93 protein-coding genes, 1 pseudogene and 1 riboswitch (1 of these 95 running past the window's edge) are annotated in these 114,518 nt (G+C 72.3%); of the genes and pseudogenes, 32 read left to right on the forward strand and 62 right to left on the reverse strand.

Translation table 11 applies throughout. From position 1 onward, the window contains the following. Positions 1-118: 118 nt before the first annotated feature. The 6 genes from AB0C62_RS21510 to AB0C62_RS21535 all read right to left on the reverse strand — a co-directional run bounded on the left by AB0C62_RS21510 (position 119) and on the right by AB0C62_RS21535 (position 8,668). Positions 119-1,081, reverse strand: a complete 963-nt coding sequence (locus AB0C62_RS21510) for an ABC transporter substrate-binding protein (RefSeq protein WP_362975372.1) — start codon at positions 1,079-1,081, stop codon at positions 119-121. A 1-nt stretch (position 1,082) separates the two neighbouring features. Next, complete coding sequence (locus AB0C62_RS21515) at positions 1,083-3,023, reverse strand: ABC transporter permease subunit (RefSeq protein ID WP_362975374.1); 1,941 nt, start codon at positions 3,021-3,023, stop codon at positions 1,083-1,085. Continuing rightward, positions 3,023-4,132: a glycine betaine/L-proline ABC transporter ATP-binding protein gene (locus tag AB0C62_RS21520; RefSeq protein WP_362975542.1), complete on the reverse strand. Its 1,110-nt coding sequence runs from the start codon at positions 4,130-4,132 to the stop codon at positions 3,023-3,025. Before AB0C62_RS21520 ends, AB0C62_RS21515 begins: the two co-directional genes overlap by 1 nt. 89 nt (positions 4,133-4,221) lie before the next feature. Then, positions 4,222-5,751, reverse strand: a complete 1,530-nt coding sequence (locus AB0C62_RS21525; RefSeq protein WP_362975376.1) for a GMC oxidoreductase — start codon at positions 5,749-5,751, stop codon at positions 4,222-4,224. Positions 5,752-5,945: 194 nt separating this feature from the next. Continuing rightward, complete coding sequence (locus AB0C62_RS21530) at positions 5,946-7,460, reverse strand: aldehyde dehydrogenase family protein (RefSeq protein WP_362975378.1); 1,515 nt, start codon at positions 7,458-7,460, stop codon at positions 5,946-5,948. Between the two features lie 185 nt (positions 7,461-7,645). Continuing rightward, positions 7,646-8,668 (reverse strand): hypothetical protein, encoded by a 1,023-nt coding sequence (locus AB0C62_RS21535; protein WP_362975380.1) that lies wholly within the window; start codon positions 8,666-8,668, stop codon positions 7,646-7,648. A gap of 373 nt (positions 8,669-9,041) precedes the next feature. On the opposite strand from AB0C62_RS21535, the gene AB0C62_RS21540 reads away from it, so the two are divergent. Further along, entirely contained in the window at positions 9,042-9,731 is a 690-nt protein-coding gene (locus AB0C62_RS21540; protein WP_362975382.1) for a siderophore-interacting protein, read from the forward strand. A gap of 108 nt (positions 9,732-9,839) precedes the next feature. Here the strand turns inward: AB0C62_RS21540 and AB0C62_RS21545 are convergent, their stop codons facing one another. The 4 genes from AB0C62_RS21545 to AB0C62_RS21560 form a co-directional block, all read right to left on the reverse strand. Next, the gene (locus AB0C62_RS21545; RefSeq protein WP_362975384.1) at positions 9,840-10,829 is read right to left on the reverse strand and encodes a malate dehydrogenase; all 990 of its coding nucleotides are present in this window, start codon (positions 10,827-10,829) and stop codon (positions 9,840-9,842) included. Positions 10,830-11,484: 655 nt separating this feature from the next. After that, a complete protein-coding gene (locus AB0C62_RS21550) occupies positions 11,485-12,711 on the reverse strand; it encodes a DUF2690 domain-containing protein (RefSeq protein WP_362975386.1) in 1,227 nt (408 codons plus the stop codon). A 683-nt stretch (positions 12,712-13,394) separates the two neighbouring features. Further along, on the reverse strand, positions 13,395-14,063 hold the full coding sequence (locus tag AB0C62_RS21555; RefSeq protein ID WP_362975388.1) for a response regulator transcription factor: 669 nt from the start codon (positions 14,061-14,063) through the stop codon (positions 13,395-13,397). Further along, positions 14,060-15,232, reverse strand: a complete 1,173-nt coding sequence (locus tag AB0C62_RS21560; RefSeq protein ID WP_362975390.1) for a sensor histidine kinase — start codon at positions 15,230-15,232, stop codon at positions 14,060-14,062. The genes AB0C62_RS21555 and AB0C62_RS21560 overlap by 4 nt, the downstream gene beginning before the upstream one ends. Positions 15,233-15,471: 239 nt before the next feature. On the opposite strand from AB0C62_RS21560, the gene AB0C62_RS21565 reads away from it, so the two are divergent. Then, on the forward strand, positions 15,472-15,885 hold the full coding sequence (locus tag AB0C62_RS21565) for a hypothetical protein (protein ID WP_362975392.1): 414 nt from the start codon (positions 15,472-15,474) through the stop codon (positions 15,883-15,885). A 97-nt stretch (positions 15,886-15,982) separates the two neighbouring features. On the opposite strand, the gene AB0C62_RS21570 is transcribed toward AB0C62_RS21565, so the two are convergent. Further along, the gene (locus AB0C62_RS21570; RefSeq protein WP_362975544.1) at positions 15,983-16,471 is read right to left on the reverse strand and encodes a DUF3017 domain-containing protein; all 489 of its coding nucleotides are present in this window, start codon (positions 16,469-16,471) and stop codon (positions 15,983-15,985) included. A gap of 277 nt (positions 16,472-16,748) precedes the next feature. Continuing rightward, the gene (locus AB0C62_RS21575) at positions 16,749-17,603 is read right to left on the reverse strand and encodes a bifunctional methylenetetrahydrofolate dehydrogenase/methenyltetrahydrofolate cyclohydrolase (RefSeq protein WP_081218974.1); all 855 of its coding nucleotides are present in this window, start codon (positions 17,601-17,603) and stop codon (positions 16,749-16,751) included. Positions 17,604-17,866: 263 nt separating this feature from the next. Here AB0C62_RS21575 and AB0C62_RS21580 point away from each other — a divergent pair, with 263 nt between their 5' ends. Beyond that, entirely contained in the window at positions 17,867-18,586 is a 720-nt protein-coding gene (locus tag AB0C62_RS21580) for an RDD family protein (protein ID WP_362975394.1), read from the forward strand. A 96-nt stretch (positions 18,587-18,682) separates the two neighbouring features. Here AB0C62_RS21580 and purH read toward each other — a convergent pair whose 3' ends face one another. After that, positions 18,683-20,272, reverse strand: coding sequence for a bifunctional phosphoribosylaminoimidazolecarboxamide formyltransferase/IMP cyclohydrolase (gene purH, locus AB0C62_RS21585; protein ID WP_362975396.1), 1,590 nt, complete (start codon positions 20,270-20,272; stop codon positions 18,683-18,685). Continuing rightward, a complete protein-coding gene (gene purN, locus AB0C62_RS21590; protein ID WP_362975398.1) occupies positions 20,269-20,889 on the reverse strand; it encodes a phosphoribosylglycinamide formyltransferase in 621 nt (206 codons plus the stop codon). Before purN ends, purH begins: the two co-directional genes overlap by 4 nt. Before the next feature lie 374 nt (positions 20,890-21,263). On the opposite strand from purN, the gene AB0C62_RS21595 reads away from it, so the two are divergent. After that, on the forward strand, positions 21,264-22,190 hold the full coding sequence (locus AB0C62_RS21595; protein WP_362975400.1) for a hypothetical protein: 927 nt from the start codon (positions 21,264-21,266) through the stop codon (positions 22,188-22,190). 149 nt (positions 22,191-22,339) lie between these two features. On the opposite strand, the gene AB0C62_RS21600 is transcribed toward AB0C62_RS21595, so the two are convergent. Further along, on the reverse strand, positions 22,340-24,295 hold the full coding sequence (locus AB0C62_RS21600) for a DUF6350 family protein (protein ID WP_362975402.1): 1,956 nt from the start codon (positions 24,293-24,295) through the stop codon (positions 22,340-22,342). A 108-nt stretch (positions 24,296-24,403) separates the two neighbouring features. Here AB0C62_RS21600 and AB0C62_RS21605 point away from each other — a divergent pair, with 108 nt between their 5' ends. Then, positions 24,404-25,630, forward strand: a complete 1,227-nt coding sequence (locus tag AB0C62_RS21605; protein ID WP_362975404.1) for a helix-turn-helix domain-containing protein — start codon at positions 24,404-24,406, stop codon at positions 25,628-25,630. A gap of 90 nt (positions 25,631-25,720) precedes the next feature. Here AB0C62_RS21605 and sucD read toward each other — a convergent pair whose 3' ends face one another. The 6 genes from sucD to AB0C62_RS21635 all read right to left on the reverse strand — a co-directional run bounded on the left by sucD (position 25,721) and on the right by AB0C62_RS21635 (position 34,886). After that, positions 25,721-26,605 (reverse strand): succinate--CoA ligase subunit alpha, encoded by an 885-nt coding sequence (gene sucD / locus AB0C62_RS21610; protein ID WP_164370410.1) that lies wholly within the window; start codon positions 26,603-26,605, stop codon positions 25,721-25,723. A gap of 21 nt (positions 26,606-26,626) precedes the next feature. Beyond that, positions 26,627-27,805 carry an ADP-forming succinate--CoA ligase subunit beta gene (sucC, locus tag AB0C62_RS21615; RefSeq protein WP_164370409.1) on the reverse strand — a complete coding sequence of 393 codons (1,179 nt, stop codon included), beginning with the start codon at positions 27,803-27,805 and terminating at the stop codon, positions 26,627-26,629. Between the two features lie 580 nt (positions 27,806-28,385). Then, positions 28,386-29,666, reverse strand: coding sequence for a hypothetical protein (locus AB0C62_RS21620; RefSeq protein ID WP_362975406.1), 1,281 nt, complete (start codon positions 29,664-29,666; stop codon positions 28,386-28,388). 200 nt (positions 29,667-29,866) lie between these two features. Next, on the reverse strand, positions 29,867-31,030 hold the full coding sequence (locus AB0C62_RS21625; RefSeq protein ID WP_362975408.1) for a VWA domain-containing protein: 1,164 nt from the start codon (positions 31,028-31,030) through the stop codon (positions 29,867-29,869). Next, positions 31,027-33,711, reverse strand: a complete 2,685-nt coding sequence (locus tag AB0C62_RS21630; RefSeq protein ID WP_362975410.1) for a DUF5682 family protein — start codon at positions 33,709-33,711, stop codon at positions 31,027-31,029. Before AB0C62_RS21630 ends, AB0C62_RS21625 begins: the two co-directional genes overlap by 4 nt. Next, complete coding sequence (locus AB0C62_RS21635; RefSeq protein WP_362975412.1) at positions 33,708-34,886, reverse strand: AAA family ATPase; 1,179 nt, start codon at positions 34,884-34,886, stop codon at positions 33,708-33,710. The genes AB0C62_RS21630 and AB0C62_RS21635 overlap by 4 nt, the downstream gene beginning before the upstream one ends. A gap of 133 nt (positions 34,887-35,019) precedes the next feature. Here AB0C62_RS21635 and AB0C62_RS21640 point away from each other — a divergent pair, with 133 nt between their 5' ends. After that, on the forward strand, positions 35,020-36,375 hold the full coding sequence (locus AB0C62_RS21640; RefSeq protein ID WP_362975414.1) for an SWIM zinc finger family protein: 1,356 nt from the start codon (positions 35,020-35,022) through the stop codon (positions 36,373-36,375). Between the two features lie 205 nt (positions 36,376-36,580). After that, positions 36,581-38,215, forward strand: coding sequence for a DUF5691 domain-containing protein (locus tag AB0C62_RS21645; protein ID WP_362975416.1), 1,635 nt, complete (start codon positions 36,581-36,583; stop codon positions 38,213-38,215). A 465-nt stretch (positions 38,216-38,680) separates the two neighbouring features. Here the strand turns inward: AB0C62_RS21645 and AB0C62_RS21650 are convergent, their stop codons facing one another. Further along, on the reverse strand, positions 38,681-39,097 hold the full coding sequence (locus AB0C62_RS21650; protein WP_362975418.1) for a cobalamin B12-binding domain-containing protein: 417 nt from the start codon (positions 39,095-39,097) through the stop codon (positions 38,681-38,683). Positions 39,098-39,723: 626 nt separating this feature from the next. On the opposite strand from AB0C62_RS21650, the gene AB0C62_RS21655 reads away from it, so the two are divergent. Then, positions 39,724-40,590: an alpha/beta fold hydrolase gene (locus tag AB0C62_RS21655; RefSeq protein WP_362975420.1), complete on the forward strand. Its 867-nt coding sequence runs from the start codon at positions 39,724-39,726 to the stop codon at positions 40,588-40,590. Positions 40,591-40,673: 83 nt separating this feature from the next. Then, a complete protein-coding gene (locus AB0C62_RS21660; protein ID WP_362975422.1) occupies positions 40,674-42,416 on the forward strand; it encodes a M23 family metallopeptidase in 1,743 nt (580 codons plus the stop codon). A 65-nt stretch (positions 42,417-42,481) separates the two neighbouring features. On the opposite strand, the gene pcrA is transcribed toward AB0C62_RS21660, so the two are convergent. Further along, positions 42,482-44,968, reverse strand: a complete 2,487-nt coding sequence (gene pcrA, locus AB0C62_RS21665) for a DNA helicase PcrA (protein ID WP_362975424.1) — start codon at positions 44,966-44,968, stop codon at positions 42,482-42,484. A gap of 337 nt (positions 44,969-45,305) precedes the next feature. Continuing rightward, positions 45,306-45,477: riboswitch (cyclic di-AMP (ydaO/yuaA leader) on the forward strand. A gap of 7 nt (positions 45,478-45,484) precedes the next feature. On the opposite strand from pcrA, the gene AB0C62_RS21670 reads away from it, so the two are divergent. Then, positions 45,485-46,648, forward strand: a complete 1,164-nt coding sequence (locus tag AB0C62_RS21670) for an NlpC/P60 family protein (RefSeq protein WP_362975426.1) — start codon at positions 45,485-45,487, stop codon at positions 46,646-46,648. 104 nt (positions 46,649-46,752) lie between these two features. Continuing rightward, positions 46,753-47,733 carry a tellurite resistance/C4-dicarboxylate transporter family protein gene (locus AB0C62_RS21675; protein ID WP_362975546.1) on the forward strand — a complete coding sequence of 327 codons (981 nt, stop codon included), beginning with the start codon at positions 46,753-46,755 and terminating at the stop codon, positions 47,731-47,733. A 27-nt stretch (positions 47,734-47,760) separates the two neighbouring features. On the opposite strand, the gene AB0C62_RS21680 is transcribed toward AB0C62_RS21675, so the two are convergent. After that, complete coding sequence (locus AB0C62_RS21680; protein WP_362975428.1) at positions 47,761-48,114, reverse strand: hypothetical protein; 354 nt, start codon at positions 48,112-48,114, stop codon at positions 47,761-47,763. A 454-nt stretch (positions 48,115-48,568) separates the two neighbouring features. Here AB0C62_RS21680 and AB0C62_RS21685 point away from each other — a divergent pair, with 454 nt between their 5' ends. Further along, positions 48,569-49,666 carry an NlpC/P60 family protein gene (locus AB0C62_RS21685; RefSeq protein WP_362975430.1) on the forward strand — a complete coding sequence of 366 codons (1,098 nt, stop codon included), beginning with the start codon at positions 48,569-48,571 and terminating at the stop codon, positions 49,664-49,666. Between the two features lie 16 nt (positions 49,667-49,682). Here AB0C62_RS21685 and AB0C62_RS21690 read toward each other — a convergent pair whose 3' ends face one another. From AB0C62_RS21690 to AB0C62_RS21700, 3 genes are all read right to left on the reverse strand, one after another. Continuing rightward, positions 49,683-50,726, reverse strand: coding sequence for a hypothetical protein (locus tag AB0C62_RS21690; protein WP_362975432.1), 1,044 nt, complete (start codon positions 50,724-50,726; stop codon positions 49,683-49,685). Between the two features lie 261 nt (positions 50,727-50,987). Next, positions 50,988-51,236: a DUF397 domain-containing protein gene (locus AB0C62_RS21695; RefSeq protein ID WP_362975434.1), complete on the reverse strand. Its 249-nt coding sequence runs from the start codon at positions 51,234-51,236 to the stop codon at positions 50,988-50,990. Then, entirely contained in the window at positions 51,233-52,051 is an 819-nt protein-coding gene (locus AB0C62_RS21700; protein WP_362975436.1) for a helix-turn-helix transcriptional regulator, read from the reverse strand. Before AB0C62_RS21700 ends, AB0C62_RS21695 begins: the two co-directional genes overlap by 4 nt. Positions 52,052-52,182: 131 nt before the next feature. Between AB0C62_RS21700 and AB0C62_RS21705 the strand changes: the two are divergent. Beyond that, positions 52,183-52,602, forward strand: a pseudogene (locus AB0C62_RS21705) (ATP-binding protein); the annotation flags it as partial. A 75-nt stretch (positions 52,603-52,677) separates the two neighbouring features. Here AB0C62_RS21705 and AB0C62_RS21710 read toward each other — a convergent pair. Together AB0C62_RS21710 and AB0C62_RS21715 are read right to left on the reverse strand one after the other, a co-directional pair. Beyond that, positions 52,678-53,385: a response regulator transcription factor gene (locus AB0C62_RS21710; protein ID WP_362975438.1), complete on the reverse strand. Its 708-nt coding sequence runs from the start codon at positions 53,383-53,385 to the stop codon at positions 52,678-52,680. Next, on the reverse strand, positions 53,382-54,671 hold the full coding sequence (locus AB0C62_RS21715; RefSeq protein WP_362975440.1) for a PspC domain-containing protein: 1,290 nt from the start codon (positions 54,669-54,671) through the stop codon (positions 53,382-53,384). Before AB0C62_RS21715 ends, AB0C62_RS21710 begins: the two co-directional genes overlap by 4 nt. A 227-nt stretch (positions 54,672-54,898) precedes the next feature. Between AB0C62_RS21715 and AB0C62_RS21720 the strand changes: the two genes are divergently transcribed. Both AB0C62_RS21720 and AB0C62_RS21725 read left to right on the forward strand, forming a co-directional pair. Further along, the gene (locus tag AB0C62_RS21720; protein ID WP_362975442.1) at positions 54,899-56,275 is read left to right on the forward strand and encodes a PspC domain-containing protein; all 1,377 of its coding nucleotides are present in this window, start codon (positions 54,899-54,901) and stop codon (positions 56,273-56,275) included. After that, entirely contained in the window at positions 56,262-56,492 is a 231-nt protein-coding gene (locus AB0C62_RS21725) for a hypothetical protein (protein ID WP_362975444.1), read from the forward strand. Before AB0C62_RS21720 ends, AB0C62_RS21725 begins: the two co-directional genes overlap by 14 nt. A gap of 31 nt (positions 56,493-56,523) precedes the next feature. Here the strand turns inward: AB0C62_RS21725 and AB0C62_RS21730 are convergent, their stop codons facing one another. Together AB0C62_RS21730 and AB0C62_RS21735 are read right to left on the reverse strand one after the other, a co-directional pair. Further along, a complete protein-coding gene (locus AB0C62_RS21730) occupies positions 56,524-57,054 on the reverse strand; it encodes a DoxX family protein (RefSeq protein ID WP_266615898.1) in 531 nt (176 codons plus the stop codon). A gap of 453 nt (positions 57,055-57,507) precedes the next feature. Next, positions 57,508-58,746, reverse strand: coding sequence for a hypothetical protein (locus AB0C62_RS21735; protein ID WP_362975446.1), 1,239 nt, complete (start codon positions 58,744-58,746; stop codon positions 57,508-57,510). 311 nt (positions 58,747-59,057) lie between these two features. Here AB0C62_RS21735 and AB0C62_RS21740 point away from each other — a divergent pair, with 311 nt between their 5' ends. Beyond that, complete coding sequence (locus AB0C62_RS21740; RefSeq protein ID WP_362975448.1) at positions 59,058-59,939, forward strand: DUF4429 domain-containing protein; 882 nt, start codon at positions 59,058-59,060, stop codon at positions 59,937-59,939. Between the two features lie 16 nt (positions 59,940-59,955). On the opposite strand, the gene AB0C62_RS21745 is transcribed toward AB0C62_RS21740, so the two are convergent. Continuing rightward, positions 59,956-60,750 (reverse strand): class II aldolase/adducin family protein, encoded by a 795-nt coding sequence (locus tag AB0C62_RS21745; protein ID WP_362975450.1) that lies wholly within the window; start codon positions 60,748-60,750, stop codon positions 59,956-59,958. Positions 60,751-60,945: 195 nt separating this feature from the next. Between AB0C62_RS21745 and AB0C62_RS21750 the strand changes: the two genes are divergently transcribed. Beyond that, positions 60,946-61,416, forward strand: coding sequence for a pyridoxamine 5'-phosphate oxidase family protein (locus AB0C62_RS21750; RefSeq protein WP_362975452.1), 471 nt, complete (start codon positions 60,946-60,948; stop codon positions 61,414-61,416). Between the two features lie 26 nt (positions 61,417-61,442). Here AB0C62_RS21750 and guaA read toward each other — a convergent pair whose 3' ends face one another. Then, positions 61,443-63,023, reverse strand: a complete 1,581-nt coding sequence (gene guaA / locus AB0C62_RS21755; RefSeq protein ID WP_362975454.1) for a glutamine-hydrolyzing GMP synthase — start codon at positions 63,021-63,023, stop codon at positions 61,443-61,445. A 327-nt stretch (positions 63,024-63,350) separates the two neighbouring features. Between guaA and AB0C62_RS21760 the strand changes: the two genes are divergently transcribed. Beyond that, entirely contained in the window at positions 63,351-63,635 is a 285-nt protein-coding gene (locus tag AB0C62_RS21760; RefSeq protein ID WP_081218947.1) for a chorismate mutase, read from the forward strand. 554 nt (positions 63,636-64,189) lie between these two features. Here the strand turns inward: AB0C62_RS21760 and AB0C62_RS21765 are convergent. Beyond that, on the reverse strand, positions 64,190-65,386 hold the full coding sequence (locus AB0C62_RS21765) for a hypothetical protein (protein ID WP_362975456.1): 1,197 nt from the start codon (positions 65,384-65,386) through the stop codon (positions 64,190-64,192). A gap of 220 nt (positions 65,387-65,606) precedes the next feature. Between AB0C62_RS21765 and AB0C62_RS21770 the strand changes: the two genes are divergently transcribed. Beyond that, a complete protein-coding gene (locus tag AB0C62_RS21770; protein WP_362975458.1) occupies positions 65,607-65,855 on the forward strand; it encodes a hypothetical protein in 249 nt (82 codons plus the stop codon). A 107-nt stretch (positions 65,856-65,962) separates the two neighbouring features. Here AB0C62_RS21770 and AB0C62_RS21775 read toward each other — a convergent pair whose 3' ends face one another. The 7 genes from AB0C62_RS21775 to AB0C62_RS21805 form a co-directional block, all read right to left on the reverse strand. Further along, the gene (locus AB0C62_RS21775) at positions 65,963-67,789 is read right to left on the reverse strand and encodes a GMC family oxidoreductase (RefSeq protein ID WP_362975460.1); all 1,827 of its coding nucleotides are present in this window, start codon (positions 67,787-67,789) and stop codon (positions 65,963-65,965) included. A gap of 58 nt (positions 67,790-67,847) precedes the next feature. Next, positions 67,848-69,656 (reverse strand): succinic semialdehyde dehydrogenase, encoded by a 1,809-nt coding sequence (locus AB0C62_RS21780; RefSeq protein WP_362975462.1) that lies wholly within the window; start codon positions 69,654-69,656, stop codon positions 67,848-67,850. A 150-nt stretch (positions 69,657-69,806) separates the two neighbouring features. Continuing rightward, a complete protein-coding gene (locus tag AB0C62_RS21785) occupies positions 69,807-71,519 on the reverse strand; it encodes a serine/threonine-protein kinase (protein ID WP_362975464.1) in 1,713 nt (570 codons plus the stop codon). A gap of 145 nt (positions 71,520-71,664) precedes the next feature. Further along, positions 71,665-73,308 carry a serine/threonine-protein kinase gene (locus AB0C62_RS21790; RefSeq protein ID WP_362975466.1) on the reverse strand — a complete coding sequence of 548 codons (1,644 nt, stop codon included), beginning with the start codon at positions 73,306-73,308 and terminating at the stop codon, positions 71,665-71,667. A 59-nt stretch (positions 73,309-73,367) separates the two neighbouring features. Beyond that, positions 73,368-75,074, reverse strand: a complete 1,707-nt coding sequence (locus AB0C62_RS21795) for a serine/threonine-protein kinase (protein ID WP_362975548.1) — start codon at positions 75,072-75,074, stop codon at positions 73,368-73,370. 208 nt (positions 75,075-75,282) lie between these two features. Beyond that, a complete protein-coding gene (locus AB0C62_RS21800) occupies positions 75,283-78,504 on the reverse strand; it encodes a protein kinase (protein WP_362975468.1) in 3,222 nt (1,073 codons plus the stop codon). 170 nt (positions 78,505-78,674) lie between these two features. Continuing rightward, positions 78,675-80,867: a serine/threonine-protein kinase gene (locus AB0C62_RS21805; protein ID WP_362975550.1), complete on the reverse strand. Its 2,193-nt coding sequence runs from the start codon at positions 80,865-80,867 to the stop codon at positions 78,675-78,677. 251 nt (positions 80,868-81,118) lie between these two features. Between AB0C62_RS21805 and AB0C62_RS21810 the strand changes: the two genes are divergently transcribed. Continuing rightward, positions 81,119-81,421, forward strand: coding sequence for a hypothetical protein (locus AB0C62_RS21810; protein ID WP_362975470.1), 303 nt, complete (start codon positions 81,119-81,121; stop codon positions 81,419-81,421). A 142-nt stretch (positions 81,422-81,563) separates the two neighbouring features. Here AB0C62_RS21810 and AB0C62_RS21815 read toward each other — a convergent pair whose 3' ends face one another. Continuing rightward, positions 81,564-83,270 (reverse strand): glycerol-3-phosphate dehydrogenase/oxidase, encoded by a 1,707-nt coding sequence (locus AB0C62_RS21815; RefSeq protein WP_164372437.1) that lies wholly within the window; start codon positions 83,268-83,270, stop codon positions 81,564-81,566. 270 nt (positions 83,271-83,540) lie between these two features. Between AB0C62_RS21815 and AB0C62_RS21820 the strand changes: the two genes are divergently transcribed. The 3 genes from AB0C62_RS21820 (at position 83,541) to AB0C62_RS21830 (ending at position 85,783) form a co-directional block, all read left to right on the forward strand. Continuing rightward, on the forward strand, positions 83,541-84,749 hold the full coding sequence (locus AB0C62_RS21820) for a nucleotide sugar dehydrogenase (RefSeq protein WP_362975472.1): 1,209 nt from the start codon (positions 83,541-83,543) through the stop codon (positions 84,747-84,749). A 156-nt stretch (positions 84,750-84,905) separates the two neighbouring features. Next, positions 84,906-85,514, forward strand: coding sequence for a hypothetical protein (locus tag AB0C62_RS21825; protein ID WP_362975474.1), 609 nt, complete (start codon positions 84,906-84,908; stop codon positions 85,512-85,514). A gap of 2 nt (positions 85,515-85,516) precedes the next feature. Beyond that, complete coding sequence (locus AB0C62_RS21830) at positions 85,517-85,783, forward strand: hypothetical protein (protein ID WP_164372435.1); 267 nt, start codon at positions 85,517-85,519, stop codon at positions 85,781-85,783. 80 nt (positions 85,784-85,863) lie between these two features. On the opposite strand, the gene AB0C62_RS21835 is transcribed toward AB0C62_RS21830, so the two are convergent. From AB0C62_RS21835 to AB0C62_RS21850, 4 genes are all read right to left on the reverse strand, one after another. Then, complete coding sequence (locus tag AB0C62_RS21835) at positions 85,864-86,988, reverse strand: GuaB3 family IMP dehydrogenase-related protein (protein WP_164372434.1); 1,125 nt, start codon at positions 86,986-86,988, stop codon at positions 85,864-85,866. Positions 86,989-87,125: 137 nt separating this feature from the next. Then, entirely contained in the window at positions 87,126-88,634 is a 1,509-nt protein-coding gene (gene guaB / locus AB0C62_RS21840; RefSeq protein WP_362975477.1) for an IMP dehydrogenase, read from the reverse strand. 282 nt (positions 88,635-88,916) lie between these two features. Beyond that, positions 88,917-89,492 carry a sigma-70 family RNA polymerase sigma factor gene (locus AB0C62_RS21845; protein ID WP_081218935.1) on the reverse strand — a complete coding sequence of 192 codons (576 nt, stop codon included), beginning with the start codon at positions 89,490-89,492 and terminating at the stop codon, positions 88,917-88,919. Between the two features lie 268 nt (positions 89,493-89,760). Next, complete coding sequence (locus tag AB0C62_RS21850; RefSeq protein ID WP_003948568.1) at positions 89,761-90,372, reverse strand: response regulator transcription factor; 612 nt, start codon at positions 90,370-90,372, stop codon at positions 89,761-89,763. A 390-nt stretch (positions 90,373-90,762) separates the two neighbouring features. Between AB0C62_RS21850 and AB0C62_RS21855 the strand changes: the two genes are divergently transcribed. Continuing rightward, positions 90,763-91,098 carry a WhiB family transcriptional regulator gene (locus AB0C62_RS21855; protein WP_358819710.1) on the forward strand — a complete coding sequence of 112 codons (336 nt, stop codon included), beginning with the start codon at positions 90,763-90,765 and terminating at the stop codon, positions 91,096-91,098. A 49-nt stretch (positions 91,099-91,147) separates the two neighbouring features. Here the strand turns inward: AB0C62_RS21855 and AB0C62_RS21860 are convergent, their stop codons facing one another. After that, complete coding sequence (locus AB0C62_RS21860) at positions 91,148-92,044, reverse strand: LysR family transcriptional regulator (protein ID WP_362975479.1); 897 nt, start codon at positions 92,042-92,044, stop codon at positions 91,148-91,150. A 79-nt stretch (positions 92,045-92,123) separates the two neighbouring features. Between AB0C62_RS21860 and AB0C62_RS21865 the strand changes: the two genes are divergently transcribed. Both AB0C62_RS21865 and AB0C62_RS21870 read left to right on the forward strand, forming a co-directional pair. After that, positions 92,124-92,792: an MOSC domain-containing protein gene (locus AB0C62_RS21865; protein ID WP_362975481.1), complete on the forward strand. Its 669-nt coding sequence runs from the start codon at positions 92,124-92,126 to the stop codon at positions 92,790-92,792. A gap of 107 nt (positions 92,793-92,899) precedes the next feature. Beyond that, a complete protein-coding gene (locus AB0C62_RS21870; RefSeq protein WP_081218931.1) occupies positions 92,900-93,673 on the forward strand; it encodes an SDR family oxidoreductase in 774 nt (257 codons plus the stop codon). 118 nt (positions 93,674-93,791) lie between these two features. On the opposite strand, the gene groL is transcribed toward AB0C62_RS21870, so the two are convergent. From groL to AB0C62_RS21890, 4 genes are all read right to left on the reverse strand, one after another. Then, positions 93,792-95,420 carry a chaperonin GroEL gene (gene groL, locus AB0C62_RS21875; protein WP_362975483.1) on the reverse strand — a complete coding sequence of 543 codons (1,629 nt, stop codon included), beginning with the start codon at positions 95,418-95,420 and terminating at the stop codon, positions 93,792-93,794. Positions 95,421-95,575: 155 nt separating this feature from the next. After that, positions 95,576-95,884, reverse strand: a complete 309-nt coding sequence (groES, locus tag AB0C62_RS21880) for a co-chaperone GroES (protein ID WP_077796719.1) — start codon at positions 95,882-95,884, stop codon at positions 95,576-95,578. Between the two features lie 246 nt (positions 95,885-96,130). Continuing rightward, positions 96,131-96,883 carry a polysaccharide deacetylase family protein gene (locus tag AB0C62_RS21885; RefSeq protein WP_362975485.1) on the reverse strand — a complete coding sequence of 251 codons (753 nt, stop codon included), beginning with the start codon at positions 96,881-96,883 and terminating at the stop codon, positions 96,131-96,133. Beyond that, entirely contained in the window at positions 96,880-97,818 is a 939-nt protein-coding gene (locus tag AB0C62_RS21890) for a polysaccharide deacetylase family protein (RefSeq protein WP_362975487.1), read from the reverse strand. Before AB0C62_RS21890 ends, AB0C62_RS21885 begins: the two co-directional genes overlap by 4 nt. A gap of 90 nt (positions 97,819-97,908) precedes the next feature. On the opposite strand from AB0C62_RS21890, the gene AB0C62_RS21895 reads away from it, so the two are divergent. Continuing rightward, positions 97,909-99,090 carry a methyltransferase domain-containing protein gene (locus AB0C62_RS21895; protein ID WP_362975489.1) on the forward strand — a complete coding sequence of 394 codons (1,182 nt, stop codon included), beginning with the start codon at positions 97,909-97,911 and terminating at the stop codon, positions 99,088-99,090. 41 nt (positions 99,091-99,131) lie between these two features. On the opposite strand, the gene AB0C62_RS21900 is transcribed toward AB0C62_RS21895, so the two are convergent. From AB0C62_RS21900 to AB0C62_RS21915, 4 genes are all read right to left on the reverse strand, one after another. After that, the gene (locus tag AB0C62_RS21900; protein WP_362975491.1) at positions 99,132-100,415 is read right to left on the reverse strand and encodes an RNA polymerase sigma factor; all 1,284 of its coding nucleotides are present in this window, start codon (positions 100,413-100,415) and stop codon (positions 99,132-99,134) included. A 46-nt stretch (positions 100,416-100,461) separates the two neighbouring features. After that, positions 100,462-100,818, reverse strand: coding sequence for a YciI family protein (locus AB0C62_RS21905; RefSeq protein ID WP_081218926.1), 357 nt, complete (start codon positions 100,816-100,818; stop codon positions 100,462-100,464). A 151-nt stretch (positions 100,819-100,969) separates the two neighbouring features. Continuing rightward, complete coding sequence (locus tag AB0C62_RS21910; protein ID WP_362975493.1) at positions 100,970-102,187, reverse strand: VCBS repeat-containing protein; 1,218 nt, start codon at positions 102,185-102,187, stop codon at positions 100,970-100,972. 419 nt (positions 102,188-102,606) lie between these two features. Next, on the reverse strand, positions 102,607-103,635 hold the full coding sequence (locus tag AB0C62_RS21915; protein WP_362975495.1) for a LacI family DNA-binding transcriptional regulator: 1,029 nt from the start codon (positions 103,633-103,635) through the stop codon (positions 102,607-102,609). Positions 103,636-103,773: 138 nt separating this feature from the next. Between AB0C62_RS21915 and AB0C62_RS21920 the strand changes: the two genes are divergently transcribed. From AB0C62_RS21920 to AB0C62_RS21935, 4 genes are all read left to right on the forward strand, one after another. Then, positions 103,774-105,081 carry an extracellular solute-binding protein gene (locus AB0C62_RS21920; protein WP_362975497.1) on the forward strand — a complete coding sequence of 436 codons (1,308 nt, stop codon included), beginning with the start codon at positions 103,774-103,776 and terminating at the stop codon, positions 105,079-105,081. 86 nt (positions 105,082-105,167) lie between these two features. Next, on the forward strand, positions 105,168-105,989 hold the full coding sequence (locus AB0C62_RS21925; protein WP_362975552.1) for a sugar ABC transporter permease: 822 nt from the start codon (positions 105,168-105,170) through the stop codon (positions 105,987-105,989). Positions 105,990-105,993: 4 nt separating this feature from the next. Further along, positions 105,994-106,893 (forward strand): carbohydrate ABC transporter permease, encoded by a 900-nt coding sequence (locus tag AB0C62_RS21930; protein ID WP_362975499.1) that lies wholly within the window; start codon positions 105,994-105,996, stop codon positions 106,891-106,893. 49 nt (positions 106,894-106,942) lie between these two features. Continuing rightward, positions 106,943-109,243 carry a glycoside hydrolase family 3 N-terminal domain-containing protein gene (locus AB0C62_RS21935; protein WP_362975501.1) on the forward strand — a complete coding sequence of 767 codons (2,301 nt, stop codon included), beginning with the start codon at positions 106,943-106,945 and terminating at the stop codon, positions 109,241-109,243. Positions 109,244-109,363: 120 nt separating this feature from the next. Here the strand turns inward: AB0C62_RS21935 and AB0C62_RS21940 are convergent, their stop codons facing one another. The 4 genes from AB0C62_RS21940 to tsaB are packed head-to-tail and all read right to left on the reverse strand — an operon-like array spanning position 109,364 to position 111,852. Further along, a complete protein-coding gene (locus AB0C62_RS21940; RefSeq protein ID WP_362975503.1) occupies positions 109,364-109,621 on the reverse strand; it encodes a hypothetical protein in 258 nt (85 codons plus the stop codon). Continuing rightward, a complete protein-coding gene (gene tsaD / locus AB0C62_RS21945) occupies positions 109,618-110,715 on the reverse strand; it encodes a tRNA (adenosine(37)-N6)-threonylcarbamoyltransferase complex transferase subunit TsaD (RefSeq protein ID WP_351424338.1) in 1,098 nt (365 codons plus the stop codon). Before tsaD ends, AB0C62_RS21940 begins: the two co-directional genes overlap by 4 nt. Further along, positions 110,708-111,181: a ribosomal protein S18-alanine N-acetyltransferase gene (gene rimI, locus AB0C62_RS21950; protein WP_081221751.1), complete on the reverse strand. Its 474-nt coding sequence runs from the start codon at positions 111,179-111,181 to the stop codon at positions 110,708-110,710. Before rimI ends, tsaD begins: the two co-directional genes overlap by 8 nt. Positions 111,182-111,198: 17 nt before the next feature. Then, positions 111,199-111,852 (reverse strand): tRNA (adenosine(37)-N6)-threonylcarbamoyltransferase complex dimerization subunit type 1 TsaB, encoded by a 654-nt coding sequence (gene tsaB / locus AB0C62_RS21955; RefSeq protein WP_362975505.1) that lies wholly within the window; start codon positions 111,850-111,852, stop codon positions 111,199-111,201. Between the two features lie 110 nt (positions 111,853-111,962). Here tsaB and AB0C62_RS21960 point away from each other — a divergent pair, with 110 nt between their 5' ends. Next, positions 111,963-112,517, forward strand: a complete 555-nt coding sequence (locus tag AB0C62_RS21960) for a L,D-transpeptidase (protein WP_362975507.1) — start codon at positions 111,963-111,965, stop codon at positions 112,515-112,517. A 42-nt stretch (positions 112,518-112,559) separates the two neighbouring features. Here the strand turns inward: AB0C62_RS21960 and AB0C62_RS21965 are convergent, their stop codons facing one another. The 3 genes from AB0C62_RS21965 to AB0C62_RS21975 all read right to left on the reverse strand — a co-directional run. Next, positions 112,560-112,772: a hypothetical protein gene (locus AB0C62_RS21965; protein WP_362975509.1), complete on the reverse strand. Its 213-nt coding sequence runs from the start codon at positions 112,770-112,772 to the stop codon at positions 112,560-112,562. Between the two features lie 197 nt (positions 112,773-112,969). Then, positions 112,970-113,503 (reverse strand): tRNA (adenosine(37)-N6)-threonylcarbamoyltransferase complex ATPase subunit type 1 TsaE, encoded by a 534-nt coding sequence (tsaE, locus tag AB0C62_RS21970; RefSeq protein ID WP_362975511.1) that lies wholly within the window; start codon positions 113,501-113,503, stop codon positions 112,970-112,972. After that, positions 113,469-114,518 carry the 3' portion of an alpha/beta hydrolase gene (locus AB0C62_RS21975; protein WP_362975513.1) on the reverse strand. 183 nt of this gene lie beyond the right edge of the window, so the window shows 1,050 of its 1,233 coding nt (coding positions 184-1,233); the start codon falls outside the window, past its right edge — the gene reads right to left on this strand; the stop codon is at positions 113,469-113,471. The genes tsaE and AB0C62_RS21975 overlap by 35 nt, the downstream gene beginning before the upstream one ends.

The following is a 114,518-nucleotide window of genomic DNA, read 5'->3' on the forward strand; positions in this document are numbered from 1 at the left end:
CACGAACGCGGCCGTGATGGTCGCCAAGGCTCCGCAGCCGAAGGTCAAGGACCGCCGAACCGGTGAGATCGCCCTCGATAAGGACGGCGTCACCCCCCCCACCCCGTGCGTGCCCAGGCTACGAAGGCAGCCAGGCCCGCCACGTCGACCTGTGCTGGTCGACCCACTTCTTCGCGGCCTCCTGCGGCGTCAACTTGTCGTTGGCGATCATCAGGGAGACCTCGTTCTGGTCCTCGGTGGTCCACTTGAACTTCTTCAGGAAGGCGGCGGCCTTCCCGCCGGTCTTCGCGAAGTCGGCGTTGAGGTACTTCTGCAGCGGGGTGTGCGGATAGGCGCAGGCGACCTTCGCCGCGTCCGCGTCACAGCCCTCCTTGTAGGCGGGCAGCTTCACCTCGGTCATCGGGACCTTCTCGAACAGCCACTGCGGGGAGTACCAGTACGTCAGGAAGGGCTTCTTCTCCTTCGCGAACTGCTTCATCTGCGTGATCTGGGCGGCTTCCGAACCGGCGAACACCACCTGGTAGTTCAGCTTCAGGTTGTTCACCAGCGCCTTGTCGTTGGTGACGTACGACGGGGAACCGTCGAGGAGCTGTCCCTTGCCGCCGCTCTCGGGGGTGCGCAGCTGGTCGGCGTACTTGTTCAGGTTCTTCCAGTTCGTGACGTCGGGGTGCTGCTTGGCGAAGTACGTCGGGACGTACCAGCCGATGTGCCCGGTCACGCCGAGGTCGCCGCCGGGGGCGATGAGCTTCTTGTCGGTGACGTAGCGCTTCTCCTGGTCCGGGTGGCCCCAGTCCTCCAGGATCGCGTCGACGCGGCCCTGGCTCAGCGCGTCCCAGGCGGGCACCTCGTCGACCTGGACGGTGTCGACGCGGTAGCCCAGTTCGTGTTCGAGCAGGTACTGCGCCACGCCCACGTTGGCCTGGGCGCCGACCCAGGACTGCACGGACAGGGTCACCGTCTTCGCGCCCCGGGCGTTCGCGAAGGGCGAGGCCTGCTTGGTCATGTCGGCGGCGCCACAGCCGGTGAGCAGCAGCAGGGCCGATGCGCCGGCCACGGCCGCGGATGTCGTACGGAGTCGCATGTCAGGCTCCCTTCCTCACGCGGCGTTCGGTGGGCTGGGTCACCCGGTCGAGCATCAGGCCGAGGCAGACGATCGCGGCGCCGGCCACCAGTCCAGTGGCCAGGTCGCCCTGGGCGAGACCGAACACGACGTCGTAGCCGAGCGCGCCACCGCCGACGAGGCCGCCGATGATGACGACGGCGAGGACGAGGACGACGCCCTGGTTGACGGCGAGTTGCAGCGCCGGGCGGGCCAGCGGGAGCTGGACCTGGCGCAGTTGCTGCGTGGGGGTCGCGCCGAGGGAGCGCGAGGCCTCCATGGCGGCCGGGTCGACGGCGCGCAGGCCCTGGGTGGTGATGCGGACGACGGCGGGCAGCGCGTAGACCACGGCCGCGGCGACGGCGGGTGCGCGGCCGACGCCGAACAGTGCGACCACGGGGATGAGGTACACGAACTGCGGCATGGTCTGGAAGACGTCGAGGACCGGTCGGAGCAGCCGCTCGAAGCGTTCGCTGCGGGCGGCCGCGATGCCGACGGCGAAGCCGATCACCAGGGTGACGGCGACGGCCGCGAGGACCTGCGACAGCGTGTCGAGGGACGGCTTCCACACGCCGAGCACGCCGATCGCGGCCATGGCGAGGACGGCGGTGAGCGCGGTGCGCCAGGTGCCGATGAGCCAGGCCAGGGCGGCGACGATCAGCAGCACCGACCACCAGGGCAGCCACTGGAGGCCGTCCCGGACGGGGTCGAGGACCCAGGTGGTGAAGTGGCCGGCCCAGTCGGCGGTGCCGCCGATGTAGGGGACGCCCGAGTAGAGGTGGTCGGTCATCCAGTCGACGGCGTTGTTCACCGGCTCGGCGATGTTGACGACCCACGCATCGGGCCAGTCCAGCCGGCCGACGAGTCGCCCGGCGACGGCGACGACCACCGCGGCCGCCGCTCCGTACAGCCAGGGGGTGCTCGTGCGGGCCTCGCCGAGGCGTTCGCCGGCCGCGCCGGTGACGCGGTCGAGGACGACGGCGAGGAGCACGATCGGGATGCCGGCGGAGAGGGCGGCGCCCACGTCGACGGAGGCGAGGGCCTGGTAGACGCGGTCACCGAGGCCGCCGGCGCCGATGACGGAGGCGATGACGGCCATGGACAGCGCCATCATGATCGTCTGGTTGAGGCCGAGGAGGAGTTCCTTGCGGGCCAGCGGGAGGCGTGCGGTGAGCAGGCGCTGGCGGGCCGTGGCGCCGAGCGAGGCGACGGCCTCCATCACGCCCTCGTCCGCGTCGCGCAGTCCGAGCGCGGTGAGGCGGGCCATGGGCGGGGCGGCGTAGACGACGGTGGCGAGGACGGCCGCGGGGACGCCGATGCCGAAGACCAGCACGACCGGCAGCAGGTACGCGAAGGCCGGGAGCACCTGCATGGTGTCCAGGACGGGGCGCAGCGCGCGGTGGGTGCGGTCGGAGAGCCCGGCGGCGAGGCCGAGCAGGGCGCCGAGGACGACGGAGGCGAGGACGGCGACCACCATGACCGCGAGGGTCTGCATGGTGGGCACCCACATGCCGAGCAGTCCGCAGGCGAGGAACGCGGCGCCGGTGCCGAGCGCCAGCCGGACCCCGGCGGCGCGCCAGGCGATCACGGCGGCGACGGCGGTCACTCCGGCCCAGCCGGCCGCGAGGAGCAGCAGGTAGACGCCGCGTACGGAGAGGACGACGGCGTTGCTGACGTAGCCGAAGAAGTAGAGGAACAGCGGGTGGCTGTCGCGGTTGTCGATGATCCAGTCGCTGGCCTTGCCGAGCGGTTCGGTCAGGTCGACGGTGAGGGCGTGCGGCCAACTGCCGCTGGCCCAGCGGGCGTCGGCGAGCGGCACGAGGACCGCGGCGACGACGGCGAGCAGCAGGAGTTTGCCGACGGCGGGGTGTCGGAGGCGGGCGGGCAGGACGGTGCGGGGAGCGGACGCGGTGACTGTGGCCATCACACCGCCTCCTTCCGCAGGTCCGCCCCGCCGCGTGGGTCCGCGCCGGTCCGGGCATCCGCGCCGGCGGTCAGGTCGGAGCCGGCGACGACGGCGAGCAGCCGCTCGTGGTCGACGACGCCGAGGCAGCGGCCGTCCTGGACGACGCAGGCAGCGCGTCCGCTGCCGGAGACGGTCCTGATGGCGTCGGCGACGACGGTGCCGGGGGCGAGGGCGCCGGGGTGCTCGGTCGCGCCGCAGTCGCCGGGCCGCATCGCCGTCCGCACGGTCATGACCTGTTCGCGGGGTACGTCCCGGACGAACTCGCGGACGTAGTCGTCGGCCGGGGAGCCGACGATCTCCTCGGGGGTGCCGAGTTGGACGATCCGTCCGTCGCGCATCAGGGCGATGCGGTCGCCGAGGCGCAGTGCCTCGGAGAGGTCGTGGGTGATGAAGACCATGGTGCGGCCCTCCTCGTGGTGCAGCCGGACGACCTCCTCCTGCATGTCCCGCCGGATCATCGGGTCGAGCGCGCTGAACGGCTCGTCGAAGAGCAGGACCTCGGGGTCGACGGCGAGCGCGCGGGCCAGCCCGACGCGCTGCTGCTGGCCGCCGGAGAGCTGTCCGGGCCTGCGCTGTTCCATGCCCTCCAGGCCGACCTTGGCGACGACCTCGGCGGCCTTCGCGCGGCGTTCCTCACGCGGCACGCCCTGGATCTCCAGGCCGTAGGCGACGTTGTCGAGGACGGAGCGGTGCGGCAGCAGGCCGAAGTGCTGGAAGACCATGGCGGCGCGGTGGCGGCGCAGTTCGCGCAGCCGGCCCTTGTCCATGGCGAGGACGTCCTCGCCGTCGATGGCGAGACGGCCCGAGGTCGGCTCGATCAGCCGGGTGAGGCAGCGGACGAGCGTGGACTTGCCCGAGCCGGACAGGCCCATGACGACGAAGACCTCGCCCTTGCGGACGTCGAAGCTGACGTCGCGGACGGCGGCGGTGCAGCCGGTGGCCTCGCGCAGTTCGGCGGCGTCGAGCGAGGCGAGTTCGGGGTCGCCGGGGACACGGTCGGCCTTCGGCCCGAAGACCTTCCACAGGTTCTGTACGGAGAAGACGGGCTCGGTCTCGTTGCCGCTCATCTCGACTCCCTTGCCGTGCAGGGTGGTTGTGGTGACGCCTGCCGTGCTGTCGTCCGCGGCGGACGGGTTCACGTCGGTGGTCGTACTCATCACGCACCGCCTCCGATCAGTTCGGCGGCCTTCTCGCCGACCATGAGCACCCCGATCATCGGGTTCACGGCGGGCATGGTCGGGAAGACGGAGGCGTCGGCGATCCTGATGCCTTCGAGACCGCGGACCCTCAACTCCGGGTCGACGACCGCGTGTTCGTCGGAGACCTCGCCCATCCGGCAGGTGCCCGCCGGGTGGTAGACGGTGTGCGCGACCTGGCGTGCGTACGCGCTGAGTTCCTCGTCGTCCGTGACGGCGGGGCCGGGGCAGACCTCGCGCTTGAGCCAGCCGGCGAGCGGCTCGGCCTTGGCTATCTCCCGGGCGATCTTGATGCCGTCGACGAGGGTGCGGCCGTCGTAGTCGTCCTCGTCCGTGAAGTACCGGAAGTCGAGGGCGGGCTTGACGGCCGGATCGGCGCTCGTCAGGTAGAGGCGGCCGCGGCTGCGCGGCTTGGGGATGTTGGGGGTCATCGAGACGCCGTGCGCGGGGCGTTCGTAGCCGAGGCGCTCCGGGTTGTCCGTGAACGGGATCTGGTAGAAGTGGAACATCAGGTCGGGGCCCTGCTGTTCGGGGTCGCGGCGTACGAAGAGGCCCGCGTCGGAGTCCATCGCGGAGTTCTCGGGGATCGGCCCGTTGGTCTCCCAGACGATCACGGACTCGGGGTGGTCGAGGAGGTTCTCGCCGACGCCGGGCAGGTCGTGCACGACGGGGATGTCCAGTTCCTCCAGGTCACCGGCGGGGCCGATGCCGGAGTGCAGCAGCAGCCGCGGGGAGTCGACGGCGCCCGCGCAGAGCAGGACCTCGTTCCTGGCGCTCACGAGGACCTCCTCGCCGTCCTTCGTGCGGACGTGGACGCCGGTGACGCGGGTCCCGTCGAGTTCCAGCTTGTACGCCCAGGTCTCCAGCAGGATGGTCAGGTTGGGGCGTTCGTCCATCACGGGGTGCAGGTACGCGACGGAGGCGCTGGAGCGCTTGTTGTTCTCCGGGTGGTACGCGAGGTCGAAGAAGCCGACGCCCTCGGTGAACGGCTTCTGGTTGAAGCCCTCGACGCGGGGCACGTCGAGCGCGCTCTGCGCGGCGTCCACGAAGTCGCGGGCGATGGCGTTCCGGTCCTTCTCGTCGACCGGCACGATGTTGTTGAGGAGCCGCGCGAAGTACGCCTCCATCGGCACCGCGCCCCAGCCCTTGGCGCCGGCCGCCTCCCACTCGTCCCAGTCGGAGGGCAGCGGCTTGAACGCGATGAGGGTGTTGTGCGACGAGCAGCCGCCGAGCACCCGGGCACGGCTGTGCCGGATGTGGGAGTTGCCGCGCGGCTGCTCGGTCGTCGGGTAGTCGTAGTCGAGTTCCCCGCCGAGCAGGCCCATCCAGCGGCGCAGGGTCAGGACGTCGTCGCGGCCCACGTCGCTGGGCCCGCCCTCGATGACGGCGACGGTGACGTCGGGGTTCTCGGTGAGGCGGGACGCGATCACGGAGCCCGCCGTGCCGCCGCCGATGACGACGTAGTCGTACGTGTTCTCGTGCTGGGACATGAAGAGGTGCTCCAAGGTGCCTTGTTCGGTGGGGGGTTGGAGGGGGAGGAAGAGGGGACCGGAGGTGGGGACGGCGGGGCCGCGGGCCGGCACCGGGCGGCGGATCGGGGACGCGGCCCCGGGGGGAAAGGGCTGATCGGACGCCCGGTGCACAGCGGTCGACCCGCGGGCCGGCGAGCGGGGCCGGCCGGGTCTCAGCCGGCGAACCAGCGCACGGGCCGCGGCGCGAGGTTCTGGTAGACGTGCTTGGTCTCGCGGTACTCGGCGAGTCCGGCCGGGCCGAGTTCGCGTCCGACGCCGCTCTTGCCGAAGCCGCCCCACTCCGCCTGCGGGAGGTAGGGGTGGAAGTCGTTGATCCAGACCGTGCCGTGGCGCAGCCGGCCGGCGACGCGTCGGGCGCGGCCGGCGTCGGCGGTCCAGACGGCGCCGGCCAGGCCGTACTCGGTGTCGTTGGCGAGGGCGACGGCCTCGTCCTCGGTGGCGAACGTCTCCACGGTCAGGACGGGTCCGAAGACCTCCTCGCGGACGACGCGCATCTCGCGGTGGCACTGGTCGAGGACGGTCGGCTCGTAGAAGTAGCCGGTGGCGGGCCGGACGTCGGACGGCTCGGGCCGCTTGCCGCCGGACCGCAGCACCGCTCCCTCGGCCAGCGCGGAGGCGACGTACGCCTCGGTCTTCTCGCGCTGCTGCTCGGAGACGAGCGGGCCGCATTCCACGCCGTCCTCGGTGCCGCGACCGAGCCGGATCGCGCCTGCCCTGCGGGCGAGTTCGGCGACGAAGCGCTCGCGGACGGACTCCTCGACGATGAGGCGCGAGCCCGCCGAGCAGACCTGGCCGCTGTGGATGAAGGCGGCGTTGAGGGCCTGGTCGACCGCGGTGTCGAAGCCCTCCTCGGTGGCGCAGGCGTCGGCGAAGACGACGTTGGGGTTCTTGCCGCCGAGTTCGAGCGCGACCTTCTTGACCGTGTCGGCGGCGGCGTGTGCGACCTTCGTGCCGCTGACCAGGCCGCCGGTGAAGGAGACGAGGTCGACGTCGGGGTGCTCGGCGAGGCGGGCGCCGACCGTGTGGCCGGGGCCGGTGACGATTCCCGCGACCCCGTCGGGGAGGCCCGCCTCGGCGAGCAGACCGAGCAGGGCGACGGTGGTGAGCGGGGTGATCTCGCTGGGCTTGACCACGAAGGTGTTGCCCGCGGCGAGCGCCGGGGCGATCTTCCAACTGGCCTGGAGGAGGGGGTAGTTCCAGGGGGTGATCAGCGCGCAGACCCCGACGGGTTCGTGCACGACGACGCTGTGGATGTCGGCCGAGCCCGCGTCGACCACGCGTCCGCCGCCCTCCCCCACGACGAGGTCGGCGAAGTAGCGGAAGGCGTCGGCGACACAGTCGATGTCGACGCGCCCCTCCTCCACGGTCTTGCCCGCGTCCCGGCTCTCCAGCAGGCCGAGTTCCTCGCGGTCACGGACGAGGAGGTCGGCGACGCGGCGCAGCAGGGCGGCGCGGTCGGCGACGGGGGTGTGCGGCCAGGGGCCCTCGTCGAAGGCGCGGCGGGCGGCGGCGACCGCGAGGTCGGTGTCCTTCTCGTCGCCCTCCGCGACCACGGCGAACGGCTGGGCATCGGCGGGGTCGAGGATCTCGCGCGTCGCGCCGGAGAGCGCCGCGCGCCACTCGCCGCCCACGTGGATGGTCTGTTCTGCCTGCTTCTGTCCGGCCATGATCGGTGTTGCCTTCCGTTCCTGTTCGACGCCCGTGAGTCACACAGGTGTGACCCCCGGGGCCGTGAGCACATGCCCATCGGCCTCGGATGCATGCACAACCGGGCACCGATAGTGCGCCAGGTCACGGAAAAACCCACCAAAACAGGACGAGAAGGGACGAATTACAGGCCGTGCGGCGGCGATCAGCTGCCGCAGGCGGACCCGGTCGGACAGAAGGAGTCCAGGGCCGTCGTGAGCTGGTCACTCATGTCCGTACCGGCGGGACCGCTGGCGACGATGGCGTACGGCGTGCCGTCCGCGGCCTGGAAGCGGTGGTCGATGGTCTCGGTGGCCCCGAACTGCCTGCTGTCGTAGCGGTAGCTGAACTCCGTCCAGTCGGCGCCGCTCCGCCGGTTCAGGTACCGGTAGCCCTTGAACCCCTCCGCGATGTCCTGGGCCTGCGCCGAGGAGTCCGTCACGGAGACCTCCTTGACCTCGAACACCATGAGCTTGCGGTTGCCGCCGGGGGCCGTGTACGTGACGACCGGCGCCAGCTTCCCCTGGGTCTGGTCGCGCGCCCAGCCGGTGGGCACGTCCACGGTGTAGCCGAGCGGATCGACCGCCCTGCTGTACCCGGGGGACGGCGCCGGCGCGGCGGGCGAGACCGGGTCGGCGTAGGCGCCCTCGTCGCCGGTGTTGTACGGGCCGTCCGAGGGGACACCGGTGGTCGCCGTGACGGTGACCGCGGGCCCGGACGAGGCACCCTGCGTCCCATCGTTCGCCGCGTCGTCCCTGGTGAGCGCCCAGAGCCCGCCTCCGACACCGCCCGCCAGAACAGCCACCGCGACGATCACCAGCAACAGCCGCCGCGAGTCCCCGGGCCCCTGCCCCTGACCCCCGTCGGGCGGGGGCGCACCGCCCCCGGGCCACGGCTGGACGGGCGGCGACCAGGCGGGGGACTGCTGCTGGGGCGGCCAGGACTGCTGTTGCGACGGCGGACCTCCGGAAGCACCGGGCGTCCCGGCGGGCTGCGGCGGGTACAGGTCGGGCCGCACGGCCCCGGCCTGCGTGGCGGCGGCCCACCACTGCTCGCCGTTCCGCTGCTCCCTGTCCCCCTGCGCCCGGCCACCGTCGGAAGGGGACGTGGGGTCGCGGTCCTCACGTCCGTCGCCCTCGTCGCCGTCGTCGACCCACTGCCGACGGTCCGCGTCCCATCGCTGCGCCATCCCGTCGCCCCCGCTCCGTCACGGCCCCGTCCGCCGACCGAGCCCCGGCGCCTGATCGCCGGACCCGGCCGCTCCCCTGACCCGGGCGGACCGTACGCAACGACGATAGTGACGTTCGCGCCCAACGCACCCCTCTTTATGGCGACAAAGCACGTCTGTTCGATGCGTACTTTCCGTACGCCCCACCAGTCCCGCCCGCCCGGCACGTCCCCGTGCTCGGCCGGCCGGTCGACCCCTCACCCTCCCCCGCGAGTGCTGAGCCGCACGCACGCGTCCCGTACCGAACCCGCACTGGAACAGGCCCGCCGACCCCTCTACGGTGGCAGCGCGCCCTCCCAGCGCCCCCCAACACCCCTCCCCCGAGGAGCATTCGATGCCCGCGCTGCTCACACGTGTCCTGGACCGGCTGATGCTCCAGGGCACGGTCACCGAGGCCGAACCGGTGGCCGCGCGCATGCGGCGTCTGCGCGTCGAGGGCCCCGCCCTGGCCGGCCTCGATCCACGTCCGGGACAACAGGTGCGGGTCCTGGTGGAGGGCACGCTGACCCGGCGGACGTACTCGGTCTGGCGCTACGACCCCGCGGGCGCCGTCGAGTTGTGCGTGCTGGACCACGAGGGCGCGGGGCCCGGGGCGCGCTGGGGGCGGAGCGTGCGCACCGGAGACACGGTCCGGTTCGGCGGACCCGAGGGGTCGTTCGTGCTGCGACCCGACGCCACGCACCACGTGTTCGTCGGGGACGAGACGGCGTCGGTCGCGTTCGGGTCGATGCTGGCGGCGCTGCCCGCGTCGGCGAACGTCTCGGGCTGCCTGGAGACGCGTACCCCCGAGGACAGACTCCCGCTCCCGCACACGGAACGCCTCGACTGGACGCTGCGCGGCACCGGTTCCCTCGCCGACGCGGTTCGCGGGCTGAACCCGGCGCCGGGCGGCGTCGCGTACGTCGCGGGCGAGGCCCGGACCGTGCAGAGCGTGAAGCGGATCCTCGTCCAGGAATCCGGCTGGGACCGCCGCACGGTGGTGACGAAGCCGTTCTGGGCGCCGGGGAAGCGGGGGCTGGAATAGCCCCGTCGATCGACGAGCCCCAACGCACCGACGCCCGGACGGCTTTCACCGTCCGGGCGTCGTGGTTCACCGCTGGGGACCGGCCTCGGTGGAGGCGGTCCGGGCGGGTCAGATCAGGCCGAGACCGCGGACCGCCTCGCGCTCCTCCTCGAGCTCCTTGACGGAGGCGTCGATGCGGGCGCGGGAGAACTCGTTGATGTCCAGGCCCTGGACGATCTCGTAACGGCCGTCCTTCGTGGTGACCGGGAAGGACGAGATGAGGCCCTCCGGGACGCCGTACGAGCCGTCCGACGGGATACCCATGGAGGTCCAATCGCCGTCCGCCGTGCCGTTCACCCAGGTGTACACGTGGTCGATGGCGGCGTTGGCGGCGGAGGCGGCCGAGGACGCGCCACGGGCCTCGATGATCGCGGCGCCACGCTTGGCGACGGTCGGGATGAAGTCCTCGGCGAGCCACTTCTCGTCGCTCACGACCTCGGCAGCGTTCTTGCCGCCGACCGTGGCGTGGAAGATGTCGGGGTACTGGGTGGCGGAGTGGTTGCCCCAGATCGTCAGACGCTGGATGTCGGCGACCGTGCTGCCGGTCTTCTTCGCGAGCTGGGTCAGCGCGCGGTTGTGGTCCAGACGCGTCATCGCCGTGAAGCGCTCGGCGGGTACGTCCGGGGCGGCGGCCTGCGCGATGAGCGCGTTCGTGTTCGCCGGGTTGCCGACGACCAGGATCTTGACGTCGTCCGCGGCGTTGTCGTTGATCGCCTTGCCCTGCGGCTTGAAGATGCCGCCGTTGGCGGAGAGCAGGTCGCCGCGCTCCATGCCCTTGGTGCGGGGGCGGGCGCCGACGAGCAGGCCGACGTTGGTGCCGTCGAAGGCGACGTTCGGGTCGTCCGTGATGTCGATGCCCTGGAGGAGCGGGAAGGCGCAGTCGTCGAGCTCCATGGCGGTGCCCTCGGCGGCCTTCAGCGCCGGCGTGATCTCCAGGAGGCGCAGCTTGACCGGCACGTCCGCGCCGAGCAGCTGGCCGGAGGCGATACGGAAGAGCAGGGCGTAACCGATCTGGCCGGCCGCGCCGGTGACGGTGACGTTCACGGGAGTGCGGGTCATGGCGTTCTCCGTATGACAGCAGGCGGTGGGGCGTCCCTGCCCCGGGTGCAGGATCTTCCCCGGCAACCGCCGCAATGATCGATCAAGGGGTTCGATGATCGATCTCTCGGCGTCAAGAGAGATCCGCCGTCAGGCTATCGCGCATCGGGGACCCCGTACGTCCGGGTCCGTGTGGCCCACCCCACAGATCTCGGGGGGAGGCGGTCGCCGGGCCCGGGAGAGGGGGTGAGCTCGGCGACCGCCATGAGGGTGCCGGGAGTCGGGGGAGGCGGTTTCTCCCTCCCCGACAGCACCGGATCCCGTGGGGGTACGGATCGCCTGCCCCCTTACCGCGAACTCATTCACCCTCCCGCGGAATTTCTCCGACGCCCTTAAAGACCGTCTTTCGCCCCCTCCGCCCCTATCCCGACCCGTACCTGGGGCTCCCGCTCCAGACCCCGCTCCTCAAACGCCGGAGGGGCTGAAAACTCTGCCCGCACCCAGCGTTCCGGCGCGAGGGGCCGTGCCGGTACATCACATGCCCGTCGCCTACGTCCGGATCGAGCAACTCCCACTGCTCCGCCCCCGTCTGATCCAACGGCGACGGGCGGATGTACCGGCACGGCCCCGACCCACCCACCGGAGCCCACCGGGAGGACCGCCAAGGCGAGACCGCCTACTTCGTGCAGCCCTTCTGCCCGGACTTCAGCGTCGCGCAGGCCCGCGCGTCCCCCGCGTCCTTCACCGCGACCATCGGCGTGTACGCGTCCGGGTCCGCGTCGACCGCTCCCGTCTGCTTCGCCGCGGTCCCGGACGACACGTCGACCCGGTCCCCCCGCGCCGCCTGCGTGATCCGCGCCCACGCGGCCCCGCACGTCTTGCTGTAGCGCACCTCCACCAGCGTCGTACCCACCGTCACGCTGGTGGTGGTCGTGGCCAGTTCACCGCCGCAGCCCATGTTCTCCGGGTCCCTGCCGGTGCACGAGGCTCCGGCGCACTTCACGCCGGGCGGCAGATCGGGCTGCGTGCTCGCGGACACCGCCGGGGTCTTCCGTGCACCGCCGGCTTCCTTCTTGTCCCCGCCCTGGGTGAGATACACGGCCACCGCGACGACCACCAGCGCCCCCACGACGCCGGCGAGGAACATCATCAGACGCCGCTTGCGCCGCGCACGGTCCTCCCCCGCCCCGACGGGCCGCGCGTCCTGCGGCGACGGCCCCCCGGCCGCCCCGCCGGCACCCGGCGCGCTGTTTGCGGGGGCCTCACCCCCGCCACGCGGCGGGGCGACCACTCCCCAGCCACCGGCGCCCGCTCCCGAGCCCGACCGCGACGACGGCGTCCCTCCGTACGACGGTTCGCCCCCGTCCCGCCCGGTCGGCTGGAGCGGCACGGACGGCGACACCGAGGGCGTCGACGGTGACGCCTTCGGCGGAATCGTGGGCGAGACCCCCGCCGGCCCGGCGATCCCCGGCGTCGCGGTCGCGCTGCCGGCCCGTCGGCCGGACGCGGCCTGCTGCCCGCCCTTCCCGCTCACGGCGCCCCCCTTGGCACCGGCCGCCGGCCCGAACTCCCCGAGCGCGGCGCGCGCCTGGGATATCCGGATCGCCTCCATCGTCATGTCGTGCCGCATCTCCGAACGGCTCCAGGCGCGCTCGGCCAGCTCCCACATGGTCGTGAGATGGACGGGGCTCGCCCCGGTCACCTCGGACAGCGCGACGATCGCCCCCTTGGGCGCGAGCAGCCGCCCGTTCAGATAGCGCTCCCAGGACGTCTTGCTGTAGCCCGTGCGGTCGGCCACGGCGGCGATGCTCAGCCCGCTCCGGTCGACGAGCCGCCGCAGCTGGCCGGCGAACTCCTTGACCTGCGGATCGAGTTCATCCGGCAAGCCCTTCCAACGAGGCATTGCTTCCCCCCTCTTCCCCCGTTTCGTGCACGACGATTCCCCGCGTGCGCCTCCCCCTGCTCCCGGTCACCGTGTCCGGCGGGGGACGACACCGTCTCCGCCGCGTCCCCGTTCTGGCTACCCACAGGGATGCGCCCGGCCGGGTTTCCAGTTCCCGAGCCGGGGGCGCACGGGTGCATTCAGGCCGGAGCGGGCACCGTCGTGCGCCACCCGGACCACGATCCAGTGTTCCATCGGCAGCCCGTACGAACAGGCCGTTCGGCGCACATCACCAAACTTGTCAACACATCGACACAACGAGGACACATGGGGGACCTCAGAGGTCACAGAAGCGGTCAGGAGCCGCAGGGCGGGCGACCGGTCCGGAGAGAAGGAGGCGTCCGCACCCCGTGCGGTGGGCCCGTACGGCGGACGGTCCCCGGCGAGAGGACCCACCCGCCCCAACGGCCGCTCGGAGGGCCACAGTCGGGCGGTTCCCGTAGCAGGGCGCGGACACCGTACCGGAACGGTCACTTCCGTGCCACAGGGACCGGCCGACTGTTGAACGGGCCCTGTCCGGTGCACAAGGGTTGACCCCAGGCGGTCCACCCGCCCGATCGCGGCCCGTCCTTACTAGGGGGAGAGGACGGGCCGCTGTCGTACCCGGGCCCGGCACCCGCAGCTCGTACCGGCCCCGCGCCCGGTCACCGTCCCGGCGTGACGAGTCCCGTCTCGTAGGCGACGACGACCGCCTGCGCCCGGCTGTCCAGGGCGAGTTTGGTCATCGTCCGGTTGAGGTGGGTCTTGACCGTGGCCTCGCTGATGTACAGGCGGTCGGCGATCTCCAGGTTGGACAGGCCGCCCGCGATGAGCTTGAGTACCTCGACCTCGCGGGAGGTCAGCGCGGCGAGGCCGGGCGGCGCCTCGGCGCCGGGGGCGGGGGCGGCCTGGCGGGCGAAGGCCTCGACGAGGCGGCGGGTGACGCTGGGCGCGAAGAGCGCGTCGCCGCCGCCGACCGCGGCCACCGCGGCGAGCAGCCGCTCGGGCCCCGAGTCCTTCAGCAGGAACCCGGACGCGCCGGCCCGCAGCGCCCCGTACACGTACTCGTCGAGGTCGAAGGTGGTCAGGACGAGGATGCGCGGAGCGGGGTCGGCGGCCTCGGCGAGGATGCGTTCGGTGGCCTGGATGCCGTTCGTACCGGGCATCCGGATGTCCATGAGGATCACGTCGGGCCGGGTCGCGGCGGCGATGCGTACGGCTTCGTCGCCGTCCTCGGCCTCACCGACGACCTCCATGCCGGGCGCGGCGTTCAGGAGCCCGACGAGACCGGCCCGGATCAGGTACTGGTCGTCGACGACGAGCACTGTCGTCATGCCGTGGTCTCGTCCCCCCGCCGTGCGGCCCGCGCGGTGGTGGGCAGAGTCAGCCGCACGGCGAATCCCCCCTCGCTCCGCGGGCCGATACTGATCGACCCGCCGTAGAGCTTGGCCCGCTCGCGCATACCAATCAAGCCGTGTCCGCCGCCGACCGGCAGTCTGTCCGGAATCACCCCCTCTCCGTCATCCGTGACGACGACCGTCATCTCGTGCTCCCCATAGCGGAGTTCGACGGCGGCGGCCGCCCGGTGGGCGTGCTTGAGGATGTTGGTGAGGGCCTCCTGCACGACGCGGTACGCGCAGAGCTCGACGCCCGGGGCGAGCGGGCGCGGGGTGCCCTCGACGCGCAGTTCGACCGTGACTCCCCCGGCGCGTACCCGCTCGACGAGGTCGCCGAGGCGGGCGAGTCCCGGCATCGGCGCCTCGGGGCCGCGGTCCGGGTCGCGCAGGTCCTCCTCGCGCAATACCTGGAGCATGCGCCGCAGTTCCTCGAGGGCGTCACCGCTCGCGTCGCCGATGGTGCCGAGGGCGGCGCGGGCGGTGGCCGGGTCGGAGTCGAAGACGAACCGGGCGAGTCCGGCCTGCACGGCGACCACCGACATGTGGTGGGCGACGACGTCGTGCAACTCCCGTGCCATGCGCCCGCGTTCCTCGGCGACCTCGCGGCGGGAGCGTTCGGCCTGTTCGGCGCGGAGTTCGCGGGCGAGTTCGGCGGCGCGCCGGGCCAGGTAGCCGAAGCGCCACAGGACGGACGAGAAGACCAGTGCCTGCGCCACGACGGACGCCATGGCGTCGCTGTCGCTGACCACCCCGGCGTAGATCCACACGGCCACGAACACGCCCGCGCACACGGCCATGGTGCGGGCCTGCCGCACCGAGGCGACGGTGTAGAGGGCGAGCATCGGGCCGAACGTGCTCACCACCGGCCAGTAGCCCGCGGAGATGTACACGACGCCCGCGGCCTCCACGACGGCGAACACGACGAGCGGCGCCCTGCCGCGCAGCGCCACCGGAAGATGCGCGAGGACCACCAGGACGTAGGCGGTGCCGTCGAGTTCGGGCCAGCCCTGGGCCGCCGACTCCTGGCCGAGGAGTACGGCCACACACACCATGGCGAGAGCGGTCAGCGTGTCGACGGCGAGCGGGCGGGGCGGCCGGAAGCGCATCGGCGCAGCGTAGCGCCGCGACCCGGCAGGGGCGTCAACCCCACGTAGTACCGCGGTGGTTGTGGAGAGGCGGGCCACTACTCCTGCCGTTGGGAGCGGAGTTACAACCGGCGCGGGACGCGGCCGACGGGCGGCGGCCCGTACGTTCTGGAGCACGACGGACCGGCCGACCACCGGACCGCCTTCGAACAACGGGCCGGCCGACCACCGGCCCGCATCCGAAGAGGGGAATCGGATCCATGAGTACACGCACGACGAACAGCACGACCACCGGAACGAACACGAGCCTCCGGGGCCGCGTGGCGGGTGCCCTGGCGGCCGCCGCGCTGCTCGGCGGCGGCCTCGCCATGGCCCCCGCGGCGACCGCCGCGGTCCAGGCGCCGGCGGCCGACTCCTGCACCCAGAGCTGGTCCATCTCCAGCGGCCAGGGCTACGCCAACGGCTGGTGGTGCAACTACGACACGAAGGTCACGGGGACGGTCCACGACACCAAGTCCGACGGTCGCTGCCCGTTCGTCCGCGGAAAGCTCAGCAACGGCGGCCACGTCGACAGCAACTGGGCCGGCCCGAAGGGCGACTCCTCGCCCGTCACGCTGAAGGCGCCGAGTGGCACGTCGTTCTCGTCGGTGGCGATGTCGTACATCATCTGCTGACCGACCGCGCCGCATCGACCACCCGAAAAGACCGGTGGCCCGTCCTCCCCGGGGAGAGGACGGGCCACCGGCACGTGCGCCCGCGTGAGGCCGCGGTTCAGCGGACCGTGAAGTGCAGGGTGTCGTCGAGGAACGGGATCACGAGCACCGGACTGGGCTGGGCCATCAGCGCCAGCAGCACGATGGCGACGCCGAGGACGCCGTACGTGACCATGTCCGTGAAGCGGGAGCGGACCGCGAGCATGCCCACGCTCGGCAGGATCCAGCGCATCACGGCACCCGCGATGAGCGCGGCGCCGATCAGGATCGTGCCGGCCCGGAACGCGTCGAGCGCGGTGAGCAGCAGGCCGAGTCCGACCGCCGCCAGGACGGTGAGGATCGGCCACTGGCGCGCGGGCGCCGGGGCGTCACCGGACGCCGCCCGGCCGCCGCCCTCGGGTCGCGCGGTGTCCCGGGTGAACAGCGGGAAGCGCCGCGTGGTGCGGCGCGGCCTGCCCTCGGCGTCGGGGGCGCTGATGGCGTCCCGCACCGTCATGTCGTCCCCGGTCTCGGCGACGTCGACGCCCTCGGCCTCGCCCTCGGTCACGGCCTCCGCCTCGTCCGGGTCGCTCACCCCCGCCTCGTCCGGGTCGCTCACCCCCGCCTCCGCCGGGGCCGGAGCCCCGGCCTTCGTCTCCGTGTCGGCCGCCCGCTCGGCGCGCGTCCCGTTCTCCGCTGCCGGAGCGGCCTCGGCACGCGTGTCGGTACGGGCGCCTGCCCGCACCGCGGACCGTTCCTCGATACGGGCCTCGGTACGGGCCTCGGCGTCGTCGGCCGTGCGCGCGCCGTTGGCCGCGCCCTCGCCGGACCGGTGGGTGCCGCCGTCAGCCGACACTGCGCTCCGCCGCTTCCACCACGTTGACGAGCAGCTGGGCGCGGGTCATCGGGCCGACGCCGCCCGGGTTCGGGGAGATCCACGCGGCGACCTCGGCGACGTCCGGGTGGACGTCCCCGACGATCTTGCCCTCGGCGCTGCGCGAGACACCGACGTCGAGGACGGCGGCGCCCGGCTTCACGTCCTCGGCCCGGATGAGGTGCGCGGAACCGGCGGCGGCGACGATGATGTCGGCGCGCTTGAGGTGCGCGGAGAGGTCACGCGTGCCGGTGTGGCACTGCGTGACCGTGGCGTTCTCGCTGCGCCGCGTCAGCAGCAGCGGCATCGGACGGCCGATGGTCACACCGCGCCCGACGACCACGACCTCGGCACCCTTGATCTCCACGCCGTAGCGGCGCAGGAGCGTGAGGACGCCGTTCGGGGTGCAGGGCAGCGGGGCCGGCTCGTTCAGGACGAGGCGCCCGAGGTTCATCGGGTGCAGGCCGTCCGCGTCCTTGTCCGGATCCATCAGTTCCAGAATGCGGTTCTCGTCGATGCCCTTGGGGAGCGGCAGCTGGACGATGTAGCCGGTGCAGGCGGGGTCCTCGTTCAGTTCGCGGACCACCGCCTCGATCTCCTCCTGGGTGGCGGTCGCGGGCAGTTCGCGCTGGATGGAGGCGATACCGACCTGGGCGCAGTCGCGGTGCTTGCCCGCGACGTACTTCTGGCTGCCGGGGTCGTCCCCGACCAGGACCGTCCCGAGGCCGGGCGTGACGCCCTTCTCCTTCAGGGCCGCCACGCGGACGGTCAGGTCGGACTTGATCGCGGCTGCGGTGGCCTTGCCATCGAGAATCTGGGCGGTCATGACCCCATCCTCCCGGATGACGGGGTCATGGTTCCAATCCGGGGCCCCCTGGACGCGGCCAGGCGGCACAGCCGCCCGGAGAGCGTGATCAACCAGATTGCGACTGCACAACAGCTCATCTCACGAGCTGGACAAAATGCGCCCTTCCGATCACGATGAACGACGCAGTATCGCGGTCAGTGTTGGGGGGCAAACCGCTCGTATCGCCACGTTCCTCCGCGCAATCCGCTTCGTCCCCGCCTTTGCAACGGAGGAAACTCGCCATGTCTTTCGGCGCGCCGGACAACCCGTACGGACAGCCGCAGAACCCACCGCCGGGCTACGGCCATCCGCAGCAGGGCCAGCCCCCCTATCCGCAGGCGCCGGGCGGCGTTCCGCAGCAGGGTTACGGCTACCCGCAGCAGGGCCAGCCCGGATACGGCTACCCCGACCAGGGCCAGGCCGGGTACGGCTACCCGCAGGGCCAGCCCGGTTACGGCTATCCGGCAGGACCCGGCCCGCGGGTCGCGTCGATGGGACGCCGGTTCGGCGCCCGCGCGATCGATGCCGCCGCCTTCTTCGTCATCTACGTGATCCTCGGCTTCGCCGGCGTGGCCGGATCCGTCGGTGCCGCCAGGGACTGCGACCCGAACGCGGTGGACTACCAGACCTGCATGGACAACGCGGGTTCCGACATCGCCGCCAAGTTCGGTGCCGTGATCGGCATTCTCGCCGTCGTGGGCCTGCTCTACGAGTGGCTGATGACCGGTCTGGTCGGCGGCACCCTCGGCAAACTCGCCGTCGGCATACGCGTGGTGAAGGCCGACACCGGCCAGAAGCCCGGCCTGGGCGCCTCGTTCATCCGCTGGATCATCCCGCTCGTCGGCGGCATCGTCTGCGGCATCGGCCAGCTCGTGGTCTACCTGTCGCCGTTCTGGGACAAGTCGGGCCGCCAGCAGGGCTGGCACGACAAGGCCGCGAGCACGATGGTCATCCAGCACTGACCACGCACGACGGCCGTCGAGAACGGACCGCCGCGGTACGACCGAGGCCCCCGGCCCTCCCTGAGGAGGGCCGGGGGCCTCGGCGTCGGCACCCGCTCAGTGGAAGAAGTGCCGCGTCCCGGTGAAGTACATCGTCACACCGGCCTTCTTCGCGGCCTCCACGACCAGCTCGTCGCGGACCGAACCGCCGGGCTGGACCACGGCCTTGACGCCCGCCTCGGCGAGGATCTCGAACCCGTCGGGGAACGGGAAGAACGCGTCCGAGGCGGCGTAGGAGCCACGGGCGCGCTCGGCGCCGGCCCGCTCGACCGCGAGCTTCGCGGAGTCGACGCGGTTGACCTGGCCCATGCCGACGCCGACCGAGGCACCGTCCTTGGCGAGCAGGATCGCGTTGGACTTCACGGCGCGGCAGGCACGCCAGGCGAAGGCCAGCTCGTCCAGCTCGCCCTCGCTCAGCGCATCGCCGGTCGCGAGCGTCCAGCTCGCCGGGTTGTCGCCGTCGGCCTGCAGCCGGTCGGTGACCTGGAGCAGCGCGCCGCCGTCGACGGGCTTGATCTCGACCGGAGCGGACGGGGCGTTGTGGGCCCGCAGCACGCGGATGTTCTTCTTCTTGGTGAGGGCTTCGAGGGCGCCGTCCTCGTACTCCGGCGCGACGATGACCTCGGTGAAGATCTCCGCGACCTGCTCGGCCATCTCCTTGGTGACCGGGCGGTTGACCGCGATCACGCCGCCGAACGCGGACAGCGGGTCGCAGGCGTGCGCCTTGCGGTGCGCCTCGGCGACGTTCGACGCGACCGCGATGCCGCACGGGTTGGCGTGCTTGATGATCGCGACGCAGGGGTCCTCGTGGTCGTACGCGGCACGGCGGGCGGCGTCCGTGTCCGTGTAGTTGTTGTACGACATCTCCTTGCCGTGCAGCTGCTCGGCCTCGGCGAGGCCACCGGTGCCGGAGGTGTAGAGCGCGGCGGGCTGGTGCGGGTTCTCGCCGTAGCGCAGCGTGTGCGCGCGCTCCCACGTGGCACCGAGGAAGTCGGGGAACCGCGACTCGTCGACCGGCGCGTAGTCGGAGGCGAACCAGGAGGCGACGGCGACGTCGTACGCGGCCGTGTGCTGGAAGGCCTCGGCGGCGAGGCGCTTGCGGGTCCGCAGGTCGAAGCCGCCGTTCTGGACCGCGGCGAGGACGTCGCCGTAGCGGTCGGGGCTCGTGACGACGGCGACGGAGGGGTGGTTCTTGGCGGCGGCGCGCACCATCGAGGGGCCACCGATGTCGATCTGCTCGACGCACTCGTCGGGGGTCGCACCGGACGCGACCGTCTCCCGGAACGGGTAGAGGTTGACGACGACCAGGTCGAACGGCTCGACGCCCAGCTCGGCGAGCTGCTGCCGGTGGCTGTCGAGCCGCAGGTCGGCGAGGATCCCGGCGTGGACCTTCGGGTGCAGCGTCTTGACGCGGCCGTCGAGGCACTCGGGGAAGCCGGTCAGCTCCTCCACCTTGGTGACGGGCACACCGGCCGCGGCGATCTTGGCGGCGGTGGAACCGGTGGAGACGAGCTCGACGCCGGCCGCGTGCAGCCCGCGGGCCAGCTCCTCGAGGCCCGTCTTGTCGTACACGCTGACGAGCGCGCGCCGGATGACCCGCTTGGTGCCCTCGGTGCTCTCGGCCGTGACTGTGCTGTCGGCGGTCACTGGATAACTACCTTTCGTCCCTCAATGCGATAGCCGTTGCGGGCGAGCCGCCCCACGACATCGACGAGCAGCCTTCGCTCGACATCCTTGATGCGCTCGTGCAGAGCGCTCTCGTCGTCCTCGTTGCGGATCTCGACCACGCCCTGGGCGATGATCGGTCCGGTGTCGACGCCGTCGTCGACGAAGTGGACGGTGCAGCCGGTGACCCGGGCTCCGTACGCGAGCGCGTCGCGGACGCCGTGGGCGCCGGGGAAACTGGGGAGCAGCGCCGGGTGGGTGTTGACGAACCGTCCACCGAACCGGGCGAGGAACTCCTTCCCCACGATCTTCATGAACCCGGCGGAGACGACGAGGTCGGGCTCGTACGCGGCGGTCGCCTCGGCGAGCGCGCGGTCCCAGTCGTCCCGGCTGCCGTGGTCCTTGACCTTGCGGACGAAGGTCGGGAGCCCGGCGCGCTCGGCGCGGGCGAGCCCCTCGATGCCGTCCCGGTCGGCGCCGACGGCCACGATCTCGGCACCGTAGGCCGCGGGGCCCGCCTCCGCTACGGCGTCGAGCAGTGCCTGCAGATTGGTGCCTGATCCGGAGACCAGCACGACGAGGCGCTTGGCCTTGGCCACGACGGGGCCCTTTCTCGGGGGAGCGTTTGTACGGTCGTACGAATGCTTCGCGCCCCGGGATACGGGGAAGTCTACGAAGCGGCCGACCGTCAGCAACGATACCGGCACACCGGGCGGCCCCCACGGGACGGGGGCGGGGCCGGAAGGTAGCGTCTGGGGAGGATCCACCCGGGAACACCGTCCGGCACGGGGAACGCCCTGCGCACACGGGACGTTGACCTGGGACGAGCACCACCACGCACGGGGCAGCCGGCCCCGGTACCACCAGTTGCACCCGCACCGGAAACGCCCGGGGCGCGCGCCCGGGGGCCCGGAGCCCGCTGCCGTGCGCACACGCCGCCCGCCAGAACCACCAAGGGGAAGACGCTCACCTGATGCCGGACCGCAGTCTCCGACTCCCTCCGCTCCTGCTGCGCGAGCGGCGCCCTTCGTCCACCCCGCCCAGGTCGGGAGGGGACGGCTCCACAGGCGGCGGCCCCGGCTCCGCGGGCGGGAGCGGCAGCGGCTCGGCAGGGGGAAGCGACGGCGGCACCCCGGACGAGCACGGCCCCGACACCCCGGACACTCCCCCGTCGGGCCCGGCCGATCTCTCGAAGCCGTCGAAGCCGTCGAGTTCCTCGGACTCGGACGACAACCCGTTCGCACCGCCGCCCGAGGGGACGCCCGACCGTCCCTGGCAGCCGCGCCGGCACGGCCAGGGCTCCGAAGAGAACGGCGAGGGCGCAGACCAGGACGGATCCGGGCACTCCCCGTGGAGTCACTGGAGCGACCGGCAGCCCGGTCCCTCCAGCGGCGGCGGCTTCGGTGACCGGCCCGGGGCCCCGCAGGGCCAGAACACCCCCGAGGGCCAGAGCGGCCCCGGCGCGAACATGCGCTGGGACCCGACGGACCCCTCCCAGCGCCGCGCCCGTTACGCGCTGCTCTCCGGCATGTGGGCGTTCTTCTTCGCGCTCTTCAGCTGGCCGTACGTGGCGCTGCTGCTCGGCGCGCTCGCCCTGTACTGGGGCATCAGCGCCCTCCGCGGCAAGGCCCGTGTCCCGGCCCCGGACGCTCCGGCACCCGATCAGAACGCCCGCCCCCAGCAGGCCCCGTCGAACGCCCGTCCGCAGACGACCGCGGCGGTGAGCGGTCTGGTCACCGCCTCGCTGGCCATCCTGATGGTCGGCGCGACGTTCACGGCCCAGCTCGTCTACAGCGACTACTACTCCTGCACGAACGACGCCCTGACGAACGCGGCGAAGAAGTCCTGCAACGACCTGCTCCCGAAGGAGCTGCGCAGCGTGCTCGGTACGAGCGACTAGCACCGCGCGCCGCGCCGGGTCCGTCCCGAAGCAGCCGAAGCAAGGGCCGGCTCCCCCTCTCGACGAGGAGGAGCCGGCCCTTTTCGTTCACCGCCGGATCACCTGCCCCGCCCTCAGCCGGTCGGACGGGCGGCACACCGGCAGACGTCTCAGCCGGAGTGCTCCGAGCCGCCGGTGTTCTCACTCCCGGTATGGCTGAGGCCGTGCGGACCGGGGTGATCCGCGTCGTCCCCGCCGGACGGGCGCGGCTCATCCCGAGCGGGCCGGTGGGGATCGTCCCCACCCGACACGCGCGGCTCGTCCCGAGCGGGCCGGTGCAGGTCGTCCTGGACCAGCCGGTGCGGGTCGTCCTGGACAGGACGGGGTGCGTCGCTCGTGTCGTCCCGGGCGTTCCGGTCGGCGTCGTCGGCGTCGTCAGGGGCCTCGGCCCCGGCGGACTTGCGCAGCGCCGCCCAGCGCTCCTCCCGGGACGTGTCCTCGTGCCACGGTGCCGGGGTCGCCTCGCCGGGCGCGAAATCGTACGGCTCCAGGTCCTCGAGGACGGACTCCAGCACCGCCGGTTCGACACGCTGTGCGGACACAGTCCGGGCGGGCGGGGACGGCGCGGGGACGGGGGTCGGTGCGGCCGCCGGTGACGGAGCGGACGCGTCCTTCGCGCGCCACGGCGTCCACGCGGGCATCCGCAGCCGGGGAACCCACCCGAAGCGGGGCCCGGCGAGACCCGGTGCCGCACTCCGGGGAGCGGCCGTGCGCTCCGGAGCCGGGACACCCCGGCCCTTCCAGGCGCGGACGCCCACCGCGACGGGAATCCCGACGGTCGCCGTCCACACCGCGGCCGCCGGTCCCACCTGCCACCACACCGGCCCGAAGTGCGCCAGGGCGGCCACGCCGAGCGGGCCTCCGGCGAGACCGGCGAGCAGGCCGAGCACGACACCGCACAGGCCGGCCGCGAGGGCCACGACGGACACCGTCCGCCCGCGCGACCATGCCTCGTCCCGACCCCCGGTGCCGGGCGCGGTCCCCGCCTTCACCACGAACCACGCCACCGTCACCCCGGCGGCCACCGGCACCACACCGCTCACCCAGTTCAGCGGCTCCCCCGAGCCCGTCCCCGGCACCGCCGCGAGCAGCGGGAACGCGGGGAGGAGATCGGTCGGGCCGCGCGCCCCCGAGGCAGCCGCGGTGAGCGGACCGGCCACATGCCCCGCCGTCAGGACGACGCCCGGCCCGAGCCCGTACGACGCGCCCCACACGGCCGCGTTCGGGACCAGCGCGAGGCAGAGCAGCAGGACGGCGAACCGTCCGGACCACACGCCGGTGAGCTGGAGGAACGAGCCGCGGGCCGCTCCCCCGTGCCACACCAGGGACATCGCCACCAGCAGCGCCCCGCCCCCGACGAGGACGGCGGCTCCGGCCGCGGCGGCCCGCGCGGCTCCGCCGAGCACCCGGTCGTCGTCCCGGGCGACGAGACGTCGTACGCCGGAGAGGGGACCCACCCGGGTGAAGGGCGCGGCGTCCACGGCGCGCTTCAGCCACAGCGGCAGCGGCCCCCACGGGCGCCCGTACGCCGTCCAGATCCCCGCTCCCGCGGCGCTCGCGGCGAGGAGGGGCAGGCAGACCACGACCCACAGCCAGGACGGACGCAACGCGCCGCCCGAGGCGTAGAGCGCGGCGGCCCAGGCGACGGACAGATAGCCGGCCACCACGCCGGCCCAGGCCGTGCGCGGTGACGCCTCCGACGTCACGTCGGCCGCCTCGCGCGCGGCCCGGTGCAGCAGCCAGGCCGGGAGGGCGAGCAGCAGGAGCGGCGTCACCCCCACCGGCATCGCCACACCGGACAGGGTGTCGGTGCGGATCAGCTCGACGCCGTGCGCGAGGAGCCAGAGCGCGGCAGCGACATGGAGTGCTCCGTCCGGCCCGCTGTCCGGATAGGGCGAGCTGATCCACAGCACCATGACGAGGACGGCGAACGAGCCGAGTCCGAGCCCCGCGGCGAGGGCGCCACCCAGGAGGCTGGCGGCCAGTCCGGGTGATCTCTCGCGCATCCGGGTGAGCAGGGGCGACAACGAGAGCCTGCGGTCGGTGATTTGGGTCACGCACGTCATGCTCCCAACGACACGCGCTTTCTCGTCGTAACAGGCGAACCCCCGATGTGTCGCTCAATATGCAGTTATGTACTTTTTCGTACGAAAGGGCGCCCGGTGGGATCCGACATGACACAGGGCTCCGCCACCCCGCTGCCCGCGCCGAAGGAGCGCCGCCGTCTGCGGGAGGCCCGGGCGCTGACACAGGCGGAACTGGCAGCCCGGCTCGGAGTCAGCCGGTCGACGGTGCGCTCGTGGGAGACCGGCCGTACGACACCGCGCGGCCGCAAGCTGGAGGCGTACGTGAGGCTGCTCGGCGTAGGGACGACCCTTTCGGACGACGCGGTGAGCAGCCGTCAGGAAGGCTCCGTACCCGTCCTGGTGGGGGCGGGAGCACCACCGTCGTCCCGGGAGGCACGCGCCGCCGAGGACCGTACGGCCGACGGCCCGGAGCCCGCCGAACACGCGGACCTGGCCGGCGTGGACGTGGACGTGGACCGGGCCCGCGGGGAAGCCGAGTGGGGCGGCGCGGAGGAGGAATCCGGCGTCCGCGAGCCGTCGCTGACGCCCGCTCAGGCCTTCGACGCGCTCTACGCGTTCGCCGCCCCCGCCCTCGTACGGCAGACCTATCTGCTGACCGGGCGGCGCGAGCTGGCCCGCGAGTCCGTGGAGCGGGCCTTCCAACTCGCCTGGTACCGCTGGCCCGAGGTGGCCGTGGACCGGGACCCGGCCGGCTGGGTGCGGGCGACGGCGTACGAGTACGCGCTCTCCCCCTGGCACCGGCTGCGCCCGCGCTACCGGCACCCGGAGGCACCGCCCGCCGGCGGCTCCGAACGTGCCCTCCTCGACGTCCTGCTCACCCTGCCGCCGGTCTACCGGCGCACGCTGCTCCTGTACGACGGGGTCGGGCTCGGGCTTCCGGAGACCGCGGCCGAGACGGAGGCGAGCACGCCCGCGGCCGCCAACCGGGTGCTCCACGCGCGCGAGGCCGTAGCGGCCCGGCTGCCCGAGCTGGCGCTCCCCGAGGACCTGCACCGGCGGCTCACCGAACTCGGGAGCGCGGAGCGGCTGCGCGCGGCGAAGCCCCGTACCGTCCGCGATCACGGCGAGCACCGCGCCCGGCAGTGGACGCGCGCGGCCATCGCCTTCACGGTCCTGCTCATCGGCGTGACGGCGCTGACGCTGCGCACCGCACCGGACCACTACGAGGCGCCGCTCTCCCCGCCGGAGACCGTCCACGGCCTGCCGCCCCGCTCCGCGCCCGGTCCCCTGTCCGACGAGGAGCTGGTCCTGCGCGCCAAGCTGCGGTCCCAGACGTCGAGCGGTCCCGAACGGCTCGTCCCCGATATCCGCTGACGTCCCCCACCGGGAGCGCCGGTGACCGGAAACGCCGGTGGGCCCGCACCTACAGGTGCGGGCCCACCGGCGTGTGTGCCGTGCGGCAGCTCAGCCGGCGAGGATCTCGCGCGCGAGCTTGGCCGTCTCGGTCGGCGTCTTGCCGACCTTGACGCCGGCGGCCTCGAGGGCCTCCTTCTTCGCGGCGGCCGTGCCGGAGGAGCCGGAGACGATGGCGCCGGCGTGGCCCATGGTCTTGCCCTCGGGCGCGGTGAAGCCCGCGACGTAACCGACGACCGGCTTGGTCACGTTCTTCGCGATGAAGTCCGCGGCCCGCTCCTCGGCGTCGCCACCGATCTCGCCGATCATGACGATCAGGTCGGTGTCGGGGTCGGCCTCGAACGCGGCGAGCGCGTCGATGTGCGTCGTACCGATGACCGGGTCGCCACCGATGCCGACGGCGGACGAGAAGCCGATGTCACGGAGCTCGTACATCATCTGGTACGTCAGCGTGCCGGACTTCGAGACCAGGCCGATGCGGCCCGGCTTCGTGATGTCGCCCGGGATGATGCCGGCGTTGGACTGACCCGGGGTGATGAGACCGGGGCAGTTCGGGCCGATGATGCGGGTCTTGTTGCCCTTGGCCTTCGCGTACGCCCAGAAGGCGGCGGAGTCGTGGACCGCGATGCCCTCGGTGATGACGACCGCGAGGGGGATCTCCGCGTCGATCGCCTCGACCACGGCGGCCTTGGCGAAGGCCGGCGGCACGAAGAGGACGGACACGTTGGCGCCGGTCTTCTCGATGGCCTCGGCGACCGTGCCGAAGACGGGGATCTCGGTGCCGTCGATGTCGACGGAGGTGCCCGCCTTGCGCGGGTTCACGCCACCGACGATGTTCGTCCCGTCCGCGAGCATGAGCTTGGTGTGCTTCATACCCGTGGCACCGGTCATGCCCTGGACGATGACCTTGCTGTCCTTGTTGAGGAAGATAGCCATGGCTGTTTAGTCCCTCGTCCCTTACTTCGCAGCCGCGAGCTCGGCGGCCTTGTCGGCCGCGCCGTCCATGGTGTCCACGCGCTGGACCAGCGGGTGGTTGGCGTCCGACAGGATCTTGCGACCCAGCTCGGCGTTGTTGCCGTCGAGACGCACGACCAGCGGCTTGGTGACTGCCTCGCCCTTGTCGGCGAGCAGCTGCAGCGCCTGGACGATGCCGTTGGCGACCTCGTCACAGGCGGTGATGCCACCGAAGACGTTGACGAAGACGGACTTGACGTCCGGGTCGCCGAGGATGATCTCCAGGCCGTTCGCCATGACGGCGGCGGAGGCGCCACCGCCGATGTCGAGGAAGTTGGCGGGCTTGACCCCACCGTGGTTCTCGCCGGCGTAGGCGACGACGTCGAGGGTGCTCATGACGAGACCCGCGCCGTTGCCGATGATGCCGACCTCACCGTCGAGCTTGACGTAGTTGAGGTTCTTGGCCTTGGCGGCGGCCTCGAGCGGGTTGGCCGCCGCGTGGTCGACGAGCGCCTCGTGGTCCGGCTGGCGGAACTCGGCGTTCTCGTCCAGGGACACCTTGCCGTCGAGGGCGATGACCTTGCCGGAGGCGACCTTGGCGAGCGGGTTCACCTCGACGAGGAGGGCGTCCTCCTTGATGAAGGTGTCCCACAGCGTCACCAGGATCTCGGCGACCTGCTCCGCGACCTCGGCCGGGAACTTCGCCTGGGCGACGATCTCGCGGGCCTTCTCGATCGAGACGCCCTCGTTGGCGTCGACCGGGACCTTGGCCAGGGCCTCGGGGTTCTCCTCCGCGACGACCTCGATCTCCACGCCGCCCTGAACGGACGCCATGGCGAGGAAGGTGCGGTTCGTGCGGTCGAGGAGGTACGAGACGTAGTACTCCTCGACGATCTCGGGCGCGGTCTCGGCGATCATCACCTTGTTGACCGTGTGGCCCTTGATGTCCATGCCGAGGATGTCCGTCGCGCGGGCGACGGCCTCGTCCGGGGTGGCGGCGAGCTTGACGCCACCGGCCTTTCCACGGCCACCGACCTTCACCTGGGCCTTGACGACGGACTTGCCGCCAAGACGCTCGGTCGCCTCGCGGGCTGCCTCAGGCGTGTCAATGACTTCACCGGCCAGCACCGGTACACCGTGCTTGGCGAAGAGGTCCCTCGCCTGGTACTCGAACAGGTCCACGCGCGTCCGTCCCTATCAGTGATCTCGCGGTTCGTTGGATGCGTGGGCGTGCCGCGAAGGGCAACGTGACGTCCGCTGTCACAAGGGTGGCGCACACGATGTCCGAGTGCGCGGCATGTCCGTCCGGCAGGTTATCGCCGCTGGACGCGGGTCCCTAAATCGCAGATCACACCTGAGCGGTGATACCTGTCACAGATCGGGCCGGACGGGGCCTCACCAGGCTGGGGTTTGCCTGGTGAGGCCCCTCTGACGGCCCCGAAGGGCCCAGGGCGGACGACCCCCACCCCAATGGGGACCGTCCGGCCCTTCCGCGGGTCTGGACCCGAGGGATCCGGTGGATTCCGGCCCTCCGGCCCATGGCCCCGCGGAAGCGGATGGCCTGCCGCACGGCGGCCGCGCCGGCACGGCGGTCGCACGGTGTCGCTGCGATCCGGCACGGTGCGACAGGGGTGCGACGTCCGGACGGACGTCGCACGGACGCGGTGCTCCGGACGCGGTACGCGCCGCACGGGGTGTACGAGACGTACGGCGTGCACGAGACGTACGGGGAACCGTGGGTCCGGGGGTGCGGAGTGCGGAGCTAGCCGGGGAAGACGGGGATGTCCCGGTACCGGTCGCCGGTCCCGGACGCGGGCGTCGCCGTGGAGGTGCCGCGCGCCAGGCGCTGGGGAGCCCGGTGGCTCGGGGTGACGGCGGGGACCTCCGCGTGCCGCGGGGCCGCGTTGTCGAGGGCGGACCGGCTGCCCGTCGCGCCGCTCGCTCCGCCGGGAGGCGTCTGCCGGCCGAAGACCGGACCGGGGCCCGCGCCGTCCGGGCCACGGCGAACCCCCGCGCTGCCGCTCCGCGCATCGGGCCGACCGGGCCCGTACGTCGGCTCCCAGGTCGCCGCACCGGCGGGCCCGGAGAGGGAGGAAGCGTCGACCACGGCGACGGCTCGGCCGGCGGACCGCTCCTCCGCGGCGCCGCGCTCCGCCTGCGGAGCCTCGGCCCGGGGCGGGTCCTGCGGGTCGACCCCGGGGAGCGCCGGGAGCACGGGAACCTCCGGAACCTCCGGGAAGGTGCCTCCGGGGACTCCCGGAAGCGCCGGAAGGTGCGCCTGCGGGAGGGCGGGGAGAACAGGAAGGGCAGGAAGCGCGGGATGCGCGGGGAGTCCCGGAAGGGACGGCAGCGTGTCCGGCGGGGTCGGCGGACCGCCGCTCAGTACGTCGGTGAGAGCCCCGCCGGGCCGCCCGACAGCTCCGGTGACCGGTCGCACGACGGTCGCCTCGACCGGCCGGATCAGCTCGGGGACCGACCCCACGGCGCTGGGGACCGCCCTCTCGACACCCTCGGTCACCTGCCGCCGCCGCTCGACGGCACGGCTCGCGTACGCGCTGCCAGGAGGCGTGCTCCGACCTGCGTCAGCCTCCCCACGAGCACGTGTACCTGTACGGGGCGAGGCGGGCGGCGACGCTGCCGCGCCGGTCAGGTGCTCGACGCCGACGCCGACGCAGGTGATGGCGACGGACAGCGGGGCGGGGTCGGTCGCGGGCCGGAGGGCGGTCCCGGGCCGGGGGGCGGTCGCGGCGGGCCCGGTCCGGTCGGCCGGCTTCGGGAGGCGGCCCGGCGGAGTGCGGGTCACGGAGACGGTCGGTATCGGTGCGGAGTGCGGGGAGCGCGTCTCGGTGACGCCCTGGGCCGGTGCCGGATGGGCCAGCCGGATCGGGTGCGCCGGCCCGTCGGCGGCGTGCGCCTGTCCTCCGAGGAGGAACCCGAGCGCGGACAACCCGCCTGCCAGCAGGACCGCCTGGAGCGCACGCCGACCGGCCGCACCGCGCGCCGGGCGCGGAACAGCACCCGACGATGGCGCTGACCGGGTCAAGACGGGGAGGGTCCTCCCGTGCGAAGGGATACGAGGGGCCGCGAACGAACGCGAAGGCCTGGCACTGCCCACGCCGGGCACGCCCCGCCAAGGAGCGGCGGAACAGGACCCTTTGGCCGCTTCGATCCTCCATGGGACGCCCGAGGTCGCGCAAGCCCCCTGTTACCGATGGGTATTCATGTCCGGATTGCCGTGCCTTCTCACCTCGCGTCCGGTATCGGAAGGGGCCGCTTCTCGATCGCCGCCGCCATGACCTCGGGAAACAGGTCGGGCGTGCAGGCGAACGCCGGTGCGTCGAGCGCGGCGAGCGCGGCGGCGTGCTCCCTGTCGTAGGCGGGCGCCCCTTCGTCGGACAGCGCGAGCAGCGTCACGAACTGCACCCCGGACGCCTTCATCGCCGCGACCCGCTTCAGCATCTCGTTGCGGATGCCTCCTTCGTAGAGGTCGCTGATCAGGACGACCACGGTGTCGGCGGGCCGGGTGATCTGCGACTGGCAGTACGCGAGCGCCCTGTTGATGTCGGTGCCCCCGCCGAGCTGGGTGCCGAAGAGGACGTCGACCGGGTCGTCGAGCTGGTCGGTGAGGTCGACGACCGCCGTGTCGAAGACGACGAGCCGGGTGGCGATGGACCGCATCGAAGCGAGGACCGCGCCGAACACGGAGGCGTACACGACGGACGCGGCCATCGATCCCGACTGGTCGATGCAGAGGATGACCTCCTTCTTCACCGACTGGGAGGCCCGTCCGTAGCCGATCAGCCGCTCGGGCACGATCGTGCGGTACTCGGGCAGGTAGTGCTTGAGGTTCGCCGCGATCGTGCGGTTCCAGTCGATGTCGTGGTGACGGGGCCTGCTGATACGGGCGCTGCGGTCGAGAGCGCCGGTCAGAGTGGCCCGGGTACGGGTCGCGAGCCGCTTCTCCAGGTCCTCGACGACCTTGCGCACGACGGCCCGCGCGGTCTCCTTGGTCGTCTCCGGCATCGCCTTGTTCAGTGAGAGGAGCGTGCCCACGAGGTGCACGTCGGCCTCCACCGCCTCCAGCATCTCGGGCTCCAGGAGAAGAGCGGAGAGCCCGAGCCTGTCGATGGCGTCCCGCTGCATCACCTGGACGACGGAGGAGGGGAAGTACGTGCGGATGTCGCCGAGCCAGCGCGCGACCGAGGGTGCCGACGCCCCGAGCCCCGCCGAACGGTCCTTCCCCGACTGCCCCTTGCCCCCCTTCCCGTACAGCGCGCCGAGCGCTCCGTCCATCGCCGCGTCGTTCCCGGAGAGCACGCATCCGGTGCCGTCGGCCTCGTCGCCCCCGAGCACGAGCCGCCATCGGCGCAGCCGCTCGTCCCCGGCGCTCAGCACGGACTCGGTCATGGGGTCACCCTCACAAGGTCGTTGTCGTGACGTGCTCGGTCCGGCCGGCCGCCGGACGCGGCGTCGGCGCCCAAGCTGTCGGTGCCGTCCGCGCCGCCGGGTGCGCCCAGACCGAGCAGCAGGCTCAGCACGGGCAGCACGGCGTCCGCGCGCGCTGCGTCGAGGTCGGGGGCGAACCCGGGGATTCCGGAGCCGGCGGCCGCGGTGGGCGTGCGGGCTCCCGGGCCGCGCCGGACGAGTTCGCCGAGCGTTCTGCGCACCCCCGACTCGTACGCCGAGAACGTCCGGCGCAGCAGGGGCAGCACGTCGGTGAACGCGTCGGCGGGCACCCCGGTCAGCCAGGTGTCCACGAGCCCGAGAAGCCGCTCGTCGTGCACGAGCAGCATCCCGCCGCCCGAGCCGCCTCCGACGAACCCCTCGATCCAGGTGGCCGCGTCGGCTGGCTCGGTGCCCGGCGACAGCACCAGGCCCATCAGTCGCGCGGCCTCCTCCTGCGCCAACTCACCCTCGTCGAGGAGGAGTCGGACCGACCGGCCCCTGATCACGCCGGGAACGGTGTCGCGCACGGCGAGGGTCCGCAGGACGGAGTGCCAGCGCCCGCGTATACCCCCGCGTGCGCCGTCGGCCGGGGTCGCGTCACCGGTCGTCTCCCCGAGCAGCGCCACCGCCCCGTGCACGGCGTCCACGTGCCGGCGCATCTCCGCTGCGGCGTCACCGTCGAGGGCGGCACAGGCCGGCGGGAGTCCCACGAAGACGCGCTCGGCGAGACCGGCCGCGACGTCGGTGAGGGCGTGCGTGTCCGTGCCGCGCACGTCGCCGTAGCGCAGGGAGCGGACGAGCGCGGGCAGCGCCTGGGCGAGGTGCCCGACGTCCGCGTCGAGGGCGGCCCGGTCGGCCAGCACCTGCATCACCACGGGCAGCGCGTCCGGGAGTTCGGCCAGGAGGCAGCGCTCGGCGAGTGCGGTGACGTCGGCCAGCGAGGGTGCGCTCACGGCGTCCGCCTCGGCCTTGGCCGTCGCCGCGGCCAGGACCGTGGTGCCCCAGACACCCGCCTCGGCGACCCGCACGGACAGCTCCGGTTCCCAGCGCAGCCGCCAGGTCTCGCGGAAGGTGCCGGTGCTGCCGCGGGACGTCGTGGGCTCGCCCCAGCCGATCCCGAGCAGGCGCAGCCGGTGCAGCAGTCTGCTGCGGCCCGCGTCCGTCTCCTTGCGCAGGTCGAGCTCCAACTCCCGCTCCAGCGCCTCGGGTTTCAGCCGCAGCGAGCGCTGCGAGCGCGCGAGGTCCCGCTGCAGGGGCACCGCCGGGGCGGACTCCGGCACCTCTCCCAGTACGTCGCCGACGACGAGCCGGTCGCGCACCAGCGCCAGCGGCACGTCCGAGCCCTCGCACATCACCGCCCGGACGGCGTCCGTCGTCTCGGTGAGCCCCGGCAGGGGGCGCCCGCGCATCGCGGCGAGCGTGTCGGCCAGCCGCACCGCCTCGATGACGTGGGCCGACGAAACGCTCCGGTCCTCGTCGCGCAGCAGCCGGGCGACCTTCGTCATCCATCGGGCGATCGGGCGGTCGGGGGCGCCGAACAGATGCCCGTACCAGCCCGGTGAGTCGATGCCCGCTCCGTACCCACTGGCGCGGGAGAGCCTGCGGTGCGTCCAGGGCACCCACGTCAGGTCGGCCTTCACCTTCGGCAGGCCCTTCAGCAGGGCCCGGTCGGCGCCGACGGTGGCCTTCCGCCGGAGCGCGGGCACGTGCCAGGCCCCGCACACCACGGCCACGTCGCCCCCGAACTCCCGCTGCGCGGCCCGGATCTGGAGCCGCATGTACGCCTCGCGCACCAGATCGCGGTCGTGTCCCCCTACTCCGTACGCCTCGCGCAGCGCGGTCATCGCCTCCTCCAGCACGCCGAACGGCGCGAACGGGTCACCGGCGGTCGCCGCCCGGTGCTCGACCACGTCCTCCCACCACCGCTCCGGGTCGTCGTACCCCGCTGTCTCCGCGAGTACGGCGAGAGGATCGATCCGTACGGCCTCGACCATCCCCTCACCGGGTCCCGCGGTCCCCTCCGGCCCGCCCGATGCCCCGGCCCCGGACGCCGGTTCCTGCGGCCCGGTCCCGTCCGGGGCCGCCCGGTCTCCGCTCCCGTCCGCCCCCGCCGGCCCTTCGCTCCCCTCCGGCCGCGCGGCGTCCGCGGGCGCCCCGGGCCCGGGGTCGCCGGGCGGGGCCGCGTCGGCCTCGACAGGCCCGTCCGGTGCGGCGGGCGGGGTGTCGCCCGGTCGCCCGCCCGCCCGGTCCGCGTCCGCCTTACCCCAGGCCAGGGTGTGGGCGGCGGGAAGGTCGATGAAACGGGCCGGCACTCCGTGGTCCAGGGCCCAGCGGATCGCCACCCACTCCGGCGAGAACTCGGCGAGCGGCCAGAAGGCCGACTGGCCGGGCTCGTCCACGACATGCGCGAGGAGGGCGACCGGGGGCCGCATGTCCTCGTCGGCGGCCAGGTGGACCAGGGGATCCGCCTCCGGAGGCCCCTCGATCAGCACGACCCGCGGGGCGGCGGCCTCCAGCGCGGCACGCACGGCCCGCGCCGACCCCGGCCCGTGATGGCGCACGCCGAGCAGCAGCGGTCCCGCACCCCGGACGGCCACCGGGGACCGCGGCCCGGTCAGCGCGTCGTCCGCCACTTCGCTCATGCGCTCACCTCACGGCAGGCACGGTAGAAGTCCTTCCAGCCCTCGCGCTCGCGGACGACGGCCTCCAGATACTCCTGCCAGATGACGCGGTCGGCCGCCGGGTCGCGGACGACGGCGCCGAGGATGCCGGCCGCGACATCACCCGCCCGCAGGACGCCGTCACCGAAGTGGGCGGCCAGCGCGAGGCCGTTGGTGACGACCGAGATCGCCTCGGCCGTGGACAGGGTGCCGCTGGGCGACTTCAGCTTCGTCCGTCCGTCGGCCGTGATCCCGTCGCGCAGCTCGCGGAAGACGGTGACCACACGGCGGATCTCGTCGATGCCCTCGGGAACGGCGGGCAGGTCGAGGGAGCGGCCGATCTGGTCGACGCGGCGCGACACGATGTCGACCTCGGCGTCGGCGCTCTCCGGAAGCGGCAGCACCACCGTGTTGAAGCGGCGGCGCAGCGCGCTCGACAGTTCGTTGACCCCGCGGTCGCGGTCGTTGGCCGTGGCGATCAGGTTGAAGCCGCGGACGGCCTGCACCTCCTGGCCCAACTCCGGTATCGGCAGGGTCTTCTCCGACAGGATCGTGATCAGGCTGTCCTGCACGTCCGCCGGGACGCGGGTCAGCTCCTCGACGCGCGCCGTCATGCCCTCGGCCATGGCCCGCATGACGGGGCTCGGCACGAGCGCGTCCCGGCTGGGGCCGTGCGCGAGCAACTGCGCGTAGTTCCAGCCGTACCGGATGGCTTCCTCCGGTGTGCCCGCCGTGCCCTGGACGAGCAGGGTCGAGTCGCCGCTGACCGCGGCGGCCAGATGCTCGGACACCCAGGTCTTCGCGGTGCCGGGCACGCCGAGCAGGAGCAGCGCACGGTCGGTGGCGAGGGTGGTGACGGCGACTTCGACGATGCGGCGCGGCCCCACGTACTTGGGGGTGATCACGGTGCCGTCCGGCAGGGTGCCGCCGAGCAGATAGGTGGCCACTGCCCACGGCGACATCCGCCAGCGGACCGGGCGCGGCCGGTCGTCCTGCGCCGCGAGTGCGGCGAGTTCGGCGGCGAAGGCGTGCTCGGCGTGCGGTCGCAGCGCCTCGCCCTCCGCGCTCGCGCCACCCGCTCCCCCTCCTCCCGCGGGTGTCTGCCCGCTCGCTCCCGTGGCTGTCTGCGCGGACGTCGGTTCAACGGACACGGACATGGCTCGGTCCCCCTCCAGCTCGGCCGGTTCGGATCTGGTTCCACCGTGCACCACGCCACTGACAATCGGCTCTGACCTGCACATACGCGCTCGCCGCGGTCGATTGTCAGTGGCGGGACCTACCTTCGGACGCATGACACAGCAGGCGGTGCGCTGGACGGCGGATCAGGTGCTGGCACTGGCGCCTGACGTCGCGTCACGCACAGCGGGGAGCAAGCTCGGCGCGGCCGGCCCGTGGTCCGAGGCGGGCAGTTCTGACGAGGGGGCGGTATGGGGACTGTGCAGGGGAAGCGGCAGCAAGCCGTATCAGACGGTCGTGGACATCGCGGACTCCGCCGGGCCCGCGTACAAGTGCAGTTGCCCGAGCCGGAAGTTCCCGTGCAAGCACGCGTTGGGGCTGCTGCTGCTCTGGTCGGGTGCGGACGGCGCGGTGCCGTCGGGGCAGGCGCCGGGCTGGGCCGAGGAGTGGATGGCGGGACGGCGCAAGCGCGCGGAGGACAGGAGGACGGCGGGCGGGGGATCTGGAGCGTCCGCCTCGGGTGACCCCGAGGCCGCACGGCGCAGGGCCGAGCGCCGGGCCGAGCGGATCAGCGTGGGTGCCGCGGAGTTGGAGCAGCGGCTCGCCGACCTGCTGCGCGGCGGTCTCGCCTCGGCGGAGCGCTCGGGGTACGGGATGTGGGAGGAGACAGCCGCCCGGATGGTGGACGCGCAGGCGCCCGGACTGGCCTCCCGGGTACGGGAGTTGGGCGCGATTCCGTCGTCGGGTCCTGGCTGGCCGGTGCGTCTGCTGGAGGAGTGCGCGCTGCTCCACCTCCTCGACCAGGGCTGGCTGCGGCGCGAGGACCTGCCGGACGGCCTCGCGGCGACGGTCCGTTCCCGCGTAGGGCTGTCCGGATCGGCCGACGGTCCGCCGGTGCGCGACCGCTGGCTGGTCCTCGCGCAGTACGACACGGCGGACGCCAAGCTCACGACCCGCAGGATCTGGCTGCACGGCGCGGAGTCGGGGCGCACCGCGCTTCTCCTCTCCTATGGAGCGGCCGGCCGGACACCCGAGCTGGCGCTTCCCGTGGGGCTGGCCTTCGAGGCCGAGGTGTCCTCCTATCCGGGCGCCGGGCAGGTGCGGGCGGCACTGGGTGAGCGGTTCTCGCCTCCCGCGCCCGCGGCGATACGCCCGAAGGGCCTGACCACCTCGGAGGCGGCCGCTCGCTATGGAGAAGCACTGCGCACCGACCCCTGGCTGGAGTCCTGCCCGGTCACCCTGGGCGGAGTCGTCCCGACACCGGACGGTGGCTCGTGGCAACTGGCGGACGCAGAGGGGGAGTTCGCGCTCCCCCTTACTCCCGCCGCGCGGTCGCGTCCCGACCTGTGGCGCCTGGTCGCCCTCTCCGGCGGAGCGCCGGTCACGGTCTTCGGCGAGTGCGGCCATCGCGGCTTCACTCCCCTGACGGCGTGGCCGGAGGACGGGGGCGAGGCGGTGCCGCTGTGCTGACGGACCACGTCCGGCCCGCCCTTCCCGCCACGACGGCCGGTGGAACCCTGCCCCCGCCCTCCACCTGGGCGCTCACCGGGCCCCGGGACCAGCACGATCGCCCGGTCCGGCAGCACGCCTCCCGCCCGTTGTTCCCATCCCGGGGACCGTCGGCGCCGCCGACCGCGGGGACCTCGCTGATGTCCTCCACAAGGAAAGGACGCTCATGAACACGACGTCGGCTTCTTCGGGCGCGCCCGTCGGTGGTTCCTGGGAGGACCTCGTCACCGTGGCGCTCCTGGGGACCGAGCGGCGAACGCCGCCGTTGCGGGACCCGGGTCAGGAACCTCCGGTGGCCTTGCTGGACGCTGCCGCGGTGGAGACCGTGCGGCGTCGGGCCGGAGTGCGGCCGGCGCGTGCGGCGGCCCGTCCGGAGCCTGCCGCGCCGGATCCGCGGGCCGTGCTGCCGCCCGCCGCCGCCCGCAGACTGGCGATGCTTCTCGCCGACCGGCCCGGCACCGGGGGTGGCGGCCGCCGAGGAGCGGCTCCCGACCTCATGGAGTTGCTGCCCCAGTGGCTGGCCGCGGCGAACACCCATGGATTCGCCGCCCCGCCGCAGACGCTTCCCGCGCTGCTCGACGCCGCTCGGGGGCGCACGGATCTGCGGCCCGCGGCGCTGGCGTTCGCCGGGCCGCGGGCGCTGTGGCTGGCGCGGCTGAACCCGGAGTGGCGGTTCGCGCTGCGTTCCGCGCCGGGCGGTGGCGCCTCGCTGCCGGGACCGGAGGAGACCGAGCGGGTCCAGCAGCTCTGGCAGGAGGGTCTGTTCGCCGAGCGGGTCGCGCTGCTGGCGGCCGTGCGGGCCGAGGATCCCGCCGCCGCGCGGGAGTTGCTCGTCTCGACGTGGGCCACGGAGCGGGCCGAGGACCGGTTGATGTTCCTCGATTCGCTGCGGTCCCGGCTGGGCGGCGCCGACGAGCCGTTCCTGGAGCGGGCGTTGTCCGACCGCAGTCGCAACGTCCGGGCGACGGCGGCGGAGCTGCTTTCCGCACTGCCGGGTTCCGCGCTCGCCGCGCGGATGGCGGCCCGCGCCGGCTCCTGCGTGGCCGTCGACCGTACGCGCGACACACCCGTGATCGTGGTCGAGGCGCCGCACGAGTGCGACGCCGGGATGGAGCGGGACGGCGTGGTGCCGAAGCCACCGGCCGGCCGAGGTGAACGGTCCTGGTGGCTGGGCCAGTTGGTCGAGTCGGCGCCGCTCGGGACCTGGCAGGAGCGGTTCGGCGGGCGTTCGCCGGAGGAGGCGGTCGCGCTGCCCGTGGCGGACGACTGGCAGAAGGAGCTGCACGCGGCCTGGTGCCGGGCGGCGGTCCGGCAGCGTGATCCCGGGTGGTCACGGGCGCTGCTCGGATCGCCCTCCGCGCCGGAGGCCGGGGGGCCTGGGGCCGTGTCGCTGGCCGAGCGCTCCAAGCTGCTCGCGACGCTGGGCGCCGGCGAACGGGCCGAGTGGGTGGCGGGGTTCATCGGGACGCACGGGCTGTCCGAGGCGTTCCAGTTGCTCGGGGTGTGCGCGGTTCCGTGGGCGGGGGATCTCGGCGGGGCGGTGGTCGACGCGCTCGACATCGCCCGGGACGCGGGCAGCTACCCCTGGAGCTTCAGCGGGGTGATGGGGCTGGCCGAGCGGTGCCTCGACCCGGCGGAGGCGGGGCGCCTCGACGGTCTCACCTCGGTCCCGGACGAGACGGAGAACGCGACACCGGGCGCCGGCGGCTACTGGGCCGAGGCCTTCCAACGCCTGGTGACGACCCTGCGCCTCAGAGCGGCCATGGCCGCCGAGCTGACGCCCTCGACACCGGCGCGATGACCCTCCCCCGGCCCGCGCAGAAGGGCGGACCCGTGCCGCCGTCGCCCGCCGCCGTGCGGAGAGGCGGAGTGCAGCGTGATCGCCAGCCCCCCCGGGGGGGGAGAGAAGCGTGAGACTGCCGCTCACCGCCCCGCAGACGGTCGGTGCCGCCGCGGCCCTGCTCGTCACCCCGCTGAGGCCGGGACCCGACGGAGGCCGGGGCTCCGGGGCTCGGGCTCGCCCAAGACGCCGGCAAGCCCGGGGACGCACTCCCCCGGAGGCGCGGGCACGGCTCGGGGATACCCGGAGGCGCGGACACGCCTCGGGGGCAGCCGGATGCACACCCAGGGCTCGGGGATACCCGGAGGCGCGGACACGCCTCGGGGGCAGCCGGAGGCGCGCGCAGGGCTCGGGGATGCCCGGAGGCGTAGACACTCCGGGCCCCCGGGCATTTCCGCGCTCCGACAGAACAGCCGCGCTCGACGCTCAGGCGCCGGCCGGCTGCCTGACGTTCGCCCGGACCCAGTCCACGATCGCCGTGGTCGTCGCGCCCGGGGTGAAGATCTCCGCGACGCCCTTCTCCTTGAGGGGCGCGATGTCCGCCTCGGGGATGATGCCGCCGCCGAAGACCTTGATGTCCTCGGCCTCGCGCTCCTTGAGGAGCTCGATGACGGCCGCGAAGAGCGTGTTGTGGGCACCGGAGAGGATGGACAGCCCGATCGCGTCGGCGTCCTCCTGGATCGCGGTGTCGACGATCTGCTCGGGCGTCTGGTGGAGCCCGGTGTAGATGACCTCCATACCGGCGTCGCGCAGCGCCCGCGCGATCACCTTGGCCCCGCGATCGTGGCCGTCGAGCCCCGGCTTGGCCACCACCACGCGGATCGGTCCGGCTGCCACACCCATCACTGCCTCCATGAAGCAAGAACACCGACTGAACGACTGCACAACGACGAACGCGGAACGACGGCGACGACCGACCGCCGCCTGCAGAGACAACTACAGAAAGCAACCAGTCATCACCAGGCGTAAGCATCCAGTCGCTGCCGACGCCGTCGACACCTACTGACCACTGACACCTATCGCACGTTCAGCCCCTCGCCGCACCCGACCTTCCGGATCGCTCCGAAGGACGGGACACGCCAGGCGGCACAAGCGTTCCGCGCCATTGTCGACCACGGAAGTGAACGAACGTTATCGCCAGCATCCCGTAACCGGCAGTTTCACGGCGGAGACCGAGGGGGAAATCACACAGTGGGACAAGTTCGCCGCGCAGGTTCCGCATCGCGGCACCGGCGCCGCACGGGAGTGCGGCGTACGGGCCTCGCCGGAGCCGGCGCGCAGGAGAGCCGCCGATCAGGTGGCCCCGCCACCGCGCCGTCAGCGGGACTCCGCGGTGATGAGGCAGATCGACGGGGGCACGACAGCGCCGGGTACGCGCTGTCCGCCACCGCCGTCACCGACGTCACGGCTTTCCACTAGGGCACACGGGGGACAGAGCGGTCCTGCCGCGTGCCGACGGGAGGTCGGCCATGAAGGTCCCTGGGACGGTATCGCCCTTTCTTCCCCTCTGTCAGCGTCTGTTTCCGACCAAACTCGCCGGGATCTCGGTGGCCCTGCTGAAGGCCACGGCTCTGGAGTTCGCGATCCTCGCCGGGCACCTCCTCCTCTACCCCTCCGGCATCGCGGCGGAACGCCGTGTCGTACCGGCGCTCCCCTCCCCGGACGACGACGCGACCAAGCTGCCCACGCAGGCCAAGCCGCCGGTCGTCCTGCTGCACGGCTTCATCGACAACCGCTCGGTCTTCCTCCTGCTGCGCCGCAACCTCGCCCAGCACGGGCGGCAGCACATCGAGTCGCTGAACTACTCGCCGCTGACGTGCGACATCCGCACCGCGGCGGAGCTGCTGGGCCGCCACATCGAGGAGATCTGTGAGCGCACGGGCCACGACCGGGTGGACATCGTGGGCCACAGCCTCGGAGGCCTGATCGCCCGGTACTACGCGCAGTGCCTCGGCGGCGACACCCACGTCCGCACCCTCGTCACCCTCGGCACCCCGCACTCGGGCACCCGGGTCGCCCCCTTGATGAACGCGCACCCGATCGTCCGCCAGATGCGCCCCGGTTCCACGGTCATCGAGGAGCTGACCCGGCCCGCCCCCGGCTGCCGTACGCAGTTCGTCAGCTTCTGGAGCGATCTGGACCACCTGATGGACCCGCTGGAGTCGGCCTGCGTCGAGCATCCCGACCTGCTCGCGCAGAACGTCCGGGTGAGCGGAGTCGGCCATCTCGCGCTCCCGGTGCACCCGGCCGTCGCGACCGGGATCCGGCAGGCGCTCGACATGGAGGAGCCGACGGCCCGTCCCGCGGCCCGCAGGGGCGGCCTGACGGTCGCCTGACCGCGTCCCATCACACCGAAACTTCGAACACTCATCGAACGCCAGGCCAAAGCCTTGCCCGCCCTCCCCCGAAACACGGCCGAATGCCCGTTTCCCACGAAGGGGAAACCTGCCGAAGATTGTCGCGCCCGCATACCGCCGGGTACAGTCACCGCACTGCTCTGCCAGCCCCTGTTGTCGAGGCGAAAGAGAAGTTGGTGAACGACCGTCACCCGTCGGGGACAGCAACTCCCCCGGCCCCGGCTTCCGATGCCGCCTCCGCGCTCTACGCGCCCTACGGCGGTCAGGAAGCCCAGTACGGCGACTTCACCGCGTACGGCGACCACTCCGTCGGCGCCTACGATCCCGGTGCGAACGCGAACACCACCGGCGCCTACCCCACCGCGAGTTTCGCCACCGACCCGCTCTTCGGCGACATGCCGGGCCAGGCCGGCGGCACGGGTTCGTACGACGCCACGCAGTGGAACACCGGCGCCCACCAGACGTTGAACCACGACCCGTACGCGGCGCAGCACCAGGCCGCGTACGACACCGGCGCCTACGACACGACGGCCTGGGCCGCCGGTTACCAGCAGCTCGCCGACATCCCCGCGCAGCACCCGGGCCCCGACTCCTCGGGCCAGTGGGACGCGAGCGCCTGGCTCCAGCCCGAGCAGCAGCTCGACGGGACCCAGCAGTGGAACGCCGCGACGCAGGAGACCGGCGCGTACGACGCGACGCAGTGGAACACCGTCGGCGGCCAGGACCCGTACGGTCCGTACGAGCACCCGCAGATGGAGACGTACGACCACCCGCGGACCGAGATCTACGAGCAGCAGCCCGAGCGGCCGGCCCCGGTCCCCTTCGACCAGCAGGCGACCACCACCTTCGATGGCGCCGCCTTCGGTCAACTCGGCCCCGAAGAGGGCGAGTTCGACGAGGCCGGTCACTCCGCAGACGCGGACGGCTCCTACCCGGAGCGCGAAGAGCGCAGCGCGCAGGGCGACTTCGAGGCGTACGAGGCCTACGACGACGAGCGGGAGACGCCGCTGCTCGACGACATGGAGGAGATCACGCCGGCGCCGCGCCCCTCGTCGCGCAGCTCCTCCCGATCCCGGCGCCGAAGTCCCGCGAAACGTTCCGCCCTGCTGACCATCGCGGTGCCCTCGGCCTGTGTCATGGGTGTCGCCGGGATCGCGGCCGCCTCGGTGGGCGGTGTCGGCGGCGACGACGCGAAGGACACCACGGCCAGCGCCTCGGACGCGACCGCGGTGAAGCCGTCGACCGCGAACAACAAGCTGGACACGCAGTTGCAGAGCCTGTCCGCGGGCGCGGACGACTTCGCCGACCGGGCGAGCCGCACCCAGGAGCGCATCGACCTCAAGGCCCAGCAGGTCCTGGAGAAGAAGAAGGCGGCGGAGGAGGCGGCCCGCAAGGAGCGGCTGCGTCCCAAGTTCGCCCTTCCGGTCGCGCAGAAGGGCCTCAGCGCCTACTTCGGCCAGGCCGGCATCAACTGGATGTCCGTGCACACGGGCATCGACTTCCCCGTCTCGTACGGGACGACGGTGCTGTCCGCGACCGACGGAACCGTCCGGACGCAGTGGAACAGCGCGTACGGCAACATGATGATCGTGACCGCGAAGGACGGTACGGAGACGTGGTACTGCCACCTCTCCACCTACAAGGTGTCCACCGGAACCACCGTCAAGGCCGGTGACCAGATCGCCTTCTCCGGGAACTCCGGCAACTCGACCGGCCCGCACCTGCACTTCGAGGTCCGCCCGGCCGGCGGTTCGGCGATCGACCCGCTCCCCTGGCTGCGCAGCCACGGTCTGGATCCCACGTAACCCACGCCGTCGAAGGCGGTCCGGACCTCTCGTCGAGATCCGGACCCTCCGTCGAGCCGCTCGAACTACAGCTTCTCCACCGGGGCGTACCGGAGCAGGAGGCGCTTCGGCTTGGGCTCGCCGAAGTCGACCGTCGCCTCCGCGTTCGCGCCCGTGCCGTTCACCCCGACGACCGTGCCGAGGCCGAACTGGTCGTGGGTGACGCGGTCGCCGACGGCCAGCGCGACCACCGGCTTCTCGGAGACACCGCGCCGGGTGGCGAACCCGGCCGCGCCCGCGGCCGCCGACCGCGAGCGGGTCGACGACAGCGAGGCCGCGACACCGGAGACGGGACCGGCGGGCTGGGACGAGATCGCCCCGGTGCGCTTCCAGTCCAGATGCGTCGCAGGGATCTCCTCCAGGAACCGGGAGGGCGGGTTGTACGAGGGCTGTCCCCACGCGCTGCGCATCGAGGACCGGGTGAGGTAGAGCCGCTCCCGCGCGCGCGTGATGCCGACGTAGGCCAGGCGGCGCTCCTCCTCCAGTTCCTTGACCTGCCCGAGGGCGCGCATGTGCGGGAAGACGCCGTCCTCCATGCCGGTCAGGAACACCACGGGGAATTCGAGGCCCTTGGCGGTGTGCAGGGTCATCAGGGTGATGACGCCGTTGCCGTCCTCCTCGTCCGGGATCTGGTCGGAGTCCGCGACGAGGGCGACCCGCTCCAGGAACGCGGCGAGTCCGGCCGGCGTCTCGTCCTCGCCGGTCTCCTGCTCGAACTCCAGGGCCACAGCGGCGAGTTCCTGGAGGTTCTCGATGCGCGTCTCGTCCTGCGGGTCGGTCGACGCCTGCAACTCGGCGAGATAGCCGGTGCGTTCGAGGACGGCCTCCAGGATGGTGGCCGGGCCCGCGCCGGACTCGACGATCGTGCGGAGGTCCTCCATCAGCGTGTTGAACCGCCGGACCGCGTTCGTCGAACGAGCGGCCATGCCGTAGGCCTCGTCGACGCGGCGCAGTGCCTGCGGGAAGCTGATCTTCTCGCGCTGCGAGAGGGCGTCGATCATCGCCTCGGCGCGATCGCCGATGCCGCGCTTGGGCACGTTCAGGATGCGGCGCATGGGGACGGAGTCCTCCGGGTTGGACAGCACCCGCAGGTAGGCGAGGACGTCCCGGACCTCCTTGCGCTCGTAGAAGCGGACGCCGCCGACGACCTTGTAGGGCAGGCCGACGCGGATGAAGACCTCTTCGAAGACACGGGACTGGGCGTTCGTCCGGTAGAAGACCGCGACGTCGCCGGCCTTGGCCTCGCCCGCGTCGGTGAGACGGTCTATCTCGTCGGCGACGAACTGTGCCTCGTCGTGCTCGGTGTCCGCGACGTAGCCCGTGATGTTCGAGCCCGCGCCCGCGTTCGTCCACAGGTTCTTGGGGCGGCGGGATTCGTTGCGCTCGATGACCGCGTTGGCGGCGGTGAGGATCGTCTGCGTGGAGCGGTAGTTCTGCTCCAGGAGGATCGTCGTCGCGTTCGGGTAGTCCTCCTCGAACTGGAGGATGTTGCGGATGGTCGCGCCGCGGAAGGCGTAGATCGACTGGTCGGCGTCACCCACGACGCACAACTCGGCGGGCGGCAGGTCGGCGTCGCTGGGCGGTACGTCCACGGGGTGCTCGGAGGTGCCGACGAGCTCCCGCACGAGGGCGTACTGCGCGTGGTTGGTGTCCTGGTACTCGTCGACCAGGACGTGCCGGAAGCGGCGGCGGTAGTGCTCGGCGACGTCCGGGAAGGCGCGCAGCAGGTTGACCGTGGTCATGATCAGGTCGTCGAAGTCGAGCGCGTTGGCCTCGCGGAGCCGCGACTGGTACATCGCGTAGGCCTGGGCGAGGGTCTTCTCGAAGCCGTCGGTGGCCTGGGCGGCGAAGTCCTCCTCGTCGATCAGCTCGTTCTTCAGGTTCGAGATCTTGGCGCTGAAGGACTTCGGCGGGAAGCGCTTGGGGTCGAGATCGAGATCACGGCAGACGAGCGCCATCAGGCGCTTGGAGTCGGCGGCGTCGTAGATCGAGAAGGACGAGGTGAAGCCGAGCTGCTTGCTCTCGCGGCGCAGGATGCGGACGCAGGCGCTGTGGAAGGTCATCACCCACATCGCGTTGGCCCGGGGGCCCACGAGCTGCTCGACGCGCTCCTTCATCTCGCCCGCGGCCTTGTTCGTGAAGGTGATCGCGAGGATCTGGCCGGGGTGCACATGGCGCTCGCCGAGGAGGTGGGCGATGCGGTGGGTGAGCACGCGGGTCTTGCCGGAACCCGCGCCGGCCACGATGAGCAGCGGGGAGCCGGAGTGGACCACGGCCGCGCGCTGGTTCTCGTTCAGCCCGTCGAGGAGGGCCGCCGGGTCCACGACGGGCCGGTGCGCGCCGTCGCGGTAGTACGCGTCCCGGCTCGGCGGCACGTCGAACCGGCCGCCGAACAGGTCGTCCGCGACCGGCTCCGGCGCGTGCTCGTCCTCGGGCGGCGGCGGGTGCTCGTCCTCGTGGGCCGCGGAGGGCTTGAGGTCCGCCAGGAAGCTGTCGTCAAAGAGGCTGCTCATCGCTCTCCGAGTCTAGGCCGCCCCACTGACACACCGAGGCCACCCCGAGGACTCGACGGGAACTCGCGACGCGTGCGCGTGACCGGCTCGTGACGGTAAGTGCACGTCGGAGCGGGTACGACCGGTCCCCACCACGGTCGCCGTGCCGGGAGGAGCCGCCCCCGGACACCCTCACAAAGTGGCACACACCACTCATGCCCGGCGCCCGCGACGGGGCACATGGCCAAGGTCACGAAAATGTATCGGGCATATCGCACTCCAACCTTCACACGGACCACACGAGTTGGCTAGCGTGCTGGAAGGCCGCCCGACCGCAACCGGCGAACGTCGCCGGGCCGAGCGGCCTCCGCCGAGTTCGGCCCGCCCACCAGGCGGCCGGAGCCGGGGACCCACCGACCTGGGGTGAATCGGTCCGACCGCCCCGAGGGGCCAGGACCGTAGGGCAATCCTTCCGGAACCACCCGCCCGAACCCGACAGCTAACTCGGTAGGCGGATGACGGAAGGAGTCGCCTCTCTTGGCGTCGCACCGCAAGTCGCGTCCTACGGGTTCGCGCATGGCAGGCATACGGACCCCCGCCCTCGCGACGGCGGCCCTCACCTCGGTGGCCCTGCTCTCCCAGACGGCGAACGCCGCGCCCTCGGCCGAGCCGAGGCCCAGCGTCGAAGAGGTCGAGAAGAAGGTCAACGACCTCTACCACCAGGCCGAGACGGCCACCGAGAAGTACAACGCCACCCGGGAGAAGACCACCAAGCAGCGCAAGCGCGTCGACACCCTCCTCGACGACGTCGCCGAGCGCACCGACAAGCTCAACTCCGCGCGCGAGGAGCTGGGTTCGTTCGCCGCCGCGCAGTACCGCACGGGAGCCTCCACACCCGGCACCGCGACGCTGCTGCTCGCCGACGACCCGCAGGACTACTTCGACCAGACGCAGTTGATGAGCCGTCTGACGACCCGGCAGAAGGCCGCCGTCGACGACTACGTCACCGAGCAGGCGGCGACGACCAAGAAGCGCACCGAGGCCAGCGAGAGCCTCCAGTCGCTGACCACCTCGCAGAACGCGCTCAAGACGTCCAAGGCGACGGTGCAGCGCAAGCTCTCCGCGGCCCGCGACCTGCTCTCGAAGCTGACCGCCGAGGAGAAGGCGCGGCTGGCGGCGATCGAGAAGAAGAAGCGGGAGCGGGCGGCCGTCAAGGCGGCGGAGCTGGCACGGCAGCAGGCTGCGGCGGAGAAGGCGGCCAAGGAGAAGGCCACCGAGCAGGGCTCGCCGTCGGGCGGCACGACGGGCTCGTCCGGCTCGACGGCCACCGACCCCTCGTACGCGACGAAGGCCGGCAAGGCGCTCGCCTTCGCCCGCACACAGATCGGCAAGCCGTACGTGTGGGGCGCGACCGGCCCGGACTCCTACGACTGCTCGGGCCTGACCCAGGCCGCCTGGAAGGCCGCCGGCGTCTCCCTGCCGCGTGTCACCTACGACCAGGTGAACGCCGGCACGACGGTCTCCCTCGCCGACGCCAAGCCCGGTGACCTCGTCTTCTTCTACGACGACATCAGCCACGTCGGCCTCTACATCGGCAACGGCATGATGATCCACGCGCCGAAGCCGGGGGCGTACGTCCGCGAGGAGTCGATCTACTACGACGGCACCTCGGCGATCCACAGCGTGGTGCGCCCCGCCTAGCCGCCTCCCGCGGGCACGCGCGCGTGGAGGTCGAATCGGCGCCACACACGCGTGGCCCGCCGGGAACCGGTCCCGCGGTCCCTAGCATCGGGCGCATGCCCGAAATGCCGGATACGTCAGACCGTCCTCAGATCCCCGCCCGGTGGGCGCGGCGGGCGCCCGCCGCCGGGGCCGCCGTCATGGCCACCGGCATCCTCTCGGTCGGTCTGTATCTGACCGACCACGAGACCCTCTCCCGGATCGCGCTGGCCCTCGCCTCGGTCGGCTGGCTGGCGCTCGCCGCGGACTTCGCCGTCCGGCTGACGCGGGACCGGGCGCGGTGGGTCCGGGAGGCGGGGACACCGGCAGCCCTGACCGCCGTCGCGGCGACCACCGTGCTCGGCATCCGGTTCTCGGCACTGGGGTGGCAGACCCTCGCCCAGGCCCTCCTCGCGCTCGCGGCCGTGCTCTGGCCCGTGCTGCTCGTGGCCGTCGTACGGCACTGGCGGCGGCGCGCGACGGGCGGGGTGTTCCTCGTCTGCGTGGCCACGCAGGGCCTGTCGGTACTGGGCTCGGCGGTCGCCTCGGCCGAGCACTGGGACTGGCTCGCGCATGCCGCGATGGTGCTGTTCTGGCTGGGGCTCGTCCTCTACGTGATCGCGTACACGCGGTTCGACGTGCGGGAGGTGACACGGGGCGCCGGGGACCACTGGATCGCGGGCGGCGCCCTCGGGATCTCGGCGCTGGCGGGGGCCGCGCTCGTCGCCGCGCACCATGTGAACCCGTACCTGTGGAACGACGACGACCAGGGTGCGCTGCGCGCGACGACCACGGTGCTCGTGACGCTGGCCCTCGTCGCGTTCTGCCTGCTGATCGTCGCGGAGGTGGTGTGGCCGCGTCCGCGCAACGTCCTGGAGCGCTGGGGGACGGTCTTCCCGATGGGGATGACGGCGGTGGCCGCCCTCGCCGTCTCGGCCGCTCTCGACGTCTCCTGGCTCAAGGGGCTCGGAGAGGTCCTGCTGTGGATCTCGGTGGCGGCGTGGCTGGCGGTCGCCGCGGGAGCGGTCCTGGCGGCGCGGTCGACGGCGCCGGGCGCCACGCCCTAGCCGTGTCGACCCGCAGGGCGGGGCCGGTCAGGTCCAGAGGACGGCGATGAAGATGTTCGCGACGGTGAGCAGGCCCACGAGGCCGAAGAGGTTCCTGTCGACCTTCTCGTCGTCCCGCTTCACGTAGACGAGCCCGAGGATCACGATCAGCAGGGCCAGCTTCACACCGATCTTGACGGTGTTGACCGTGTTGTCGTCGGCCTGGTTGAGGCCGACGAGGGCGACACCGGTGACCAGCATGGTGAGCGCGCCGTGCAGCATCGCGGGGACGAAGCGGGCGGTGCCGCGGCCCATCGCCTTCATCTGGGTGAGGAAGCCGCCGAGGAGCGCGGCGATGCCGATGATGTGCAGGCCGACGAAGAGATGGATGAGTACGCCCATGGGGCCGGAGCCTAATCGGGCACCCTCGGGCGTCCTCCCACCGGGCCACCCTTACGCCCTGGCCCCTCCGGCCACCGGGTCCTCCCCCGTGCTCGGGGGCACCGGCCGTCAGCCATAGCACCGGAGTCACTCCGGTCGTCCGGGATTCGCCGGTTCGGTCAGCGTGCTGGGTGAAGTCGGCGGGGCCGGGCGGGGATACCGGTCACGTTCGGTCACCGGACGGTCCAGTGGCGACAGTTCCGTACAAGGAGTCACCGACGCCGCACTCGCAGGTTTAGCGTCCTCCCCCAGGTGACCGGCGTCCCACCAAACCGCCCGGGCCAGGGGCGGCCGGCCGGACACCACCGCCGAGAAGGTCCGGCGGCGGCACGCTCCCCCTGTGTGAGCCGCCGCCGGACATGTCACCGCTTGACCGGCCCGACAGGGACGGTCGTACGGAAGGATGTGGGCCCTCGTGGCAGCGCACCGCAGGACCAGGCAGCGCTCTATCGGTGGAAACACGGCCCGCACAGCAGTCACCATCGCCCTCGCGGGCGCGGCGACGGCGACCGCCTTCGACGGGGTCGGCCACGCCGAGCCCCAGCTCTCGCCGGCCCAGGTGAAGGCCAAGGTCGACACGCTGTACAAGGAGGCGGAGGTCGCCACCGAGAAGTACAACGGCGCCGAGGAGAAGGCCGAGACGGCGGAGAAGCACCTGCGGACGCTGCGCGACGAGGCGGCCCGCAAGGAGGACCGGCTCAACTCGGCCCGGGAGAAGCTCGGTTCGATGGCGGCGGCGCAGTACCGCAGTGGCGGCATCGACCCCGCCGTGCAGCTGGCGCTGTCCGACGACCCCGACCGGTACCTGGACGGCGCCGCGTTCGCCGAACGGGTCGGCACCCGGCAGTCGGCGGCCGTCGCCGGGGTACGCAAACAGCTGCGGGAGATCGAGCAGCTGCGGGGCGCCGCCCATGTCGAACTGACCTCGCTCAAGGCGCGGCAGGCCGAGCTGAAGCGCCAGAAGAAGACGATCACCGGGAAGCTGGAGGCGGCCCGCGGCCTGCTGGCCCGGCTCAGCCCCGCCGAGCGCACGCAGTACGCGGAGCAGGGCAGCGCGGCGGGCGGACAGCAGCGCGCCTCTCGCTCCTCGGCCCGCGAACTCGCCCCGCCGACCGCCACCAAGACGGGCACGTCCGGCTCGTCCGGTACGACCGCGGCACCCACCTCACGTGCGGCGGAGGCCGTCTCCTTCGCCTACTCGAAGCTGGGCAGCCCCTACGTGTGGGGCGCCACCGGCCCCAACGCCTTCGACTGCTCCGGCCTCACCCAGGCCGCGTACCGCTCCGCCGGAGTGTCCCTGCCCCGGACGACGTACGCCCAGATCAACGCGGGCCAACGGATCTCCCGCTCCGAACTCCAGCCCGGTGACCTCGTGTTCTTCTACTCGGGCATCAGTCACGTCGGCATCTACGTGGGCGACGGCCAGATGATCCACGCCCCGAACCCGTCGGCGCCGGTCCGCCTGGCCCCGATCGACCAGATGCCGTTCGCGGGGGCCACCCGGGTGGTGTGACCGGCGGCCCCACCGCTCATCGAGAGAAGAGCAATCCCGGTTCGTCGCAGCCCACTCGATCTCTGCGGGTCGCGATGGCGGCGCGGATACGCGAGACGTGACGGCGGACGTCGGGGAGGGAGTCCGCTGTCACGGAGGGCGTCGCGGATGGACCGGCCTCGCCTCCGCGTGATGCGGCGCAGGCCCCGCAGAGACCCCCAGGGAGGGCCTGCGGGCGTCCGGGGACACCGCACTCCGTGCACTCCAGGATCGTGCGGCGGGGGCCGCGAGCGAGGCTGGGCTCGGGATCGGGTGCAGCGGCCGGTTCGGGGGGCAGCTTGTCGCGGAGCCGCCGGGCCAGCAGTGCACGGGGGGCGTGCACGACGTCGGGGAGGCCGTTGGTCAGCGCGCTCGTGAAGCTGTCCTCGGTCGCCCCGCGCTCGAACCACGCGGCGGCCGGCTCGGCGAGGTACGCACAGTCGGCGGCGGAAAGCGTCAACCTGCCGTCGATCCGGCCGAGTCGGGCGAGGGCGCGGTAGGCGACGGAGCGGACCGGGGCCGGGGCGGGCGGACCCGTGGTGCCACCCGGAGCCGCAGCGGCCGCGTGGGGAGACGCCACGGCGACGGACGCGACCGGGACATCGAGGCCGTTCGCTCCGATCGCCTCGGCCGCGCCCGACGCGTCGTCACCCGTGAGGTACCGCGCCCACCATTCGTCGTCACGTGCGACCCGGGACCAGTGCGTGCGGAAGACCCAGCGGGTGCCGGTGTCGCCGGTCTCGGCGAGCCGCCGGACGCGGCGGAGGTGCCCGGCGCGGGAAAGGGCGTTGAGTGCCGACCCCACGGCCTGCTGGCCGTACAACGGCAGCACCTTGGCGAGGCTCTTGACGTCCATCGCGGCGCCTTCGGGCAGCCGGTCGACGAACGCGGCGACGTACGCCTCGCGGGGCGGGAGATGCCCGAAGTCGGGGGTCCGGCGCGCCTGGCCGGGCTCGCCCGGGGCAGCCCGTTTCCCGTAGCCGGGGTTGGCCATGGGGTGTGCGGGCGCGGGCAGGGCGGAGATAGAGTTTTCGTAAGCCACGGGATCGCCTATTTCCGATCTTGCGGTGAGACCCCGGCGGGTGTTGGTAGCACCCGACCGGGGTTGTTTGTTGTCGCGAACGCTAGAGGGTGACGACGTGGCGTTGCAAGCCGGTCACGAAAAGTCATCTCGGCTGTGTGTGGCGGACGTTGGGACACCCGGCGGGCGCCGCTCGCGACACGGGAGGGTGGGAGGGTGGGGTCAATCCACCGCCCATTCCTTGCAAACGCCGCTCGGGTCCCGGAGCTTGGGTCTCGGGGCTCAGGCCTCGTGCCGGGCGTACGCGACGAACGCGGTCCAGGCCGCCCCGGCGACCGCGAACCGGGGACTCCACTCCCCGAGCTTCGAGTCCCGGACGTGCACGGTGTGGGGGCAGGGGGCGAATTCGAGGCAGGCGCCACCCTGCTCGTCGCTGTAGCTCGACTTGCGCCAGTCGAGGGCGACTTCGAGGCAGTTGCTGCCCTGGCTGTCGCTGTAACTGGACTTGAACCACTTCAGGCGATCGCTCACAGCCCCTCCGCCACCTTTCCGATGAACGCGGCCGAATCCCCAATGCTGAGGGCGTGCATGCGGATCATGCCATGCGCCTGCGTCAGCGCACTGACCTTGTCCGGGTCGGCGTACAGCGCACTGGTCTCTTGCCCCTCGGCGAAGGCGTAGTAGTCGTGGTCGGCCGTCTCCAGCAGAACGATGGGGCCGTTCAGCGCCACCCCATACCCGCGCCCTGCGAGCAGGACCTGGATCGACACGTTCCGCAGTGCGGCCACCTCGGAGATGTGGCGCAACTGTCGCCGCATGACCTCCGGGCCGCCTACCCCGGTGCGGAGCGCGGCCTCGTAGATGACGAAGGTGAAGACCACGCTCTTCCTGCGGGTGAGCGATTCCTGCCGTTCCAGTCGGGCGGCGACACGCTCCTCGACGGTCTCGTCGTCCAGCGGCGGCAGGCTCTCCCCGATCAACGCTCGCGCGTACTCCCCCGTCTGCAACAGGCCAGGGATCAGAAGAGGTTCGTAGGAGTGGACGGCGATCGCTTCCTTCTCGACCGCCACGAATTCCTGAGCCCGCGCCGGGAAGCGCTCCGGCCTCAAGTACTCCTGCGCAGCCACCAGCTTTCCGCCCGCCCCGCACACCTGGTCCGCGATCTGCAAGAGCCGCAGGGTCGGACGGCGGCGGCCGTTCTCCATGGACTTGACGTACTCGTAGTCGTAACCCGCCTCCTTGGCCAGTGCCTCGCGGCCCACGCCCGCCTCGGTGCGCCAGAGCTTGATCTGGCTGCCGCAGTAACGCCAGGCGATCGGCGGCTGGTTGCTCACCTCGGTCGACACCCACACCTCCGCCGGGTCTACGACGGGTACAGCCACCCTCTATACCCGTGCCGTCACTCCTGAGGTTACGCGCGGCGCGGGACCGTGATCCCGGCAAACGTCGAAGCTTCCACGCAAGGGATGAACCGCGCATGCAGAGCCCGAGCCGGCCCCCACGGACGTCCGACTCCTCCCCCAAGGACATCGAGTGGCGCCTGCCGCGCCACGCGCGGAGTGTCGGCAGGGCCCGCACCCTGTTCCGGGAACAGGCGGAGTCCTGGGGTCTGCCCGAGGACGTCACGGAAACGGCCGAACTCCTGCTCAGCGAGCTGGCGACGAACGCGTACCGGCACGCGAAGGCCGCTCCCGGCCGGGAGATCCGGGCACGCTGCGCCCTCACCGAGGACCGTCTCCGGGTCACGGTGACGGACGCCGGTGACACGCTTCCGGCGCCGCGCGAGGCGTCACCGGAGGACGAGTCGGGGCGGGGACTCGGGTTGGTGGCGGCGCTGGCGGACGAATGGGGAGCGGAGCGACGGGAGAAGGGCGTCGGCAAGGAGGTCTGGTTCGAGATCCGGTTACGGCCCGGGGCGGAACCCCGGACCGACGACGCGGCCGACTGCCTCACACCAGCCGTCGAGGCCGCCTCACACCAGCCGTCGAGCCGTGGCCCAGCGGGTCAGTTCGTGGCGGTTGGAGAGCTGGAGCTTGCGCAGGACCGCCGAGACGTGGGACTCGACCGTCTTGACGGAGATGAAGAGCTGCTTGGCGATCTCCTTGTACGCGTACCCCCGGGCGATGAGGCGCAGGACCTCGCGCTCGCGCTGGGTGAGACGGTCCATGTCCTCGTCGACGGGCGGGGCGTCGGTGGAGGCGAACGCGTCGAGGACGAAGCCGGCGAGGCGCGGGGAGAAGACCGCGTCGCCGTCCTGGACGCGGAAGACGGAGTCGACGAGGTCCGTGCCGGTGATCGTCTTGGTCACGTAGCCCCGGGCGCCGCCGCGGATCACGCCGATGACGTCCTCCGCCGCGTCCGACACGGACAGCGCGAGGAAGCGGACCGGCTGCGCGGCGTCGGCCATCAACGGGGCGCAGCGGCGCAGCACTTCGACGCCGCCGCCCCCGGGAAGGTGGACGTCCAGGAGGACGACCTCGGGGCGGGTGGCGGTGATGACCGTGACCGCCTGGTCGACGTCCGCGGCCTCGCCGACCACCTCGACGCCGGTCCGCTCGGTCTCCCCGATCTCGGCCTGCACACCCGTACGGAACATGCGGTGGTCGTCGACGAGGACCACGCGCACCCGGCGTCCGTCCTCGGTGCCGCCGGACTCAACAGGCTCGTTCGCGTCACTCATGACGTCTTCTCCGCCCTCTCCATCTCCAGCTCGACCTCGGTGCCGCCGTCCGGCACCGCGCGCAGTCGCGCCGTGCCGCCGTTGCGCTCCATGCGGCCGATGATCGATTCTCTGACGCCCATGCGGTCGGCGGGAATCGCGTCGAGGTCGAAACCGGGGCCGCGGTCACGGACGGACACGAAGACCGTCCTTCCCTCGACTTCGGCGTAGACCTGTACGGCGCCGCCGTCGCCACCGTACTTGGCCGCGTTCACCATCGCTTCCCGCGCGGCCTGCATCTGTGCGGTCAGGCCCTCGTCGAGCGGGCAGTCGCCGACGACGACGACCTCGATGGGGACGCCGTGCTTGTCCTCGACCTCCGCGGCGTTGCGCCGGACGGCCTCGGCGAGGGTGTCGGGCTCGTCGTCCTCGTCCTTGCCCGTCCCCTCCGGTTTGTAGAGCCAGGCCCGCAGGTCGCGCTCCTGGGCCCGGGCGAGGCGGCGCACCTCACCGGGGCTCTCCGCGTTGCGCTGGATCAGGGTCAGGGTGTGCAGCACCGAGTCGTGGACGTGGGCGGCGACTTCGGCCCGCTCCTGCGCGCGGATGCGCATCAGGCGCTCCTCGGAAAGGTCCTGGGTCATGCGCACGAGGTAGGGGCCGGCGAGGAGCGCGACGCCGACCAGGACCGCGAGAGCCGCCTGGAGCACCGAGCCGAGGTGCGCGGCCGAACCCTGGAGGACGAATATCCCGGAGACGCCGGCGGTGACCAGCAGGACACCGGCCGCGGACCGCAGCAGCGTGAGCGTGCGGCGACGGCGGCCGACCTCGGCCCAGCGGGCCCGGCGCGCGTTGTCCGCCTGGCGCCAGACCAGGGCGACACCGGCGCCGACGAGGACGGTGGGCCACAGGTACGCCTTGGTGCCCCCGCCGAGATTCACGTTCCCGACGAAGACGAAGGCGACGACGACCATGAGGAGCAGGGCGACGATCTGGCCCTTGTCGGGCTTGCGGGCCACGAGCCTGCGGCGGCCGTCCGGCGAGGTCTCGGCGGTGAACGCCGGGGTGCGGCCCGCGCCGACACCGCCGACGCCGAGCGGCACGAAGAACCAGAAGGCCGCGTACAGCAGCGCGCCGAGTCCGTCCGCCATGAACAGGCCGACGAACATCAGGCGCAGCCAGATCACGGGCAGCCCGAGGTGCCCGGCGAGCCCGCGCGCCACGCCTCCGAGCCAGCGTCCGTCGCTGCTGCGGTAGAGCTTGCGCGAGGGCCGCGGGTCGTCGACGGGCAGGGTTGCGGCTTCCGGCATGGCATCGATGGTCACACGCCCGGCGAGCCCGGGCATCAGGGTCGGCCCCGGATACTCCCCTGATCTTCCGGATGGCCGGGCGGATCCTCCGGATCCGGCGCTCGGAAGGCCCCCGCCCCTCCTCGGATGCCCTCGGATGCCCTCGGATGCCCTCGGGGCCGGATATCAGGGTTCTGCCAGGGTCGTCCCGACTGCCGCCGGGCCCTCCCGCCCGTCACCATGGACGCATGACAGATCAGCAGCACGCGGCGGCGGAGCCGGGTCCCGGCTCCGGGCCAGGTGACGAGCCGCGCGCTCCCGGGGAGGGCCGCACGGCGGGACGGGGCGGTGCGACCGCGGTCTCCGAGGTCCCGGCCCGGTTCCGCCGCGACCGCCGCCAGAAGATGATCGGCGGGGTCTGCGCCGGGCTCGGCCGCCAGTGCGACATGGATCCGGTGATCTTCCGGATCGTGCTCGCGGTGCTCTCCGCGACCGGCGGCATCGGCCTCATCTTCTACGGGTTCGCCTGGCTCTTCGTCCCGTACGACGACGACGAGGAGAACGAGGTCCGCAAGCTCCTCACCGGCCGCGTCGACGGTCAGGCACTGGCCGCCGTACTGTTCGCGCTGGTCGGCTGCGGTGTCTTCCTCTCGATGCTCAACAACGGCAGCGTGCTGACGTTCGCCGTGGTCCTCTCGCTGCTGCTGGCGGGCGCCGGTTACTGGTCGCGGCACCGGGACGCCCCGGACCCCGACCCGCTCGCCGCCCAGGCGGCCGCCGACGCCCCGCCGGAGGCACAGGCTCCGCCGGTGCCGGCGTCGTACCCGTCCTGGTGGCGGGACCCGATCGTCAAGGACGGCTCGCATGTCGGGGGTACCGGCTATCTGTGGGGACCCGGGGAGACCCAGGACCGGGACGTGGCGGCCGCGCTCAACATCGCCCGCGGCACCTCACGGACCGACCCGCCCCGGGGTCGCGAGCCGAGACAGCGCGGCTCGCGCTGGATCGGCGGCTGGGTCTTCCTCCTCGCCCTGCTGGCCGGCGGCCTCGGCACCGGGCTGACCTGGGACGACCAGGCACTCGGCACCAGCCTCCAGGCGGGCCTGGCCGCCGCGCTCGTCGTGTTCGGCCTGGGCATCGCCCTGAGCGCCTTCCTCGGGCGTACGGGCGCGGGGTCGATCTTCCTGGCCGTGGTGACGGCGGGCCTGCTGGCCGCCTCCGCCGCCCTGCCGAAGGACATCACCACACACTGGGTGCGCACCGACTGGATCCCGGTGTCGGCGGCCGACGTCCGGCCCGACTACGACCTCGGCACGGGCGTCGGCACGCTCGACCTGAGCCACGTCGACCTCGCCAAGGGACAGACGGTGAAGACGAACGCGCAGGTGGGCGCGGGCCGGCTGAAGGTGATCGTCCCGAGGGACGCGACGGTACGGCTCACCATCGAGGTGGGCGTCGGGGACATCCAGCTGCCGGGCGACAAGGAGAAGGACGTGGACGTGGAACCGGGCAAGCACAAGCAGCTGACCCTGCCTCCGGCGACGGTCGTCAAGGACGGCGGCACCCTCGACCTCGATCTCCAGGTCGGCGTGGGCCAGGCGGAGGTGGCTCGTGCCGCGTCATGAGTTCCAGCCCGGAAAACTGGTCGCGGGCCTCGCCCTGACCGGCGCGGGCATCGCGTTCGCCGGGGACGCGGGCGGCTGGTGGGTCACGCCGTGGTTCGTGATGATCCCCGTCGTCGTCGGCGGGCTGTGCCTGGCGAGCGCGGTGGCCTCCGTGACCCACGCGGTACGCGGACGCCGCGCGGACGGGCGCCCGCGCGGCGTGGGTTCTTCCTCTTGATCCGGTGCTGGTCGCAGCCCCGGATCAGGCGCTAGTTGTAGGTCCCGGCGCGTTGCCTGCGCCGGGACCGTAGCGCCGCGTCGAGCGAGAAGACGGAAGCACCCGCCAGGACGAGGGGGAGCCACGCCATCAGGTAGATCAGGTCATTGCCGTAGTAGTACGGGTCCGAGGCCCAGCTCACCGTCAGCCACAGGCTGAGCGAGATGAGGGCGCCGCCCAGCGCGGCGATGCGGGCCAGCAGGCCGATGAGGGTGCCGATGCCGACGGCCAGTTCACCGAACGCGATGGCGTACCCGAAGCCGACGGGGCTCTTGAGGGACAGGTCCACGAGGGCCGGTATCGCGGAGGAGTCGCGGACCGTGCGCATCATGTCGCCGATCGAGCCCGAGCCGGAGGACTTCAGGAAGGTGCTGTCGGTGAGTTTGTCGAGGCCGGCGTAGATGAAGGTGACGCCGAGGAAGATGCGTAGCGGGAGCAGGGCGTAGCGGCTTGCGGTGTCCCGCCAGCTTCGCCTCTCCTCGAGATACGGGTCGTGCGTGTCCGACCGCATACCGTGAGTCATCGCTCTCCGCCGCCTCTCACCGTGTTCTGTTGACCCCTCAACAGACCATACGTACGAACACGCTTCCGCGCTCAACACCGGCGCCCTTTTCCTGCCCTGACCTCCAGGGCACCCGGGCCCCACCCCACAAACCGTCTCTCGCCCCCTCCGCCCCTACCCAACCCGTACCTGGGGCGCCGCCCCAGACCCCGCTCCTCAAACGCCGGAGGGGCTGAAAGTTCCCACCGGGGCCAGATCGTTGACGACGAACAAATAGGTCGGCCGTCCGCGGACGGCATCCGGCGGAAGGGGCCGTGCCCGTACATCAGATGCCCGTCGCTTACGTCCGGATCGAGCAGCTCCCGCTTCTCGACCCACGTCTGATCCAACGGCGACGGGCGGATGTACCGGCACGGCCCCGACCCCCCACCGGAGCCCAGCCGGATCGGCGGACCGCGACCCGGTCCGCTCCGCCTACTCCGTCACATCGATGCCGTACCGATTCGTCTCCACGCCCGCCGCCGTCACCACCTGGACCTCGACCCGGCCCGCCTCGACATCCACCGGCACCGGCACGGTCAGTACCGCGTCCGTCGGGTTGCTGAAGCCTCCGGGCACCGGGATCAGCGGGACGTGGACGTGTACCGGCCCGATCCGCACCACCATCCGCGACAGCCGGGCAGCGCCCTGTGCGCCCGGTGGTACGAACCCGGCCCCCCGGATCTCGATGTCGTCCCCGGTGCGGATCGGCGCGTCCAGGTCGCCCGCCTCGCGGGCGCGGACCACGGAGAGGATCACCGGCCGGCCGCCCTCGGCGTACTTCCCGGCGAGATAGGTGGCCGCCGACACCAGCACCAGCCCGGCGAGCCCCCACGGAAGGTCCGGCAACTGCGACGGCCGCCGCGCCAACCGCACCACCTCGAAGACGAGAGCGACCGCGCTGATCACGACGTACTGGATGTCGGCGAAGCTGCCGCGCCCGGAGTCGTCGGTCAGCAGGTCGGCCGCGCGCGGCCGGTCCGCGCGCACCTTCTGCAGCTGCTGCCCCAGCACCCGCAGCGCCACCACCCTGCGCACGAGCACGGCGACCCCGCACGCCACGCCGACGACGGTCACGATCCCGGCGCCCCGGGCGAGTTCGAGCCCGGCGATGAGTTCGTCACGCCGGCCGTGCGCGGAGGCGGCGGCCAGTTGGCCCACCAGCACGAGCACGGCGTAGACGGCGAGCAGGACCCAACCGGCGGCCACCGCACGGGAGGTGGAGAGACGGTTGTCCTCACCGATGACGGGCGCGAGGGCTCCGCCCCGCGCCCGGTGCAGCCACGCCGCCCCGGTCAGCAGTCCGGCGAGGACGACCGCGGCGAGCAGCCCGGCGGTCCGCGCCGCCGTCCAGCCGGCGCCGATCGCGGTGAGCGCCTGGGCCAGGAGGAGGGCGACGGTGGTGCCCCAGACGGTGTACGCGGTGTAGCGCCACAGCCGTCCCAGCCAGGCCTCGCCGTCGAGGCGCCCGCGTTCGGCGACGAGGTCCGCGGACTGGGTGAGTTCGTCGGACACCCACTGCCGGGACGCGGAGGCGGAGTGCGCGACACCGGCGGGCAGCCCCCGTCCGGATGCCAACGCGTCGCGCTTGGCGAGGAATTCGGCGACCGCGCGCCGGTGCCCCGTACGCGCCCCGTGCGGACAGTCCCCGCACGTGCAGCCACCCTCGTGCACGCGCGCTCCCCCGCCCCGTGTCCCGTCCTGTCCGCCGCCCGGTCCGCCACCCCGGCCCGCGCCCGGCCCGCCGCCCTGCCCGGTGCCCGATCCGGCACCCGACCCGGCACCGTGCCCCGCACCGTGTCTCGCCTCCTGCACCGCCACGTCCACTGCCGCCTTCCCGCGCCAGAACTCTCGTACAGCCGACCCACAACTGCCCCTTGTCGACTGCGAATTGTGCCGTACGGAGCACAGGGCGCATTCGTCAGGTCGGGTCAGCGCGGGTGAAGTGCGGGACTGCGTGTTGACCCGGCTGCGAGAATTTCCCCATGGCCGAGATCATCCAGCGTGACGGGACCTGGGCCTTCGACGGCAGCACGGTCCGGATCACGCCGGGACTGCACCGCAGTGTCCCGCTGTTCCGGCAGACGTACGGGGAGGTCGCCGTCCCGCTGGAGGCGGTGGCGGGTGTCGCGCACGAGCCCGAACGCAAGCGCGGCCGGCTGAGACTGCGGCTGCGCGAGGGCGCCGATCCGCTGCTCCAGGCGACCGGAGGCCGGCTCCCGGACGCGGCGGACCCCTACCGGCTGGCGGTCGACGTGGACCGTTCCGGGGTCGCCGCGTACGTCGCCGAGGAGATCCGCCGCGCGCTGCTCCTGGACCAGATCCCCAAGGAGCCGGCGACGGCCTATCTGCTCACGGGCCCGCCCGTCCCGGTGTCGGTCCGGTCCAGCGACGGGACGGTGTCCTTCGACGGGGGGCAGGTGCGGATCGACTGGTCGGAGACCTCGGACCGGGTCAAGCGGGCGACGGGGCCCCGGATCATCGCGACGGGCGACCTGGTGCAGGTCGAGTGGTTGCCCAACTCCGGTTTCGAGGACGGTTTCCTCCGCTTCGTGACGCGGGACGCGGTGTTCTCGAAGCTGCCGCCGGAGAAGGACCCGTACGCCCTCCACCTGTGGGGCAGCACCCGTCGCGACCTGCTCACGGCCCTGGTCGCGACGGCGGTCACGGCACGGCTGCCGCATCCCTCCAAGCGCGTCGGAGACGTCACGGACGCCCCCCTGGCGGCAGCCGTCGCGCCGCCGCGCTCCGACCACCACGACGTACTGCTGCGCCGTCTGCGGGAGTTGGGCGACCTGCACCGCGACGGCGTCCTGACGGACGAGGAGTTCGCCCTGACCAAGGCAGCGGTCCTGCGCGGCTTCTAGGGCCCGGCGCGCAGCCCTAGCTCAGCAGATCCGGTTCGCTGCGGCTGATGTCCTGCCACAGGGGCTGGTAGTTGATCCAGGCGACGAGGTCGCCGCCGAGTTGTTCGCGGGTGGCGACGGCCTGCTTGTGGTCGATGAGGAGGGGGCGGCCGGCGGCCTTCGCGGTGAGCTGGACCTGACTGGAGCGCTCCATGGACAGGAACCACCAGGCCGCGGCGTCCACCGAGTCCCCGACGGTCAGCAGCCCGTGGTTGCGCAGCACGAGCGCCTTGCGGCTGCCCAGCGCGTTCGCGATCCTGCGGCCTTCCTCTGCGTCGACGGCGACGCCGGTGTACGCGTCGTAGAGGGCGTGATCCTCGTAGAAGGCGCAGCTCTCCTGGGTGATCGGGTCGAGCAGGTCGCCAAGGGAGGCGAGGGCGCGGCCGTGCACGGAGTGGCAGTGGGCGACGGCGACGACGTCGGGGCGGGCCGCGTGGACCTGGGAGTGCACGGTGAACGCGGCCTGGTTGACGTGATACCGGCCCTGGACGACCTGGCCGTCCTGGTTGGCCATCACCAGGTCGCTCACGGTGACGTGCTTGAACGGCATGCCGAAGGGATTGACCCAGAAGCAGTCGCTGTACTCCGGGTCGCGTGCCGTGATGTGCCCGGAGACACCGTCCTCGAAGCCGAGCCGCCCGAACAGGCGCAGCGCGCCGGTCAGCCGCTCCTTGCGGTGCTGCCGTTCGTCGTCGAGTGACTCGTGCATCGGCGGCATGGCGAACCGCAGCTGGTCGGTGGGGCGGGGCAGGGGCGGGGTGGGCCCGTGCATAGGTCCTCCAGCACTGGCGTGTTCGGTACGGAGCGGAAGTTACCCGGGGTCAGCGCAGGAGAACAGGGGTGTCCGGGCAGAGATGGTGTTCCTGGGGAGAAAAAACGGAACGGGGCCGGGAAGAGGACGGCACAAGGCCAGGACTCGTCGGAAATACGACAGGAGGTGTCGGGTATGGGCGTCAGACTCGGGACCATGAACTGGGCAGCCCTCTCCACAGCCGAACCCGACCTCGCCGCCACGGTCGAGCACCGCTTCGGCGCCTTCACCCATCACACCCTCGCGACCCTCCGCCGGGACGGCTCGCCCCGTACCTCCGGCATCGAGGTGCGCTTCGTCGGCGGCGAGCTGTGGCTCGGCATGATGCCGGACTCGCTGAAGGCCCTCGACCTGCTCCGCGACCCGCGCTTCGCGCTTCAGGCGAACCCGGGGGCCGGCACGGACATGGGCGGTGGGGACGTCCGCGTGAGCGGCCGGGCCGTCGAGGTCGGCGACGACGACCCCGCGAAGGCCGGGTACGTGAAAGAGGTGGAACCGCCGGAGCCGTTCCACCTCTTCCGCACCGAGCTGACGGAGGTCACGCGGACCTGCGTCGAGGACGAGAAGTATCTGGTCGTCCAGGTCTGGAAGCCCGGCGCGCCGGTGCGCACGCTCAAGCGGACCTAGGGCTTTCTAAGCCCCTCGCGGGAGGACTACTCCCACTCGATGGTGCCCGGCGGCTTGCTCGTCACGTCGAGGACGACGCGGTTGACGTCCGCGACCTCGTTCGTGATGCGTGTCGAGATCTTCGCCAGGACGTCGTACGGCAGACGGGACCAGTCGGCCGTCATGGCGTCCTCGCTGGACACCGGACGGAGCACGATCGGGTGGCCGTACGTCCGGCCGTCGCCCTGGACACCCACGCTGCGCACGTCGGCGAGCAGGACGACCGGGCACTGCCAGATGTCCCGGTCGAGACCGGCGGCGGTCAGCTCCTCGCGGGCGATGGCGTCGGCGGCGCGAAGCAGGTCCAGCCGCTCCCTGGTGACCTCGCCGACGATACGGATGCCGAGACCGGGGCCGGGGAACGGCTGGCGCTGGACGATCTCGTCCGGCAGGCCGAGCTCCTGTCCGACCATCCGGACCTCGTCCTTGAACAGCTGGCGCAGCGGCTCGACGAGCTGGAACTCCAGGTCCTCGGGCAGGCCGCCCACGTTGTGATGGGACTTGATGTTGGCCGTGCCGGTGCCGCCGCCGGACTCGACCACGTCCGGGTAGAGCGTGCCCTGCACGAGGAACGCGACGTCCTCGCCCTCGGCGGCCTCGGCGATGATCTCCGCCTGGGCCTGCTCGAAGACGCGGATGAACTCGCGCCCGATGATCTTCCGCTTCTCCTCGGGGTCCGAGACGCCCTTGAGCGCCGTGAGGAAGCGCTCCTCCGCGTCCACGACCTTGAGCTGGACGCCGGTCGCGGCGACGAAGTCCTTCTCGACCTGCTCGGTCTCGCCCTGGCGCATCAGACCGTGGTCCACGTACACACAGGTGAGCTGGGAGCCGATGGCCTTCTGGACGAGGGCCGCGGCGACCGCGGAGTCCACACCGCCGGACAGACCGCAGATGGCGCGCTTGGTGCCGACCTGCTCGCGGATGAGGGCGACCTGCTCGTCGATGACGTTGCCGGTGGTCCAGGTCGGGGTGATGCCCGCGCCGCGGTACAGGAAGTGCTCCAGCACCTGCTGGCCGTGCGTGGAGTGCATGACCTCGGGGTGGTACTGGACGCCGTAGAGCTTCTTCTCGTCGTTCTCGAAGGCGGCGACCGGGACGACGTCCGTGGACGCCGTGACGGTGAAGCCCTCGGGAGCGGCGGAGCAGGCGTCGCCGTGCGACATCCACACCGGCTGCTCGTCCGGGGTGCCCTCGAAGAGGGTGGACCCCGACTTCGAGACGTGCAGCGGCGTACGGCCGTACTCGCGGGCGCCGGTGTTGTCGACGGTGCCGCCGAGGGTCGTCGCCATCAGCTGGAAGCCGTAGCACATGCCGAAGACGGGGACGCCCGCCTCGAAGAGCGCGCGGTCCAGGCGCGGGGCGCCCTCCGCGTACACCGACGAGGGACCGCCGGAGAGGATGATCGCGGCCGGGTTCTTGGCGAGCATCTCCTCGACCGGCATGGTGCTCGGCACGATCTCGCTGTAGACCCGGGCCTCACGGACGCGACGGGCGATGAGCTGGGCGTACTGCGCACCGAAGTCGACGACCAGGACGGTGTCGGGGGCGGCGGGGGACGCTTCTGGCACGGTCTGCCTTCCGGCGGTGAGCAAAGGGTGTGTAGGGGCGATTCTACCGGGGGCCGCGACGGGGGTGGCGCCGCCCGGTTTCCCGGCCCGGGTCTCACGATCCGAACCGGCTTGGCCGCGGCCCGCGAGCCCGTGCATACTGCCGTCATGCTCACGCACACGACGTTCCTGTTTACCTATGGCAACCGGCCCACCGGCTGCCATGGTCGTGCTGCTTGAGCAACTGACAAGCGACTTCCCAGGCGCCCCGGGCCGACAAGGCCCGGGGCGTCTGCCGTTTCCGGGCCCGACGGCTCCGGGGCACCCCTTCCACCGAGGAGCCCCGCCATGACCGACGTACTCGACAAGACCGGCGCCCGCACCGACGAGGCCGCCGACGTGATCACCGGCGCCCGTGAGCGGATCGACGCGCTCGACGACCGGATCATCGGTCTCGTCCAGGAACGGATGGCCGTCTCGGCGGTGATCCAGGAGGCCCGGATGACCTCGGGCGGCCGTCGGGTGAACCTCTCCCGCGAGATGGAGATCCTCGGCCACTACCGCGAGGCGCTCGGCAAGCCGGGCACCTCGCTGGCCATGACGCTCCTCGAACTGTGCCGCGGCCGGGTCTGACGCCTCGCGGCGGCAGGGCGTCGGACCGCCGGCGTCCAGGGCGGACGGCCCCTTACCCGGCGCACGCACGTACGCATTCCTCTCACCCGTACGGCGCGTGACCGGGGCGCCGCGGGCTTCGTTTCTCCTGGTGTCCGTGCCAGCCAGGGGCGGGCCCGAAAGAACCACGCGTGGCTCCGCTGGAGCGATGAGACGTACGGATCGTGCCGTGCGTCGTGGGACCTCGCTCCAGGTGGTGTGACCGGACGGCAGGGGACAGCAGCCCGGTCACTCATGAACGGTCGGCTCCGGGGACGCCCGGGGCCGCCCGGCGGAATCTGTTCAGGGATGCCGGACGGTTGCGGAGGCCGTCGCGACATCCGCACGAGCGAGAACAGCGCACAACTGAATCCGTGCCGCGGCCCCCTCGCCGCGAGCACCCCGTGACCAGCGGCGCACCCCCCCCCGGCGCCGCCTCCAGGCACCGGCGCTGCCCTGACGCCGGTGCTGACGGAAGAAGGGCCCCGCGGACACCGTTCCGCGGGGCCCTTCGCCGTGCCCGGACGCGGACGCGGTCAGGTGCGCGACACGGTGCCGCAGCCGCCGGTGGTGGCACTCCCGATGTCACGGCTGCGGTCGTACGGGTCGGTGGTCGGGCCGGTCGGTGCCGCTCCGGGGGAGCCGGTCGAGTCGAACTGCGGGTGCAGGAAGCCGTCGTAGACGTCGCAGGCCGAGTTGCCGATGTCCTCGCTGAACTCGACGATCCGCACCTTTCCGGGGGTGACCTGGAACTTCCGCGGGTCGGAGAACGCGACGTCGACGACGCGGCGCACGATGGTACGGGCGACCTCGGTGGAGTTCCCGTCGGCCGGGGTCACCGGGTAGACGAAGGTGTAGTCGGCGTGGACGACCACGGCCGCGTTCTTCCCCGCCTTGAACGTGATCCGGCCACGCGTCTTGACGACCTTCCCGACCGGGCGGGCCTCGTCGGGGTCGAACCGGCTGAAGAGCACCAGCGGATCGTGCTCACGGTCCGGCGCGCGCAGCCACCGGTTCACGTCACGGATCATGCCGGGCACCTTGGGATCGAGGACGGCGACCGCCGCGGCGGGACGCTCCCCGCGCAGCGTCGCCGGGTCGAGGTTCGCGCCGACGAGCAGCTTTTTCGTGTTGTCCAGCGCGGTGGCGACCTGCTCCTCGGTGAGCGAGCCGACCGGGGTGGCCTTGGGCAGGACGATGCCGGCCGCGCCGTCGGCCCAGCGCTCGGCGGGCGATCCGGCGAACGGCCGGTCCAGGGTGGGCGTTGCGGAGTCACCGGCGGACGGCGGCGCGGTGGGTGCCGCGGTCTCGACGGGCAGCGGGGCGGCGTTCACGGGGTCGGCGGCCTCGGCGGAGGTGCCGAAGGGGTCACCCGGCAGGAGGGACGGCTTCATCGCGACGACCACGACGGCGACGGCGAGCGGGATGCCGAGAACCGCCCACAGCCGGCGGCGCCGGGCGGCGCGTCCGTCCATCTCGCGCCAGGCGGGACCGGTCCGCCAGCCCTCGGGCTGCACGGGTCGCGGCGGGCTCCTGCGGAAGATCCGGCGGGAGGCGCGCTCGGATTCCCGGGCGTCCTCCTGACGCAGCCGCTCCGTCACCAGGCGCGCCCGCGCGGACGGTTCCTTCGGCGCGGAGCTTCGGATGTCGCGCTCGCTGTCGCGCGCGAAACGCTCCCACACATCGTCAGGAACCGCTGGTGGCCCGGCTTCTTCGGGCTGCTTCTCAGACACGAGGGTCAGTTCTAAGCCGTTCGAATGCCTGTACACAAGGCACACACGGATGTGACTCAGCCCACATAAGAATTCTGTGAAGTACCGGACAACCCTTCTCGGCCTTCGCCGGTCACACCTGCTGAACCAACGGCCGCACCCGCGCCCCACAGCGGAGGCCTCGTCCGCACCACCCACCCGTGCGCCTCGCGTCGACGCGCACCGGACTCCCGAGGTCTTCATGAAGATTCGCCGTGCCCTGGCCACCGCGGCCGCGGCGGCTGTCATAGCCCCGCTGGCGCTGCTGTCGGTCGCCCCGGCCGCCTTCGCGGAGGACGACGCCACCCCGAGCGCGAGCGTGTCCGAATCCGCGTCGGAGTCGGCCTCCGCGCTGCCGACCATCGCTCTCGCCGGCGGTATCGCCGTCGTCGCCGGCGCCGGTGCGCTGGTCGTCGTCCGCCGCCGCAAGTCCGGTGACGCGACCGCGTAACACGAACGGACAGCACACACGCGGGCCTCGGCCCCGTACACGAGGAAGGACCTGCGCTCGGAGGGGGGCGCAGGTCCTTCTTCGCGTGGTTCTTCTTCGCGTCGGGGCTAGGCCTTCGGCGGCACCGCCGGCATGCCCAGGAACGGGAGGCGCAGCGCGCCGAACGCGTCCGCCGGGACCGCGGGCCGGGAGGGCTCGACGGCCTTGAGGCGTTCGTACGCGGCTCCCGGCGCCGGACGCGGATCGGCCTCGCCCTTGTTGGGCCAGAACGACATCGCCCGCTCGGCCTGCGCCGTGATGGTCAGGGACGGGTTGACACCGAGGTTCGCGGAGACGGCCGAGCCGTCGACCACGGAGATCCCCGGGTGGCCGTAGAGCCGGTGGTACGGGTCGATGACCCCGTCCTCCGCGCCCGCGCCTATCGGACAACCACCGAGGAAGTGCGCGGTGAGCGGCGTGCCCATCAGCTCGCCGACGTTGCTGCCCGCGAAACCGTTGATCTCCTCGGCGAGGGTGGTGGCCGCCTGCGACGCCGCCTTGATCTGCTTGGGGTTGGGGGCACCGTGTCCCTGACGTGCCGTCAACAGGCCCTTGCCCGCTCCCTTGGGCTTCAGGTACGTCGTCAGGGAGTTGTCGAGCGACTGCATGACGAGCCCGATGATGGTGCGCTCGGACCAGCGCCGGTTGGACAGTGACCGGAGCACCAGGAGCGGGTGCCGGGCCGCGTTGGCGAACCAGCCCGCGACCCTCGACGAGCCCTCCGCGTAGGGGACTTGGAGGATGGACAGGCCGCCCATCGCGTTGGAACCCCTGCCGTAGCGGACGGGTTCGATGTGCGTGTTCTCGTCCGGGTGGATCGAGGACGTGATCGCGACACCCTGGGTGAAGTCGGCCTTGGCCGTTCCGTGCAGTTTGCGGTACCTGCGGTCGTCGGTCTGCGCGCCCACCAGCGCCTCGGAGTTGGTGCGGGTCAGCTCGCCGAGCCGCTTCGACAGGTACGGGAGCTGGCCGCCCGCCTTCATCCGGTGCAGCAGCGTCTGGGTGCCGTACGTGCCGGCCGCGAGGACGACCCGGCGCGCGGTGAGCGTCCGCCCCTCCCCCTTGCGCCGCTCGTCCGTCGGAAGCGTCTGCACGGCGTACCCGCCCCGCGAGTCGTCCGTGACGGACACGACCGTCGTCATGGGGTGGACGACGGCGCCCGCCTTCTCCGCGAGGTAGAGATAGTTCTCGTTGAGGGTGTTCTTCGCGCCGTGGCGGCAGCCGGTCATGCACTCGCCGCACTCGGTGCACGCCTTGCGCGAGGGGCCCGCGCCGCCGAAGTACGGGTCGGCGACCTCCTGGCCCGCCGTCGCCTTCGCCGCTCCGTCCGCGTCCTGTCCGTCGCCGAAGAACACGCCGACCGGCGCCAGGTGGAAGCTGTCCCCGACGCCCATCCGCTCGGCGGCCGCCTTGAGGTGGACGTCCGACGGGGTCATCGTCGGGTTGAGCCGCACGCCCAGCATGCGCCGGGCCTGGTCGTAGTACGGCTTCAACTCCTCCTCCCAGTCGGTGATGTCCTTCCACTGCGGGTCCTCGAAGAACGGCTTCGGCGGTACGTAGAGGGTGTTGGCGTAGTTCAGGGAACCGCCGCCCACCCCGGCGCCCGCGAGGACCATCACGTTGCCCAGCAGATGGATGCGCTGGATGCCGTACATGCCGAGGCGCGGGGCCCAGAGGTAGTTCTTGACGTCCCAGGAGTTCTTGGGGAGCGCCTCGCGGGTGAAACGCCGGCCCGCTTCGAGGACACCGACGCGGTATCCCTTCTCCGTCAGCCGCAGGGCGGTGACGGAGCCGCCGAAGCCGGAGCCGACGACGAGGACGTCGTAGTCGTACGTTCCCTCACCGGTGTCCGCTGCCGCGTCCGGCTGGTCCTGGACAGAGCTCTCCTGTGACACGTGCTGCTCTCCTCGTCGAGAACGGTTGGGGCCGGGCGGGGGACTTGACGACAGGGGCCTACCGGAGCCGGAACGCCTTCATGACCTTCAGGCTCCGGCTCATGAACGCCGCGTACTTCTCGTCGTCCATGCCGAGGGACGGGGCCATCGGCAGCAGGCGCTGGTGGGCGACGGTCTGCGCCTCGGTGTACTTGAGGATGCCCTCGGAGCCGTGCCGGCGGCCGAGTCCGGAGTCCTTCATGCCGCCCATCGGCGACTGGACGCTGCCGTACGCGGGCGCGTAGCCCTCGTTGACGTTGACCGTGCCGGTGCGCAGCCGGGCCGCGACGGCGCGGCCCCGCCGTCCGTCCTTCGTCCAGACGGACGAGTTGAGCCCGTACGGCGTGGAGTTGGCGAGTTCGACGACCTCGTCCTCGGTCGAGAAGCGGTACAGGGAGACGACGGGCCCGAAGGTCTCCTCGGCGCAGACGGCCATCGGGGCCTCCACCCCGTCGAGAATGGTGGGCTCGAAGAAGTACGGGCCGATGTCGGGGCGGGCGACACCGCCGGCGAGGACCGTGGCGCCCTTGGCGACGGCCTCCTCGACGTGTCGCGTCACGGTCTCCAACTGTCGCTCGCCGACCAGGGAGCCCATGTCGGCCCCGTAGGCGAGGGAGGTGCCGAGGCGCATGGCGCGGGTGCGGGCGGCGAAGCGCTCCGCGAACGCGTCGGCGACCGACTCGTGGACGTACAACCGCTCGATGGAGATGCAGAGTTGGCCGGCGGAGGAGAAGCAGGCGCGGACGGCGCCCGCGGCGGCCTTGTCGATGTCGGCGTCCTCCAGGACCACCATCGCGTTCTTGCCGCCGAGTTCGAGGGAGACCCCGACGAGCCGGGCGGCGGCGCCCTGGGCGACCTCGCGGCCGGTGCGGGTCGAGCCGGTGAACGACACGTAGTCGGCGTGCCGGACGACCTCGGGTCCGACGACGGGCCCGTCCCCGAGGACGACCTGGAAGACCTCGGCGGGCAGGCCGGCCTCGATGAGGAGGTCACGCGCCCACAGGGCGGTCAGGCAGGTCTCGGTGTCGGGCTTCATGACGACCGCGTTGCCCGCGACGAAGGCGGGCAGCGCGTCGCCGACCGACAGCTCCAGCGGGTAGTTCCAGGGCGCGATCTGGCCGACGACGCCGCGCGGGTGGCGCAGTTCGGTGACCTTGGTGAGGGTGGGGACGGCGCCGGTGTGCCGCTTCGGGCGCAGATACGCGGGTGCCTTGCGGCCGTAGTGCCGGGCGGCGACCACGACGGCCTGGACCTCTTCGTGCGCGTGCAGCCGGGCCTTGCCGGTCTCCAGCTGGATGAGGTCCAGCACCTCGGCCTGACGGGCGAGCACGAGGTCGTGAAAGCGCAGCAGGACGGCGGCGCGCTGCCGGACCGGGGTGGCGCCCCAGGCGACCTGGGCGGCGCGGGCCCGCTCGAAGGCCTTCTCGACGTCCTCGGGGGTGGACTCGGGCAGGTCGGCCAGCTTCTCGCCGGTGAACGGCGTGTGGTTGGCGGTCCGCCCGGACCCGACGACCCCCTTGGTGAGCTGCGCGACCAGCTCGGGGGTCACGACGTCCGCCGCGGTGCGCGCTCCGGAGGGGGCGGGGGCGAGGGGGTTGGTGCCGACAGGTGCGGCCTTGACGCCGACCTCGTCCGGGGCGGCGGCGACCTGGACCGGCACGGCCTCCGGCGCCTCGGCGACCGCTGTCGGCGCCGCGTCGGGTGCCTCGGCGGCGGGGGCCGGATCCGCGTCGGGCAGCGCGGTGGCTCCGGCCGCCGCGTCGGCGGCGGCCGTCTCGTCGGTGCCGGTCTTTTCCGTGGCCTGCTCCGCGGCCTGCGAGTCCGTCATGAGCGGCAGGGTATGCCCGCTCGCCCCCTTTGGGTACCCGTCGGTAACGTCCTTTCACGGACCACTCACACACCGCCAGCGATCACTGGCAGCAAACGCGCTGATCAGGGCGTTGTCGGTACGGCGAACGCCGGTGCCGCAGTTTTTCGCTCACAGCTTGTCCACGTCCAGGTTCGCGATGGCCTGCCGGGCGACCTCGCGTCCGCGATCGGTGAAGTCGCCCTTGCCCGGGTAGCTGACCGTGAGCTTGTACATGTCGCCGGCCGCCGACTTGTAGTAGAAGAGCCGCAGCTCGCGCGGGCGCGGGTTCTCGCTGTCGGTGGTCTTGTACGTCAGCGTGTTCTCGGCGGACTTCCTGCCCCGGTAGGTCGTGTTCCCGTCGGTCTCCGTCCGCGGCCCCTCGGGCATGCTCAGGCTGTACTCGCCGCTCTGCTTGAAGTCGCCGTTGTCGGCGTACATCTCGGCCGCCGCGGAGTCCTTGATCTCCTTGTTCGCGTCCTCCGACTTCTTCGCCAGGGTCAGCCCGATCGAGATGCTGCCGCTCCAGTCGGTGTACGTGACCCAGTGCGTCTTGTCCGAGGACCGGTCCGGCGTGGACTGCTGGTAGTCGGCGGGGACCGCGAGTGTCGCCGCGACGTCCGTCACGTGATGCTTGCTCCAGCCGTCGGGCAGCGGTCCGGCGAACGGGTCGGCGATCACCAGGTACGCCGCCAGCGCGAGGGCGACGACCGCCGCACCCACGCCGATCAGCGCCTTGCGTCCGAGCCGGATGCCCGGGCCGCCGGTCCCGGTCGGCCCCATCGGGCTCGCGACGGTGACGACCTGCGTCGGCGCCGGGGCCGGAGGTCGCGCGGCCTCCTCCAGGAGGCGCCGGACCCGGTCCGCGCCGGGTCGGTGCGAGGGGTCCTTGCCGAGCAGGCCGTTGATCACCTCGGCGAGCGGACCCGCGGCCGAGGCGGGCGCGGCCGGCGTGGAGTTGAGGACCGACTGGAGCGTGGCGGGGGTGTTGCTGCGACGGAACGGCGAGACGCCCTCGGCCGCCGTGTAGAGCACCACACCGAGCGACCAGAGGTCGGACGCGGGACCCGGCCGCTGCCCCAGGACCCGCTCCGGGGCGATGTACTCGGGCGAGCCGACGAAGCCGCCGGTGTCGGTGAGGCTGGTCTCGCCCTCGATCTGGGCGATCCCGAAGTCGGTGAGCACGACCCGGTCGTGCCGGCCGAGGAGCACGTTGTCGGGCTTGACGTCGCGGTGCAGGATGCCCGCCGCGTGCGCCGCCTCCAGCGCGCCGAGCACCTCCAGGCCGATCCGGGCGGCCTCGCGGACGCCGAGGGTGCCCTCCTGGAGGGCGTCACCGAGCGAGCGCCCCCGCACCAGTTCCATGACGATCCAGGGCTGGCCGTCCACGACCGCGACGTCGTGGACGTTCACGACGGCGGGATGGTCGAGCCGCGCCGCCGCGCGCGCCTCGCGCCGCATCCGCTCGTACACATTGGCGCGTTCACGCTCGGGAAGATGGTCCGGGACGCGCGGTTCCTTGACGGCGACCTCGCGGTCCACGGTCTCGTCCTTGGCCCGCCACACCGTGCCCATGCCGCCGTGCCCGAGCTTGGACAGCAGCCGGTAGCGGCCGGCGATGAGCCGTCCGGCCCCCGGTTCCTGCACGGGCTGCGCCGGGCGTTCCCGCTCCTCCGGCTGCGCCTGCTCCGGGACGACCCGGGTGGGCGTGGCATACGGATTGCCTGGGTACGGCACGGCGGCCTGCGCCTCCGGCTGCCGTCCCGGCACGGCGGGCCGTGGTGGTTGCAGACCGAAACTCGTCGGTTCTTCGCCCCCGTGAGGGACTCCCCCGTTGTCGCTCATGGGTCCATCTCTATCGCGGCGGGGCCGTCGCTATCCAGCCCTGTCGCCCGCCGGTCACAGACCCGTGACGCACGCCATCCCTTATCTCCCGTTTATGCACCTGTGCGTGAACTGCTCTTCGCGGGGGCCGTTCAGGACGGGCCCGTCACGTGCGGGTGAAGGTGTCCACGGCCACGTCGAAGTACTCCTTCGCCTCCGTCACCCGCCCGACCGGCGCCGACACCCACACGTCGTACATCCGGCCGCCCTCCTCCCAGCACAGGTCGTAGGTGTGCCGGGCGCCCTCGGCCGCGGTGAAGCCGTTCCAGCTGAACTCCCAGAGGGCGGCGGGGTGTCCGCCGTGCGTGGTCCGGGTGACCCGGCCGTCGCGGTAACCGGGGTTGGTGGAGGACCCCTTGTCGGCCGCCCGTCGCATCACGCCGAGCGGGCCCCCCGACGCGGGTTCGGACACCTTGACGCCGAGACGGAAGACCTGCCCGGGCGACATGTAGAAGACCCGCTCCCCCTGCGGGTCCCGGGTGAAGTCCTCGGGCACGGCCAGCGCGAAGCCGTACGGATCGGACGCCAGCCGGTATCCGGAGGGTGGCGCGGGGCGCGAGCCGGTGGCGGTCGCGGGTTCGCGGCGGGTGACCGTGGGGGCGGCACTGGCGGGCGACGCCGGTCCGGTGCCGGACGCCGAAGGACCGTTGCCGGGGGTGCGTGACGTGCTGCCGGGCGCGCTCGACGAGGGCGGCGGGCCGTTCCCGTCACCGCCGTCGTGCATCAGCAGGGCCGCCGCCGACACCCCCGCCCCGGCCATCGCGGCGACCAGCGCGGCGGCGACCAGCAGACCCCGCGCGGACTGTTTGGGCGGGCGCTCGTCCGTCGTACCGGAAGGGGGCGACGGCCTGGGCGCCGGCCGGTGCAGCGGGTTGTCCCGCCGGGTGGGCGTGTACGGGGCGGACCACCGCGGGGTGCGGCCGGTGTCCCGGAAGGCCCGCAGCAGCCGCTCCGCCTCGGCCGCGTCGATCCGCCGCTCCGGATCGCGCTCCAACAGGCCCCGCACGACGGGCAGCAGGGGCGTGGCCTGCGCCGGAGGGCGGATCTCGTCGACGACGACCGCGTGCAGGATGCCGCCCAGCGAGTCGCGGCGGAAGGGCGACGCGCCGCTCAGCAGCGTGCACAGCAGCGCCCCCAGCGACCACAGGTCGGACTCGGGCCCGGTCCTCGCCCCGGCCATCCGCTCCGGCGCGGTGTACTCCGGCGAACCGACGAACGCGCCGGTCTCGGTGAGCGTCGTGGCGCCCGCGACCTGGGCGATCCCGAAGTCGGTGAGGACGACACGGTCGGTGCCGGCCTCGACGAGGACGTTGGCGGGCTTGAGGTCGCGGTGCAGGACACCGGCCTCGTGCGCGCGGCTCAGCGCCCCGAGCAGGTCGATGCCGATCCGGGCGGCCTCGCGGGCGCCGACGGGACCGCGCGCCGAGATCCGCTCGGCGAGCGAACCGCCGTCGATCAACTCCATGACGATGTAAGGGCGTTCGTCGTCCACGACGACGTCGTGCACGACGATGATGTGCGGGTGGTGCAGCTGCGCCACGGCCCGCGCCTCGCGCAGGGTGCGGTCACGCTGGAGGCGGGTCTCCTCGGCGGACAGCGAGTCGTCGAGGACCAGTTCCTTCACGGCGACCTGACGGCCGAGCAGTTGGTCGGTGGCGCGCCAGACGACGCCCATGCCACCCCGGCCGATTCTCGCCTCCAGCCGGTAACGGCCCGCGATCAAACGGACGTTCTCCCCCTCGGTCCCCATGGGCCCCATGATGCACCAACGGACGGAGACCCTCCGGAGCGGTGTCGTCGCCGTGGGTGTTATCCGGCCTCGGCCCAACTGCGCAGGACCGCGCCGAACTGCTGACGCGTCACGATCCAGTCCTCCAGGGGCGAGGACATGTAGATCGCGTACTCGACGCCCTTGCGGGAGATGTACGTCTCCTCGATCGCGCGGCGCAGACCCGGGAAGTCGGTCTTGCCCTCCTCGGCGGTCCAGGTGAAGTCCCAGAGGGAGCCGCGGCAGTCCCGGAAGGTGTTGGCCCCGGGACCGTCGCTCGTGTAGTTCTTCAGCTTCTTCAGCTGCTGCTGGAGGTCGAGCTGGTGGCGGTACGGGTCGTCGAAGTCCGGTGACTCGTCGATGGCGATCCGGACGAAGTGCTGGCCGCCGTCGGGGCTGTAGTCGATCTGGGAGCCGTTGACCGTCCGCTCCCAGTCCTCGCCGGGCAGGGCGAGGCGGAAGCCCAGGGGATCCTTCACCCGCACCCAGCCCTTGGGCAGACTGTCGCCCGGCGCCTTGGAAGCGCTGTCCGAGGGCGTCGGCGTCGCCTTGCCGCCGGTGCTGGCGCCCTTGCTCCCTCCCGTCGAGACGGACGAGGTGTCGTGCCGCCAGTTGTCCGCGTAGCGCATGACCACGGCACCACCGCCGCCGACCAGGGCGGCCATGACCAGGACGAGCGCGACGGTACGGCCGCGCCGCCGCTTCGCCGGAACCGGGCCGCCGGACGCGGGCAGCGGCTGGTACGCGGTCCCGGCGGGCCCTCCCCCTCCGGTGGCGGACGGCCCGTAGGGCCCGCCCCCGTAGGACGGGCCACCGTGGGTCCCACCCCCATGCGTGCCGCTTCCACCGGGCCCGTTCCCCTGGACCGCGTTCGGGTCCACCCGCGTCTCCGGGTGCCGGGCCGTCGCTACGTGGGCCTGCGCCGTCCGCGGACGGCGGCCCTCGGCGGCCTCGGCGAGCATCTCCTCGGCCTCCGCGGGACCCGGCCGGGCCTCGGGATCCTTGCTGAGCAGCGCGGCGATGACCGGCTCCAGCGCACCCGCGTTCCGCGGCGGCTCGGGATCCTCGTCGACGACCGCCTGCATCGTGGTCAGCGGGGAGGTGCGCCGGAACGGCGAGCGTCCCTCCACCGCCGTGTAGAGCGTGGCCCCGAGCGCCCACAGGTCGGAGGACGGGCCGGGATCGTGGCCGCGCACCCGCTCGGGCGCGAGGTAGTCGACGGACCCGACGATCTCGCCGGTGCGCGTGATGGTGGTGTCGCCCTCGACCTGCGCGATCCCGAAGTCGGTGAGCAGCACCCGCCGGTCGGGCGACAGCAGGACGTTGCCCGGCTTCACGTCGCGGTGCAGGACGCCGGCCGCGTGCGCGGCGCGCAGCCCGCGCAGCACCCACAGCCCGATCCGCGCCGCCTCGGCCGGTTCGATCCGGCCCCGGTCCTTGACCTCGTCCGCCAGCGAGTTGCCCTCGACCAGCTCCATCACGATCCAGGGCCGGTTGTCGTGATCCAGCACGTCGTGGATGGTGACGACGGCCGAGTGGTTGATTCTGGCGGCGGCCCGCGCCTCGGCGTGGGTACGGGCGAGCAGCCGGGCACGGTCGCCCTCGGCGGCGTACAGCGCGGCGGTCAGCTCTTTGACCGCGACCGTGCGGTGCAGCACCTCATCGTGCGCACGCCACACCCGGCCCATGCCACCGCTGCCGATGGAGTCCACAAGCCGGTAGCGGCCCGCAAGGAGCAGGCCCTGCATCTGATTCACGTTTCCCCGCAATGGTCTTGACAGGGTCAGACTAAAGATCGGTCACCGCACAGGGAACAAGCGGGGTCGTACGGAGACAGCACTGTGACGGTTCTCCCTTCCGTGTACGGGAGGGAACCGTTCGGTGTTCAGCGGTCCTCGGCTGCCTGAACGCGGCCCCGCACGGGAAAGAGCCCTGCTGGATGGTCAGGGGGCGTGTTCAGCCGGTCACTTGGTAGGTGTCGGATGCCTGCTCGTAGAGCCGGGTCACCTCGTCGCGTTCGGCTTCCGGGCCGCGCAGCTGCACCACGTGGTAGTGCCCGCCGACGATGATCGCGAGATTGCGCACGTAGAGCGACCGTCCCGCCGAGTCCTGCCAGGTGAACTGCCCCTCGGCCATCACCCGGCCGCCCACGTCGATGCGCCGCATCCCGCTGGACGTGGCCCACGTCGAGTCCCGGAAGGGCTGCAACTCCTTCTCGCTCTCCCGCTGGTACGTCATCGGGTCGCCGCCGTAGGTGCTCGTGCTGTCCCGGCCGGGAACGACGATCAGCTGGAAGTCCCCGTGGGAGTAGACGACCTGGCCGCGTCCGTTCTTCGGCGTGCGGTCCCAGCCGCTCGCCACGGCGACCCGGAATCCCGCGGGGTCCTTGCGGAGCGTGAAGCCCTGTGCGACATCGGGATCGCCCGTACTCCCACCGGAGGTCGAACTCGCCTTCCCCGAGGGGCTCTTGTCGGCCGTCGGCGAGGTCTGGTCGGGGCGCGGCTCGCTGCTCGCGTCGGTGCCGCCACTGGTGGCGGGCGCGGGACTGACCTGCCCGACGGCACCGGTGCCCTGGTCGTCCGTGCCGTCCTCACCGGACTTGGGCAGGAAGACCATCGCGTACGCCACCGCCGCGACCAGCAGGAGCAGCACCAGGAGGACCAGGTTGCGCCCCAGACTCCGGGGCTTGCCGGAGCCCTCCCGCTTCGCGCGCTTGTGCCGGGCGTGCGGGCTGGTCGCGGGCAGTCCGGCGCGGCGCCTGCGGACCAGCTCGCCCCGGCGCCGGACGATCGGCAGCCGGCTCGGGTCGACCGGCGGCGCGGCCACGACGTGCGCCCCGGCCTCGGGCTCCGGCGCGGAGCGCACCAACGACCGCAGCCAGCCGCGCAGTTCCTCGAAGTCCAGCCGCTCGGTGGGGTCCTGACGCAGCAGCGACTCGACGACGGGCCGCAGCGGGCCGCACTCCTCGGCGAACGCGGGCGGCTCGGCGCACACCAGCTGGACCAGCTCGGCCGTGTTCTCCTCCGGGTAGGGCGCGTGACCCTGTACGGCGCGGAAGAGCAGGGCGCCCAGCGCCCACAGGTCGGTCGCGGGTCCGATGGGGGCCGCGAGCTGCCAGTTCTCGTGGACGGGTCCGGCCTGTTCCGGTGCCCAGCGCTCGGTGACCGGCCCGACCACGGCCATCCGTGCCTGCCGTGCCCGCTCGGCGGCGAGCGCGGTCGCGGGGCCACGGCGCGGCGGCGCACCGGCGACCAGCTCACCCCAACCCCCGCTCGCACCCTGCGTGCCGTGCGCGGCGGGGACGGCTAGCCGGGGGGCGCCGGGGACGCGGGTGTGGTCCGGGACCGGCGCGGCCGGGGAGGTACCGGGAACCCTGGTGTGGCCGGAGTCCGTGTGACCGCGCTGCTGACCCGGGACGTGAGTGGCGCGGAGACCGCCGGGTCCGTGGCTGCTGTCGGGAACCCAGCCCTCGGGAGTCCGGTTGCCCTGCGTCCGTCCGCTGTCGGGGGCGCCCGCGGGCCCGGGCACACCGGGACGGCCGCCGTACTCCGTGGCGGAGGGCTGCTGCCGCGTCGGACCCGGCGCGGGGTTGCCGTACCCCGTGGCCCCCGGGCCCGGCGTGCCCGCCGTTCCACCGGGAAGCGTGGGTCGCCCCTGGCCGCCGTCCGCGCCGGTGCCTCGCGCGGAGCGCGGCTGCGCGCCGTGCCAACCGGCACCGCCGACTCCGTACGGGTCGGCTATCTGGCCGGGGGGCGCGGTGGGCGGACCCTGCTGCCCACCCTGGGCGGGCAGTTGGGGAACGCCGTACGCCTGAGTCTGCTGGGGGTCGGCGGAGAGGCCGTACCTCTGGGCCTGCTGGGGGTTCACCGACGGGTCGTACCCCTGGCCCTGCTGCGACGGAGCAGCGCCGTACTGCCCCGGCTGAAGCGGTTGCCCGTACGGGCCCTGCTGCGGGTGCTGCCCGTGCAGCTCGGTCTCGCCGGCCTGCTCGCCCCCGGTCCCGGGCCGGGGTGCCGGGAGGGCGAGCGGGTCGCCCCGCTGTTCCTCCTGCACGCGGGCGGCGGCTCGCGCTCCCGCGCGGTACGCGGCGATGGCTCCGGCGCGCGCCGCACGGATGTCGCCTCCGGGACCGTCCGTCCGGGCGCCCTCCTCCGGCCCCTCGTCGGGTCCGCCGGGTCCCGTCCGCCGGGCTCCCGGCCGGGCGGGACCACCCGCTTCGAGAGCGCGCGGCCCCCGGGCCGGGGCTCCTGGCGTGGGCCTGCCCGGTACGGGTGTGCCCTGCTCGGCGCGGGCCTCGATGGCGGCGCGGCGTGCCTCTTCCGCGTCGGCGCCGGAGGTGGCCGCGACGGCGACCCCGTGCGCGGTGCCGCCTCCGAATCCGATCCCGCCCGCGGGACCGTGCCCGCGCTGACCGCTCCGGTCACCGCCCCGCGGAGCGCCCGGGCCCGCCGGGGCGCCGGGCGCCGGCTGACCCGCGGTCCCGGCGAAGCCACGGCGTGCGACGCTCTCGGTGCCCGTCCCGGCTCCGGGACCGGAGCCGGGCTCGGCGCCGAGGTCGTCCTCGCGGACCGGGACCGGGTCGTACCCGCAGAGCGCCTCCTCGGCGGCTCCCGCCGCGAGTCCGGTCAGCAGCACCCGGCCGTCGTCACAGACGAGGACCGTGCGCGCGGTGATGTTCCGGTGCACCCAGCCGTGCGCGTGAAGGACCCGCAGCGCGGTCAGGACGTCGGAGGCGACCTCAGCGGCTCGGTACGGGCTGAGGGGCTTCTCGGCGAGCAGGGCCGCCAGCGACCTCGCGGGCACCAACTCGCTGACTATCCACAGCGACCCGCCCTCGGCGAACACGTCGAAGACCTGGTCGAGCCGGGGGTGGTCGGGGATCTGCGCCGCGGCCTGGGCCGCCTCGATGGCACGCCGCACGGCAGGTTCGGCGGGCCGGCGCGTGGTGCGCGCGGACGCCCGCCGGGCTCCGCCGTCCCGCGCGACGAAACCCTCGGGCAGGCCGTCCGCGTCGAGCATCTCGGCCTCGACGACCTCCGGCAACGGCACCTGCCGCACCAGAACTTCCTGCCCGCTGTAGGTGTCGAAGGCCCGGCTCTCGGCGAGTTCGTACTCGTCGGACGGCGGCAGTGGCAGGCGGTAACGGTCCGCGAGTACGCGTCCCGCGTATTCGTCCACGATGCCTCCCCCAGCCGACCGGTCGGTCAATTCCGTTCGCCCTGCGTCCCGTTACGGCTTCGTACGGTCCGCAACCACTCACGATACGTGCCCGAGGCAACCCGCAGAGCGGTGATGCGAGATCTCAGGCCGTCCATCCGTGGCGGAACGTCACCTCGGCGAGCGGTACGTCACGACTTCGGCTGGAACGTCTGACTCAGCGTCTTCCACGTCTCCTTGCGCAGCGTGCTGTCCCAGTCGGAGGCCTTCGCCGAATACATCAACGCGTACCCCTGATGCGCGTTCACAACGAAACCTCGGTCTATCGACCGGTACTTGGTGCCGCCGTCCTCGTAGGTGAACTCCCAGTCGGCCGTGTTCCAGCCGCGGTAGTCCACCTTCTCTATGCGCAGGCGCGTGTACTGGGAGCGCGTCATGTAGCGCTCCTGGTTCCGCCAGTCCGCGACCGGGTCGTCCTTGGGCGTCGTCGTCCAGCCGACGAGCAGCCGCTGTCCGTCGGGACCGGTGAACCGCGCGCCGGCGCTGTCCGCCGACTGGTACTTCCAGCCCTTGGGCAGCCCTATCGAGAACCCCTGGCTGCTCCTGTACGTCGACTTCGCGGTGGAGCCCGAGCCCTTGCCGTCGCCGCCCGAACCCTCCGAGGCGCCCGCGCTCGGATCCGACGTGGAGCCCGAGGACTCCTTCGAGCCAGACCCGGAGTCCGAGCCGGAACCCGAGGTGTCACCGCTGTCGGTGTGCTCGGAGCCCTTGTCGTCCTTGTCGTCGCCCTTGGTGCCGGAGCCCTTGTCGCTGCCCGCGGTCGCCCCGCTGGACGCGGCCGGCTTGGCGCCGCCCTTGTTGTCCTTCGTACCGCCGTCGTCCCCGCCACCGAGGGTGAGGGCCAGGACGGTGCCGAGCACCGCCACCGCCACGACCACGGCGATGATCACCAGCGTGCGTCGCGGCACGACGTCCGTCAGCGACGCCTTCGGCACCGGACGCGGCCGCCGCTCGGGGGCCACCGGCCACCCGGACCCGGGCGTGCTCCGCGTGACGGCGGCACCCGCGGCGCCGGCGTCCCCGGCCGAACTGGAGTTCACCGACGAACCGTCACGACCGGTTGCCTCGGCCTTGTCCGACGCCGCGGGGCCGGACAGCCCCGCGGACGGAGACGCCACGGACGCGTCGGCTGCCGCCGCCGTACCGGACGCGGCAGCCACGCCCTTGCTCTTGTCCTTTTCCTTGCCCGGGTCGGCCGTCCCGGCCGCGCTCCGCGCACCGGAGGTCTCCGCCGACCCGCTCGCGCCCTTCGCACGCGTCGTCGCCGCGGCGGTGGCGGCTCCGGCCGCCGACGCGGCCTTGCGCACCGAACGCAGCGCCCCGCGCAACCGCTCGGACGCCTCCTCGCCCTTCCGGGCACCGGAACCCGTACCGCTGCCCGGACTCCGCCGCCCCAGGCCCTCCTCCGGGACCGGCGGCAGGGTCACGACCTTCGTCGCGTCCATCGGCTCCGGCTCGGCGGCCTTCGGCTCGGGCTCGCGCAGCACCTCGTTCAGCAGGGCGCGGGCGCCCGCGTCGTCGAGCCGCTGCTCGGGGTCCTTGGCGAGCAGACCGTAGATCACGCTCTCCAGCGGGCCCGCGTTCTTCGGCTGCTCCACCGGCTCCGTCATCACGGCGGTGAGCGTCGCGATGGCGGAACCCTTGTCGTACGGCGGCACGCCTTCCACCGACGCGTACAGCAGTCCGCCCAGCGACCACAGGTCGGCCGCGGGGCCCGGCTTGTGACCGCGCGCCCGCTCGGGCGAGATGTAGGAGGGGGCTCCGACGAGCATGCCGGTCGAGGTGATGGACGGGTCGCCCTCCACCTGCGCGATGCCGAAGTCGGTGAGCACGACCCGGCCGTCGTCGGACATCAGCACGTTCGACGGCTTCACGTCCCGGTGCAGGATGCCCTGGCGGTGCGCCGCGCGCAGCACGTCGAGGATGGCGAGGCCCACCTCGGCGGCGCGCTTCGGCGTGAGCACCCCGTCCTCACGGATGGCCTCGGCGAGGGACTTGCCCTCGATGAGCTCCATCACGATCCACGGCCGGTTGTCCTCGTCGACCACGTCGAAGACGGTGACCGCGCCGGTGTTCCGGATCCGCGCGATCGCCTTGGCCTCCCGCAGCGTGCGCGTGATGAGCCGGCGCTTCTCCTCGTCGTCGATGCTCGACGGGAACCGCAGCTCCTTCACGGCGACCGTGCGGCCCAGGGTCTCGTCCTGCGCGCGCCACACCGTGCCCATGCCGCCGCGGCCGAGAACATCCCCCAGCCGGTACCGCCCGGCGAGGAGACGTTCGCTCTTGTCCTGACGGGATGCTCCCGCCCGCTCCGCCTCCGACATGCGTCCCCTCATGCAACCCGCCCTGACAGAGCCTTCATTGTCCCTCACCCGACAAGTGCCCGACGCCCTGGGGGGCCCTGGAACCGCAACAGCTCAGCCAGTGAGACGACGGGCCCCCGCCGCCGCCCCCACAGCAGCCGCACCCCGCCCAGGGCGCCCATCCGGCCCCGCGAGCCCCGCACACGCGCCCCACCTGGCCTCCCGCACAGAAACGTCCCCCATGATGGGCCGCGGCAAGGAGGTCCCCGCCGATGCCGCAACCCCGGACACCTCGGACACTCCTGGCGATACCCGCGTCCCCGGCCCTCCTCGGCATGGCCCGAACCGGCCTGCCGGAACCGGTCCTCGCCTCCTCGCAGGGCCCCGTCACCCCGGCCTCGGACACCGCGCCGCTCGCCGACGAGGGGTCAGGTCCGCTCTTCGCGGGCCAAGGTGACGGCATCGCCCGCGCCGACCAGGTCCGCGCGCGAAGGCATCACCAGGACGGGCGGGTCACGGACCCGGCACTCGAACCGGCCGTGCTCGCCTCCGAGTTCTGTCCCCGCACCCTGTAGAACGGCCGGCCCACGGGCAAAGATCCCAGCTCACGGCACCCTTTCGAGTGACAGGACCGGGAACCGACGGGCGGCGGCCGTGCGAACACGGGTGAGGGGCGGCTCCGTCGGGAACCACCCCTCACCCGCTGCCCTGCGCCGGTCAGAACGACACGATCTCCGGCGCTCCCAGCCGCGCCGCGTCCGCCGTCAGGTCGTCCGGCTGGCGCTGGGACTCCCGCTCCGCCTCGACACGCTTCTGGTAGTGCTCGACCTCGCGCTCGATCTGGTCCTTGTCCCAGCCGAGGACCGGCGCCATCAACTCGGCGGCCTCACGGGCGCTGCGGGTGCCGCGGTCGAACGTCTCGATGGAGATGCGGGTGCGCCGGGTCAGCACGTCGTCGAGGTGACGGGCGCCCTCGTGCGAGGCGGCGTAGACGATCTCGGCCCGCAGGTAGTCCTCGGCGGCCGGCAGCGGTTCGCCGAGCGTCGGGTCCGCCACGATGAGGTCGAGGAGTTCCTCGGCGAGCGACCCGTACCGGTTCAACAGGTGTTCCACGCGCACCACATGGAGGCCGGTGCGGGCCGCGATGCGCGCTCGCGCGTTCCACAGCGCGTGGTAGCCCTCGGCGCCCACCAGCGGGGTCTCCTCGGTGACGCATTCGGCGACGCGCTGGTCGAGCCCGTGCACCGCCTCGTCCACGGCGTCCTTGGCCATCACGCGGTACGTCGTGTACTTGCCGCCCGCCACAACGACGAGTCCCGGCACCGGATGGGCCACGGTGTGCTCGCGCGACAGCTTGCTGGTGGCGTCGGACTCCCCGGCCAGCAGCGGCCGGAGCCCCGCGTACACCCCTTCGACGTCGTCGCGGGTGAGGGGGACGGAGAGCACCGAGTTCACGTGTTCCAGCAGGTAGTCGATGTCGGCGCTGGACGCAGCCGGGTGCGCCTTGTCGAGGTCCCAGTCGGTGTCGGTGGTGCCGATGATCCAGTGGCGGCCCCACGGGATGACGAAGAGCACCGACTTCTCGGTGCGCAGGATCAGTCCGGTGGAGGAGTTGATCCGGTCCTTCGGCACGACCAGGTGGATGCCCTTGGACGCGCGGACGTGGAACTGGCCGCGCTCCCCGACCAGCGCCTGGGTGTCGTCGGTCCACACGCCCGTGGCGTTGACGATCTGCTTGGCCCGGATCTCGTACTCGCCGCCGCCCTCGACATCGCGCACCCGGGCGCCGACCACCCGCTCCCCCTCGCGGAGGAAGCCGGTGACCCGGGCGCGGTTGGCGACCTTCGCGCCGTACGCCGCGGCCGTGCGCACCAGGGTCGCCACATAGCGGGCGTCGTCCATCTGGGCGTCGTAGTACTGGAGGGCGCCGACCAGGGCGTCCTTCTTCAGGGCCGGGGCGACGCGCAGGGCTCGGCTGCGGGAGAGGTGGCGGTGGGTGGGCAGGCCGCGTCCGTGCCCACGGGCCATCGACATCGCGTCGTAGAGCGCGACGCCGGAGCCCGCGTACAGGCGCTCCCAGCCCTTGTGCTGCAAGGGGTAGAGGAACGGCACGGGCTTCACGAGGTGCGGCGCCAGCCGTTCGAGCAGCAGGCCGCGCTCCTTCAGCGCCTCACGCACCAGGGCGAAGTCGAGCATCTCCAGATAGCGCAGCCCTCCGTGGATCAGCTTGCTGGACCTGCTCGACGTCCCGGAGGCCCAGTCACGCGCCTCGACCAGGCCGGTGGACAGGCCGCGTGTCACGGCGTCCAAAGCGGTGCCCGCGCCGACCACGCCCGCGCCCACCACCAGCACGTCCAGCTCCCGCTCGGCCATTCCCGCCAGTGACTCGGCTCGCTCCGCCGGCCCCAGTGTCGCTGTCCTCACCGCTGCCTCCCGCTGTTGTCGCGCTGGCCGCACCTGCCGGGCGACGCCCGGCTCACATCCCCACCTGCCCAAGTCTGACCGTCTTGCCCCTCATCGGCCACCGTCCATCCTCAGCCTGTGGACAACACTCGGCGACTCGTAGGGAATCTTGGGCGGACAATCCCGCAAATCGGTCATATTTACTCCTAGTCTGACATTGCTCTCGCCCATCCTGTCCACAGGGCTTGCGCACCTGTCCCGCTTCGGTTACTGGGAAGGACGGCCCACTCCATGCCCGCAGACCTCGCCGTCATCGGACTCGGTCATCTCGGCCTGCCCCTGGCCCAGGCCGCGGTCGCCGCCGGCATCTCCACGGTCGGCTACAAAACGGGGCCGGAAGGCGGCTCCCTCACCCCCGCAGAACTGCGCCGGATGCTCTCGGGAGGCTTCCGGACCACCGCGAACCCGGCCGAACTGGGCCGCGTCCGCACCGCCGTGATCTGCGCGCCGACCCCCCGGGGCGCGGACGGCACCCTCGATCTCACCCAGGTGGAGACCGCGGCCCGCACCCTCGCCGCCCAGCTGCGGCCGCACACCACGGTGATCATGGAATCGGCCGTTCACCCCGGCACCACGGAGGACTTCCTCCGCCCGCTCCTCGAATCCGGCTCCGGACTGCGCGCCGGGCGCGACTTCCACCTCGCATACTCGCCCAGCCGGGTCGACCCCGGCAACCGCGACTTCACCCCGGCCGGCACACCCAAGGTCATCGGCGGCCTCACGCCCGCGTGCACCGAGTCGGCGGCCGCCTTCTACGGACGCCTCACCGACAAGGTCGTACGCGCGCGTGGCCCGCGTGAGGCGGAGACCGTGCAGGTGCTGGAGACCAACTTCCGGCATGTGAACATCGCCCTCGTCAACGAGATGGCCGTGCTCTGCAACGACCTCGGCGTCGACCTGTGGGACGTCATCCGGTGCGCGGAGACCAAGCCGTTCGGCTTTCAGGCGTTCCGGCCAGGACCCGGCGTCGGCGGACACGGCATCCCCCAGGACCTCGCGGGACACTCGGGCCGCCCCCTGCGGATGGTCGAACTGGCCCAGCAGGTCAACAGCCACATGCCGCAGTACGTCATCCAGCGCGCCGCCACCCTGCTCAACGAGCACGGCAAGTCCGCCCGCGCCGCGCGCGTGCTCCTCCTCGGCGTCACCTACAAGGCCGACATCGCCGACCAACAGGGCTCTCCCGCCCACGAGATCGCCGTACGCCTGATGGAACTCGGCGCGTCCGTCAGCTACCACGACCCGCACGTGCCCGCCTGGAGCGTCCTCGGCCGGCCCGTACCCCGCGCGGACTCCCTCTACGAGGCCGCGGCCGACGCCGACCTGACGATCCTGTTGCAGCAGCACCGCACGTACGACCTGCAAGGACTGTCCGTGAAGGCCCAACTCCTCCTGGACACAAGGGGAGCGACCCCGACCGGCGCGGCACACCGGCTCTGACCCCGGAAATTCCCCTCACGGACTGTCACTCCCGCCTGCTAATCTGCGGCAGCTCTCGCACACAAGTACGCCCGCGCCCCGGGCGTCCCGCACGCGTGCGCGAACGCGTCCCGCGCACCACACAGGTGTGCTCACATCCCTGGGGGGGGATCCCACATGAGCCAGACCACGCCGCCGCCCGGTCCGCCGGTCGACAACAACCCGTACGCCGGCCAGCCCGCCGCACCGGCCGACAACAACCCGTACGCGGGCCAGGCCGCCCAGCCGACCGCGCCGCAGCAGGGCTTCCCGCAGCAGGCCGGCCCGCAGGGCGCGCCCCAGCCGGGCTTCCCGGTCGCGCCCGTCGCCCCGTCCGCGCCGGTGCGCAACAACCTGGTGCTCGGCGTCGTCGCCGCCCTCGGCGCCGGCGTGATCTCCGCGATCCTGTACGGCGTCATCGTCGGCGCCACCAAGCACGAGATCGGCTACGCCGCGGTCGGCGTCGGCTTCCTGGTCGGCATCGCCACGGGCCGTCTCGGAGGCCGCAACCAGACCCTGCCGGTCTTCAGCGTCATCGTCTCGGTCGCCGCGATCTACCTCGGCCAGCTGATCGGCGAGGCCATGATCGGGGCGAAGCAGCTCGGCGTGGGCTTCAACGAGCTCTTCTTCGACCACATCGACTGGGTCCAGGATGCCTGGAAGTCCGAGGCCGACCCGCTGACCTTCCTCTTCTTCGCGATCGCCGCCTACGTGGCGTTCCAGAGCACGCGCAAGGCCGGGCTCTGAGGATGCCCAGCTACGTCTTCCTGATGCTGCTCGGCCTGCCGGCCGCGGTGGCCGGATGCTGGGTCGCCTTCAATGTGCGGGGTTCCGCCGACGCGTTGGAGGCCTTCCGGCAGCGCAGCCTCGACCTCAGGGCCCTGGGCACCGGCACCTTCGCTCCGCCTGCGGGCTCGACCTTCGCCATCGGCTACCGGGTGTACGCCACGGTCCTCGGCCTCGCCGGCGTCGTCCTGCTCCTGGCGAGCGTCGCCGAGCTGCTGACCAGCGGCTGACGGACCCCGCGGACACGAGAAGGGCCCGACCACCGTCCGGTGGTCGGGCCCTTCTCACATCCGGCGTGCAGGCCTCAGAACTACCGCTTGTGCTGCGAGTCCGCGACGGTCACCTCGACGCGCTGGAACTCCTTGAGCTCGCTGTAGCCGGTGGTCGCCATCGCGCGGCGGAGGGCGCCGAAGATGTTCATCGAGCCGTCCGGGATGAGCGACGGGCCGGTGAGGATCTCCTCGATGGTTCCGACGGTACCGAGGTCGACCTTCTTGCCGCGCGGCAGCTCCTCGTTCACCGCCTCCATGCCCCAGTGGTGGCCGCGGCCCGGCGCGTCGGTGGCGCGCGCGAGCGGGGAGCCCATCATCACCGAGTCGGCGCCGCACGCGATCGCCTTGGGGAGGTCGCCGGACCAGCCGACACCGCCGTCGGCGATGACGTGCACGTAGCGGCCGCCGGACTCGTCCATGTAGTCGCGGCGGGCCGCGGCGACGTCGGCGACCGCGGTGGCCATCGGGACCTGGATGCCCAGGACGTTGCGCGTGGTGTGCGCGGCGCCGCCGCCGAAGCCGACGAGGACACCGGCCGCGCCGGTGCGCATCAGGTGCAGGGCCGCGGTGTACGTGGCGCAGCCGCCGACGATCACCGGAACGTCCAGCTCGTAGATGAACTGCTTCAGGTTCAGCGGCTCGGCGGCACCGGAGACGTGCTCGGCGGACACCGTCGTACCGCGGATGACGAAGATGTCCACACCCGCGTCGACCACGGCCTTGGAGAACTGCGCGGTCCGCTGCGGGGAGAGCGCGGCGGCGGTGACGACGCCGGAGTCGCGCACCTCCTTGATGCGCTGCCCGATCAGCTCCTCCTTGATGGGAGCCGCGTAGATCTCCTGGAGGCGGCGGGTCGCGGTCTCCGCGTCCAGCTCGGCGATCTCGTCGAGCAGCGGCTGCGGGTCGTCGTACCGCGTCCAGAGGCCTTCCAGGTTCAGAACGCCCAGGCCGCCCAGCTCGCCGATACGGATCGCGGTGGCCGGGGAGACGACCGAGTCCATCGGAGCCGCCAGGAAGGGCAGGTCGAAGCGGTAGGCGTCGATCTGCCAGGTGATCGAGACCTCCTTCGGGTCCCGCGTACGGCGGCTCGGGACGACGGCGATGTCGTCGAAGGCGTACGCCCGGCGGCCGCGCTTGCCGCGCCCGATCTCGATCTCAGTCACGTTGTGGCCTTTCCCTCTTCGCTTCTGCGCCTCCCAGTATCCCCGACGCCCACGACAAGGGCGGCCCCGGAACCTTCCGGGGCCGCCCTTGTCGGGGTGCCACGCACGCGTGGCGCCCGTCGATCGCTGGTGCGCGCCTACTTGTTGCGGCTGTAGTTCGGTGCCTCGACCGTCATCTGGATGTCGTGCGGGTGGCTCTCCTTGAGGCCCGCCGAGGTGATGCGGACGAAGCGGCCACGGTCCTGCAGCTCGGGCACGGTGCGACCGCCGACGTAGAACATCGACTGACGCAGACCGCCGACGAGCTGGTGGACGACCGCGGAGAGCGGGCCGCGGTAGGGCACCTGGCCCTCGATGCCCTCGGGGACGAGCTTCTCGTCGGAGGCGACGCCCTCCTGGAAGTAGCGGTCCTTGGAGAAGGAGCGCTGGTCGCCACGGGTCTGCATGGCACCCAGGGAACCCATGCCGCGGTACGACTTGAACTGCTTGCCGTTGATGAAGAGCAGCTCGCCCGGCGACTCCTCGCAGCCCGCGAGCAGCGAGCCGAGCATCACCGTGTCGGCACCCGCGACCAGGGCCTTGGCGATGTCGCCGGAGTACTGGAGGCCACCGTCGCCGATGACCGGGACGCCGGCTTCCTTGGCGGCGAGCGATGCCTCGTAGATCGCCGTGACCTGCGGGACGCCGATGCCGGCGACGACGCGGGTCGTACAGATGGAGCCCGGGCCGACACCGACCTTGATGCCGTCGACGCCCGCGTCGATGAGCGCCTGCGCGCCCTCGCGGGTGGCGATGTTGCCGCCGATGACGTCGACGCCGGAGGAGTTCGACTTGATCTTGGCGACCATGTCGCCGACCAGCCGGGAGTGGCCGTGCGCGGTGTCGACGACGATGAAGTCGACGCCGGCCTCGATCAGGGCCTGGGCGCGCTCGAAGGCGTCGCCCGCCACGCCGACGGCCGCGCCGACCAGCAGGCGCCCCTCGCCGTCCTTGGCCGCGTTCGGGTACTTCTCCGCCTTGACGAAGTCCTTGACGGTGATGAGGCCCTTGAGGACGCCCGCGTCGTCGACCAGCGGAAGCTTCTCGATCTTGTGACGGCGCAGCAGCTGCATCGCGTCGTTGCCCGAGATGCCGACCTTGCCGGTGACGAGCGGCATGGGCGTCATGACCTCGCGCACCTGGCGCGAACGGTCGGTCTCGAAGGCCATGTCGCGGTTGGTCACGATGCCCAGCAGCTTGCCGCCGCCGTCGGTGACCGGGACGCCGGAGATGCGGAACTTGGCGCAGATCGCGTCGGCCTCGGTGAGCGTGGCGTCCGGGTGCACGGTGATCGGGTCGGTCACCATGCCGGACTCGGAGCGCTTCACGAGATCGACCTGGTTGGCCTGGTCCTCGATCGAGAGGTTGCGGTGCAGAACACCGACGCCGCCCTGGCGGGCCATCGCGATCGCCATGCGCGACTCGGTGACCTTGTCCATGGCGGCGGACAGCAGCGGGATGTTGACCCGGACGTTCTTCGAGATGTGCGAGGCGGTGTCGATCTGGTCGGGCGCCATGTCCGACGAGCCCGGCAGCAGCAGCACGTCGTCGTAGGTCAGCCCGAGTGTCGCGAATTTGGCGGGCACTCCGTCGACGTTGGCAGTCATGACACCTTCCCCAAATGGCCTTGATCGGTGCGGATGTCCATGCTAACGGGAAGCACGGCTCTCTCATTCCACGGTTCCGGGTCAGCAACGGCTTCGTATGTTCGTACGGGTATTCCGTCATCCGTGTTCAGCACGGTGCCCGGAGGGGCCCCCGGGGCGCGGAAAGGGAGCGGAACGCCGGGCGGGGAGCGGGTACGGAACAGGGCCGGGAAGAGCGTGCGGCCCGGCCGCAGGGCCGAACCGCCGAGGGGGACGCGGAGGGGGATTCCTCCCGCTGGATTCCTACTGCTCGGCCAGGGCGCGCAGCCGGCTCAGGGCGCGGTGCTGGGCGACCCGGACGGCGCCCGGTGACATTCCCAACATCTGACCCGTCTCCTCGGCCGTGAGCCCCACCGCGATCCGCAGCAGGAGCAGCTCGCGCTGGTTCTCGGGGAGGTTGGCGAGGAGTTTCTTGGCCCATTCGGCGTCGCTGCTGAGCAGCGCGCGCTCCTCCGGACCGAGGGAGTCGTCGGGCCGCTCCGGCATCTCGTCGGAGGGAACGGCCGTGGACCCCGGGTGGCGCATCGCGGCGCGCTGGAGGTCGGCGACCTTGTGCGCGGCGATGGCGAAGACGAACGCCTCGAAGGGGCGCCCGGTGTCCTTGTAGCGCGGAAGGGCGAGGAGTACGGCGACGCAGACCTCCTGCGCCAGGTCCTCCACGAAGTGCCGCGCGTCGCCCGGGAGCCGGGACAGACGGGTGCGGCAGTAGCGCAGCGCGAGCGGGTGTACATGGGCGAGCAGGTCGTGGGTCGCCTGTTCGTCGCCGTCGACCGCGCGATGGACGAGCGCACCGATCCCCGTCGTCTCGTCTTCGCGCATCGGTCCATGGTGCCTTGGCGTCGAAGCGTCCGCGGCACCGCGTCCGTAGTTGTGCACCGAAGCGTTATGAGCAGGTGCGCCGGAACTCATCTCCTGCGCCCTCCCCTTCCGCTCGTCCGACTTGTCCCCGAGGAACTCCACACCTCAAGGATGCGGCATCCGCCGGGAAACGGGGATCGGACACCGAAGACACTCTCTTCGAGGGCCCGGCCCCACCCGCCGTCCGGCGGGTAGGGACTACTACCGTCATACCCCCGAGTCCGCTCACCTAGCGGACCAGGCCCCAGCGGAATCCGAGCGCGACCGCGTGCGCACGGTCCGAGGCACCGAGCTTCTTGAACAGTCGCCGGGCGTGGGTCTTGACCGTGTCCTCGGAGAGAAACAGCTCACGACCGATCTCCGCGTTCGAGCGGCCGTGGCTCATCCCTTCGAGCACCTGGATCTCCCGCGCGGTGAGCGTGGGCGCGGCGCCCATCTCGGCCGAACGCAGTCTGCGCGGCGCGAGTCGCCAGGTGGGGTCGGCGAGCGCCTGGGTCACGGTGGCGCGCAGCTCCGCCCGTGAGGCGTCCTTGTGCAGATAGCCGCGGGCGCCGGCGGCGACGGCGAGTGCCACGCCGTCCAGGTCCTCGGCGACGGTGAGCATGATGATGCGCGCACCGGGGTCGGCGGACAGCAGCCGCCGGACCGTCTCGACGCCGCCCAGTCCGGGCATGCGTACGTCCATCAGAATCAGGTCCGAGCGGTCGGCACCCCAGCGGCGGAGGACTTCCTCGCCGTTGGCCGCCGTGGTCACGCGCTCGACACCGGGCACGGTCGCGACCGCGCGGCGGAGCGCCTCTCGGGCAAGCGGGGAGTCGTCGCAGACGAGGACGGATGTCATGGCCGCCCTCCGCAGCTGATGCGCGTCACCTTGAGCCTCCAGGCTGGTACGAATCGTCACCTGTGCGGTCGACACTCGCCGACGGATAGGACCGTCTGCCCGAGCGCTTGTTCCTTCGACCGCCTCCGTCCATCTCAACGATGGTCACCCGAAAGAGTTACGGGGCAGTCGGCCGTCATCGGCACTGTACGTGAGGGCGCGGACACGGTGCAGACATGCGCGCCGACCCTCAACGTTTCATCACAACCTATGCCCCATTTAGCCTGTTTTCTTCCCCTTTGCTGGTGTCTGCGGCTAGATTCGCAATGAGTCATATTTTCATCTCCTTAGATCGTAGATGTACGGTCGGTGGGCACAGAGCAGCCCAGAACGGCAACAAGGGGACACGCAATGGCAGATTTCTCCCGCCTTCCCGGTCCGAACGCGGACCTCTGGGACTGGCAGCTCCTCGCGGCCTGCCGCGGGGTCGACAGCTCGCTCTTCTTCCACCCGGAGGGCGAGCGTGGTGCGGCACGGAGCGCTCGTGAGAACTCGGCCAAAGAGGTCTGCATGAGATGCCCGGTACGTGCAGAGTGCGCGGCGCACGCGCTGGCGGTGCGCGAACCGTACGGGGTGTGGGGCGGACTGACCGAGGACGAGCGCGAAGAGCTCATGGGACGGGCCCGCAACCGGCTGGTCACGGCATCGGCCACCGGCGGCGGCAGCGGCCCCGCTTCGAACACTTGAAGGAACGTTTCTGCATGACGGGTGCCCCTGAGAGCACCCGTGTGGGTTCCTAGCGGGCGGCCGCCCGCGCGAGCCGGTCCAGCGTCGCGGCCACCGCCGGCACCTCGGCCAGGTCGGGGAGCGTGAGGGCCACGATCTCCCGCCGTACCGCGGGCTCCACCGTCACCGTGCGTGCGCCCTTCGGGCGTACGGACTCGATCGCGAGTTCGGGGAGGACGGCGACACCCAGTCCTGCGGCCACCAGCCCGACCACGGCCGGATAGTCGTCCGTGGCGAAGTCGATGCGGGGCTCGAACCCGGCGCCGCGGCACACCTCGACGAGCCGGCCCCGGCAGCGCGGGCACCCCGCGATCCACGACTCGGCGGCGAACTCCCCGATGGAGACGGACCCCGCGCGGGCGAGCCGGTGCCGCTCGGGCACCAGCCCGACCAGACGGTCCGTCAGCAGCGGTCGTACGACGAGGTCGTCCCACTCCTCGACGCCCGGTGCGCCCTCGTACCGGAACGCGAGCGCGATGTCGCAGTCGCCCGCCCGGAGCTTCTCGACGGACTCGGGCGGTTCGGCCTCCTCCAGGGAGACACGGGTGCCGGGGTGCGCGGCGCGCAGGGCGGCGAGGGCGGTGGGGACCAAGGTGGAGCTGCCGCTGGGGAACGAGACGAGCCGGACGCGGCCCGCCCGCAGTCCGGCGATGGCGGCGACCTCCTCCTCGGCGGCGGTGAGGCCGGCCAGGATGCTCGCCGCGTGGCGGACCAGCGCCTCACCCGCCTGGGTGAGGCGCATCTCGCGGCCCGTGCGGATGAGCAGCGGGGTGCCGACCGACGCCTCCAGCGCCTTCATCTGCTGGCTGACGGCGGGCTGGGTGCAGCCCAGCTCGCGGCCGGCCGCCGAGAAGGAACCGGTGGTGGCGACGGCGCGCAGGACGCGGAGATGACGGGCCTCGATCACTTCTTGAGCATAAGTGAGGCTTGGACACCGCGCCGAATACTGCGTCGACGCTTTGGAAGGGATCACTTAGCGTGGTGCCATGAAGCTTCTGTCGCTGAATGTGGGCCGGGCGCGGGCCGTCGACTACACGGACCACCCGGACGGCGTGACCGGGATCGACAAGCGGCCGGTCGAGGGGAGCGTGCGCGTGGCGGCTCCCGGTCCGAAGGGGGTCGCCACGAGCGGGCTCGCCGGGGACACCGTGTGCGACCTGCGCCATCACGGCGGCGACGACCAGGCGGTGTACGCGGTCGCGCGCGAGGACCTCGACGCCTGGGAGCGCGAACTGGGCCGCACCCTGCCCAACGGCGCGTTCGGCGAGAACCTCACGACGCAGGGGCTCGACGTGTCCGGCGCGCTGATCGGCGAGCGCTGGCAGATCGGCTCCGAGGTGGTCCTCGAGATCACGAGCGGCCGCATCCCGTGCCGCACCTTCCAGGAGCACCTGGGTGAGAAGGGGTGGGTCAAGCGGTTCACGCTGCGGGGCGCGCCCGGCGCGTACCTGCGGGTGATCGTGCCCGGCGAGATCCGTGCCGGGGACGCGGTCCGGATCGTCCACCGGCCCGCCCACGAGGTGACCGTCGCCGTCCAGTTCCGCGCGGTCACGACCCAACGGGACCTGCTTCCGGGCCTGTTGGCGGCCGGTGAGGCACTGCACCCGGAGGCGCGGGCGGCCGCGGAGAAGTACGTGGCCCAGTACGGCGGATGAGGCGTGCTCCGGGCCCGAGGGACCGGGGTGGGAGAAGTCGGCGGGCGCGGCCGGGCGTTGGGCGGCACCGGGCGCGGGGCTCCTGAGCAGGTCACTAACCTTGCGCCATGACAACGGCTCTGATTACGGGATCGACCGCGGGAATCGGTGCCGCCTTCGCGCGGCGGCTGGCGGCGGACGGGCACAACCTCGTGCTGGTGGCGCGGGACACGAAGCGGCTGCACGAGCAGGCGACCGAGCTGCACGACCGGCACGGCATCGAGGCGGAGGTGCTGACGGCCGACCTGGCGACGGACCAGGGCATCGAGGCGGTCGCCGCCCGCCTCTCGGACCGCAGGAGCCCGGTCGACCTGCTGGTCAACAACGCGGGCTTCGGCAACAAGGGCCACTACCTCGACGTGTCGATGGCGGACGAGCTGACGATGCTCAAGGTGCACTGCGAGGCGGTGCTGCGGCTGACGTCGGCGGCGGCCGAGGCCATGCGCGAGCGCGGCCGGGGCGGCATCGTCAACGTCGCGTCGGTGGCCGCGTTCGTGCCGCGGGGGACGTACGGCGCGTCGAAGGCGTGGGTCGTGCAGTTCACCCAGGGCGCGGCGAAGGATCTCGCGGGCAGCGGCGTACGGCTGATGGCGCTGGCCCCCGGGTTCGTGCGGACCGAGTTCCACGAGCGGGCCGGGATGGGCACGGACAACATCCCGAACTGGATGTGGCTCGACGCGGACAAGCTGGTCGCGGCGGCGCTCGCGGACCTGGCGCGCGGCCGGACGCTGTCCATCCCCGACGCCCGGTACAAGGTGCTGATGGGGGTGGTGAAGGTGACACCGCGCGCGCTGCTGGGCGGGATCACGTCGAAGACGGGGCGCAAGTACGGCCCCCAGTGAGGGGATGACGACGTGAGTCGGGCTTCGTTACGCGAGAAGGTCCCCGTTCCGTAGGGAACGGGGACCTTTTCACGTGCTCACGCCGCGGCGGGCGTGCCCGTGCTCACGACGCGGTGCGTCAGTGGGAGTGACCGTGGCCGTGACCGTGACCGGCGTCGCCCTCGTCGTCGGCCGGCTTCTCGACGACCAGGGTCTCGGTCGTGAGGAGCAGGGAGGCGATGGACGCGGCGTTCTCCAGGGCGGAGCGGGTGACCTTGACCGGGTCGATGACGCCGGCCTTGACCAGGTCGCCGTACTCGCCGGTGGCGGCGTTGAAGCCCTGGCCCTTGTCGAGCTCGGCGACCTTGGAGGTGATGACGTAACCCTCCAGGCCGGCGTTCTCGGCGATCCAGCGCAGCGGCTCGACGGCGGCCTTGCGGACGACCGCGACACCCGTGGCCTCGTCGCCGGTCTTGCCGAGGTTGCCCTCGAGGACCTTGACGGCGTGGACGAGCGCGGAGCCACCACCGGAGACGATGCCCTCCTCGACCGCGGCGCGGGTCGCGGAGATGGCGTCCTCCAGACGGTGCTTCTTCTCCTTGAGCTCCACCTCGGTGGCGGCGCCGACCTTGATCACGCACACGCCGCCGGCGAGCTTCGCGAGGCGCTCCTGGAGCTTCTCGCGGTCCCAGTCGGAGTCCGTGTTCTCGATCTCGGCCTTGATCTGGTTGACGCGGCCGGCGACCTCGTCCGAGCTGCCGCCACCGTCGACGATGGTGGTGTCGTCCTTGGTGACGGTCACGCGGCGGGCGGTGCCGAGCACGTCCAGGCCGACCTGGTCGAGCTTGAGGCCGACCTCCTCGGCGATGACCTGACCACCGGTGAGGGTGGCGATGTCGCCGAGCATGGCCTTGCGGCGGTCACCGAAGCCGGGGGCCTTCACGGCGACGGCGTTGAACGTGCCGCGGATCTTGTTCACGACCAGGGTCGACAGGGCCTCGCCCTCGACGTCCTCGGCGATGATCAGCAGCGGCCGCGAGGCGTTCGCCTGGATGACCTTCTCCAGCAGCGGCAGCAGGTCCTGGATGGAGCTGATCTTGCCCTGGTGGATGAGGATGTACGGGTCGTCGAGGACGGCCTCCATACGCTCCTGGTCGGACACCATGTAGGGCGAGAGGTAGCCCTTGTCGAAGGCCATGCCCTCGGTGAAGTCCAGCTCCAGACCGAAGGTGTTGGACTCCTCGACGGTGATGACACCGTCCTTGCCGACCTTGTCCATCGCCTCGGCGATGAGCTCGCCGACCTGCGGGTCCTGGGCGGACAGACCGGCGACGGCCGCGATGTCGGACTTCTCGTCGATGGGGCGCGCGGTGGCGAGGAGCTCGTCGGAGACCGCCTTGACGGCCGCGTCGATGCCCTTCTTCAGCAGCGCCGGGGAGGCACCCGCGGCGACGTTCTTGAGGCCCTCGCGCACGAGCGCCTGGGCGAGCACGGTGGCGGTGGTCGTACCGTCACCCGCGATGTCGTTGGTCTTGGTCGCCACCTCCTTCACCAGCTGGGCACCGAGGTTCTCGTACGGGTCCTCGACCTCGACCTCACGGGCGATGGTCACGCCGTCGTTGGTGATGGTGGGAGCGCCGAACTTCTTGTCGATGACGACGTTGCGGCCCTTGGGGCCGATCGTCACCTTCACCGTGTCGGCAAGCTTGTTGACGCCGCGCTCGAGGGCGCGACGGGCGTCCTCGTCGAACTTCAGGATCTTCGCCATGGGAGCGGTTCAGCCCTCTCGGAAAACTTGGGAGAAACGAACGGCGCCCCCAGCGCCCGGTGCATCAGAAGTAGCGGGGGCCAGGGGCGCAGTTCACTGCAATGCTGGGTGTCAGGTGGTCCGGGGGAAGCCCCCGGACGCCCTTGCCCGGTGAATTACTTCTCGATGATCGCGAGCACGTCGCGAGCCGAGAGGACGAGGTACTCCTCGCCGTTGTACTTCACCTCGGTGCCGCCGTACTTGCTGTAGAGCACGACGTCGCCGACGGTGACGTCGAGCGGAAGACGGTTACCGTCCTCGAAGCGGCCCGGGCCCACGGCAAGGACGACGCCCTCCTGGGGCTTCTCCTTCGCGGTGTCCGGGATGACCAGGCCAGAGGCCGTGGTCTGCTCGGCGTCGAGCGGCTGGACCACAATGCGGTCCTCGAGCGGCTTGATGGCAACCTTGGAGCTGGCGGTCGTCACGATCCGACCTCCCCCTTCGGAGATCTCACGGGGTTAACTGTCTGAGGTGGCGACCGGGTCGATCCGTCGTCGCGGGTGCCGGATCTACCCTTCGCCATTGGCACTCTCCAGGGGGGAGTGCCAGGCCTGACACTATGACTGCGATTAGCACTCGGTCAAGCGGAGTGCCAAAGCAGACGGCGTGGCGCGGCCCGGACGGCCCCTCAGGACGTGCGGGCGAGCCCCTGTGGAGGTACGCCTCCAGCTCTAGAGGTAGTTCTCCAGCCGTGCGGGCGTTAAGCCCTCCGCCTGGATACGCCGGAGCAGCCGGACCGTGGAGTCCGCGAGGTCGCGTTCCTCGAAGCCGGAGAGGATGTCGCCCGGCCGGAGGCGGTGCGTGCCGGGGGCCCTGCCGAGGACGACCGCGCTGACCCCGCAGTCGCCGGCGGCCCGCAGCGTGGTGGCGTCGTACCGGCCGTAGGGGGGCCGCAGCAGCCGGGGCCGGATGCCGAACCGCTGCCGGAGCTTGTCCTGCTGCCCGCAGATCTCGGCACGCTGGCCCGCGTAGGGAAGGCCGCGCAGGGAGGCGTGGTCGAGGGTGTGGTTCTGGACGGTGGCGCCGACCTCGCGCAGCCGGGCGAAGTGGGCGTACCCCGGCCCGACGACACTGTCCGTGAGGAACACGCTGACGGGCAGCCGCAGTTCACGGACCATGTCGACGAACCGCGGATCGCGTTCGGCTCCGTCGTCGAACGTCAGGAAGACGACCTTGTCGCGGGTGCGGACGTGGTCCACGACGGGCGGCAGGCCCGGGGCCGCGGTGCGCGCGGTGGTCCGGGCGGGCGCACGGGGCGCCGGGGCGAGCGGGGCGGCCAGGCCCCAGCGGCGGTACGCCGTCTCCTGCGGGTGCACCCGCTGCGCCGCCTTCTTGCCCAGCCGCTCGATCGGGTCGACGGACTGGGCGCAGCCGGTGAGCAGCAGCGCCGCGAGCAGTCCGGCGACCGGCACCCGCAGCCTCACAGGTAGTCCTCCAGGCGCGCGACCGCGTAGCCCTCGGCCGTGACCCTCTTCAGGAAGCGCCGGACCAGGTCGGGCATGGTCCCCTTCCAGTCCTTGGGGCCGCGGAAGTGGGTGAGGACGATGTCGCCGGGGTGCAGGTCCTGGTCCTCCTCGCGGTACTCCCAGTGGTCGACGAACACCTCCTCGTCCCAGATGGGCGCGTACTTGACCCCGCAGGACTTGGCGGCGCGCAGGGTGTCCTGGTTGTAGTTGCCGTAGGGCGGGCGGAAGAGCGAAGGGCGCTTGCCGAACTGCTTCTTCATCACGTCCTGCATGCCGCAGATCTCGTGCTTCTGCCGCGCGTAGGAGAGCCCGGGCAGGTAGGGGTGGTGCAGCGTGTGGTTGTTGAGCGTGATGCCGCGGTCGCGCATCTTCCGGAAGTACCCGTAGTCGTCCTTGATCAGGTAGTCGCTGAGGAAGACGGTGTACGGGATCTTCAGCTCGCTCATCATGCGCAGGAACTGCGGGTCCTTCTCCTCGCCGTCGTCGATGGTGAGGAAGACGACCCTGTCCTTGGTGGGGACGGTCGTGAAGACGGGCGGCAGCCCCAGTTCCTTCTGGCCGTCGACCTCGAACCCCTTGCGGGCCTCGATGACCGGCTTCCTCGCGGGCGGCGCCGGGGGCATCAGGGGCGCGGTGGGCAGCCCCCAGCGCTTGGCGACGGCGGTGCGGGCGGCCTGCGCCTTGCGGAGCCGGAGGGCGTACGAGTCGAGGGCGCGGGCGGGCCCCGCCTGGAGTCGGCCGGCCTGCTGACCGGCGGCGGGCCGGGCGGCTCCGGAGCCGGAACCCTCGGCGGCGCAGCCGGAGACGAGGACGGCGAGGGCCATCGCGCCGATCCCGCAGCGCACACCAGCCCGATTTGCGCCGCTCTTATAGTTTTGTCGTACGGGTCGCATGGGCCCGGATCCTCGCAGGTCACCTCCCTGACGCGGCCCCGACACCGCGGCCGGAGGCACACCGTCCACCGACTGGCCCACAATGGCCGGGTGAACGACGTCTCCTTCGCCTCCCTGCTCACCTCCGAGGGCCGCGCCCTGCTCGACGAGGTGCACGGCACCGAACCGGCGCAGGAGCTGGCCGTCGCCACCCGGCTGCGCCGCGAGCACCCCGCCGAGCTGGTCTCGGCGGCCCTCGGGCAGGCGCGGCTGCGGCAGCGGGCGGTGGCGAAGTTCGGGGCCGAGGACGCGGGGCGGATGTTCTTCACGCCGAACGGCGTGGAGCAGTCCACCCGCACGAGCGTGGCGGCCCACCGCGCCGAGCGGCTGCGCGCACTGGGCGTCCGCTCCGTCGCCGACCTCTGCTGCGGGATCGGCGGCGACGCGATCGCGCTGGCCCGCGCGGGCATCCGCGTCCTCGCCGTGGACCGCGACCCGCTGACCGCCGCAGCCGCCCGGGCGAACGCCGACGCGCTGGGGCTCACCGACCTGATCGAGGTGCGCGAGACCGATGTCACCGCGGTGGACACGTCGGGGTACGACGCGGTCTTCGTGGACCCCGGGCGCCGGGGTGGCCGGGGCCGCATCTTCGACCCGGAGGCCTACTCGCCGCCTCTGTCCTGGGCGGTGGGCGCGGCCACGAAGGCTCCGATCGCCGCGCTGAAGATCGCCCCCGGCATCCCGCACGAGGCCGTCCCCGCCGAGGCCGAGGCCGAGTGGATCTCCGACGGCGGCGACGTCAAGGAGGCGGTGCTGTGGTTCGGCACCGAACCGGGCCTGGTGCGCGCCACCCTGCTGCCGGGCCCGCGCGAACTGCGCGGACGCGGACTGCCCGACCCGGCGGTCCGGACGGTCGGACGCTATCTGTACGAGCCGGACGGCGCCGTGATCCGCGCGCACCTGGTCGCCGAGGTGGCCGCGGACCTGGACGGCGGACTGGTCGACGAGACGATCGCCTACGTCACCGCCGACGAGCTGCGCCCCACGCCCTACGCCTCGGCGTACGAGATCACCGACCGGCTCCCCTTCAACGTGAAGAAGTTGAAGGCGCTCCTGCGGGAGCGGGAGGTCGGTGTCCTGACCGTGAAGAAGCGCGGGTCGGCCGTCGAGCCGGAGGAGCTGCGGCGCAAGGTGAAGCCGCGGGGGCCCGGGTCCGCGACGGTGTTCCTGACCCGGGTGGCTGGCGCCCCCACCATGCTCGTCGGAGCACCCGCGCGGCCGGCCACGACCTGAGCACGGCCCACCGGGTCACCGGGTCACCGGGTCACCGGAGTTCACGAGCCGGGCAGGTCCCGTGCCCGGTCCGTGAGCAGGGCGCGTTCCCGGTCGTTGCGGGCCAGCGCGGCCGCCCGTTCGAGCTCGGCCCGCGCCTCCGTCGTCCGGCCGAGCCGGGCCAGCAGGTCGCCCCGCACGCTGGGCAGCAGGTGGTAGTCGCGCAGAGCGGGTTCGCCGGTGAGGGCGTCGACGATCTCCAGGGCGGGGCCGGGCCCCTCGGCCATGGAGACGGCCACGGCCCGGTTCAGCTCGACGACGGGCGAGGGGACGCGCGTGGCCAGCGCCCCGTACAGGGCGGCGATCCGCGGCCAGTCCGTGTCCTCGTAGGTGAGGGCCTGCGCGTGGCAGGCGGCGATGGCGGCCTGGAGGGCGTACGGCCCGGGGCTGCCGGTGGCGACGGCGTTGGAGCGGCCCAGCGCGGTGAAGCCCCGGCGGATCAGCATGCGGTTCCAGCGGCGGCGGTTCTGGTCCTTGAGCAGGACGGGTTCGCCACCGGGTCCGGTCCGGGCGGCGGCGCGGGACTCCTGGAGTTCCAGCAGGGCCGCCAGCGCGTGCACCTCGGGCTCCTTCGGCATCAGCTCGGCGAGCACGCGGGCCAGCCGGAGCGCGTCCTCGCACAACGCCGGGCGCAGCAGGTCGTCGCCCGCCGTGGCCGCGTACCCCTCGTTGAACACGAGGTAGATGACCTCCAGCACCGACCCGAGGCGTGCCTCGCGCTCCGGACCGTACGGCACCTCGAAGGCGACCGCCTTGGCCGCGAGCGTCCGTTTGGCGCGCACGATGCGCTGGGCGACCGTCGCCTCCGGGACGAGGTAGGCGCGGGCGATCTCGGGCGTGGTCAGACCGCCGACGAGCCGCAGGGTGAGCGCGATCCGGGCCTCGGCCGACAGCACGGGGTGGCACGCGGTGAAGACCAGGCGGAGCAGGTCGTCGTCGATGTCGTCCGGATCCGCGGGCTCGTCGACATGGTGCGGTGCCGACAGCGAGAGGTCCCGCCCGACCTCCTCCAGCTTGCGCGCGTAGCGCTCCCTGCGGCGTACGAGGTCGATCGCGCGGTGCTTGGCCGTCGCCGTCAGCCAGGCGCCGGGGTTGTCCGGCACGCCGTCCCGTGGCCACTGTTCCAACGCCGCGACCAGGGCGTCCTGCGCGAGTTCCTCGGCGATGCCGACGTCACGCACGATGCGCGCGACGCCCGCGATGATGCGGGGCGACTCGATGCGGAAGATGGTCTCGACGGCCGTGTCGACGCCGCCGCCGGGGGCCTGGGTGGGCTGTTGTTCCACAGCCCACCATCAGACACCCGCGACGGCCCCGGGCCAAGCGGAGGGCTCAGCCTCCGGCGATCTCGCGCACCTCGCAGGTCACCGTCCAGTGCTCCTCGTGCACCTTCAGGAACCGCTTGGTCCACTCCAGGGCCTCGGCCATGTCCTTGCACTGCATGATCGCGTAGCCGCCGACGACCTCCTTGGATTCGGTGAAGGGTCCGTCGGTGACGGTCAGTTCGCCGCCCGACCACAGGACGCGCTTGCCCTGCGCGGAGGGCGTCAGACCCTCGGTCTCCAGCATGACGCCCGCCTTGGTGATCTCCTCGATGAGTTCGCCCATGCGCTGCATCAGCTCGGGGCTGGGGCCCTCGGCGGGCGCGGTGCTCTCGTCGATCTGGACGAGCGACAGGTAGCGGGGCATGGTGACTCCTCGTGTTTCGGTGGCTCTCGGGGACGGGGTCCGTCCCCGCCTCTCACCTGTGCGTCGATCGGGGGAGGACGGTTTCGACACCGTCCCGGCATTTCCTCGAAGTTTTTGTCGTCTCCCTCGAAAGTCTCTTCTCCGGACGAGGTCAGCGCCTGGGGACCGCGTCCGGGACGGCTCCCGCCGGGCAGCCGGAGAGGGCGCGGAACGTGCCGCCGCCGGCGTGCTCGCCGGGTGCCGGGGCGGCCAGGTCGGCGCAGCCGTCGGCGTCGGTGTCCAGGAGCAGCGCCCCGGCTCGGGAGCCGCCGACGCGCACGCCGGCTCCCGCCGACGCGGGGCCGTCAGGGGTCGGCGACACCCTCACTGTCGTCCACGCGGCACCCTCGCCGAGGCCGGCGGCGGAGCCGTGCGCGATGTCGAGCCGGCGGGCTGGCTCGGCACCGGAAGCGGGATCGGCATCGGCATCGGGATCGGTCCGGATGCCGACGTCCACGACGACGTCCGCGTAACCGTCCCCGTCGAGGTCGCCGACGGCCACGGCGTCGGCGGGGCCACCGCGGTGTCCGGCGGTGCGGACCGGCCCGGCGGCGGTGGAGCGGTAGACGTACGTGCAGGAGGTGCCCGCGCCGCAGTGCGCGGAGAGCACCAGGTCGTCGCGGCCGTCGCCGTCGACGTCCCCGGTGGCGACCCCGACGACACCGACGTGCGCGAGTCCGCCGGGGTCGAGCGCGGCCGCCCGGGCGGGGACGCCCGTACGGCGCACCGGGCCGGTCCAGACGGTCGCCCGGGTGCCCGCGGCGCCGTCGCCGTGGGCGGGGCGGAGGAGCACCAGGTCCAGCAGGCCGTCGCCGTCGAAGTCGCCCGTCTGCGCGGTGGCGGCGGGCACCGAGGTGGCGCCGGACAGCCCGTGCGGGCCGCCCCAGACGATCACCGCGTCCCTCGTTCCAGCGGTCGTGACGACCAGGTCCGCGTAGCCGTCGGCGTCCAGGTCCCCCCGCGCGATCCGGGACCCGAAGCCCTCCCCCGCGACCGGTGCGCCCGGAACCCCCCGGGCGGCCCGGCTGATCACGGCCCGCCGGCCGGCGTCCCCCGGGGACACCCCGTCCGGGCCGCCGTACAGCACGGTGACGCGGCCGGCGCCGTGCCGTCCGTCGACCGTGGCGTGGCCGTCGGCGACCGCGAGGTCCGGGTATCCGTCACCGTCGAAGTCCTCGCGCACGGGAGAGGCGGCGGGGACCGGGACGAACGCGGGCGTGACGGGCACCGTCGTCGCACCCGCGGGACCGCGCCCGGTGGGCGCGACCAGGGCCAGCAGGACCACGGCGAGGGGTCCCGCCCAACGCGTGCGTCGACGCGGGGAATTCATCAGGAGGCCCTCCCGTCACGGTCTCAGGCTCACCGCACGAGACTCGCCGGTCGGCGCATTGGTTGTACGCGGCACCGGCCGGCACCCCCCGAAGGAACCAAGGGGAATGAGCTGTTCGGAAGGGGGCCGTTCGGACGGGCCCGTTCGGAACCGGCTGTGACAGCGAGGCTCACGGCTCCTGTGCCTCCGCGTCGGGGAGGCGGGCGGCTCTCGCGGCGGAACGGTTCTCTCGCGGGGGAGGTGTCTCTCGCACCGGGGGCGCCTCTCGCAGGGGACCGGCCCGGGGCGTCACGCGCGGGGAGCCGGCCGGGGCGGTGCTCCGGGGTCACTCTCTCCCGACAGGCGTCTTCGAAAGTTTCGGCAACAAGTCCGACCGAGTCCCGAGGGCAGGAGGGGAAGCCGCTCCCCGGCCCCACCGTTCACGCCGGAGGCGCCCCCGTGCTGCTGCGGACCACCAGGCTGGTCGCCAGCTCCATCCGCGTCCCGGCCGCGGGCCTTTCCTGGCGGCCCAGTTCGAGCACCAGCTTCGCCGCCGCCTCGGCCATCTCCGTCAGCGGCTGCCGTACGGTCGTCAGCGGCGGTCCCACCCACCGCGCCACCGGAAGATCGTCGAAGCCGACGACACTCAGATCCTCGGGAATCCGCAGCCCCAGTTCGCGGGCCGCCTCGTAGAGGCCGAGCGCCTGGAGGTCGTTGCCGGCGAAGACGGCCGTGGGCCGGTCGGGCCGACGCAGGAGTTCGAGCCCGGCCCGGTAGCCGCTCTCGTGATGGAAGGTGCCGGGGAGGATCAGACCGGCGTCGACGGGCAGCCCCGCCGTCTCCAGCGCGGCACGGTAGCCGTCCACCCGGGCGCGGCTGCACATCATCTGCGAGGGCCCGGTGATCGCGCCGATCCGGGTGTGACCCAGCTCGATCAGATGGCGCGTCGCGGCGAGGCCCCCGTGCCAGTTGGTGGCACCGATGGACGGCACGCCGTCGCCCGGGTCACCGGCCGGATCCATCACGACGAACGGCACGGATCTGCTGGTCAGCAGCGCACGCCCGGACTCGTCGAGGCCGGACAGCACCAGGATCACGCCGTAGGGGCGGCGCGCCGCGACCTGGTCGGCCCAGGTCCGGCCCGGGGTCAGCCGGCCGGCGCTCTCGGACAGCACCACGCTCAGTCCCTCGTCCCGGGCGACGTTCTCGACGCCCCGGATGACCTCCATCGCCCAGGCGCTCTCCAGCTCGTGGAAGACGAGGTCGATGAGGGGCGACCGCGTCGACTCCGCCCTGCGCCGCCGGTACCCGTGGTCGCGCAGCAGCTCCTCGACACGACTGCGGGTCGCCGGGGCGACATCGGCGCGGCCGTTGAGCACCTTCGAAACAGTCGGGGCCGACACCCCTGCCTCGCGGGCGATCTCGGCGAGCGTCGCCGTCCTTGCTTCCACCGCATTCCCAGGCTTCATGTCCGCGATCGTATCCCTGCGCGACCTCTTGACGAACCCTCCGGATCGCCCTACGTTCCCGGAACATTCGAAGTTCAGCTCGAAACATTCGCGTCGGCTCGTCGTGGAGTCCTCGCGCATACCGAGAGGTGCCGTCCCATGGAGTCCTACAGCAGACGTTGGTTCCTCGGCGCGGGCGCGACCGCCCTGGCCTCCGTCGGCGGGCTCACCGCCTGCGGCTCCGACGACGGCTCGGGCGGCGGCGGCACGCTCACCGCGTTCGTCTACGGGGACGACGCGGCGAAGATCCAGGTCAAGTCCGTCAGCCGGTTCAACGCGTCGGCCGCGGCGAAGAAGACCAAGGGCACGGTCAAGCTGCAGAAGGTGCCCGCCACGGACTACCCGGCGAAGCTGCGCACCGCGATGGGCTCGCCCAACGCCCCCGACGTGTTCTTCAACTGGGGCGGCGGCTCGATCAAGGCGTACAAGGACGCCGGCCAGCTGGTCGACCTGACCGACGTCATCGCGTCCGACCCGGTGCTCAAGAGCGGTTTCCTGCCGTCGGTGCTCAGCGCGGGCGGCCTGGACGGCAAGAACTACGGCGTGCCGATGCGGGGCATGCAGCCCGTGATCCTCTTCTACAACAAGACGGTCTTCGAGGAGCACAAGCTCCAGCCGCCCACCACCTGGGACCAGTTGCTCGACATCAACGCCAAGCTGAAGAAGGCGAAGATCACCCCGTTCGCGCTGGGCGGCTCGGACATCTGGCCCGAGCTGATGTGGCTGGAGTACCTGGTCGACCGGATCGGCGGCCCCGACGTCTTCGACAAGATCAAGAACGGTGACGCGTCCGGCTGGGGCGACCCGGCCGTCCTCAAGGCCGCCCAGACCGTCAAGGAACTGATCGACGACGGGGCCTTCGGGAAGGGCTACAGCTCGGTGGGCTACGGCAACGGCGGCGCCCCCGCGGTCTTCGCCAAGGGCAGGGCGGCGATGCACCTGATGGGATCGTGGGAGTACTCCACGCAGCTCGGCAAGTTCCCGGACTTCGCCAGGAAGAACCTGGGATGGTGCGCCTTCCCGAAGATCGAGGGCGGCGCCGGCGACATCCGCAACGTGGTCGGCAACCCCACCAACTACTGGTCGGTGAACGCCCGTACCTCCAACAAGGACGCGGCGATCGCCTTCCTGCGGGACAGCGCCTCCGAGGCCTACACCAAGGAACTCATCGCCAACGGCGACGTCCCGGCCACCTCGAACGCGGAGAGTCTGCTGAACGCCTCCCCCAACCCGGAGTTCGCCACGTTCCAGTACCAGATGGTGCAGGACGCACCGGCGTTCACGCTGAGCTGGGACCAGGCGGTCGCCCCGAACGTGTCGACCCCGATGCTCACCGAGGTCAACAAGCTGTTCGTGGGCAAGTCCTCGCCGGCGCAGTTCGTGTCCGCGCTCCAGGGGCTGAAGTGAGCACAGCGCACGTCAAGGGCGGCCCGCGCACCACGGGCCGCCCCCGCTCCGCCGCACGCGACGGGGCCGGCCGCCCGAACGCCGCACTGGCCCTGCCCGCCATCCTGTTCTTCGCGTTCTTCGCCGTCGCCCCGATGGTCCTGGCCTTCTACCTCTCCTTCACCCAGTGGAACGGTCTGGGCGACCCCCGCCCGGTCGGCCTGGCGAACTGGCGCAAGCTGCTGAACGACGACCGGCTCACCCAGTCGTTGACGGTCACCGTGGCGCTGACCGTGGTGAGCTGGGCGTTCCAGACGGTGCTCTCGCTGCTGCTGGGCGTGTGGGCGGCCGGCAGGCAGCGCAACCGCGCGATCCTCTCGGCGATCTTCTTCACGCCGTTCCTGCTGTCGTCCACAGCGATCTCGCTGCTGTTCTACGCCCTGCTCGACCCGAACTTCGGCATCATCCACGCGGACACGCTCGGTACGACCAGTGGCGCGTTCCTCGCGATCGTGTTCGTCGGCGGCTGGCAGTTCATCCCGTTCCACACGCTGATCTACCAGGGCGGCGCACGGCAGATCCCCGAGGTGCTCTACCAGGCGGCGGCCATCGACGGCGCCGGACGCCTGCGCCAGTTCTTCTCGATCACGCTGCCGCAGCTGCGCAACACGGCCACCACGTCCGGTGTGCTGATGATCGTCGGCTCGCTCACGTACTTCGAGACGGTCCTGATCCTCACCCAGGGCGGACCCGGCACCGACACCGCGATCCTGCCGTACCTGATGTACCAGGCGGGCTTCAAGAGCTACGACTTCGGCTACGCGAGCGCGATCGCCTCGTTCCTGGTGATCGCGGCGACCGCGTTGTCCCTGCTGATGGTGAGGCTGTCCGGCTTCGGCGCCATGCGCAGCACCAGGGAAGGAATGTGACGAGGTGTCGCACGACACGTTGCAGCGCCCCGTGAAGACGGGCCCGGCCCCGGGCACCGATCGGACCCCGCGCCGCCGCAGGCACTGGTCGAGGCGTGCCAACCCGCTCGCCGGCCTCGGCTCGGTGATCTGGCTGGCCGTCGTGCTCGTTCCGGTCTACGCGATGATCTCGGCGTCGCTCACCCACCAGAGCGAGGCGCTGGGCCACAACGCCCTGAAGCCGCCGTCCCACCCGACCCTGGACAACTACGACACCGTCCTGCACAACGGCTTCGGCCACCTTCTGTGGAACACCGCGCTCGTGGCGGCCGCCGTCGTGGCGATCGTCCTGGTGCTCTGCGTCCCGCTCTCGTACGTCGCCGTACGGACCCGGAGCGTGTGGTCGGGAGCCGCCTTCCGGCTGTTCCTGCTGGGCGTGGCGATCCCGGCGCAGGCCGTCGTGGTCCCCCTCTACCTGATGATCGCCAAGCTGGACCTGTACGACAGCCTGCTCGCGATCATTCTGCCGACGGCCGCTTTCGCGATGCCGGTGTCGGTTCTGATCCTGACCGGCACGCTGCGGGACATCTCGGAGGACCTGTACGAGGCGATGGGACTGGACGGCGCCTCCACCACCCGGATGCTGTTCCAGCTGGTCGTCCCGCTGGCCAAGGGGGGCATCAGCACCGTGGTCGTCTACGCGGCGCTACAGGCCTGGAACGGCCTCCTCTTCCCGCTGATCTTCACGCAGTCCGACGGCCCACGGGTGCTGACCCTCGGCCTGTTCAACTACGTGAGCGAGTTCGGCGTGAACATCCCCGCGCTGCTGGCCTCCGTGGTCCTCTCCGGTGTCCCGATCTTCGTCGTGTACCTGGTGGCCCGCCGCGCGCTGGTCGGCGGCCTCATGGGTGTGGGCGGCAAGTGAACGTGTACGACCAGGGGCAGTCGACCCCCTTTTCCCTGACAGGAGTTTCATGACCACCGCTCCCTGGCGCGATCCCTCGCTGACCGCCGCCGTCCGCGTCGACGACCTGCTCTCCCGGATGACCCTGGAGGAGAAGACCGCCCAGCTGTACGGCGTGTGGGTGGGCGCGGCCACGGACGGCGACGGGGTCGCCCCGCTCCAGCACGAGATGACCGCCGGCCACGACTGGGACGAACTGATCACGCTCGGGCTCGGCCAGCTGACCCGCTCCTTCGGCACGGCCCCGGTGGACCCGGAGCTGGGCGCGCGGGCGCTGGCCCGCGCCCAGCGCGCGATCGCCGACGCCGGCCGCTTCGGCATCCCGGCGGTCGCCCACGAGGAGTGCCTGGCGGGATTCACCGCCTGGCGCGCGACGGCCTATCCCGTCCCCCTCGCCTGGGGAGCCACCTTCGACCCGGGACTGGTCGAGGAGCTGGGCCGGCGCATCGGCGACGACCTGCGCTCGGTCGGCGTGCACCAGGGCCTGGCCCCCGTCCTCGACGTGGTCCGCGACCTGCGCTGGGGCCGGGTGGAGGAGACGATCGGCGAGGACCCGTACCTCGTGGGCACGATCGGCACGGCGTACGTGCGGGGCCTGGAGTCGGCCGGGATCGTCGCCACCCTGAAGCACTTCGCCGGGTACGCGTCCTCGGCGGGCGGGCGGAACCTGGCTCCGGTGCGGGCGGGCGGACGGGAGCTCGCGGACGTCACGCTGCCGCCGTTCGAGATGGCACTGCGCGAGGGCGGCGCCCGTTCGGTGATGGCGGCGTACAACGAGACGGACGGCGTGCCCGCGTCGGCGGACGCGCGGCTGCTGACCGAACTCCTGCGGGAGGAGTGGGGCTTCACCGGAACCGTGGTCGCCGACTACTTCGGTGTCGGTTTCCTGCAGACGCTGCACCGGGTCGCCGCGAGCCCGGCCGAGGCGGCCCACGCGGCGCTGGAGGCGGGCATCGACGTCGAACTGCCGACGGTGAACTGCTACGGAAAGCCGCTGGTGGACGCCGTACGCCGGGGAAGCACCCCGGAGGCGCTGATCGACCGGGCGGCCCGCCGTGTGCTGCTGCAGAAGTGCGAGCTGGGCCTTCTGGACGAGGACTGGAGGCCGGAGTCGGCGGGCCCGGTCGATCTGGACTCGACGGCCAACCGCGACCTGGCCGGCCGGCTGGCCGAGGCGTCGGTGGTCCTGCTGGACAACCCGGCCGGGGTGCTGCCGCTGGCCCCCGGGATCCGTGTCGCGGTCGTCGGCCCCCGCGCGGCGGACCCGCTCGCGATGCTCGGCTGCTACTCCTTCCCGTCCCATGTGCTCACGCACCACCCCGAGGTGCCGGCCGGCATCGACATCCCCACCGTCCTCGACTCCCTGCGATCCGAACTCCCGGACACCAAGGTCACGTTCGCCGAAGGCTGTGGCGTCTCGGACCCCGACACGTCCGGCTTCGCGGAGGCGGTGGCGCGGGCCTCCGAGGCGGACGTGTGCGTGGCGGTCCTCGGCGACCGGGCCGGACTGTTCGGCCGGGGCACCTCCGGTGAGGGCTGCGACGCCGCGGACCTCCGGCTGCCCGGCGTACAGGGCGAACTGCTGGACGCGCTGGTCGCCACCGGCGTTCCGGTGGTTCTCGTCCTGCTGACCGGCCGCCCCTACGCGCTGGGCCGCTGGGACGGCCGGCTGGGCGCGGTGGTGCAGGCGTTCTTCCCGGGCGAGGAGGGCGGCCCGGCGGTGGCCGGCGTGCTGTCCGGACGCGTCAACCCCTCGGGACGGCTCCCGGTGAGCGTGCCGCGGCTGCCCGGATCACAGCCCTGGACCTACCTCCAGCCCCCGCTCGGCCTCGCGAACGAGGTCAGCAACCTGGACCCGACCCCGCTGCACGCCTTCGGCCACGGCCGCTCGTACACGTCGTTCGCCTGGGAGGACTTCCAGGGAGCAGACGCCGAGATCACGACGGACGGCTCGTACGACGTCTCGCTCAGCGTCCGCAACACGGGTGACCGCGACGGCACCGAGGTCGTCCAGCTCTACCTGCACGACCCGGTGGCGTCGGTGACGCGTCCGGACGTGCGCCTGATCGGCTACCGGCGCCTGGACCTGGCGCCCGGTGAGTCGCGCCGGGTCACCTTCGGCTTCCACGCGGACCTGTCGGCCTTCACCGACCGCGCGGGCGAGCGGGTGGTCGAGCCGGGAGCGCTGGAGCTGCGGCTGGGGGCGTCGAGCGCGGAGGCGCGGCACACCACGCGACTGACGCTGACCGGACCGCGACGGGTGACGGGCCAGGACCGGCGGCTGCGGTGCGAGGTGACGACGGGCGCCTGAGGTGCACGCGGACGCTCCCGCGGACGGGTCCGGGGTGCCCTCTGGGGGTCGGGGGGATCAGGTCCACCGTCTCCGCGGGGCGGCTCCGGCAATGGCTCCGCCGGTGCCGGTCGGCCCCCGTCAGTCCTCGGTCACCGACTCGAACCGCCACCGGTGCACGGCTCGGGTCACCAATTCCCCGTCGGGCTCGGGCAGTTCCGGCAGGTCGGCGTCGTAGGCGGCGTCCCACCAGGTGATGACGAGGACCCGGTCCTGCGGCGCCCGCAGGAGCTCGCGGCGGACCGGCTCCCCCGCGAGCTCCTGCCGCCGCACCCAGGCGAGCAGGTCCTCGCCCCGGCCGGCCACCGCCCGGGCCTCCCACATCAGCGCGACGGTCACGAGTAGAGGTTCTCCTTCGAGACCTCGTGCACGTGATCGTGCGTGTGCGCGTGCCCCGGCACGTGCGGGTCGGTCACCGGCAGGGAGGAGTCCGCGGACAGGTCCCAGTCGGAGGCGGCGCGGTTGCGGGCGACCATCTCGGCGCCGAGCGCGGCCACCATGGCGCCGTTGTCCGTGCACAGCTTCGGGCGCGGCACCCGCAGCCGGATCCCGGCGGCCTCGCAGCGCTCCTGGGCCAGCACGCGCAGCCGCGAGTTGGCGGCCACCCCGCCGCCGATCATCAGGTGGTCGACACCCTGGTCCTTGCAGGCCCGCACGGCCTTGCGGGTGAGCACGTCCACCACGGCCTCCTGGAAGGACGCGGCGACGTCGCGCACCGGCACGTCCTCCCCCGCCGCCCGCTTGGCCTCGATCCAACGGGCCACGGCGGTCTTCAGACCGGAGAAGGAGAAGTCGTACGCCGGGTCGCGCGGACCGGTCAGGCCGCGCGGGAACGCGATCGCCTTCGGGTCGCCCTCCTTCGCGTACCGGTCGATGACCGGACCGCCGGGGAAGCCGAGGTTCAGCACGCGCGCGATCTTGTCGAAGGCCTCGCCGGCCGCGTCGTCGATGGTCGCGCCCATCGGCCGTACGTCGGAGGTGATGTCGGTGGAGAGCAGCAGCGAGGAGTGCCCGCCGGACACCAGCAGGGCCATCGTCGGCTCGGGCAGCGCGCCGTGCTCCAGCTGGTCCACGCAGATGTGGGAGGCGAGGTGGTTGACGCCGTACAGCGGCTTGCCGAGCGCGTACGCGTACGCCTTGGCGGCCGAGACACCGACGAGCAGCGCGCCGGCGAGACCGGGCCCCGCGGTGACGGCGATGCCGTCCAGGTCCCTGGCCGAGACCCCGGCCTCCTTCAGCGCCCGCTCGATGGTCGGCACCATCGCCTCCAGGTGCGCACGGGAGGCGACCTCGGGCACGACACCGCCGAAGCGGGCGTGCTCGTCGACGCTCGACGCGATCGCGTCCGCGAGCAGCGTGGTGCCGCGGACGATGCCGACACCGGTCTCGTCGCAGGAGGTCTCGATGCCGAGGACGAGAGGTTCGTCAGCCATGGGTCTCTGTTCCTTGTACGGAGGAGGAGGGGTCGTGCAGGCGCATCACCAGGGCGTCCACGTTCCCCGGCTGGTAGTAGCCGCGCCGGAAGCCGATGGGCTCGAAGCCGAAGCGCTCGTAGAGCTTCTGCGCGCGCACGTTGTCCACGCGGCACTCGAGCATGACCTCGGCGCAGTCGAAGGCGCTCGCGGCCCGCAGCAGCTCGGTGAGGAGCCGGGCGCCGAGGCCGGTGCCCCACTGGTCCCGGCGCACGGCGATGGTCTGCACGTCGCCGAGGTCGCCCGAGGCGGCGAGCCCCGCGTACCCGACGAGGAGGTCGCCGTCGCGGGCCACCAGGTAGCGGCGGGTGGCCTGCGGCCCGCGCGCGTGGGCCAGCTCGGACCAGAACATGCCCCGGGACCAGGCGTCGACGGGGAAGAGTTCCTTCTCCAGCTCCAGTACGGGATCGATGTCCCACCAGCGCATCTCGCGCAGCTCGGCGGTCACTTGGGGGTGACCACCTTGTAGTTCTTGGGCACCTGGGCGTCCGGGCGGCGCAGGTACAGCGGCCGGGGCGGCTCCAGTTCCTCGCCCGCGGCCAGTCTCTCGGCGGCCAGCGAGGCGAGCGCGGCGGCCGAGACGTGCTCGGGCGAGCGGGCGTCCGGGAAGGTGTCGGGGTAGAGGAGGGCGCCCGCGCCGACGGCGGGCAGCCCGGCGACCGACTCGGCGATCTCGGCGGGGCGGTCCACGGCGGGGTCCGACACCCGGGTGCGGGGATCGGTGTACCGCGCCCAGTAGACCTCCTTGCGGCGGGCGTCCGTGGCGACGACGAAGGGACCCTCCACGTCGGCCGCGTACGCGAGCCCGTCGAGGGTGCACAGGCCGTGGACGGGCACGCCGAGGGCGAGTCCGAAGGTGTCGGCGGTCATGAGGCCGACACGCAGGCCGGTGTACGGGCCGGGGCCGACGCCCACGACGACGCCGGTGACGGCGTCCAGCCCGAGACCGGCCGCGGTGAGCACCCGGTCGACGGCCGGCAGCAGCAGTTCCCCGTGCCGTCGCGCGTCCACCTGGCTCGACGAGGCGACGACGGCCGTCCCGTCGTGCAGGGCGACGGTGACGGCGGGAGTGGCGGTATCCAGAGCGAGCAAGAGCACGCAAACAGCCTACGGCGCCCGAGCCGGACGTACGGCCGCCCGGGAGTCCCGTCCCTCGGCTGCTACCGTCACAGCAAAGACGTACGAAGGTCGAGAGGTGGGCACACAAGGTGGCTAGGAGCAGCTCGGGATTCGTGGCCGGGCTCACCGTGGCGGCAGTCGCCGCAGTCGGCTTCCTCGCCTACCAGGCGTCCGCGAGCGTTCCGGACACCCTGGGCAAACCGAACGCGAGCGCGACGCCGAAGGCCTCCACGTCCAAGGCGCCCCGGGACAAGAAGAACCCCGCCGCGCTGCCCGGCCGGTCCGGCAGCGGCGAGCGGGTCGTCTACTCGACCGACGACGACCGGGTGTGGCTGGTCGGCGCGGGCAACAAGGTGCGGCGCACCTTCGAGGTCACCCCCGGCACGGTCGACCCGACGCCGGGCACCTACGCCGTGACGACGCGGGCGGGCTCGGTCACCGGGTCCGACGGCGTGCAGATCGAGCACCTCGTACGGTTCACGCTGGTCAACGGCGTCGCGATCGGGTTCAGCGCGGCGGTCGACGGCTCCACGACCGCGCCCGACCCCAGCAAGAAGCTCGGCGGCATCCGGACGTCGCGCGCCGACGCCGACGTGATGTGGGAGTTCGCGACCGTGGGCGAGAAGGTCGTCGTCATCAAGTAGGACGGCACGGCGACGGTACGGCCCGGCGAGCCGGCGGATCCGTCAGGCGGCCCTGCGAGGTTCCTCGGCGGCGGCCCGGTGAGCGCGGTCCGTGGCACGCGGCTCGCCCAAGGGGGCGCGGGGCGGCCGGGAGATCGCCTCCGCCGCGGCGGAGGCCGCCAGCAGATCCCTCATCGACACCCCGCCCGTCGCGCGCGGCACCACCGGCACGTCACGGTCCGCGGCCGGCACTGCGGCCGACTCTGAAGCCGACATGGACGCCTCCTGGGGCTTCGGGGGCCAGCGTGGTTAGGTAGACCTAACCACGCACTGGAGTCCATGTGACCACGGGCGGGACACCGAACGCAATATCTTGCCGACGTCCTGTCGGATACTTGGCCGAACGTACGAACCGCACGGCGACGCGGCCGTGGTCCCGGCCGGTCGCCCCGGTGCTCGTGCCGGTCAGTCGGTCAGTCGGTGAGGGCGCCCAGGGCGGCGGTGGCCCAGCGCTCGCCGAGGCCGGTGAGCGTCACGTGCCGCACCTCGTCCGTGGTGTCGCCGACCGCGCGGTGGATGACGATGTTCAGCCGGTCGTCGGTCAGCTCCTCGACCTTGCCCTCGCCCCACTCCACGACGATCACGGAGTCGGAGAGCGAGACGTCGAGGTCGAGGTCCTCCATCTCGTCGAGCCCGCCGCCCAGGCGGTACGCGTCGACGTGCACGAGCGGCGGTCCGTCGACGAGGGAGGGGTGCACCCGGGCGATGACGAAGGTCGGGGAGGTGACCGCGCCGCGCACGCCGAGCCCCTCGCCGAGCCCCCGGGTCAGCGTGGTCTTGCCCGCGCCCAGCTCGCCGTTCAGCATCACGAGGTCGCCGGCGCGCAGCAGCCCGGCCAGCCTGCGGCCCAGCTCCTGCATCTGTTCGGGGGAGGTCACGGTGATCTGCGCGCCGGCCCCGTCCCGCGTGGACTCAGCCGGGTTGTGCGCTGCTGCTGGTGCTTCCATAGCCACCCACCGTAGCTCCTGCCGGGACGGCTCCCGCGCGTACGAGGAGGTCGGCGAGGCGGTCGGTGACGACCTCGGGATGCTCCAGCATGACGAGGTGTCCCGCGTCGGGGACGAGCACCAGCTCGGCGTCCGGCAGCAGGTCGGCGATGGCCTCGCTGTGCTCGCTCGGCGTCACCAGGTCCTTGACGCCGGCGAGGACGAGGACGGGCAGCTCGGCGAAGTGCGCGAGCGCGGCCGTCTTGTCGTGGTCGGTGAAGGCCGGGTAGAACTCGGCCACCACGTCGATCGGCGTGCCCTCGATCATCCGTTCGGCGAACCGCTCGATCGCCGGGTCGACGTCCCGGCCGGCGAACGAGTAGCGCTTGATGACGCCGGCGAACAGGTCGGCGGTGGCCCGCCGTCCGCGCTCCACCAGGGCGGCCTGCTGCCCGAGCGCCTTCAGCACACCGGGGAGCACCCGCCGGACGGCGTTGACGCCCGCGACCGGCAGCCCGAAGTTGACCTCGCCGAGCCGCCCCGACGACGTGCCGACCAGGGCGACGGCGGCGACCCGGTCGCGGATCAGCTCGGGGAACCGGTCGGCGAGGGCCATCACCGTCATGCCGCCCATGGAGTGCCCGACGAGCACGATCGCGCCCTCGGGCACCGCCGCGTCGATGACGGCCTTCAGGTCGCCGCCGAGCTGGTCGATGGTGACCGGCGTGCCGTCCTTCAGCTGGGCCGCGCCCCGCCCGGAGCGTCCGTGGCTGCGCTGGTCCCAGTGCACCGTGCGCACCACCCCGCGCAGCGCGGCCCGCTGGAAGTGCCAGGAGTCCTGGTTCAGGCAGTAGCCGTGACTGAAGACGACGGTGACGGGGGCGGGGGCCTTGCGGCCGAAGAGCCGGCGCCGGCGCGGACCGAGCGGTGCCTCCGGCTCGGCCTCGTCGACCTCGTAGTACAGCTCGGTGCCGTCCTCGGCGAACGCCTTGCCGGGGGTGCCGCGCAGGGCGCCGTACGGGCCGGCCGAGTCGAG

This window comes from Streptomyces sp. NPDC048643, assembly GCF_040650615.1.
Classification (GTDB): Bacteria; Actinomycetota; Actinomycetes; order Streptomycetales; family Streptomycetaceae; genus Streptomyces.

What these genes read in the sequence shown, in the direction of transcription:
- AB0C62_RS21510 (WP_362975372.1), bottom strand. Translation starts at nt 1,081, where the DNA reads ATGCGACTCCGTACGACATCCGCGGCCGTGGCCGGCGCATCGGCCCTG.
- AB0C62_RS21515 (WP_362975374.1), bottom strand. Translation starts at nt 3,023, where the DNA reads ATGGCCACAGTCACCGCGTCCGCTCCCCGCACCGTCCTGCCCGCCCGC.
- AB0C62_RS21520 (WP_362975542.1), bottom strand. Translation starts at nt 4,132, where the DNA reads ATGAGCGGCAACGAGACCGAGCCCGTCTTCTCCGTACAGAACCTGTGG.
- AB0C62_RS21525 (WP_362975376.1), bottom strand. Translation starts at nt 5,751, where the DNA reads ATGTCCCAGCACGAGAACACGTACGACTACGTCGTCATCGGCGGCGGC.
- AB0C62_RS21530 (WP_362975378.1), bottom strand. Translation starts at nt 7,460, where the DNA reads ATGGCCGGACAGAAGCAGGCAGAACAGACCATCCACGTGGGCGGCGAG.
- AB0C62_RS21535 (WP_362975380.1), bottom strand. Translation starts at nt 8,668, where the DNA reads ATGGCGCAGCGATGGGACGCGGACCGTCGGCAGTGGGTCGACGACGGC.
- AB0C62_RS21540 (WP_362975382.1), top strand. Translation starts at nt 9,042, where the DNA reads ATGCCCGCGCTGCTCACACGTGTCCTGGACCGGCTGATGCTCCAGGGC.
- AB0C62_RS21545 (WP_362975384.1), bottom strand. Translation starts at nt 10,829, where the DNA reads ATGACCCGCACTCCCGTGAACGTCACCGTCACCGGCGCGGCCGGCCAG.
- AB0C62_RS21550 (WP_362975386.1), bottom strand. Translation starts at nt 12,711, where the DNA reads ATGCCTCGTTGGAAGGGCTTGCCGGATGAACTCGATCCGCAGGTCAAG.
- AB0C62_RS21555 (WP_362975388.1), bottom strand. Translation starts at nt 14,063, where the DNA reads ATGACGACAGTGCTCGTCGTCGACGACCAGTACCTGATCCGGGCCGGT.
- AB0C62_RS21560 (WP_362975390.1), bottom strand. Translation starts at nt 15,232, where the DNA reads ATGCGCTTCCGGCCGCCCCGCCCGCTCGCCGTCGACACGCTGACCGCT.
- AB0C62_RS21565 (WP_362975392.1), top strand. Translation starts at nt 15,472, where the DNA reads ATGAGTACACGCACGACGAACAGCACGACCACCGGAACGAACACGAGC.
- AB0C62_RS21575 (WP_081218974.1), bottom strand. Translation starts at nt 17,603, where the DNA reads ATGACCGCCCAGATTCTCGATGGCAAGGCCACCGCAGCCGCGATCAAG.
- AB0C62_RS21580 (WP_362975394.1), top strand. Translation starts at nt 17,867, where the DNA reads ATGTCTTTCGGCGCGCCGGACAACCCGTACGGACAGCCGCAGAACCCA.
- AB0C62_RS21595 (WP_362975400.1), top strand. Translation starts at nt 21,264, where the DNA reads ATGCCGGACCGCAGTCTCCGACTCCCTCCGCTCCTGCTGCGCGAGCGG.
- AB0C62_RS21600 (WP_362975402.1), bottom strand. Translation starts at nt 24,295, where the DNA reads ATGACGTGCGTGACCCAAATCACCGACCGCAGGCTCTCGTTGTCGCCC.
- AB0C62_RS21605 (WP_362975404.1), top strand. Translation starts at nt 24,404, where the DNA reads ATGACACAGGGCTCCGCCACCCCGCTGCCCGCGCCGAAGGAGCGCCGC.
- sucD (WP_164370410.1), bottom strand. Translation starts at nt 26,605, where the DNA reads ATGGCTATCTTCCTCAACAAGGACAGCAAGGTCATCGTCCAGGGCATG.
- AB0C62_RS21625 (WP_362975408.1), bottom strand. Translation starts at nt 31,030, where the DNA reads ATGACCGAGTCCGTGCTGAGCGCCGGGGACGAGCGGCTGCGCCGATGG.
- AB0C62_RS21630 (WP_362975410.1), bottom strand. Translation starts at nt 33,711, where the DNA reads ATGAGCGAAGTGGCGGACGACGCGCTGACCGGGCCGCGGTCCCCGGTG.
- AB0C62_RS21635 (WP_362975412.1), bottom strand. Translation starts at nt 34,886, where the DNA reads ATGTCCGTGTCCGTTGAACCGACGTCCGCGCAGACAGCCACGGGAGCG.
- AB0C62_RS21640 (WP_362975414.1), top strand. Translation starts at nt 35,020, where the DNA reads ATGACACAGCAGGCGGTGCGCTGGACGGCGGATCAGGTGCTGGCACTG.
- AB0C62_RS21645 (WP_362975416.1), top strand. Translation starts at nt 36,581, where the DNA reads ATGAACACGACGTCGGCTTCTTCGGGCGCGCCCGTCGGTGGTTCCTGG.
- AB0C62_RS21650 (WP_362975418.1), bottom strand. Translation starts at nt 39,097, where the DNA reads ATGGGTGTGGCAGCCGGACCGATCCGCGTGGTGGTGGCCAAGCCGGGG.
- AB0C62_RS21655 (WP_362975420.1), top strand. Translation starts at nt 39,724, where the DNA reads ATGAAGGTCCCTGGGACGGTATCGCCCTTTCTTCCCCTCTGTCAGCGT.
- AB0C62_RS21660 (WP_362975422.1), top strand. Translation starts at nt 40,674, where the DNA reads ATGCCCGTTTCCCACGAAGGGGAAACCTGCCGAAGATTGTCGCGCCCG.
- pcrA (WP_362975424.1), bottom strand. Translation starts at nt 44,968, where the DNA reads ATGAGCAGCCTCTTTGACGACAGCTTCCTGGCGGACCTCAAGCCCTCC.
- AB0C62_RS21675 (WP_362975546.1), top strand. Translation starts at nt 46,753, where the DNA reads ATGCCGGATACGTCAGACCGTCCTCAGATCCCCGCCCGGTGGGCGCGG.
- AB0C62_RS21680 (WP_362975428.1), bottom strand. Translation starts at nt 48,114, where the DNA reads ATGGGCGTACTCATCCATCTCTTCGTCGGCCTGCACATCATCGGCATC.
- AB0C62_RS21710 (WP_362975438.1), bottom strand. Translation starts at nt 53,385, where the DNA reads ATGAGTGACGCGAACGAGCCTGTTGAGTCCGGCGGCACCGAGGACGGA.
- AB0C62_RS21715 (WP_362975440.1), bottom strand. Translation starts at nt 54,671, where the DNA reads ATGCCGGAAGCCGCAACCCTGCCCGTCGACGACCCGCGGCCCTCGCGC.
- AB0C62_RS21720 (WP_362975442.1), top strand. Translation starts at nt 54,899, where the DNA reads ATGACAGATCAGCAGCACGCGGCGGCGGAGCCGGGTCCCGGCTCCGGG.
- AB0C62_RS21730 (WP_266615898.1), bottom strand. Translation starts at nt 57,054, where the DNA reads ATGACTCACGGTATGCGGTCGGACACGCACGACCCGTATCTCGAGGAG.
- AB0C62_RS21740 (WP_362975448.1), top strand. Translation starts at nt 59,058, where the DNA reads ATGGCCGAGATCATCCAGCGTGACGGGACCTGGGCCTTCGACGGCAGC.
- AB0C62_RS21745 (WP_362975450.1), bottom strand. Translation starts at nt 60,750, where the DNA reads ATGCACGGGCCCACCCCGCCCCTGCCCCGCCCCACCGACCAGCTGCGG.
- AB0C62_RS21750 (WP_362975452.1), top strand. Translation starts at nt 60,946, where the DNA reads ATGAACTGGGCAGCCCTCTCCACAGCCGAACCCGACCTCGCCGCCACG.
- AB0C62_RS21760 (WP_081218947.1), top strand. Translation starts at nt 63,351, where the DNA reads ATGACCGACGTACTCGACAAGACCGGCGCCCGCACCGACGAGGCCGCC.
- AB0C62_RS21770 (WP_362975458.1), top strand. Translation starts at nt 65,607, where the DNA reads ATGAAGATTCGCCGTGCCCTGGCCACCGCGGCCGCGGCGGCTGTCATA.
- AB0C62_RS21780 (WP_362975462.1), bottom strand. Translation starts at nt 69,656, where the DNA reads ATGACGGACTCGCAGGCCGCGGAGCAGGCCACGGAAAAGACCGGCACC.
- AB0C62_RS21785 (WP_362975464.1), bottom strand. Translation starts at nt 71,519, where the DNA reads ATGAGCGACAACGGGGGAGTCCCTCACGGGGGCGAAGAACCGACGAGT.
- AB0C62_RS21790 (WP_362975466.1), bottom strand. Translation starts at nt 73,308, where the DNA reads ATGGGGACCGAGGGGGAGAACGTCCGTTTGATCGCGGGCCGTTACCGG.
- AB0C62_RS21795 (WP_362975548.1), bottom strand. Translation starts at nt 75,074, where the DNA reads ATGCAGGGCCTGCTCCTTGCGGGCCGCTACCGGCTTGTGGACTCCATC.
- AB0C62_RS21805 (WP_362975550.1), bottom strand. Translation starts at nt 80,867, where the DNA reads ATGTCGGAGGCGGAGCGGGCGGGAGCATCCCGTCAGGACAAGAGCGAA.
- AB0C62_RS21810 (WP_362975470.1), top strand. Translation starts at nt 81,119, where the DNA reads ATGCCGCAACCCCGGACACCTCGGACACTCCTGGCGATACCCGCGTCC.
- AB0C62_RS21820 (WP_362975472.1), top strand. Translation starts at nt 83,541, where the DNA reads ATGCCCGCAGACCTCGCCGTCATCGGACTCGGTCATCTCGGCCTGCCC.
- AB0C62_RS21825 (WP_362975474.1), top strand. Translation starts at nt 84,906, where the DNA reads ATGAGCCAGACCACGCCGCCGCCCGGTCCGCCGGTCGACAACAACCCG.
- AB0C62_RS21830 (WP_164372435.1), top strand. Translation starts at nt 85,517, where the DNA reads ATGCCCAGCTACGTCTTCCTGATGCTGCTCGGCCTGCCGGCCGCGGTG.
- guaB (WP_362975477.1), bottom strand. Translation starts at nt 88,634, where the DNA reads ATGACTGCCAACGTCGACGGAGTGCCCGCCAAATTCGCGACACTCGGG.
- AB0C62_RS21845 (WP_081218935.1), bottom strand. Translation starts at nt 89,492, where the DNA reads ATGCGCGAAGACGAGACGACGGGGATCGGTGCGCTCGTCCATCGCGCG.
- AB0C62_RS21850 (WP_003948568.1), bottom strand. Translation starts at nt 90,372, where the DNA reads ATGACATCCGTCCTCGTCTGCGACGACTCCCCGCTTGCCCGAGAGGCG.
- AB0C62_RS21855 (WP_358819710.1), top strand. Translation starts at nt 90,763, where the DNA reads ATGGCAGATTTCTCCCGCCTTCCCGGTCCGAACGCGGACCTCTGGGAC.
- AB0C62_RS21865 (WP_362975481.1), top strand. Translation starts at nt 92,124, where the DNA reads ATGAAGCTTCTGTCGCTGAATGTGGGCCGGGCGCGGGCCGTCGACTAC.
- AB0C62_RS21870 (WP_081218931.1), top strand. Translation starts at nt 92,900, where the DNA reads ATGACAACGGCTCTGATTACGGGATCGACCGCGGGAATCGGTGCCGCC.
- groL (WP_362975483.1), bottom strand. Translation starts at nt 95,420, where the DNA reads ATGGCGAAGATCCTGAAGTTCGACGAGGACGCCCGTCGCGCCCTCGAG.
- AB0C62_RS21890 (WP_362975487.1), bottom strand. Translation starts at nt 97,818, where the DNA reads ATGCGACCCGTACGACAAAACTATAAGAGCGGCGCAAATCGGGCTGGT.
- AB0C62_RS21905 (WP_081218926.1), bottom strand. Translation starts at nt 100,818, where the DNA reads ATGCCCCGCTACCTGTCGCTCGTCCAGATCGACGAGAGCACCGCGCCC.
- AB0C62_RS21910 (WP_362975493.1), bottom strand. Translation starts at nt 102,187, where the DNA reads ATGAATTCCCCGCGTCGACGCACGCGTTGGGCGGGACCCCTCGCCGTG.
- AB0C62_RS21915 (WP_362975495.1), bottom strand. Translation starts at nt 103,635, where the DNA reads ATGAAGCCTGGGAATGCGGTGGAAGCAAGGACGGCGACGCTCGCCGAG.
- AB0C62_RS21920 (WP_362975497.1), top strand. Translation starts at nt 103,774, where the DNA reads ATGGAGTCCTACAGCAGACGTTGGTTCCTCGGCGCGGGCGCGACCGCC.
- AB0C62_RS21935 (WP_362975501.1), top strand. Translation starts at nt 106,943, where the DNA reads ATGACCACCGCTCCCTGGCGCGATCCCTCGCTGACCGCCGCCGTCCGC.
- tsaD (WP_351424338.1), bottom strand. Translation starts at nt 110,715, where the DNA reads ATGGCTGACGAACCTCTCGTCCTCGGCATCGAGACCTCCTGCGACGAG.
- rimI (WP_081221751.1), bottom strand. Translation starts at nt 111,181, where the DNA reads ATGCGCTGGTGGGACATCGATCCCGTACTGGAGCTGGAGAAGGAACTC.
- AB0C62_RS21965 (WP_362975509.1), bottom strand. Translation starts at nt 112,772, where the DNA reads ATGTCGGCTTCAGAGTCGGCCGCAGTGCCGGCCGCGGACCGTGACGTG.
- tsaE (WP_362975511.1), bottom strand. Translation starts at nt 113,503, where the DNA reads ATGGAAGCACCAGCAGCAGCGCACAACCCGGCTGAGTCCACGCGGGAC.